Genomic DNA, 115,343 nt, shown 5'->3' on the forward strand with positions numbered 1-115,343 from the left:
CTCCTCGCCGAGCTGGGCGCGGGACCGCTGGCGCTCGCCCGCGCCCAGCGGGCCCAGACCGCGCGGCTGCTCATCGAGACGACCGCCCTGCCCATGGCGGAGATCGCCTTCGCCGCCGGGTTCTCCTCGATCCGCACCTTCAACGACACGGTGCGCGAAGTCTTCGCCCTCGCCCCCGGAGAGCTGCGCGCCCGCGCGCCGAAGCAGGCCGCGGGCGCGGCACCGGCGACCTCCGGCGCGCTCTCCCTGCGGCTGCCGTTCCGTGCCCCGCTCAACCCCGACAACCTCTTCGGGCATCTCATCGCGACCGCCGTCCCGGGCGTCGAGGAGTGGCGCGGCGGCGCCTACCGCAGGACCCTGAGCCTCCCCTACGGGCACGGCGTCGTCGCCCTCACCCCGTACCCCGACCACATCGGCTGCCGGCTGAGCCTCACCGACCTGCGCGATCTGACCATCGCCACCAGCCGCTGCCGCCGCATGCTCGATCTGGACGCCGATCCGGCCGCCGTCGACGGCCAGTTGCGCGACGACCCCGTGCTCGCGCCGCTCGTCGACAAGGCACCGGGGCGGCGGGTGCCACGCACCGTCGACGAGGCCGAGTTCGCCGTGCGGGCCGTCCTCGGCCAGCAGGTCTCCACGGCCGCCGCCCGCACCCACGCCGCGCGCCTCGTCACCGCGCACGGCACACCCGTCAAGGACCCCGAGGGCGGCCTCACCCACCTCTTCCCGAGCCCTCAGTCCCTGGCCGCGCTCGACCCGGAGGCGCTCGCCCTGCCCCGCAGCCGCCGCGCCACGCTGACCACGCTCGTACGCCACCTCGCCGACGGCAGCCTCCGGCTCGGCGTGGAGAGCGGCTGGGAGGAGGCCCGCGCCCGGCTCACCGAACTCCCCGGCTTCGGGCCCTGGACGGTCGAGGTCATCGCGATGCGCGCGCTCGGCGACCCCGACGCCTTCCTCCCCTCCGACCTCGGCATCCGGCGCACCGCACGGGAGCTGGGCCTGCCGCACACCCCCGCAGCGCTCACCGCGCGCGCCGCCGCCTGGCGGCCGTGGCGGGCGTACGCGGTGCAGTACTTGTGGGCCACCGACGACCACCCGATCAACCGCATCCCCGCGTGAACGTAAAGGGACATCAGCATGGAACGCCTGCACACCGTCCTCGACAGCCCCTACGGGCCGCTCACCCTCGTCGCCACCGACGGCGTACTCAGCGGTCTCTACATGTCCGACCAGCGCCACCGGCCGGCGCAGGAGACGTTCGGTGAACGCGACCCGGCGCCCTTCGGCGAGGCGATCAGCCAGCTCGAAGCCTATTTCGCGGGGGAGTTGAAAGAGTTCGACCTGCCGCTGCGGCTGGACGGCACGCCGTTCCAGCGCATGGTCTGGGACGAGCTCCTGCGCATCCCCTACGGCGAGGTCCGTACGTACGGTGAACTCGCCGAGACCCTCGGCAAGCCCGGCGCCTCCCGCGCGGTCGGCCTCGCCAATGGCAAGAACCCGATCAGCGTCATCGTCCCCTGCCACCGCGTTGTCGGCGCCAACGGCAACCTCACGGGATACGGCGGCGGACTCGACCGCAAGCAGCGGCTGCTGGTCTTCGAGGGCGGCGGCATGGGCGTGGGCGTGAGCGGTGGTGAGGACGCCCTCTTCTGACGGGGCCCGGGCACCAGGTGTCAGCCGACCCGGTGCCCGTCCTCCAGCTCGGCGGGGCCGTCACCGCGCTCCAGCGCGTCGAGCGCCGCCGCGACCCGGCGGCCCGTCCCGCCGGGCAGCAGCTCCGCGACGTTCTCGGGGGCCACGAGCCGCCAGGAGAGCAACTCCTCCTCCTGGAGCCTGATCGACTTCAGCTGCTCCGTGTCCAGCACCCCGCCGTCGTACAGGTACGCCACCAGCGGCGGACGTGGGCGCCGGGGGCCGGGCGGCACCCAGTCCACCGCGAGCAACCGCCCGAGCGGCACGTCGAGCCCGATCTCCTCCAGCGTCTCCCTGCGCGCCCCCTGGCGCGGCGTCTCCCCGGTGTCCGACTCGACGGTCCCGCCGGGCAGCGCCCAGCCCTCTCGGTAGTTGGGCTCGACGAGGAGGACCCGGCCCTCCACGTCCCGGAAGAGCGCGGCGGCTCCGACCAGGACGCGCGGGAGGCCTGCTATGTACGTGGCGTAGTCCTGAGTGGTCATCGGGGAAGGGTAGCGCCGGACCCGTCGCACGGTCGGGGCTGATCGATCATTTCCACGCCTCAGTGACCGGGAATGCGATGACAAAGGGTGGTTTTCCGCCGTGATGTGCCGTCCCGCTCCGCAGGCGGCCATGGGCAGGGAGCCCCTCCTGCGGTTATGGTCGCAGCGGCGCGACTGCCTTGCGGTGAGCAAGGCCGGAAGCAAGGGGAATGCAAGGTGGCGGACGCTTCAGGGACGGCGGGACGCGAGCAGCGGGTGCGGCGCGAGCAGGCGCGGCACGTGCTCATCGCCGCGGACAAGTTCAAGGGTTCGCTCACGGCCGTGCAGGTCGCTGAGCGGGTGACGGCCGGGCTGCGCGCCGTCGCCCCCGAGGTGTCGGTCGAGGCGCTGCCGGTCGCCGACGGCGGTGACGGCACGGTCGCCGCGGCCGTGGCGGGCGGCTTCGAGCGGCGGGAGGTCACCGTGACGGGACCGCTCGGTGACCGGGTGACGGCGGCGTACGCCCTCAAGGACGGCACCGCCGTGGTGGAGATGGCCGAGGCCTCCGGCCTCCAGCTGCTCCCCGAGGGCGTCTTCGCGCCGCTCACCTCCACGACGTACGGCTCCGGCGAGCTGATCCGCGCCGCGCTCGACGCGGGGGCCCGCACCATCGTCTTCGGCGTCGGCGGCAGCGCCACGACCGACGGCGGCGCGGGCATGCTGGCCGCGCTCGGTGCCCGCTTCCTCGACGCGGACGGTGAGCCCGTCGCGCCGGGCGGCGGTCCGCTGAAGGAGCTGGCCACCGCGGACCTGTCGGGGCTCGACCCGCGGCTGAAGGACGTCGACATCGTGCTCGCCAGCGATGTCGACAATCCGCTGACCGGGCCGAAGGGGGCGCCGGCCGTGTACGGGCCGCAGAAGGGGGCGAGCCCGGAGGACGTCGCCGCCCTGGACGCGGCGCTCGCGCACTTCGCCGCGGTCCTGGAGAAGGCCATCGGGCCCGAGGCCGCCGAGTCCGCGCAGTCGCCTGGGGCGGGCGCCGCGGGTGGCATCGGGTACGGCGCGCTCGTGGGGCTCGGGGCGGGCTTCCGGCCCGGCATCGAGGTCATGCTGGATGTGCTCGGCTTCGCGTCCGCGTTGGAGCGGGCCACCCTTGTGATCACCGGGGAGGGGTCGCTCGACGAGCAGACGCTGCATGGCAAGGCGCCCGCCGGGGTGGCCTCCGCCGCGCGCGCCGCCGGTGTCGAGGTCGTCGCGGTCTGCGGGCGTCTCGCGCTGCCGCCGGAGGTTCTCGGCAGGGCGGGGATTCGGCGGGCGTATGCCTTGACGGACATCGAGCCGGATGTGGCTCGGTGCATCGCTGAGGCGGGGCCGATTCTGGAGGAGCTTGCGGGGCGGCTGGGGCGGGACTACTTGGCGTAGGGCCTGGGCGGGTTCCGGGGGCGTCTGCCGTTGCGGGGGCCGTTGCGGGGTGCGGGTGTGGGGTTGGTTGCTCGCGCAGTTCCTCGCGCCCCTTGTGGGGCGTCTGTGTGCGGGGTGTCTTTGTCGGGTGCGGGTGTGTTTTGGTTGCTCGCGCAGTTCCCCGCGCCCCTTACGGGGCGGCCCCTATCCCGGTGACAGTCTGTGTGCCTCCACCGCCAAGGCCACCTCCACCAGGTCCCTCGGTCTCGCCAGGGAGCGGGACGTCAGTTGTTCCAGGCGGCGCAGGCGGTTGAAGACCGTGTTGCGGTGGCAGTAGAGCCGGGCCGCCGCCCGGCCCGCCGAACCCTCGCAGGACAGCCACGCGTCGAGGGTGTCCAGCAGCACCGCGCGGTCCGCCGGTTCCAGTGCGAGGACCTCGCCCAGCACGTCCGTGACCAGCCGTCCCGCCAGCTCCGGCTGGCTCACCAGCAGGGCGGTCGGCATCCGCTGGTCCAGGCGTACGATGTCGGTCGCGTCCGGCGGACACGTGCGCAGCGCCAGTTCCGCGAGGCGCCGTGCATGGCCGAGGTCCGCGAGGCCGCCCACCACGGGGCTGATGCCGCCGGGGCCCGGGCACCGCCCGTCGAGCAGCCGGGCGAGGCCGTCGAGTCCCTCGTCCGGGCCGAGCGCGACCACGCCCACCTCGCAGTCCGTCCGCATCCGCCAGACGAAGCGGAACCCCGGCCGCTGGATCTGCCGGTGGAACGCCTCGCGCCCGTCACGCCGCTCCACGCGCAGCACCACCACCGTGTACGGGCCGTGCTCGGGCAGGTCGAGCCCGGCCGCCGCGCGCGCCGCCAGGCCCGGCGCCTGCCGCCCCTCCAGGAGCGCGTCGAGCAGCGCCTGCAACTGCTCGTCGGTGCGCCGGCGCAACTCCAGTTCCGTGGCCCGGTACGCGTCGGACGCCACCGCCGCCTGCGCGTCCACCGCCGACCACACCATCGTCGCCGAACGCATCAGGACCGCCAGCTTCTCCGGGTCCTTGCCCGCCACCCCCTCCAGCAGCGAATCCCACACCAGATAGCCCGCGTTGCGGTACGAGTGCACCAAGAGGTCCAACGGCAGGCCCTGCTGGGCGCGCCGCCGGCCCGACTCCTCCGCGTACTCCAGGTCGCGGCGCGGCGAGGCCCGCGGCGCCGAGATCGCCTCGATGCCGATCCGCATGGCCTCCTCGGCCTCGCGCCAGTGCACGTCGTACGGCAGCACACGCCCGAACACGGGGGAGTGCTCGGAGAGCTGGCGCAGGTGCTCGTCGACCAGCTCGGGCACCCGGGGCAGCAGGGCCGTGCACGCCTCCTTGAGGAGTCTCCAGTCGTGGCCGGTGCGGGGCCTGCGGCCGTTCATGGGCCCGGTCATGGATCCCTCCATCGGCGCGCTCCAGGACGTCCTTCGTGCGGAGGATGCCATGGCCCGCCCCCCTCCCGCAGGCCCCTGACACGCGGTCTTGTGCCCGTGCACAACGGCAGGCCGCCACCGCTGGTCCCCCGCAGCGATTCACCCGCTGCCCGTGGACGGGCCGCTCCCGCGGTGCTGGGGTGAGCGCCACGCGACGGCGGACGAGCCGTGCGGGATCTGGAGGGCTGGTACGTGGGTGGTTCCGACATACGAGGTTCCGGAGTGCGATATTCCGGCGACTCCGGGCTCGTCGTACGGGAGGTGTCGGTCGGCTACGGCCCCGTGCGCGCCCTGCGCCGGGTCTCGCTCGACGTGCCGCACGGCACCGTCGTCGCCGTGCTCGGCGGCAACGGCGCGGGCAAGTCGACGTTGCTGCGCGCCGTCTCGCGCACTCTCTCCTTCCAGGGCGGGGCGCTCACCTCGGGCGACATCCACTTCGACGGCACCCGCCTGGACGGCCTCGCGCCGGACCGCGTGGTCGCCGCCGGGATCTCGCAGGTTCCGGAAGGCCGACGGGTGTTCGCCCGCATGACCGTCACCGACAATCTGCGCGCCGGGGCGCTCGGCTCGACCGGGTCGCGCGCCACCAAGGCGGACGCCCTGCGCCGCGTCCACGAGCTGTTCCCGGTCCTCGCCGAACGCGGCGGCCAGCGCGCCGGGCTGCTCTCCGGCGGCGAACAGCAGATGCTCGCCGTGGGCAGGGCGCTCATGGCCGCCCCGCGCCTGCTGCTCCTCGACGAACCCTCCCTCGGCCTCGCGCCGCTGATGGCCGCCCGCATCGCCGACACCGTCCGGGAGATCAACGCCCAGGGCACCTCCGTGCTGCTCGTCGAGCAGAACGCCGCGCTCGCGCTGCGGCTCGCCTCCCGCGCGTACGTCCTCGACGTCGGCGAGGTCGCCCTGTCCGGCCCCGCCGACGAACTCGCCGCCTCCGACGAGGTACGCCGCCGCTACCTCGGCGTGGTCGACGAGGGCGCGGCGGCCGACGCCGGCCAGGGCCTCGGCGCCCTGCCCACCCTGCCGCGCTGGGAGGCCGGACGGTGACCCCGGACCCCGTACCGCCTCTGGAAGTACGCGAGTTGACCGTCCGTTTCGCGGGGCTCACCGCCTTGGACGCCGTCAGCTTCACCGTCCGCCCCGGCACCGTGCACGCCGTCATCGGACCCAACGGCGCGGGCAAGTCCACCTGCTTCAACGTCCTGTCCGGCGTCTACCGCGCTTCCGGCGGCAGCGTCCGCTTCGGGGAGCACGAGCTCACCGCCATGCGTCCGCACGAGATCGCGGGCCTCGGGGTCGCCCGCATCTTCCAGAACCTCGCGCTGCCGCCCCGCGCCACGGTCGCCGACAGCCTGTTGCTCGGCCGCCACCGCCTGACCCGCACCGGCTTCCTGGCCGCCGGGCTCCGCCTCCCCTCGGCGGCCCGCGAGGAGCGCCTGCACCGCGAACGCGTCCGCGAGATCGCCGCGTTCGTCGGCCTCGAACGCCAACTCGGCCAGCCCGCGGGTTCCTTGCCCTATGGACAGCAGAAGCTCGCCGAGCTGGCCCGCGCCCTGTGCATGGAGCCACGCCTGCTGCTCCTCGACGAACCCGTCGCCGGGATGACCGGCGACGAGCGGCGCCGCACGGCCGCCGTCATCGCGGGCGTCCGCGACAGCCTCGGCATCTCGATCGTCCTGGTCGAACACGACATGGGGGTGGTGATGCGGCTCGCGGACGCGGTGACCGTACTGGACTTCGGGCGCCGCATCGCCGACGGCGCCCCCACCGACGTACAGAACGACCCGGCGGTCATCCGCGCCTACCTGGGAGAGGGGGACACCCGCTCATGACCACCTTCACCGAACTCCTCCTCAACGGACTCTCCATGGGATCCGTCTACGCGCTCATCGCGCTCGGCTTCGTCGTCATCTTCCGCGCCACCGAGGTGGTCAACTTCGCCCACGCCTCGCTGCTCCTCGCGGGCGGCTACATCACCGCATCCCTCCACGACGACCTCGGCTTCTGGCCGGCGCTGCTCGTGGGCATCGCGGGCGCGGCCGTCGTCGGGGCGGCCGTGGAGTTCCTCGTCATGCGCCGCTACCGGGGCGCCGACCACAGCGTGCTCGCCATCGTCACGATCGGCGTCGACATCCTGCTCACCACGGAGCTGACCCGGCGCCTCGGCACCGACGTGCTGCCGCTCGGCGACCCCTGGGGCGACGACGTGCTGACCCTCGGCCCGATCTCCCTCGCCCACACCCGCATCGCCGCGTTCGTCGCCGCCGCCCTGCTCATCACCGCCTTCCTGCTGGCCTTCCGCTACACCTCCTGGGGCGTGGCCATGCGCGCCGCCGCCGAGAGCCCGGAGACCGCCGCACTGATGGGCGTACGGCTCGGGCGGGTCTCGCTCGGCGCGTGGGCGGTGGCCGGGGCGCTCGCCGCCGTCGCCGCGCTGTTCCTGACCGTCTTCCCGACGCCCGGCCTGGAGCGCGCCACCTCGCTGGCCGCCCTGAAGGCGTTCCCCGCCGCGATCCTCGGCGGCCTCGACTCCACCACCGGCGCCCTGGTCGGCGGCCTCGTCGTCGGCGTCACCGAATCCCTCGCCACCGGCTACCAGAGCGAACTGACGTTCCTCGGGCGCGGCCTCGGCGACCTCGCGCCCTACCTCGTCATGACCGTGATCCTGCTGATCCGGCCCGCCGGGCTCTTCGGCACGAAGGAGCTCGCCCGTGTCTGACACCCGACGTACACCCGACTGGCGCCGTACGTCCATCTGGGCGGCCGCCGCCGTGGTGCTGCTCGCCCTGCCCTTCTACCTGGACCGCTTCTGGCTCCAGGCGGGCCTCTTCGCGATGGCCGCCGCGATCGGCGCGATCGGCATCAACCTCCTCACCGGCGCCACCGGCCAGCTCTCCATGGGCCACGCCTTCTTCCTCGCCGTCGGGGCGTACGGCTACTGCGTCCTCGCCGGGGACGGTGGCGACGGCCTGACCGGGCTAGGGCTGCCCACGTGGCTCGCCGCCGCGCTCGCGGTGGCCCTCGCCGGGCTCGCGGGCGGCCTCTTCAGCCCCATCGCCGGACGGCTGCGCGGCGCCTACCTCGGCATCGCCACCCTCGCCCTGATCTTCATCGGGCAGCACGTGCTGTTCAACGCCCACGATCTGACCGGCGGCTCCAACGGACGCGACGTACCGCCCCTGAGCCTCTTCGGCCTCACCTTCGACGAGCGCGAAACCGTTGTCGCCGCCGTGCCCTTCGGCTCCGCGGAGAAGCTCTGGTACGCCGGCCTCGTGCTGCTCCTGGCCTGCGGGCTCTTCGCCCGGGGCGTGCTGCGTGGCCGTCCGGGGCGGGCCATGAACGCGATCCGCGACCACCGCGTCGCCGCCGGTGTCATCGGTGTGCCGGTGGCCCGCTACCGCGCCGGGGTCTTCGTCCTGTCGTCGATGTACGCGGGCCTCGCGGGCGTGCTGCTCGCCCTCGTCTTCCAGCGCACGGTGCCGGACTACTTCGGCATGACGCTCTCCCTGGAGTACCTCGCCATGATCGTCATCGGCGGCCTCGGCTCGGTCTCCGGGGCGGTCGCGGGCGCGGCCCTCGTCTCCCTCCTGCCTCAGCTGCTGACCCGCTACAGCGACGCGCTGCCGCTCGTGTCGGCGCCGGGCACGGGCGGGATCTCACCGGGCGAGGCGTCCCGGTACCTGTACGGCGCCGCCGTCGTCGCGGTGGTGCTCTTCCTGCCCGGCGGCCTGGTGAGGATCACCGCCCGGCGCAGCAAACCCACTCCAGGCACCCCAGGGGAGACAGCATGAACACACGCACACTGACCAGGGCCACGGCGGCCGCCACCGCCCTCACCGCACTGCTCGCGCTCACCGCGTGCAGCTCCAAGGCGACCGACGGCGACACGGACGGCGAAAGGAACGCGGGAGGCGTGAAGACCGGCGAGGGCGTCTCCGGCAAGACCATCAACCTCGGCGTCCTCACCGACATGACCGGCGTCTACGCCACCCTCGGCAAGAGCGTCACCCAGGCCCAGCAGCTCTACGTCGACCAGACCAACGCCGACGGCGGCATCTGCGGCCATCAGCTGAAGCTCACCGTCCGCGACCACGGCTACGACCCGCAGAAGGCCGTCGCCGCCTACACCGAGCTGGAGCCGAAGGTCCTCGGCTTCGCCCAGTTCATCGGCTCGCCCTTCGTGGCCGCCGTCAAGCAGCGCGTCGACGGCGACAAGGGCCTGATCCTGCCCCAGGCCTGGTCGGCGAACCTGCTGGGCAGCCCGTACGTACGGGTGATCGGTTCGACGTACGACCTGGAGACGATCAACGCGATCGACTTCCTGATGAAGGAGAAGGGCCTCAAGAAGGGCGACAAGCTCGGTCACGTCTACTTCGAGGGCGACTACGGCGAGAGCGCCCTGAAAGGCTCCGAGCACATGGCCGCGAAGGCGGGCCTCACGGTCGTCGAGCAGAAGATCAAGCCGACGGACAACGACATGACCGCGCAGGTCTCCGCCCTGAAGAAGGCCGGGGTCAAGGGCGTCGTGATCAGCGCGGGCCCCCGCCAGGCGGCCTCCCTGGTGGGCGTCGCCGCGGCCGGCCGCTTCGACGTCCCGGTCATCGGCAACAACTCGGCGTTCGCCCCGCAGCTCCTCGCCACGCAGGCGGGCCCCGCCCTGGAGAAGAACTACTACGTCGCCTCGCCGACGCTGCCGATCGGCGCGGACACGGCGGCGGCGAAGAAGCTCGTCGCCGACTACAAGAAGGCCCACCCCAAGGACGCGCTCGACAACGGCGTCGTGGCGGGCTGGACGTCGGCCTCGGTCTTCGGCGAGGCCCTGAAGAAGGCGTGCGAGGACAAGGACCTCACGCGGGACGGCGTCGGCAAGGCCCTGCTGACCCTGGACGCCTTCGACTCCGGCTTCGGGGTCCGGCAGGACTTCACCGACCCGAAGGCGCCCTCCTCCAAGGAGAGCGTGATCCTCCAGCCGGACAAGAAGGCGACGGGCGGGATGAAGATCGTCCGCGAGCCGGGAGCGGCTCAGGTGGCGCGAGGCTACACGGCCGGGAGCTGACGGCACGCGAAAGAAGCTGACGGCACGCAAAAGGGGCCCGAACCGAATGGTTCGGGCCCCTTGAGCCGGGTACAGAGGGCTACGGCAACTGCGCGGCCCGGGCCTCGCGCCGGTTGCCCCGGAAGTTGTTCACCCGTCGGGCGGTGGCGAACAGGGGGATCACCGCGCCGAGGACCGCCTGGAGCGCGCAGCCGGTCTGGAGGAGCAGCTGGCCGCCGGGCGCGTCGAACGCCCAGGCCGCGAGGAGCCCCATGGCCGCCACGATCCACGCGAGCATGGCCACCGCGAGGGGACCGCGCGGCTTCGGGTACTCGACGCGGCTGACCATGAGCCAGGCCGTGCCGAGGATCGCGAGGAGCGTCGCCACGAAGGGCAGCTCCAGAAGCACGATCGAGACGACCGTGAGGGCACCGAAGGGTGATGGCATGCCCTGGAAGGTGCCGTCCTTCACGGTCACACAACTGAACCGCGCGAGCCGCAGCACCACCGCCAGGAGCACCACGATCGCGCCCACCGCCGCCACGCGCTGGTGCGCGTCGTCCGCGACCATGCCGTAGACGAGGACGAAGTACGCCGGCGCCAGGCCGAAGCTGATCAGGTCCGAGAGGTTGTCCAGCTCGGCGCCCATCGGCGAGGACCGCAGCTTGCGCGCCACGAGCCCGTCGAAGAGGTCGAAGACGGCCGCGCAGAGCATCAGGATCACGGCGGTCGCGGCGGAGTGCCGCGCCATGCCGCTCTCGGTGCTGCCCTGGAGGTACGGCGTGAGGATGCCCGTGGTGGTGAAGTACACCGCCATGAACCCGCACGTGGCGTTACCGAGCGTGAGGGTGTCCGCTATCGAGAGGCGCAGTGAGAGCGGCATCTCCTCATCGGTCTCGTCCTCGATCGCCTCGGGCACCCAGCCAGTCTGGGTCTCAGGATCAACCACGGTCAATGCGAGTCACCCCAGCCACGGTCTTCTGACCGACCTCGACGTCCACCTCGACACCCTCCGGGAGGTAGATGTCGACACGCGAGCCGAAGCGGATCAGGCCGATCCGCTCGCCCTGCTCCACCTTCGTGCCCTGCGGCACGTACGGCACGATGCGCCGCGCGACCGCGCCCGCGATCTGGATCATCTCGATGTCGCCGAGCTCGGTGTCGAAGTGCCAGACAACGCGTTCGTTGTTCTCGCTCTCCTTGTTGAACGCCGGGACGAACCCACCGGGGATGTGCTCCACGGACGTCACCGTGCCCGCGAGGGGCGCGCGGTTGACGTGGACATTCAGCGGGCTCATGAAGATGGCGACGCGGGTCCGCCCGTCCTTCCACGGCATGATGCTCTGCACCACGCCGTCGGCGGGGGAGATGACCCGGCCCTGAGCGATCTCACGCTCGGGGTCGCGGAAGAACCACAGCATCCCCGCCGCCAGCGCGGTGGCGGGGACGGCGACGGCCGCCGCGCCCTTGGAACGGCGCGCGCGGGCGAGGCTGAGTGCCGCGGTGGCGACGGTCGGCAGGAGCCACGGCGATGCTCCGCGAGCAAGGCGTCCCGTGAGAATGCCGTCGCGTGGTGCAGAGGTTTGGCTGTGGGGCATGGATGACCTTCGTAGCGGATGATGCCGCGCGGTGATACGGGGGACGGCGGCTTTCTCCGGATGCTATCGGTTGCGAGGCACAACTGGGCAAGCCAGGAAGCCGAGTCGGCGGCCGAAGAGTGTTGACAGGGTGTGATCTTCTTCGCGAAGAAAACGCCCCAAACCGGGCATCTAGCCCTGGAATCGATACTCTTCGAGCAGTCGACGACCAATGATCATTTTCTGGATCTCGGCGGTACCTTCACCGATCAGCAGCATCGGAGCCTCCCTGTAGAGGCGCTCGATCTCGTACTCCTTCGAGAAGCCGTAACCGCCGTGAATCCTGAACGCGTCCTCGACGACTTCCTTGCAGTATTCGGAGGCGAGGTACTTCGCCATCCCCGCTTCGAGGTCGTTTCGCTCCCCGGAGTCCTTTTTGCGTGCTGCGTTGACCATCATCGCATGGGCGGCCTCGACCTTGGTAGCCATCTCGGCCAACTTGAACTGGATCGCCTGATGCTGGGCGATCGGCTTGCCGAAAGTGTGGCGTTGCTGGGCATATGAGACGCCGAGCTCGAACGCACGCTGAGCGACACCGCAGCCACGCGCCGCGACGTTCACTCGGCCCACTTCGACACCGTCCATCATTTGGTAAAACCCTCGGCCGGTGGCTCCGCCGAGTACACGATTGGCCGGAATTCGCAGGTCGTCCATGATGAGCTCGGTGGTATCGACACCCTTGTAGCCCATCTTGTCGATCTTGCCCGGGATGGTCAGGCCGGGACGGACCTCGCCGAAGCCCGGCTCCTTCTCCACGAGGAACGTGGTCATCGACTTGTGGGGGGCGGTGCCCTCAGGGTGTCCTTCGTCACTCCGGCACAGAACGGCCACCAGAGTGGACGTACCGCCGTTCGTGAGCCACATCTTCTGGCCGTTCAGGACATAGTCGTCGCCGTCCTTGACACCCTTCGATGTGATCGCCGACACATCCGAGCCGAGCCCCGGTTCCGACATCGAGAACGCGCCGCGCACCTCGCCGGCCGCCATGCGCGGAAGGAAGGTCTCCTTCTGCTCCTGCGTGCCGTGCTGCTTGAGCATGTAGGCGACGATGAAGTGGGTGTTGATGATGCCGGAGACCGACATCCAGCCACGCGCTATCTCCTCGACACACAGCGCGTACGTGAGCAGCGACTCGCCCAGGCCGCCGTACTCCTCCGGGATCATCAGGCCGAACAGGCCCAACTCCTTGAGACCGTCGACGATTGCCTGCGGGTACTCGTCGCGGTGTTCGAGCTCGGTGGCGACAGGGATGATCTCCTTGTCCACGAAGTCCCGGACGGTGGAGAGGATCTCCTGCTGGATGTCGGTGAGACCGGCGGTCTGGGCAAGTCGGGTCATGACGTCACTTCTCCTGGGACTTCAGCTCCGGGCGGCCGGGCTGCTCGCCGCCGCGCTCCTTGATGTACGTCTCGGTGGGCACCATCACCTTGCGGCGGAACACGCAGACCAGGGTGCCGTCCTGCTTGTAGCCCTTGGTCTCCACGTAGACGATCCCGCGGTCCGACTTGGACCTGGAAGGCGTCTTGTCCAGGACGGTCGTCTCGCCGTAGATCGTGTCGCCGTGGAACGTCGGCGCCACGTGCTTGAGCGACTCGACCTCCAGGTTGGCGATCGCCTTGCCGGAGACGTCGGGTACGGACATGCCGAGGAGCAGCGAGTAGATGTAGTTGCCCACGACGACGTTCTTCCCGAAGTCGGTCGTCTTCTCCGCATAGTTGCTGTCCATGTGGAGGGGGTGGTGGTTCATGGTGAGCAGACAGAAGAGGTGGTCGTCGTACTCGGTGACCGTCTTCCCGGGCCAGTGCTTGTACACGGCGCCGACTTCGAACTCTTCGTAGGTGCGGCCGAACTGCATGTGTCTTACGCCTCCGGGGCCTCGAACTTGGAGGTGCGGGTCATGCCGGCGGCACGCCCCTTGCCCGAGATGACCAGCGCCATCTTCCGGCTGGCCTCGTCGATCATCTCGTCGCCGAGCATCGCCGAGCCCTTCTTGCCGCCGGCCTCGGACGTGTAGTACTCGTACGCGTCCAGGATCAGTTCGGCGTGGTCGAAGTCCTCCTGGGAGGGCGAGAAGACCTCGTTGGCGGCCTCCACCTGACCGGGGTGCAGCACCCACTTGCCGTCGAAGCCGAGTGCCGCGGCGCGGTTCGCGACCTCGCGGTAGCCGTCGACGTTCTTGATCTGGAGGTAGGGACCGTCGATCGCCTGGAGGTTGTTGGCGCGGGCCGCCATCAGGATCTTCATCAGGATGAAGTGGTAGGCGTCGGCCGGGTAGCCGGGCGGCTGCTCGCCGACGACCAGGGACTTCATGTTGATGGAGGCCATGAAGTCGGCCGGGCCGAAGATGATCGTCTCGACGCGCGGGGACGCCTCGGCGATGGCGTTGACGTTGTTGAGGCCGCGCGCGTTCTCGATCTGCGCCTCGATGCCGATCTTGCCGACCTCGAAGCCCATGGTCTTCTCGATCTGGGTGAGGAGAAGGTCGAGCGCCACCACCTGATCGGCCGTCTGCACCTTCGGCAGCATGATGCAGTCGAGGTTCTGGCCGGCGCCCTCCACGACGGTCACGACGTCGCGGTACGTCCACTCGGTCGTCCAGTCGTTGACGCGCACCACCCGCGTCTTGCCCGTCCAGTCGCCCTCGTTGAGGAACTTGACGATGGTGTGCCGGGCCTCCGGCTTGGCGAGCGGCGCGCAGGCGTCCTCCAGGTCCAGGAAGACCTGGTCGGCGGGGAGGCCCTGGGCCTTCTCCAGGAAGCGGGGGTTGCTTCCCGGCACCGCGAGACAGGAGCGGCGCGGGCGCAGACGGTTGATGGGCGCGGTCATGCGGGGACCTCCAGAGGGTCGAGCTTGTTCGCTTTCCGGATCTCGTCGACGATACGGCCGATGATCTCCGTGATGCCGAAGTCCTTGGGGGTGAAGACGGCGGCCACGCCCGCCGCCAGCAGGTCCTCGGCGTCACTGTTGGGGATGATGCCTCCCGCGATCACGGGAATGTCGTGGGCGCCCGCCTCGCGCAGGCGCACCAGGACGTCCGGCACCAGCTCGGCGTGCGAGCCGGAGAGGATCGACAGGCCCACCGCGTGCACGTCCTCGGCGAGCGCCGCGTCGACGATCTGCTCCGGCGTGAGCCTGATCCCCTGGTAGACGACCTCGAAACCGGCGTCCCGCGCGCGCACCGCGATCTGCTCGGCGCCGTTGGAGTGCCCGTCGAGGCCGGGCTTGCCCACCAGGAAGCGGAGCTTGCCGGTGCCGAGGTCGGCGGCCGTCTTCGCGACCTTGTCGCGGACCAGGGCGAGCGGCGTGCCCTCCTCCGCGGTGACGGCCACCGGAGCACTGGAGACGCCCGTGGGCGCCCGGTACTCGCCGAAGACCTCCCGCAGGGCGCCCGCCCACTCGCCGGTCGTCACGCCGGCGCGTGCGCACTCCAGGGTGGCTTCCATGAGGTTGCCCGTCCCCGCGGCGACTTCCTTGAGCCGCTCCAGGGCCTTGCACGGGCGGGGGTGGTTGAACGGCGGCTGGTAGCGGTTGTCGCGCCAGTCCTTGAGGGCGTTCACCACGCGCGCCTCGACCGCCGGGTCGACCGTCATGATCGCCGCGTCCAGGTCGGCGGTGAGCGGGTTCGGCTCGGTGGACTCGTAGGAGTTCACCCCGACGATCTTCTCCTCGCCGGACTCGATCCGCGCCCGGCGCTCGGCGTGCGAGGAGACGAGCTGCGACTTGAGATAGCCGGACTCGACGGCGGCCATCGCGCCGCCCATCTGTTCGATGCGGTCCATCTCCGCGAGGGACTCCTCGACCAGGGACGCGACCTTGGCCTCGATGACGTGTGAGCCGTCGAAGATGTCCTCGTACTCCAGCAGGTCGCTCTCGTGTGCGAGGACCTGCTGGATGCGCAGGGACCACTGCTGGTCCCACGGGCGCGGCAGGCCGAGCGCCTCGTTCCAGGCCGGGAGCTGCACGGCACGCGCGCGTGCGTCCTTGGAGAGCGTGACGGCCAGCATTTCAAGGACGATCCGCTGGACGTTGTTCTCGGGCTGCGCCTCCGTCAGACCCAGCGAGTTGACCTGCACGCCGTAGCGGAAGCGGCGCTGCTTGGGGTCCTCGATGCCGTACCGCTCGCGCGTGACCTGATCCCAGATCCGCCCGAACGCCCGCATCTTGCACATCTCCTCGATGAAGCGGACACCCGCGTTCACGAAGAAGGAGATGCGGGCCACGACGTCCCCGAACTTCTCCTCGGGAACCTGCCCCGAGTCGCGCACGGCATCGAGGACCGCGATGGCGGTGGACATCGCGTACGCGATCTCCTGGACCGGCGTGGCCCCCGCCTCCTGGAGGTGGTAGCTGCAAATGTTGATGGGGTTCCACTTGGGGATGTGGGCCACCGTGTACGTGATCATGTCGGTGGTCAGGCGCAGCGACGGCACCGGCGGGAAGACGTGCGTCCCGCGCGAGAGGTACTCCTTGACGATGTCGTTCTGCGTCGTCCCCTGGAGCTTGGTGATGTCCGCGCCCTGCTCCTCCGCGACCACCTGATAGAGCGCCAGAAGCCACATGGCGGTGGCGTTGATCGTCATCGAGGTGTTCATCTGCTCCAGGGGGATGTCCTGGAACAGCCGCCGCATGTCGCCGAGATGCGAGACCGGGACGCCGACCCGGCCGACCTCACCGCGGGCGAGGATGTGGTCGGGGTCGTAGCCGGTCTGGGTGGGCAGGTCGAACGCGACCGAGAGGCCCGTCTGGCCCTTGGCGAGGTTGCGCCGGTACAGCTCGTTGGACGCCTCCGCCGTGGAATGACCGGCGTACGTCCGCATGAGCCACGGCCGGTCCTTCTGGCGCTCTGTCATGTCCCGCTGCTCCTTAGGGAGTTCAGACGTTCCGGAAGCGGTTGATGGCGTCGATGTGCCGGGCCCGCTTCTCCGGGTCGCGGACGCCGAGGCCCTCCTGGGGGGCGAGGGCGAGGACGCCGACCTTGCCCTGGTGGAGGTTGCGGTGGACGTCGTAGGCGGCCTGGCCGGTGTCCTCCAGGGAGTACACCTTCGAGAGCGTCGGGTGGATCTTGCCCTTGGCGATGAGGCGGTTGGCCTCCCACGCCTCGCGGTAGTTGGCGAAGTGGGAGCCGATGATCCGCTTCAGGGACATCCACAGGTAGCGGTTGTCGTACTCGTGCATGTAGCCCGAGGTCGAGGCGCAGGTGGTGATGGTGCCGCCCTTGCGGGTGACGTACACGCTCGCGCCGAAGGTCTCGCGGCCGGGGTGCTCGAAGACGATGTCGATGTCCTCGCCGCCGGTCAGCTCACGGATGCGCTTGCCGAAGCGCTTCCACTCCTTGGGGTCCTGGGTGCGCTCGTCCTTCCAGAACTTGTAGCCCTCGGCGTTGCGGTCGATGATCGCCTCGGCGCCCATGGCACGGCAGATGTCCGCCTTCTGGGGGCTGGAGACCACGCAGATGGGGTTGGCGCCGCCCGCGAGCGCGAACTGCGTGGCGTACGACCCGAGTCCGCCGCTGGCGCCCCAGATCAGGACGTTGTCGCCCTGCTTCATGCCGGCGCCGTTGCGGGAGACGAGCTGGCGGTAGGCGGTGGAGTTCACCAGGCCCGGCGAGGCGGCCTCCTCCCAGCTCAGGTGGTCGGGCTTCGGCATCAGCTGGTTGGACTTGACGAGCGCGATCTCCGCCAGGCCGCCGAAGTTGGTCTCGAAACCCCAGATGCGCTGCTCGGGGTCGAGCATCGTGTCGTTGTGGCCGTCCGAGGACTCCAGCTCGACGCTCAGGCAGTGCGCGACGACCTCGTCGCCCGGGTTCCAGGAGTTCACACCGGGCCCGGTGCGCAGCACGACGCCCGCGAGGTCGGAACCGATGATGTGGTACGGCAGGTCATGGCGCTTGCTCAGCTCGCTGAGCCGGCCATAGCGCTCCAGGAAGCTGAAGGTGGAGACCGGCTCGAAGATCGAGGTCCACACCGAGTTGTAGTTCACCGAGGAGGCCATGACGGCCACCAGGGCCTCGCCGGGGCCGAGTTCGGGGAGCGGCACGTCGTCGAGGTGGAGCGACTTGCGCGGGTCCTTGTCGCGCGTCTCCAGGCCCGCGAACATCTCCGTCTCGTCCTTGTGCACGGTGATCGCGCGGTACGAGTCCGGGAGGGGGAGAGCGGCGAAGTCGGCGGACTGTGCGTCCTGCGACTGAATCGCGTCCAGGATTTCCTTCACGGTGTTGCCTCCGGCTAAGAAGCGGTCTGGGGAGAACGCTGCTCGACGTTTCGTGGGGTGCTGGCGGGGCTTTGGAGGTGTGCCGTCGGTTCGGCCAAGGGGTGGAGCTCGGCAACGCCTTGGTGGGGCGTGAGAGGTGCCTGTGACGCAGGCGTCCGGACGCGCAAGCCGTGGCTTGAGGGGACAGCCGGCGTGCGGATGATCTCTGCACGCCGGCCGCCCGGACAACATCAACGTATGGCACCGCGTGCCAGTCGGCAAGACACTGGGTGCCAGTATTTTTTGACCGATGATCGATCAGTGCAGGTCAGAGGGGTGCCACGGCATGAAGGAGGGGGTGCTACCGACTGGTAGCACCCCCTCAAAAGCCGAGGACGAAAAGGGTGAAAGGGGCTAAGACGCTCGCTCTCGGAGGGCCTTCTCGATGGTCCGCATGACCTCGTCCAAGGGGGCGTCCGTCCGCGCCACCGTGACCAGGACCTCCCCCTGGGAGGACACCGTCGCCGGGGACGCCGCGGGCAGCGTGTCGCGGCCCGCCCCGATCCCCGTGCCGAACGTGCGCCGCACGATCGCGAAGGCGTGGTCGAGCTGGGTCTCCACGTCGCCCTGGCCGCCGGCCCGCAGCCAGCGCCGCAGTACGTGGTTGTGGGCGGTGACCACCGCGGAGGCGGCGACCTCGGCGAGCAGCGGGTCGTCGTTGCCGTCGTGGTGCGCGTGCTCGTCGAAGTGGCCGAGGAGATACCGCGTGAAGAGCCGTTCGTAACGGGCCACCGAGGCGATCTCGCGCTCCCGGAGCGTCGGCACCTCGCGGGTGAGGCGGTAGCGCTCCACGGAGACCGCCGGCGAGGCCGCGTACATCTTCATGACTTCCTTGATGCCGCGGCACACCGTGTCCAGCGGGTGCTCATGCGGGGGAGCGGCGTTGAGCACCGCCTCCGCGCGGACCAGGGTGTCGTCGTGGTCCGGGAAGATCGCCTCTTCCTTGGAGCGGAAGTGCCGGAAGAAGGTCCGGCGGGCGACCCCGGCCTGCGCGGCGATCTCGTCGACCGTCGTCGCCTCGTACCCCTTGGACGCGAACAGCTCCATGGCCGCCGCCGCCAGCTCCCGGCGCATCTTGAGCCGTTGGGCGGCGGCACGACTGCCCGCGGCGCTCTCCGGGGCGTCGGGCGTGGCGGGCGTACGGGAGGACTTGGCGGCCTTGGACATGCCATGAACGTACTGCATATGCGCGGCGCGGTGCCTCCGAGGGACGGGGCTGCCCGGGGGCCCGAGCAGCCCGCCCCAGTCGGCCCGCGCCCCCGGGCGCTCCTCGGCCGGCTCAGCGCCGGGCATATTCGCGGAAGCCACGACCCGTCTTGCGGCCGAGGCAGCCCGCGGCCACCAGGTGTTCGAGCAGCGGCGCCGGGGCCAGGCCCGGGTCGCGGAACTCGCGGTGCAGGACCTTCTCGATGGCCAGCGAGACGTCCAGGCCGACGACGTCCAGGAGCTCGAAGGGGCCCATGGGGTAGCCGCCGCCGAGCTTCATCGCGGCGTCGATGTCGTCGAGCGTCGCGTAGTGCTCCTGGACCATCTTGATCGCGTTGTTGAGGTAGGGGAACAGCAGAGCGTTCACGATGAACCCGGCGCGGTCGCCGCAGTCCACCGGGTGCTTGCGGATGGTCGCGCAGACCTCGCGGACCGTGGCGTGCACGTCGTCGGCGGTCAGCACGGTGCGGACCACCTCGACGAGCTTCATCGCCGGGGCCGGGTTGAAGAAGTGCATGCCGATCACCTCGCGCGGACGCGTGGTGGCACGGGCGCAGGCCACCACCGGCAGCGACGAGGTGGTGGTCGCCAGGATCGCGCCCGGCTTGCAGACCTTGTCGAGCGCCGCGAACAGCTGCTGCTTGATCTCCAGGTCCTCGGCGACGGCCTCCAGGGCCAGATCGACGTCGGCGAACGCCTCGTACGACCCGGCCGGGGTGATCCGCTCCAGTGTCTGGGCGGCGGCCTCGGCCGTCAGCCGGCCCTTGTCGACGGAGCGCGCGAGCGACTTCCCGATGCGGGCCTTGGCCGTCTCGGCCTTCTCGTCGGTGCGCGCGGCGAGGACCACGTCGTAACCGGCCTTGGCGAAGACCTCCGCGATGCCGGACGCCATCGTCCCCGAGCCCGCGACGCCCACGGAGCGGACGGTACGTCCCTGCGCGCGCCGCTCGCCCTCCAGCGGGGTCAGCGCGTCGGGCACGACCTCGGCGCTGCCCGGCTCGGCGTACGTGTAGAAGCCGCGGCCCGACTTGCGGCCGGTCAGGCCCGCCTCGCTGAGCTGCTTGAGGATCGGGGCGGGCGCGTGCAGCCGGTCGTGCGACTCGGCGTACATGGCGTCCAGGACCGTGCGAGCGGTGTCCACGCCGATCAGGTCGAGCAGCGCGAGGGGGCCCATCGGCAGGCCGCAGCCCAGCTTCATCGCGGCGTCGATGTCCTCGCGGGAGGCGTATTTCGCCTCGTACATCGCGGCGGCCTGGTTGAGGTAGCCGAAGAGCAGTCCGTCGGCGACGAAACCGGGGCGGTCGCCGACCGCGACGGGCTCCTTGCCGAGGGCCTGCGCCAGCTCGGTGACCGTGGCGACGGCGGCGGGCGAGGTCAGCACGGACGAGACGACCTCGACCAGCTTCATGGCGGGCGCCGGGTTGAAGAAGTGCAGGCCGAGAACCCGTTCCGGGCGCGCCGATTCGGCGGCGAGGCGGGTCACCGACAGCGCGTTGGTGCCGGTCGCGATGATCGTGTCGGGGCGCACGACACCGTCGAGCTCGCGGATGACCTGCTGCTTGATCTCGTACGACTCCGGGGCGACCTCGATGACCAGGTCGGCGTCGGCGGCGGCCCGCAGGTCGGTGAAGGTGCGGAAGCGGGCGAGGACGTCGCGCCGCTCCTCGTCGGTGAGCCGCTCACGGCGCACGGCGCGTGCCGTGGAGGCCTCCAGGGAGGCGACGGCCTGCGTGGCCGCCGCCTGACTGATGTCGATGCCGATGACCTCGCGGCCCGCACGGGCCAGGACCTCGGCGATTCCGGTGCCCATCGTGCCCAGACCGATGACGGCGACCGTGTGCGGGGAGGTGTCGTTCAAGGGAGCGTCCATGCGTGGACTCCAGGAAGAGAGTGACGACTGAGGGGCGCACGCACGCGGGTACGGGGAACTGTCGCGCGGCGTGCGGGAATTGAGGTGTCGTGTCCGGGCGGCGCAGAGTCCACGCCCGGTGAGGCCGACCGGCCCTGTCCCGAGGCCGAGCCGTACTGGATACCTGAGGTACCGAACCGACTGACACCCACGGCGGCTGCGTCACCAGGCCGTCGTGAGGATGTGCTCACGGGGAGTGTGCCCCGCTCACATGAGATTAACCGCCGGGTAACGAGCGCGCCAGCCCTCGCTGATTCCGGATCCCTGTGATCTACGTCGCGACCGCTGGGTAAGGCTTAGGCTCGCGTTCATGGATGAGGAGTCGCGGACGGTGACGGAGCGTTTACGGGGTGAGGCGGGGGCCTCTCGGGAGTACGAGGAACTGGTCGCGACCGGCGATCCGGACCAGCTGGCCGAGGTGCTGGTCTCTCCCGGACGGCCGCTGTGGGCGCGGGAATTGGCGGCGTTCCGGCTCGGCGTCGCGGGTGATCGCAGAGCCTTCGAGTCGCTCGTCCTCCTCCTCAACCACCGGGACGCGCCGCGGTGCGCCGCCGCGGCGTACGCCTTGGCCCGGCTCGGTGATCCGCGTACGGCTCGCGCGGCGGCGGCCCTGGCGACGAACGAACTCCGCGTCGCCTATGCGCTCCATCCGGTGCGGTTGCTGACGGAGTTGCGGGCACCGGAGTCGGCGCCCGCCCTGATCACCACGCTGCGGCGTCGGCTCGCGCCGCACGACCCCTACGGCAAGATCGCGCTCGCCTGTGTGGAGGGGCTGGGGGCGTTGGGTGACGCGCGGGCGCGGCCGGTGTTGACCGAGGCGTGCGGGCATCCGAGGCTTGCGGCGGCGGCTGCGGCGGCGTTGGCGCGGTTGCCGGAGTGAGCGGGGTGGGGCGGGTGGAAGTGGTCTTTCGGCTGCGGGTGGGTGGGGGCTGATCGCGCAGTTCCCCGCGCCCCTTACGGGGCGTGTGCCGGGGCGTGCGGTTTTGCGTGGCCCTGCAGGGGGGCGAGTGACGGGGTCACGTGAGGGCGTGGGTGTAGCGGAGTTCCGGGGTGGGTGTGTCTTCCGGCGGCTGGGGGGTGATGGCGCCGTCCGGGGTGAAGTTGAAGCGTTCGTAGAAGCGGCGTGCCCTGGTGTTGCCCTCGACGACCCATAGGCGCAGCCGGGGGTGGCCCGCGGTCTTGCAGCGGACCATGCATTCCAGGAGCAGTGCGCGGCCGATGCCCGTGGAGTAATGCTCCGGGTGCGCGTACAGCGCGTACAGCTCGGCCTCGTCCGGTGGCACGTCGTTGTCGCGTGCGGGGCCGAAGCAGGCCCAGCCGACGGTCCGGCCCCCGCGCTCGGCGATCAGGTCCACCGTGCCGGCCCGGCCCTCCGCGAGCCGCTCGCGCAGCTCCTGCTCGTTCTCCGCGACATCGAGGCCGTCCAGGAACGCCTGGGGCATCAGTCCGGCGTACGCGTTGCGCCAGCCGAGGACGCGGATCTCGGCCACGCTCGCGCAGTCGGCGTCGGTCATCTCCCGTACGCGCACCTGCGGCATCTACTCGGCCACCACCGCGAACGCCTCGATCTCCATCAGGAACTCGGAGCCGACCAGAGCGGCGACCTGCACCGCCGACGCCGCGGGGAGCCGCTCGGGGTCCAGGAAGGCGTCCCGCGCGGCGCGCACGGCCGGCATGTGCGCCATGTCCGTCACGAAGTACGTCAGCTTCACCACGTCGTCGAAGGTGGCGCCCGCCGCCGCCAGGCAGCGCCGCAGATTCTCGAACACCTGCCGGGCCTGCGCCGCCGCGTCGCCCTCGCCGACCAGATCGCCGTCCTCGTCCAGGGCCAACTGCCCTGATATCGCCACGAGACGGCCCGTCCCCATGACGACGTGCGTGTACGCGGTGGCGGGGGCCACGCCCTCGGGGGCGCTGATGTGGGTCAGTCGGCTCATGCCCCCATGGTGGACCACGGCACCGACAACGCCCCGCGCCCGGGGGTGCCTTCACGGTTCCGCGAGGGCTTCGGGTCGGGCAGCGCCTCGCACACCGCGTCCACCTCGCCACCGCTGCCGGGCACCTCGCCGGTCGACAGGTACGCCGCCAAGTGCCGGTCCAGGCAGGCGTTTCCGCGCAGGGTGACGCCGTGGTTGCCGCCGCCCCGCTCGACCACCAGGCGCGAGTCGCCCAGCTTGCGGTGCAGGGCGACGGCGCCCTCGTACGGAGTGGCCGGGTCGTCGGTCGCCTGGAAGAGCAGGACCGGTGCCAGCGCGGAGTTGGAGACGTCCGGCGGGCTCAGGTGGTGTGTCGGCCAGAAGGCGCACGGGGCGTTGTACCAGGCGTTGTTCCAGGTGGCGAACGGTGCCTTCGCGTGGATCCGCGTGTGGTCCTCGCGCCAGGTCCGCCAGTCGCGCGGCCACTGCGCGTCCCTGCACTGCACGGCCGTGTAGACGCTGTAGCCGTTCTCGCCCGCCGCGCCGCTCGCGCCGAAGGTCTCGTACGCCTTCAGGAGCGGGGCGGTGTCCTTGCCGTTCGCGTACGCCGCGAAGGCCGCGGCCAGGGGCGGCCAGAAGCGGTTGGTGTAGCCGCCGGGGAGGAAGGTGTCCTCCAGCTCGGCGGCGCCCACCTTGCCGCCCGCCGGGCGCTCCGCCAGTGTCCGCCGCATCGTGTGCCACCGGGCCTCGACCCGCGCGGGGTCCCCGCCCAGGCCGTACGCGGAGTCGTGCCGGGCGATCCAGGCCATGAAGGCCTTGTGGCGGGCGTCGAAGGCGTGATCCTGCCGGAGGTTGGCGGCGTACCAGATGCTCGTCGGGTCGACCAGGGAGTCGAGCGCCATGCGGCGCACGCGGTGCGGGTAGAGCTTGGCGTAGACGGCGCCCAGATACGTGCCGTACGAGTAGCCGAGATAGCTCAGGCGTGGCGCGCCGAGGGCGGCACGGATGGCGTCCATGTCCTTGGCCGCGCTCACCGTGTCGATGAACGGCAGGACGGCCGCGTACTTCGAGGCGCACGCCCGCGCGAAGGCCCGCGCCCGGTCGAGGTTGGCCCGCTCCAGGGCGGGCGTGACCGGAACGCTGGCGGGGCGCACGGGGGTGAAGTGTCCGGGGCGGCAGTTGAGCGCGGGCTCGCTCCTGCCGACACCGCGCGGGTCGAAGCCGATGACGTCGTACCGCGCGGCCACCTCCTTGGGAAGGGACTTCGCGACGGACCCGGCCATGGCCAGGCCGCTGCCGCCCGGGCCGCCGGGGTTGACCAGGAGGGGCCCCTGGGACGTGGCCGCGGTGTGCGGGACGCGCGACAGGGCGAGGGTGATCTGCTCGCCTGCCGGCCGCTGGTGGTCGAGCGGGACCTTCACCGACGCGCACTGGAGCGCCGGATGGGCCTTCGTGGCGCACTTCTTCCACGCCAGCGGGGCCGCCAGGGCCGCCGGGGCGGCCTGTGCGGTGCGCGGGGGCGAGGCGCTCGCCGCGGTCGGCAGTCCGGCGGCGGGCACGGCCGCTCCGGTCAGCGCGGCGAGGGAGCAGAGGGCGACGGCGCGTTTCTTCATCAGGCTTCCCAGGGCGGAGGATCCGTGGCCGTGCACGCCACGACCTCGGCCGCATCGTCCCGGAAAGCCCGCCCGGAAGCGTCCGTTCTGTCGATGAATGACCTGAAAGGAGCAGGCGGCCACCCGCGAAAGGATGCCGGGAGAGGGTGCCCGTGAAAAGGGGTCCTCCTACAGGAGCGTGAGCTGAGTGGGGCCCGCGGCCGGCTCCGGCTCCTCGGGGACCGGGACGCGGCGCGCGGCACCCGCGCGCGTGGGGCCGATGCCGAACTCCTCGGCCAGCTCGTGCACGTGCCGGGTGATGCGGCGCTGGTACCACTTCGGGGCGTAGGCCCCTTCCGCGTACAGCCGCTCGTACCGCCGCACCAGATGCGGGTGGTGCTGCCCCACCCATGCCATGAACCACTCGCGTGCGCCCGGCCGCAGATGCAGGACCAGGGGCGTCACCGAGGTCGCGCCGGACGCGGCGATGGCCCGCACCGTGGCGCGCAGCTGGTCCGGGTGGTCGCCCAGGAACGGGATCACCGGCGCCATCAGGACCCCGCAGCCGATGCCGTGCCCGGTCAGGGTGCGTACGACGTCCAGGCGCCGCTCGGGGGCGGGCGTACCCGGCTCGACGGTGCGCCACAGTTCGTGGTCGGTGAAGCCGACGGAGACGGAGATGCCGACGTCCGTCACGGCCGCGGCCTGCCGCAGCAGATCGAGGTCGCGCAGGATCAGCGTGCCCTTGGTGAGGATCGAGAAGGGGTTGCCGCGGTCGCGCAGCGCCTCGATGATGCCCGGCATCAGGCGGTAGCGGCCCTCCGCGCGCTGGTAGCAGTCGACGTTGGTGCCCATCGCGATGTGGTCGCCGTGCCAGCGCGGCGAGGCGAGCTGGCGTCGCAGCAGCTCGGCGGCGTTGATCTTGACGACGATCTGGCTGTCGAACCCGATGCCGGTGTCCAGGTCCAGATAGCTGTGGGTCTTGCGCGCGAAACAGTAGACGCACGCGTGCGTGCAGCCCCGGTAGGGGTTGACCGTCCATTCGAACGGCATGCGGGACGCGCCCGGCACGCGGTTCACGATCGACCTGGCCCGGATCTCGTGAAAGGTGATCCCCGCGAACTCAGGGGTGTCGAAGGTCCGCGTCGTCACCGCGTCCGCGCCGAACAGCGCGGCATCAGCGGTGCCCTGACGCGGTCCGTCGGAGAGGTTCTCCCAGCGCATGACGCCTCCTCGGTAGCACTGACCACAGAATAGAACACATGTTCCCTTGATGTGCGACCCGGAGCGCGGGGCCCAGTGCGTCGAACAGGAGAGCGGCCTGGTGGTCGGCTCCATCAGCCTGCTCTGGCGCCGCCGAGCGAGGGCTCCGTGGAGTTCGGCTACGGCGTCGTCGCCTCGCGGCGCGGACGCGGCTACGCCCCGGAGGCCGCCCGTGCCTCCGTCCGCGTCCTGGAGAAGGCCGGGCCGCACCGCTGGAGCGACGACGGCACCACGGCCCGGTTCCGGGCCACCGCGCCGGAGGAGTCCCGCAGCCGGCGGAATTGCCGGGTCCGGCGACGGGCGGGCCGCACGCACGTTGCATGATCGGAAGCATGCTTGTCGAGTTCCTGTCCGTCGCCGCCCTGGCCGTGGTGCTGATCTGCGCGGTCGTCCGCCCCTTCGGCCGCCCGGAAGCCGTCTTCGCCGTACCGGCCGCGGGCGTGGTGATCGCGGCCGGGGCGATTCCGCTCCACGACGTGCGGGATGAGGCCGCGCGGCTCGGCCCCGTGATCGGCTTCCTCGCGGCCGTCCTGGTGCTCGCCAAGCTCTGCGCCGACGAAGGGCTCTTCCACGCCTGCGGCACCTGGATGGCGCGCCGGGCCGCGGGGCGCCCGCGCCGGCTGCTCGCCGCGGTCTTCGGTCTCGCCTCGGTCATCACCGCGGCCCTCAGCCTGGACGCCACCGTGGTCCTGCTCACCCCCGTGGTCTTCGCGACCGCCGCCCGCATGGGCGTGCGGCCCCGGCCGCACGTCTACGCGAGCGCCCACCTGTCGAACACCGCCTCGCTCCTGCTGCCCGTCTCGAACCTCACGAACCTCCTGGCGTTCGCCGCCACCGGGCTGAGCTTCACGCGCTTCGCCCTGCTGATGACGCTGCCGTGGCTGGTCGCCATCGCGGTCGAGTACGCCGTCTTCCGGCGGTTCTTCGCCGCTGACCTCGACGCGCCGACCGACGGCGGAGACACCGCGGAACCGCCCCGTATGCCGCTCTTCGCCCTGGTCACCGTGGCGTTCACGCTCGCCGGGTTCGCGGTCGCCTCCACCGTCGGCGTCGACCCGGCCTGGGCCGCGGCCGCCGGGGCGTCCGTACTCGCCGTGCGCGCCCTCCTGCGGCGGCGCACCACCGCGCTCGCGCTCGTGCGCTCGGCCTCGCTGCCGTTCCTCGCCTTCGTCCTCGCCCTCGGCGTCGTCGTCCGGGCCGTCGTCGACAACGGCCTCGGCGACGCCCTCGGGCACGTCCTGCCGGACGGCACCGCCCTGCCCGCGCTGCTCGGCACCGCCGCCGTCGCCGCGCTCCTGGCCAACCTCATCAACAACCTGCCCGCCGTCCTCGCCCTGGTCCCGCTGGCCGCGCCGGCCGGCCCCGGAGCCGTCCTCGCCGTCCTCATCGGCGTGAACGTCGGCCCCAACCTCACCTACGCCGGCTCCCTCGCCACCCTGCTCTGGCGCCGCATCGCCCACCAGCACGAACACCACGTCCGCCTACGGGAGTTCACCCGCCTCGGCCTGCTCACCACGCCCGCGGCCCTCGTCCTCGCGACCGTCGCGCTCTGGGTCTCGCTGCGGCTGCTGCCCGCCTGAGCGGGCCCCGGCGGCGGCCCCGATTTGGGGGGCCGGTGCGCCGGGTGGTTGGCTCTCCCTGAACTCCCCGATAAACCAAGTGCTGGAGGAAGTGCAATGGCGCAGGTCGAGGCGACCACGGAGCGGATCATCGCGGCACAGCCGGACGACGTCTTCGACGCACTGGCCGACTACAACGGCACGCGCGAAAAGATCCTTTCGGAGCACTTCAGCGAGTACGAGGTACGCGAAGGCGGCGACGGCGAGGGCACGCTGGTCCACTGGAAGCTCCAGGCCACCAGCAAGCGGATCCGCGACTGCCTCCTGGAGGTCACCGAGCCCACCGACGGCGAGCTGGTCGAGAAGGACCGCAACTCCTCCATGGTGACCACCTGGACCGTCACCCCGGCCGGCGAGGGCAGGTCCCGCGTGGTCGTCACCAGCGTGTGGAACGGCGCGGGCGGCATCGGCGGCTTCTTCGAGAAGACCTTCGCCCCCAAGGGCCTCGGGCGGATCTACGACGCCGTCCTCGGCAACCTCGCCACCGAGCTGGAGAAGTAACGCCCGCGCGGCCTCCCGGGACAACCCCTCGGGGGTTGTTCTCACGCTCACCGTTTCGAGTGGTCTTCTGCCCGCTCCCGTTGTGCGCCGTAGGGCCTCGACCGGCGCATTCGCCCTTGAGACCCCGGTAGAGAGCGACTCGTCGCGCTTGCTCCCAGTTGTCGCGAAATGCGAGAAAGCTGGCGGCGCAGGCGCGACGAGGGGAGCAGTACGTGGGTGGGACGACGCTGGCGAAGGCCTCCGGGCGGGACAGCGAGGGGGCCGCACCGCCGGACGGCCGAGGGGCGGGAGAGCCACCGCCGCGGGAACTCAGCCCCCGCCGCGTCCGCATGGTCTTCGTCGGGCTGATGCTCGCCCTGCTGCTCGCCGCCCTGGAGCAGATGATCGTCGCCACCGCGCTCCCCAAGATCGTCGGAGAGCTGCACGGCCTGGACCGGATGTCCTGGGCGATCACCGCCTATCTGCTCACCTCCACCATCGGGCTGCCCATCTACGGCAAGCTCGGTGACCTCTACGGGCGCAAGGGCGTCTTCCAGTTCGCGATCGTCGTCTTCATCGTCGGCTCCGCCCTCGCCGGCTGGTCGCGCACCATGGACCAGCTCATCGCCTACCGCGCCCTCCAGGGCGTCGGCGCGGGCGGCCTCATGATCGGCGTACAGGCGATCATCGCGGACATCGTGCCGCCCCGGCAGCGCGGCCGCTATATGGGCCTCATCGGCGCCGGATTCGGCCTCGCCTCGGTCGCGGGTCCCCTCCTCGGCGGCTTCTTCACCGACCACGCCTCCTGGCGCTGGTGCTTCTACTTCAACGTGCCCTTCGGCCTGGTCACCTTGCTGGTGGTCACCCTCGCCCTCAAGCTGCCGAAGCCCACCGCCAGGGCCCGGCTCGACGTGCTCGGCGCGCTGCTCCTCGCCGCCGCCTCCACCTGCCTGGTGCTGCTCACCAGCTGGGGCGGGACCCAGTACGCCTGGGACGACCGGCTGATCCTCGGGCTCGGGGCGGGCGCCGTGGTGACGAGCCTGCTCTTCCTCGTCGCCGAGAGGTTCGCCGCAGAACCGATCATCCCGCTGCGCCTCTTCCGCGACTCGGTCTTCAACCTCACCTCCCTGGTGGGCATGGTCGTCGGGATCGCCCTCTTCGGAGCCGCCAGTTACCTGCCGACCTTCCTCCAGATGGTCGACGGCGCGAGCGCCACCGAGTCCGGCCTCCTGATGCTGCCGATGATGGCCGGTGTCGTCGGCGCCTCGATCATCTCCGGGCAGCTCATCAGCCACACCGGGCGCTACAAGATCTACCCGGTGCTCGGCGGCGCCCTGTCCGTCGTCGGCATGTGGTTCCTCTCCCGCCTCGAAACCGACACGTCCCGCCTCGCGTACAGCGTCTGGATGGCGATCCTCGGCGCGGGCATCGGGCTGGTCATGCCGGTCCTGATCCTCGCCGTGCAGAACACGGTCCGCCCCGGCGACCTCGGCACGGCCACCAGCGCGCACAACTACTTCCGGCAGATCGGCGGCAGCGTGGGCGCCGCCGTCTTCGGCACGCTCTTCGCCGACCGCCTCGCCGCGGCCCTCGCGGACCGGCTCCCCGCCGGGTCGGACAAGGACCTGCCCGATCCCGAGTCGCTCACCCCGCAGCTGGTCCACGCGCTGCCCACGCCGCTGCGCGAGGGCTACATCCAGGCCTACGCCGACGCGATGCCGCGGATCTTCCTCTACCTGGTGCCGGTGCTCGTCCTCGGCATGCTGCTCGCCTTCTTCCTCAAGGAGACCCCCCTGTTGTCCAGCGCCACTTCCCCCAACGCACCCGCCGCCGCGACGGTGACCGTCCCCCACGCCCGTACGACGACGTACGCGGCGGGGGTCCCCGTCTGTGGCACCGTGCAGCACCCCGACGGCACCGTGGTGCCCCGCGCGGCCCTCACCCTCATCGACGTGGCCGGGCAGCAGATCGGGCGCGGCGCGAGCGGCGAGGACGGGCGGTACGCCCTCTCGACGCCGGGATCCGGGTCGTTCGTGCTGATCGCGGCCGCCGGCGGGCACCAGCCGCAGGCCGTCACGGTCACCGTCGGCGAGCGGCCCGTCGAACTCGACGTGGTCCTCGGCGGCGCGGGCCGCCTCGCGGGCACCGTGACGACCGCCGACGGAACGCCCGTTCGGGACGCCGCCGTCACCCTCACCGACGTCCGCGGCGAGGTCGTCGCCACCACCCGCAGCGGCCGCGAGGGCGGCTACGTCATGACCGAGCTGGTGGCCGGCGAGTACACCCTGGCGGCGAGCGCCCCCGCCTTCCGCCCCGCCGCGCTGCCGGTGACCGTGCAGGCCTCGCGCGAGACCCGCCAGGACGTGGAGCTCGCGGGCGGCGCGGTGCTGCGCGGCACGGTGCGGGCGGGCGGCGGCCGGATCGTCGAGGACGCGCGCGTGACGCTGCTCGACGCCGCGGGCAACGTCGTCGACACCCTCACCACCGGGGCCGACGGCACCTTCCGCTTCGTCGACCTGTCGTCCGGCGAGTACACCGTCATCGCGGCGGGCTACCCGCCGGTCGCCACGGTCCTCCAGGTCGCGGGCGGCGGACGCACGGAGCGGGACCTTCAACTGGGCCACGAGGACTGACGTACGGGGGAGGGGCGCTCAGGGGGGCGTGCGCCGGGCTCTCGGGCCGCGGGCGATTACCGCATCGCCCCGCACGGCAACGCGCGCCAGCCGTACGGTGGTTGCCGGCGGCTCAGATCTCGCGCCGCCGCGGAGGGAGCATGGGCCATGGAACGAGGCACTCCGGACGGGCCGGTGGCGCGGGGTGGTGCCGTGGCCGGACACATCCCCTTGGCCGTGGTCGTAGTCGACGGCGCGGGACTCGTCTCGCACTGGAGCGTCGGAAAGCGACCTGCCGCCCGAGCAGCTCCTGCGCAACCTCGACGACCACCCGCTGCCCACGCTGCTCGGCGCGGGCCCCGGCGACGAGTACGGCCGCGGCCTCGGGGTCGTGAGCACCCTCGCCAAGGAGTGGGGCACGAGCCGTAGGGACTCAGGCAAGACGGTCCGGTTCGAACCGGCTCTTCCGAGCGGTGGTTCACCAGGTGCCTTGTCGGCCGGGCAAGAGCGCGGTAGACCGATCTCGCCGCCGGGCTTCGGCGGCTCTCGTCGGACCGTGGGGAGCTGGAGCATGAGCGTCACGAGTCGGTACAGGGAGGCCTGGGAGGGATTCTGGCGAGAGGCCCCGGGCGAAGTGGGCGCCGTCATCTGGGACGCCGAGCCCGCGCTGACCGCCAGGCCCCATCTCGCCCTGTTCGAACCGCACTTGGCCGCGTCCGACCTGCCCGTGGTCGACCTGGGCTGCGGCAACGGCACCCAGACCCGCTACCTCGCCGACCGCTTCCCGCACGTCCTCGGCGTCGATCTGTCCGTCGCCGCCCTCGCCCACGCCCGCCACGCGGACCCCGCCGATCAGGCGGAGTTCCGGCAGCTCGACGCCGCCGACAAGGGCGCGGCGGAGCAACTGCACGCGGAACTGGGCGATGTGAACGTCTACATGCGCGGTGTCCTCCACCAGTGCGAGCCCGACGACCGCCAGGCGCTGGTCGACAGCATCGCGACGCTGACCGGCGGGCGCGGCAGGGCCTTCATCGTCGAGCTGTCCGAGGCCGCCAAGCCCATCCTGCGGGCCCTCGCGCAGCTCCCCGAGGGCCCGCCGCCGAAGCTCGCCCCCGTCTTCGCGCACGGCATCGCCCCCGCAGAGGTGATCGACGACGCCGTGCCGCGATACGTGGCCGCGGCCGGCCTCGGCATCGTCACGAGCGGCGAACTGCCCCTCGCCACCACGGAGTTCCACCCGGACGGCACGCGTATAGAGCTGCCCTCGAAGTGGCTGGTGGTGGGCCGGACGGGCTGCTGACCGCGGCCCCCCTGGGCCCGTGCCCCGCCCCCTGGCCGCCACCTAGCCACCTCGTCACCTCGTCAGGCAGGCGACGTCACCCCACGACGTGGACGGCCCACCCGGGCGGCGGGCACCACTTCGCCGGAGATCGCAAGGCCGAGCCCGGCGACCGCCTGGGCGACCAGGCGGGCCATGCGGGCGGCCCCGTACTCCTGGAAGTGCGTGTTGTCCTGCACCCCGTTCGGGAAGTTCGGGTACTGCCCGGCGGCGAGCCACAGGAAGACCTTCTTCGAGGCCTCGACGCCGATCTGGTCGAGGTAGGCGCGGGAGAGTGCGGACAGATCGATCAGCGGGACGCCCTCCTCCGCGGCCACGGCCTTGGCGGCCGCCACGTACGCGGGGAAGGAGACGTTGAACCGGCCGGTGGACGGGTTGTAGTCGCGGCGCGAGACGGGGGTGACGACGACCGGTGTCGCCCCGCGGGCCCGGGTGGCCCGGATGTAGTCGTTGCGCAGGTACTCCTTGTAGTCCGCGGGCGGGGTGTAGCGCTCGGGCCTGCTCGCGGTGGCGTCGTTGTGGCCGAACTGGACGAAGAGATGGTCGCCCGGCCTGATCGCGCGGTGGATGGCTGCGAGGCGGCCCTGCTCGATGAAGGAGCGTGAACTGCGGCCCCCGATGGCGTGGTTGGCGACCGTGACGGCGGGGGTGAAGCAGCGGGGGAGCAGCTGGCCCCAGCCCGCTTCGGGGTGGTAGGAGGCGCTGTACGTCTGTGCCGTGGAGTCGCTCGCGATGTAGAGGGTGGTGGCGGCCGCCGCCGTGGGCCCCGCGGCCCGTGCGGCGGGGGCGCGGACCAGGCCGAGCCCGGCGAGGCCGAGCGCGGCGGCGCCGCCCGCGAGGAAGCGGCGGCGGCCGGTGACGTCGATCGGTGGGGGAGTCGCTGGGCGGGCCATGAACCACTCCTGGGGTCAGGTCGGGCGGATCGAGGAGGATCGGTCGTCGCGTGGGACGGTCGGTCAGGAGTCGCCGCCGGGACGGGAAAGGTTGCGGGGGTGCGTTGTCGAGCGTTTTCGAAGGGCGTCCGGATGAATCGATTCATGGCATCCGACAGGCCTTGGCGCACCCGGGGCGGATGTTCGGCCACTCGTACACGAGAGAAGCGCTTCGACCAATTCCTGCCCGAACCGTTGACGTGTCCTGCGACTCTCCCTACGTTGGCCCGGCAAGCGCTTGCCTATAACGATTCAAGTCGCGGGTGAAGGAGCACAACTGTGCCTATGCAAAAGGAACTCGACCGGCGGAGCCTGCTCAAGCTCACGGGTGGCTCGCTCGCCGCCCTCGGCGTGACGGCGGCGGGCTGCGGTGCCGGAAGCGGTTCCGGGGACGGCACTGTCACGCTCCGCTACGCGTGGTGGGGGTCCGACGACCGGGCCGAGCGGATCAACAAGACCATCGCGCTCTTCGAGAAGAAGCACCCGAAGATCAAGATCAAGACGGACTTCCAGCCGTACCTGGACTTCTGGAAGAAGTTCAACACCCAGGCTGCGGGCGGCAATCCGCCGGACGTCTTCCAGAACGCCATCGGCTTCCTGCGCAAGTACGACGAGCGCAACGTACTGCTCGACCTGCGCGAGCAGGTGAAGGCCGGGCACCTGCGGCTCGACGGCTTCCGCGCGGGCCTGGAGAAGTTCGGCGAGGTCGACGGCAAGCTCCTCGGCATCCCCGTCGGCAGCAACTCCATGGCCCTGGTGATCGACAAGCCGCTCTTCGCGAAGGCCGGCGTCACCCCCGAGATGGGCTGGACCTGGGACGACTTCCACACCGCGATGGAGAAGATCCGCGACAAGGGCCGGCCGGGCGACAGTGGCCTGTACGGCGTCATGTACCTCTACGACCTGTATCTGCGCCAGCACGGCAAGGCCTTCTTCACCAAGGACGGCCTCGGCTTCACCGAGGCCGACCTGAAGGAGTGGTGGACCAAGGGCCGACAGGGCGTCAGGTCCGGCATCTACGCCGACCCGAAGAAGGTCGCCCAGGTCAAGCCCAAGTCCGCGGTGGCCGCCGAACTCGCCGCCGCCGAGTTCACCTGGGACAACTTCACCGTCCGCTACACCGCCGAGGGCAAGAGCAGCTACGGCCTCGCGCCGATCCCGACCACCGACGGCAAGAAGACCGGACAGTACCTCGGCTCCCTGATGCTGAGTGGCTCCCGGCGCACCCGGCACCCACGCCAGGTCGCCCAGTTCATCGACTTCATGGTGCACGACCCCGGAGTCGCCGAGATCATGGGATACGACCGCGGGGTGCCGGCCACCACGGCGCAGTACGAGGCCTACCGGCCGTCCCAGGAGAGCGACAAGGTCATCGCCTCGGTCAACAAGGACATCGCCGCGTACGAGGAGAGCCTCGTCGACGCCGGCGTCCTGGAGACGATCACCCCGCATCCGGCGGGCGCGGACGTCTGCGAGGCGGCGTTCCTGCGCGTCGCCGAGGAACTCGCCCTCGGCAAGCGGTCGGTGGACGAAGCCGTCGAGCAGTACTTCAACGAGTGCAAGACGGCACTCGGCACCCGATGAGCGGCACGATGACTCCCTCGAAGGCCGCGACGGCGACCACTGCGCCGGCGCGACGCCCCGCGGACTCCCGTCGCCCCGGCGGGGCCCGGCGCGGGCGGCGCGGCGAGAACCTCGCCGGGTACCTCTTCATGTCCCCCTGGATCGCCGGGTTCCTGCTGCTCACCGCGGGCCCGATGGTCGCCTCCCTCTACTTCGCCTTCACCGACTACAACCTCTTCGACGCGCCGAAGTGGATCGGCCTCGACAACTTCACCGAGATGTTCGGCGACCCCCGCTGGCGCACGTCGGTCGAGGTGACGCTCTGGTACGTGGTCGTCGGCACCCCGCTGAAGCTGGCCGCGGCGCTCGGCGTCGCGCTCCTGCTCAACCAGAAGCGGCGCGGCCAGGCCTTCTACCGGGCCGCCTTCTACGCCCCTTCGCTGATCGGCGCGAGCGTGTCCGTCGCCGTCGTCTGGAAGGCGATCTTCTCGGAGGACGCGATCGTCGACCGCGCCCAGAGCACCCTGTTCGGCATGGACGTGGGCGGCTGGACCGGCGACCCGGACTGGATCATCTACAGCCTGGTGGCGCTCACCGTCTGGCAGTTCGGCGCGCCCATGGTCATCTTCCTGGCCGGCCTCAAGCAGGTGCCGCGCGAGTTGTACGAGGCGGCGGCGATGGACGGCGCGGGCACCTGGCGGCGGTTCTGGCACATCACGCTGCCGCTGATCTCCCCCGTCCTGTTCTTCAACGTCCTCCTGGAGACCATCCACTCCTTCCAGATCTTCGCCTCCGCGTACATCGTCGGCGGCGGGGCGGGCGGCAACGCCTGTGGTCCGGCGGACGGCTCGCTCGTCTACACCTGCTACCTGTACGTCCAGGGCTTCGAGAACAGCCGGATGGGCTTCGCCTCCGCCATGGCCTGGATGCTGCTGCTCGCCGTCGGCCTGGTGACGGCGGTGCTGTTCTGGTCCCAGAAACGCTGGGTGCACTATGAGGAGGCGTCCCGATGAGTACGGCGCGTACGGTGCGTACGGGGTCCACCGGGCCGGTGGCGGTTGCTGGGCGCGGGCGTGGGGGCGCCGGTTCGTGGGCCTGGCACCTCGGTGCCCTCGCCGTGCTCGCGGTGGTCCTCTACCCGGTGGTGTGGCTGATCGGCGGCTCCTTCAAGCACAACGACGAGATCGTCGGCAGCCTGGAGCTGTTCCCGACGGACCCGGTCACCTCGAACTACAGCGGCCTCGCCGAGGGCATCGCCGACATCTCCATCACCACCTTCTTCGCCAACTCCCTGTTTCTGGCGGTCGGTTCGGTGGTGGGGGTGCTGGTCTCCTGCTCGCTGGCGGCTTACGCCTTCGCCCGGATCCGTTTCGCGGGCCGCAACCTCCTCTTCGCGCTGATGATCGGCACGCTGCTGCTGCCGTACCACGTGCTGCTCATCCCGCAGTACGTGCTGTTCCAGAAGCTCGGCCTGATCAACACCTACACCCCGTTGCTGCTCGGCAAGTACCTGGCGGTCGATGCCTTCTTCGTCTTCCTGATGGTGCAGTTCATGCGGAACCTGCCGCGTGAACTGGACGAGGCGGCGCGGCTGGACGGCTGCGGGCATCTGCGGATCTACTGGTCGGTCGTGCTGCCGCTGTGCCGGCCCGCGCTGATCACCAGCGCGATCTTCACGTTCATCAACGCGTGGAACGACTTCATGGGGCCGCTGATCTACCTCAACGACCCGTCGAAGTACACGGTGTCGCTCGGTCTGAAGATGTTCGTCGACCAGGAGGGGCTCGCCAACTACGGCGGCATGATCGCGATGTCGCTGGTGGCGTTGCTGCCCGTGGTCGCGTTCTTCCTCGCCTTCCAGAGGTATCTGATCGACGGCATGGCCACGTCGGGGTTGAAGTGACGGGGGCGGGTGGCGGTGCGGGTGGGGGTGTGGGCGGGCGGCGGTTCGGGGTCTTCGCGGAGTGTCTGCTGACCGGTGTGTGGGTCGTGGTGGCCGCGGTGCCGTTGGTGACGGTGCCGGCGGCGGTCGCGGCGGGGGCCGCGCATCTTCGGCGGCATCTGGCGCACGAGGCCGGGGGGTGGCGGGAGTTCGTGGCGGACTGGCGGGCCGCCGCGCGGCGGGGGTGGCTCGTGGGGGTCGCGGGGTGGGGTGCGGTTGCTCTGCTGTGGGCGGATCTCGTGGTCGTACGGGCCGGGGGGCTGCCGGGGGGTGCGGTCGTGGGGGTGGTGGGGGTGCTGGTGATGTTCGCGGTGGTCGTGGCGGGGGTGCGGGCGGCTGTGGGATGGCGGCCTGGTGCGTCGTGGCGGGGGCTGCTCGCTGCGGCGGGGCGTGGGACGGTGCGGGATCCTGCGGGGTCTTTGGTGCTGGTGTGTGGGGTGGCTGTGGTGGGGGTGTCGGGGTGGTTCGCGGTGCCGTTGGCTGCGCCGGCTGTGGGGGTGCTTGTGGCTGCGGGGGTTGTGGTGGAGGGGCGGGGTTGAGGGGGCCGTTCTTCGGCTGCGGGTTGGTGGGGTTGGTCGCGCAGTTCCTCGCGCCCCTAGGTGGGGGGTGGGTGGTGGTGGTTGGGGTGAGGTGCGGGTTGGTGGGGGTTGGTCGCGCGGTTCCTCGCGCCCCTTGCGGGGTCGGTCGCGCGGGTCTGTGTCCTGGATGGGTCTTCGCGCTCCTTTCGGGGCGCTGTCATGCCTTGTCGATGAGACGTGAGGAAAGTGAGGGGCCGCATGCCTCCCGTAGCCCGTAGAGCTCTGCTCAAGGCCGCCGCCGCGGCCGGTGTCGCCGCTCAGTCCAGTTGGGCGCTCGGGGGTGGCCGGGCCCGGGCCGCGGTGTCCGTAGCCCCGGTGGCCGATGGGCCCGTACGTATTCGGTGGTTGGAGGACGGCGGGGTCGGGGCCGCCCCGGGGTCCACCTTCGGCGTGCCCTGGCCCAAGGGGCTGCACGGTGCCGATGCCACGTTCGCCCTCGCCGACGGCGAAGGCAAGGACGTCGCCGTGCAGAGCTGGCCCACCGCGTACTGGCCCGACGGGTCGTTGAAGTGGACGGCGCACGCCGTCGGGCCGGGGGCCGGCGACGCCGAGCGGTTCACGCTGAAGGCCGGGACCCCGGCACCGTACAAGGAGAAGGTCAAGGTCACCCGGAGCGGCCGCAAGGTCACCGTGGACACCGGTGTCGTCACGGCGGTGATCGGCACGGATGGCGAGCGGCTCGTCCAGTCGGTGACGCGGGGCGGCGGTACGAAGATCGCCACGGATGGACGGCTCGTCCTGCTCCGGCAAGGTGACATCGACGACGGCGACACCGGCCACGCCAAGTGGGAGCGGTTCGACGGAGAGATCGACGCCGTCGAGGTGGAGCAGGACGGGCCTGTGCGTGCCGTCGTCCGTATCGACGGCAAGCACCGCAAAGGCAGCCGGAGCTGGCTGCCGTTCAGCGTCCGGCTGTACTTCTACGCGGGCGCCGAGTCGTTCCGCATGGTGCACACGATCACCTACGACGGGGACCAGGAGAAGGACTTCATCCGCGGGCTCGGCGTGCGCTTCACCGTGCCGATGCGCGACGCCCCGTACGACCGGCACATCCGCATCGCGGGCGAGGGCGAGGGATTCCTCACCGAGGCCGTCAAGGGGATCACCGGGCTGCGCCGCGACCCCGGCGCCGCCGTGCGTGCCGCGCAGGTCAAGGGCGAGAAGCTGCCCGACCCGGCCACCTGGGACCAGCGCGTCACCAGCCGCCTCCAGTACATCCCGAGTTGGGGCGACTACACGCTCGCCCAGCTGTCCGCCGACGGGTTCACGCTGCGCAAGCGCACCGAGTCCGGCCGCGGCTGGATCCCCGCGGGCGGCGGCGGGCGCGCGAACGGCTTCGGGTACGTGGGCGGGGTGAGCGGCGGGTTCTCGTTCGGCCTGCGCGACTTCTGGGAGAAGCATCCCGCCCAGCTCGACATCCGCGGCGCGGCGGGCGACGAGGCGGAGGTGACCCTGTGGCTGTGGTCGCCGGAGGCGCCCGCCATGGACCTGCGCTTCTACCACGACGGGCTGGGCCAGGACACCTACCCGGAGCAGCTCGAAGGCCTCAACATCACCTATGAGGATTTCGAACCGGGCTTCGGCACCCCTTACGGCATCGCCCGCACCAGCGAGCTGATGTTCTGGGCCAACGCCGCCACCCCCTCGGCCGCCACGCTCGTCGACCAGGCCGCCGCCGTCCGCCTCCCGCCCCAACTGGTCGCCGAACCCGGCCATGTGAGCGCCGCCGGCGTCTTCGGCGGGCTCTTCGCACCCGTCGACCGCTCCACGCCCGCGAAGGCCGAGATCGAGGACCACCTCGACTTCCTCTTCACGTACTACAAGGACCAGGTCGAACAGCGCCGCTGGTACGGCTTCTGGGACTACGGCGACATCATGCACACCTACGACGAGGACCGGCACCAGTGGCGGTACGACGTCGGCGGCTACGCCTGGGACAACTCCGAGCTCTCGCCCGACCTCTGGCTCTGGTACGCCTATCTGCGCTCGGGCCGCGCCGACATCTTCCGCTTCGCCGAGGCCATGACCCGCCACACCGGCGAGGTCGACGCCTACCACCTCGGCCAGTGGGCCGGGCTCGGCACCCGGCACGGCGTCCAGCACTTCGCCGACAGCGCCAAACAGCAGCGCATCTCCACCGCCGTCTACCGCCGCCCCTACTACTTCCTCACCGCCGACGAACGGGTCGGCGACCTCATGCACGCCCTCGTCGACTCCGATGAGACCTTCCTGGCCCTCGACCCGCTCCGAAAGATCCGCACCGAACCCTACGAACCCGACCGGCACGCCCTGTCCATCGGCTTCGGCACCGACTGGAGCGGCCTCGCGGGCGCCTGGCTCACCGAATGGGAACGCAAGGGTCCGAAGGCCGGGAAGGCCGAGGCCCGGCTGCGCTCCACCATGCGGACCATCGCCGCCCAGCCGAACGGCTTCGTACAGGGCAGCGGGCTCTACGACCTCGACACGGGCCGGTTCGCGGTCGCCGGCGAGCCCGCGGTGAACGTCTCGCACCTCTCCGCGATGTTCGGCCTCGTCGAGATGTGCGCCGAGCTGATCGACCTCATCGACCTGCCCGACTTCAAGGCGGCCTGGCTGGACTACTGCCGCTACTTCAACGCCACCAAGGCCGAGCAACGGCAGCGCTACGGCAAGGACTTCGGCAACCTGCTGCTCTTCCAGGGCCACTCCCGCCAGGACGCTTACGCCGCCGCCCAGTTGGACGACGACCGGCTCGCCACTCGCGCCTGGCAGAAGTTCCACGACAGCGACGGCTACACCCGTGCCATGAAGTGGCAGCGGACGAGGATCGAGGGACCCGACGCCCTGGAACCGGGGTACGAGCACCCGCGGATCAGCACCAACGAGACCGCCCTGTTCGGCCTCGCCGCCATCCAGAATCTCGCCCTCATCGGCGACAAGCTGCCCAACTAAACCAAGCTCCAAGGGAGTTCGCTCATGAAGCGGTACGGTTCCGTTCTCGTTACGCTGGCCGCGACCCTGGGCGGCCTGGTCGCCGCGGCGCCCGCCCACGCCGACCGGGGCCACGGCCACGGCGAGGCCCTGGCGACGAGGAACGAGCACTGCACGGGCTCGGCCCCCGTCGTCTGCCACCTCGACCTCGCCCCGGGCACGTACGACGTGTCCGTCCTGCTCGGCGGCGCCACGGCGGGCCGCACCACCGTCACCGCCGAGACGCGCCGCACGATGCTCGCACCGACGCCGACCGGAGCCGGGCAGACCGTGCGGCGCGCCTTCACCGTCGACGTCCGCCATCCCGAGGGGGAGCCGACGGGGCCCGCCGGCAGCCCCGGCCTCGACCTGCGCTTCGAGGGCCCGGCGCCCCGGCTCGCGGGCCTGCGCGTCACTCCGGCGCCCCGCACGCCTCAGGTCCTGCTCGCCGGGGACTCCACGGTCTGCGATCAGCCCGCGGAGCCGTACTCGGGATGGGGGCAGCAACTGCCGCGGTTCTTCGGCCGCGGCACCTCGGTGGCCAACTACGCCGACTCCGGTGAGGGCACGGAGTCCTTCCTGGCCAACCCGGCCCTCTTCCCGGCGCTGCTCGCCGAGGTCCGCCGGGGCGACCGCGTCCTCATCCAGCTCGCCCACAACGACAAGCAGACCCCCGCCGACGCCTACCGCGCACGCCTCACCACCATGACGGAACGCGTACGGGAGAAGGGCGGGCGCCCTGTCCTCGTCACACCGGTCGTCCGCCGGTGGTTCAACGCGGACGGCACCCTCGACAACGGCGTCGCCCTCCACGTGAACGGTCTTGGCGTCGACCTCCCCGGACAAATGCGCTCCCTCGCGGCGGAGCTTGACGTACCGCTCATCGACCTCACCGCGCTGAGCAAGCGGCGGGTCGAAGAGATGGGCCCCGAGGCATCCAAGGCGCTCTACCTCTACGACGAGGCACGCGACAACACGCATACGTCGGTGACGGGAGCCACGGAGTTCGCGGCGCTGGTGCGCGATGCGCTGAGGGAGATGCGCTGAGGGAGCTGGGCTGAGGGTGATGAAGTGAGCCGGCAGGAGGCGTACCCACTCCTTGCCACTCTCAACTTATAGCGCACAGGGGGGCTTGCGGCAAGGCCCCCGTGGTACGGCAAGATCCCGGGTCTCAAGCCAAGGACCTGCGAAAACGGGAGAACCACATAGTGCGCTTGCCGACCGATGCCGTGCCCTCTGCGAACTCAGTGACCTCTGCTACCTGTGCGACCTCTGGGATTACCAGCGCGTTCGACCTCCCCGGCCGCCTCGCCCCGAAGGCCGACCCCGCGCTGATCGCCGGCGACGAGCGGCACTTCGCCGTCATCGCGACGAGCCTGGAGGAGACGATCAGAGAGCTGTCCGACCGCCTCGAAGCCACGCGCAGAGCGCCCGGCGGCATCGGCCGCGAGGCCATGGACCGGGACCTGGAGATCCACCGGCTCACCGGCCGCCTGCGCACCCTGCGCCGCTTCGGTCTCGACCTGTGCCTCGGCCGCGTCGTCGGCACGGACAGCGCCGAGCCCGTGTACATCGGACGGCTCGGCCTCACCGACAGCGAAGGCCGTCGCCTGCTGGTCGACTGGCGTTCGCCCGCCGCCGAGCCGTTCTTCGCGGCCACCCACGCCCACCCCATGGGGCTCGCGAGCCGCCGCCGGTACCGCTGGACCGGCGGCAGGATCAGCGACTACTGGGACGAGGTGTTCACCGCCGAGGGGCTCGAAGGACACGCCGCGCTCGACGACCAGTCAGCGTTCGTCGCCGGTCTCGGCGGCCACCGCTCGGCCCGGATGCGGGACGTGCTCTCCACCATCCAGGCCGACCAGGACGCCATCATCCGGGCGGGTTCGCGGGGCGCCCTCGTCGTCGACGGCGGCCCGGGCACCGGCAAGACCGTCGTCGCCCTGCACCGCGCCGCCCACCTCCTCTACGCCGACCCCCGCCTCGGACACCGCCGCGGCGGCGTGCTGTTCGTCGGCCCGAGCCGTCCCTACCTCGCCTACGTCTCCGACGTCCTGCCCAGCCTCGGCGAGGAGGGCGTACAGACCTGCGTCCTGCGTGACCTGGTCACCGAAGGCGCCACGGCCGAGGTCGAGAGCGACCCGCACGTCGCCCGGCTGAAGGCGTCCGCGGACATGGTGCGGGCCATCGAACCGGCCGTCGCCCTCTACGAGGAGCCGCCCACCGAGGGAATGACGGTCTCCAGCCACTGGTCCGACATCTGGCTCAGCGCCGACGACTGGGCGGCGGCGTTCGACGCCGTCGAACCGGGCACCCCGCACAACGAGGCACGCGACCAGATCCGGGAGGAGCTGCTCACCATCCTCATGGACAAGGACGACAGCGACGCCCCGCCCCACCTGCTGCGCAGATCACTCCTCCAGGACCGCGAACTGACCCGCACCCTCAACCGCGCGTGGCCGATGCTGGAGGCGAGCGATCTCGTCGGCGACCTGTGGTCCGTACCGGCCTACCTGCGCAAGTGCGCCCCCTGGCTCGGCGTCGACGACGTCCGCAGGCTCCAGCGCGCGGACGCCCAGGCCTGGACCGTCTCCGACCTGCCGCTCCTGGACGCCGCACGGCAGCGGCTCGGCGACCCCGAGGCGTCGGCGCGGGGGCAGCGGCGGGAAGCCGCCGTCGCCGCCGAGCGGGCCCGCCGGGCCGACGCCATGGACAGCCTGCTCCAGAACGTCGAGATCGACGAGAGCGAGGGCGCGCTCGGCATGCTCCACGGACGGGACCTCCAGGACAGCCTCATCGACGAGAGCGCGCTGCCCACCGCCGAACCGGACCTGCTCGCCGGTCCCTTCGCGCACATCATCGTCGACGAGGCGCAGGAACTCACCGACGCCGAATGGCAGATGCTGCTCCAGCGCTGCCCGTCCAGGAGCTTCACCATCGTCGGCGACCGCGCCCAGGCCCGGCACGGCTTCACGGAGTCTTGGCGGGAACGGCTGGAGCGGGCGGGGCTCGACCAGATCGAGACGGCCTCGCTGAGCATCAACTACCGGACCCCGGAGGAGATCATGGCCGAGGCCGCACCGGCGATCCGGGCCGCGCTGCCGGACGCGAACGTGCCGACCTCCGTCCGCAGCACCGGTGTTCCGGTCGTCCACGGATCCACCGCCGACCTGGAGGAGACCCTCGACACCTGGCTCGCCGCGCACGGCGACGGGGTCGCCTGTGTCATCGGTGACCCCGCCTTCCGGGACACGCCCCGCGTGCGGTCCCTGACCCCGGAGCTGTCCAAGGGGCTCGAATTCGACCTGGTCGTCCTCGTCGACCCGCAGGCGTTCGGGGAGGGGATCGAGGGAGCGGTCGACCGCTATGTCGCGATGACCCGGGCGACCCAGCGGCTCGTCGTCCTCACGAGCCCCTGAGCGCCGGCCCCGTCCATGGCTCAGGCCGAACCGCGCCGCACCAGCTCCGTCGGCAGGATCACCGCCGCCGGGTCCTCGCCGCCGATCTGGGCGAGGAGCACCCGTACCATCTCCGAGCTGATGCGGTCCCAGGGCTGGCGGATCGTCGTCAGCTCGGGGTGCGCGCCGAGCGCGGCCGAGGAGTCGTCGAAGCCGCCGACCGCGATGTCCTCGGGGACCCGCCGCCCGGCCCGCTGGAGCGCCGCTACCGCGCCCTGCGCCATCAGGTCCGAGGCGACGAACAAGGCGTCCATGTCCGGTACGCGGCCGAGGAGTTCGGCGGCGCCCGCCTCACCGCTGGCCCGGCTGTAGTCACCGGACACCACGAGCCGGTCGTCGGCCGCCACGCCTGCCTCGGCGAGCACCTCCCGGTAGCCGGCGAGGCGTTCGGTGCCGCCCGGGGTGTCCAGCGGGCCGGTGACCATGCCGACCGTGCGGCGCCCGAGCGAGAGCAGATGACGGACCATGTCGCGCGCGCCGTCCCGGTCGTCGGCGGCGACGTACGCCACTTTCGACGCCTGCCCGAGCGGCTTCCCGCATGCCACCAGGGGCACGCCCGCCTCGCGCAGCCGGGCCGCGAGCGGGTCGCCCGAGTGGCTGGAGACGAGCAGGACACCGTCCACGTGCCCGGCGGTGATGTAGCGCGTGATGCGCCGCCGCTCGTCCTCCGTGCCCGCGATCATCAGGAGCAGCGGGATGTCGTGGGCGGCGAGGGCCTGCGTGCAGCCGCGCAGCAGGACGTTGAAGTTCGGGTCCTCGAAGAAGCGCTCCTGCGGCTCGGTGAGCAGGAAACCGACCGAGTCCGAGCGGCCCGTGATGAGGGAGCGGGCATGGCGGTTGACGACGTAACCCGTCCTGCGGATCGCGGAGTTCACCGCCTCCTGCGCGGAAGGGCTCACGTAGTGGCCGCCGTTGAGCACCCGCGAGACGGTGCCGCGCGAGACGCCCGCCTCGCGCGCCACGTCATGGATGGTCGGCGCCTTGCGGCGCTGCTCCGGCTTGCTCATGGTCATGACTTTACGGCGCCCGACAGCAGGTCGAGGCTCCAGAAGCGCTGGACCACCAGGAACAGGGCGATCAGCGGGATCACGGCGAGCAGGGCGCCGGTGACGACGAGGGTGTAGAGCGCCGGGGTGTTGGAGCCCTGTTCGAGGAGCGTGAACAGGCCGAGCGTGATGGGGAACTTCTCGTCGTCGCTGAGCATGATGTAGGGCAGCAGGAAGTTGTTCCAGACGGCGACGAACTGGAACAGGAACACCGTCACCAGGCCCGGCACCATCATCGGCAGCGCGATCCGCGTGAAGATCCGCCACTCGCCCGCCCCGTCCATGCGCCCGGCCTCGACCACGTCGCCGGGCACGGCGGCGGTGGCGTAGATCCGGGCGAGGTAGACCCCGTACGGGGAGAGGACCAGCGGCAGCAGGACGGACGCGTAGGAGTCGGTGAGGTCCGCCTTGGCCAGCAGCAGGTACTGGGGGACGGCCAGGATGACGGGCGGCATGAGGACACCGGCGAGCAGGATGTTGAAGATGCTCTCGCGGCCGCGGAAGCGGTAGGTCGCGAGGGCGTAGCCGCCGAGGGCGGAGACGGCGGTGGAGAGCAGGGCGCCGACGCCCGCGTAGAGGGCGGAGTTGGCCATCCACTGCCAGTACACGCCGTCGCGGTAGGCGCTGAGGTCGGCGAGGTTCTCGGTGAAGCCGGTGCCGGGCAGGAACGTGAAGGTGGAGAACAGCTCGCTGCCCGACTTGGTCGAGGCGATCACCACCCAGGCGACGGGCAGCAGACAGTACAGGGCGCCGAGCAGCAGCGCGGCGGTCGGGACGAGGGCGACGCGGCGGGGCGGGGGCGGGCCCTGGGCGGTCCCCGGGGTGGTGCCCGCGGCCGGCGCGGGCTTACGGCTCTCGCGGCGCCCGCGGTCCTTGTCGTCCAGCACAAGAGAACTCATCGCGCTTCCCCCTGCTGTCGGGTGTGCTTCGTACGGGAGTTGGCGGCGCGCAGGAAACCGAAGGACACGACGAGCGTGACGACGGCGATGAGCACCGCGGTGGCCGCCGCGGAGTGGATGTCACCCTTGCCGAAGGCGTCCTGGTACACCTTCATCAGCGGACTCCACGTCGTGGGCACGGAGTTGGTGAGCGGTTTGAGCGTCGTCGGCTCGCTGAACACCTGGAGCGTCGCGATGATCGAGAAGAAGAAGGTGAGCACCAGCGACGGGGCCACCATCGGGATCTTGATGCGGAGCGCGATCTGGAGCGGCGAGCAGCCGTCCAGCTTCGCCGCCTCGAACACCTCGGCCGGGATGGCCCGCAGCGAGGTGTAGATGACGATCATGTTGAAGCCGGTGCCACCCCAGACCGCGATGTTGGAGAGCGCGAGGTAGAGCGGCCCGCCGTCGAGCAGGTCCGGCTGCGGCAGCCCCAGCCTGTCGAGGACGAAGTAGAAGGGGCTGACGTCCGGCAGATACAGGAACCCCCAGAGCAGTGCGGCGACGACGCCCGGCACGGCGTACGGCAGGAAGATCGCGAGCCGGGTGAAGGACGTGAGCCGCACCCGCTCGCTGTCCAGCATCAGCGCGAAGAGCAGCGCGAGGCCGAGCATCACGGGGATGACGATCGCGCCGTAGCCGAGCACGCGCAGCGCGCCGTGCAGCAGCTCGGAGTCGGTGAGCGCGGCGGTGTAGTTCTCCACGCCCGCCCACACCTCGCGCCGCGCGTCCTTGCCGAGGCCGAGGCCGGACACCTCGACCTTGTGGAGGCTGAGCCAGAGCGCGTAGCCGATGGGCAGGGCGAAGAAGAGGGCGAAGAGCAGGGCGGCGGGGAGCAGGAAGCCGTAGGGGGCGGCCTTGAGGCCGTAGGAGCCGCGGCGGGGCGTCACGTCGTACGACTTCCGTCGCGTCGGCGCCCCTCGTGCCGGCCTCTGTTGCGTCGGGGATGTCACCGCGCGACCTCGAAGCCCTGCTTCTTCAGGTCCGCGACCGTCTCGTCGTGCATGGTCTTCAGGGCGGCGCCGAAGTCCGACTTGTTCTTTGCGGCGGAGCCGAAGGCGTCCTTGAAGGTGGTGTAGGCGACGTTCACGTTCGGGCCCCAGGCGCCGGGGGCCGTGGTCTTCGCGATGGCGGCGGCCCGGGTGTAGAAGTCGGGCTGGTTCGTGAAATAGGCCGGGGCCTCGGCGAGCGCGCCGCCGGTCTGCGCCTCGGCGGCGGCGGGGTAGATGCCGCCCTCCTTCACGAGCGCGGCGAGCGCCTTCGGGTCGGTGTTCAGCCAGGCGGCGAACTTCGCGGCGGCCTCCTTGTGCTCGGAGTCCGTGGTGACGGCGGTGGAGGAGCCGCCCCAACTGCCGGTCACGGCCTTGCCGGGCTCCCACTGGGGGAGCGGGGCCATCGCCCACTTGCCCTTGGTGTCGGGCGCGGCGGTGGTGAGGGTGCCGGGCGCCCAGACGGCGCTGACCCAGGCGATCTGCTTGCCGGTGTTGAGCGCCTTGTTCCAGGAGGGCGTGTACATCGGCTGGTTGTCGATGGCGCCCTCCTTCACGAGGCCGCCCCAGAAGTCGGCGACCTTGCGCGTCGCCGGGTCGTCGATGCCGACCTTCCACCGCTCGCCCTCGGTGGTCCACCACTTGGCGCCGGCCTGCTGGGCGAGGCCCGCGAAGAGGCCCGAATCGTTGGCGGAGAAGGTGGTGAGGTCCTTGTCCGGGGCCTTCTTCTTCAGCGCGCGGGCGGTCTGTGCGAACTCCTCCCACGTCCTTGGGACCTTGAGGCCGTACCTCTTGAAGAGGTCGGCGCGGTAGTAGAACATCATCGGCCCGGCGTCCTGCGGCACCGCGTACACGGCGTCCGTGCCGAGGGTGGTCTGCTGCCAGATGCCCCGCGCGAACTTCGCCCGCACGCCCTCGACCTGCCCCGATATGTCGGCGAGCGCGTCATTGCTGACGAGGGTGGGGAGGGCCTGGTACTCGGCCTGCACCAGGTCGGGCGCCTTGTGCGCCTTGTGCGCCGTGAGGATCTTGGTGACCAGGGTGTCGCCGGACGCCTGCTTCTTGACCGTGACCTTGATCCGGTCCTTCTTGCCAGGGCCGTCGTTCCAGAGGTCGACGACCTTGTCCATGCCGGGCGCCCACGCCCAGTACGTCAGTGAGACCGGGCCGCTCGACCCGGTCCCGGCGTCGTCGTCCGATCCGCAGGCGGTGAGCGTGGTGGCGCCGAGCGTGACGGCGACGGCGGCCGCGGCGAAGCGGCGTGGCGTGTTCTGCGGCATGGATCCTTCTCCCTTGAGCCGGCCCCCGCCTGTCGCGAGCGCCTGCCATGCGTCTTGGGCGGGCCGTGCGGCCTTCTGTGAGCGTTCACAGTAGAGAAACATCCAGGACACTTGTCAATGGTTGTTGCTGTGCGGTTATGTGGGGTCGACGCCGCCTGCGGCGTGTGTGCACGTTCCCAAATGATCGAATTCTCGGGAGAGATCCATGCCGGACCAAGCCCCCAAGGGCCTCACCCGCCTCGCGTTCGGCGGGGACTACAACCCCGAGCAGTGGCCGGAATCCGTCTGGCGCGAGGACGTCACGCTGATGCGCGACGCGGGCGTCACCATGGTCAGCGTCGGGATCTTCTCCTGGGCGCTGCTCGAACCGGCCCCCGGCGCCCACGACTTCGGATGGCTCGACCGCCTCCTCGACCTGCTGCACGAACACGGCGTCCGCGCCGACCTCGGCACCCCCACGGTCGCACCGCCCGCCTGGTTCTACCGCGAGCACCCCGACGCACTGCCCGTCACCGCCGAAGGCGCGCGGTATGAGTTCGGCTCACGCGGCGCCATCTGCCACAGCCACCCCGCCTACCGCGCGGCCGCCGCGGACATCACCACCCGCCTCGCCGCCCGCTACGCCGACCACCCCGCCCTCGCCCTGTGGCACGTGCACAACGAATACGGCGTCCCCGTCTCCGCCTGCTACTGCGACACCTGCGCCGCCCACTTCCGGCGCTGGCTTGAGACCACGTACGAGACGGTCGAAGCCGTCAACGAGGCCTGGGGGACGGCTTTTTGGGGGCAGCGGTACGCGGACTTCGCGCAGATCAACCCGCCGCGTGTGACGCCGACCGTCGGCAACCCCGCCCAGGCCCTCGACTACCGGCGCTTCGCCGACGCGACGATGCGGGAGAACTTCGTCCGCGAACGCGACATCCTGCACCGCCTCGCGCCCGGCATCCCCGTCACCACCAACTTCATGACGGCCCTCAGCCAGTGCGACTCCATCGACTACTGGGCCTGGGGCCGCGAGGTCGACCTGGTCTCCAACGACCACTACCTCATCACCGACGGACGCCGCACCCACGTCAACCTCGCCATGGCCGCCGACCTGACCCGCTCCGTGGCGGGCGGCGCGCCCTGGCTGCTGATGGAGCACGCCGCCGGCGGCGTCAACTGGCAGCCCCGCAACCCCGCGAAGGCGCCCGGGGAGATGGCCCGCAACTCGCTGGGCCATGTGGCGCGCGGCTCCGAGGGAGCCATGTTCTTCCAGTGGCGGCAGTCCCGGCGCGGCGCGGAGAAGTTCCACTCGGCGATGCTGCCGCACGCGGGCACGGACTCGCGGCTGTGGCGGGAAGTGGTCCGGCTCGGTTCCGACATCGACGCCCTGGGCGAGCTGCGCGGCACCCGCACCGTCGCCGACGTCGCCATGCTCTGGGACTGGCACTCCTGGTGGGCGCAGACCCTGGAGTGGCGGCCCAGCGAGGACCACGACGCCCGCGAGCGCGCCGACAGCTTCTACGAAGCGCTCTACGACCGGCACCTCACCGTCGACTTCGCCCACCCCGAAGCCGACCTGTCGTCCTACCCCCTGGTCGTCGTGCCCGCCCTGTACCTCGCCACCGAGGCCACCGCGCGGAACCTGCGGGCCTACGTCGAGGGCGGCGGCACGCTCGTCGTCTCCTACTTCTCCGGCATCGTCGACCAGCACGACGCCGTGCACCCCGGCCCCTACCCGGGCGCCCTGCGGGACGTCCTCGGCCTGACCGTCGAGGAGTTCTCGCCGCTGCTCCAGGGGCAGCGGACGCGGATCACCGGGCCCGACGGCGCGGAGCTCTCGGGCGACGTGTGGAGCGAGATCGTGGTGCCGCGCGGGGCCGAGACGGTGTGGACGTACGCCGACGGGCTCGCCGCCGGACAGCCCGCCGTCACCCGGCACCGGCTGGGCGGCGGCACCGCGTGGTACGTCTCCACGCGGCTCACGGCGCACGGCCTGGACGCGATCCTCGCCGCCGCCTGCGCGGACGCCGGGGTCGAGCCGCGGCCCGAACTCCCGCGTGACGTCGAGGTGGTGACCCGCGCCGGTGAGAGCGGGACGTACCTCTTCGCGATCAACCACACCGGTGACGAGGCGAAGGTGCCGCTGGCCGGGTCCGGCGGCGAACTGCTCACGGGGGAACGTGTCGCGGGGCGGCTCGGCGTGCCCGCGGGGGCCGTGCGGGTCGTGCGGCTGGATGAGGACTGATGGTGCACCGCCTTCCCCCGTCAATTCAACGCCAACCCATTCCCAAGTACCGCGAAGTCGAAGGGACGTCGACGATGCACGGCGACAACGGAACACGCGCCACCGGCACGACCCGCAGAGCCGTCCTGGCGGCAGCCCTCGCGGGCGGCGCCGTCCTCGCGCTGCCCGCCCCGGGCGCCCGAGCCGCGAGCACCCTCGTGGGCGGTGGCTTCGAGAGCGGCCTCACGGGCTGGTCCGGCCACGGCACCACCGGCGCCGCGTTCACCGAGGCGGGCGGCCGCAGCGGGGGCCTGCGGCTCTCCCACTGGGCGTCATCGGCGTATCAGGTCGAGACGTACCAGTATCTCACCGGCCTCACGGACGGCACGTACACGCTGACGGCCTGGGTCCGCTCCAGCGGCGGCCAGAACGCCGCCTACATCGCGCTCAAGAGCGGGAGCGCCGAGCAGCGCACCGACCTGCCGCCCACCCCGAACGGCGCGTGGCTCCGCCTCGTCACGTCGGTGCGGGTCACCGGCGGCGCGTGCACCGTCCGGCTCGTCTCCGACGCGCACGCGGGCCAGTGGGCCAACTTCGACGACGTCACGTTCACCCCGGGGTCGACGGGCCTGGCCGTCAAGGGCGGTGACGTCTCCACGCTCGCCAAGAACGAGGCGCACGGGGCGACGTACCGCTACGCCGACGGCGCGAGCGGCGACGCGCTGGCGATCCTGGGCTCGGCGGGCATGAACTACGCCCGGTTGAAGGTGTGGGTGAACCCCGCCGACGGCTACAACGACAAGGCGAAGGTCCTCGCCACGGCCAAGCGGGCCAAGGCGCGCGGAATGAAGCTGCTCGTGGACTTCCACTACTCCGACAGCTGGGCGGACCCCGGCAAGCAGAACAAGCCCGCGGCCTGGGCCACGCACGGCTACAGCCAGTTGACGAAGGATGTGTACGACCACACGTACGACGTCCTGAACGCCCTGAAGGCGCAGGGCACCACCGCCGACATGGCGCAGATCGGCAATGAGCTCAACGGGGGCATGCTCTGGCCCGAGGGTTCGACCGACGACTGGGACCGCCTCGCCGGACTGCTGAAGTCCGGGGCCCAGGCAGCCAAGGCGGTGTCCTCGGGCACCCGGGTCGCCCTGCACCTCGCGGAGGGCGGCGACAGCGCGGGCACCCGCTGGTGGTTCGACCAGGCGGTCTCCCGCGGCGTGCCCTTCGACGTCATCGCCCTGTCGTACTACGGCTACTGGCACGGCCCGCTCAGCGGGCTCCAGGCCAACCTCGACGACGTGGCGGCCCGTTACCGCAGGCCCGTCCTGGTCGTCGAGACGGCCTACGCCCACACGCTGGCCAATGGCGACGACCTGGAGAACAACGTCGCCCGCGCCGATCAGCTCGCCGCGGGTTACCCCGCCACCCCCGCCGGGCAGGCCGCGAACCTGCGGGACGTCATGAACGTCGTGGAGGCCGTCCCCGGCGGCCGTGGGCTCGGCGTCGTGTACTGGGAACCGGCCTGGACGGCGGTCGAGGGCAGTGGCTGGGACCCCGCCGACCCGTCGTCGGGGAACGCGTGGGAGAACCAGGCGCTGTTCGGCTACGACCGCCGACTCCTGCCCGCCGCCCGGTGGTTCGCTCATCGCTGAGTTCCAGAAGGTTCTGTCAGAAGCATTGACGGAGCCGGGGCACCCTCTTAGCTTCTACGCGTCGTACTTCGTACGTCATATATGAGACGCGATATGCGAGATCTGAGGGTGCCCATGACGTCCGTCCCGACTCCGACCCCGGCCTCGGCGCCGCCCCCGGTCCCGATTCCGTCGCGCACGCAGTACGTGCTCGAATCGATCAAACACCGCATCCTCAGCGGCGAGTTGAGCCCGGGCCAGCCCCTGATCGAGACGGAACTGGCCCGCGCGTACGGAGTGTCCAAGACGCCCGTGCGCGAGGCCCTGAAAACCCTCGCCGGTACCGGGCTCGTCGAGATGAGCCAGTACAAGGGCGCCACCGTGCGCACAGTGGACGCGGCCATGGCGCGCGAGGTCTACGACGTACGACTGCTCCTGGAGCCCGAGGCGCTGCGCCGCACCGTGCTGCGCGGCGCCCCGCTCGACGCCGCGCGCGAGGCCCTGCTGCGGGCCGACGCCGCCGAGGACGCGGCCGAACGCTCGCTGGCCAACCGGGAGTTCCACCGCGCGCTGTACGTCGACTGCGGCAACCCGCTCCTCGGGCGGCTCCTTGACGGGGTGCGGGACCAGGCCGCGCTCGTCTCCGCCGTGGCCTGGGCCGCCGACCCGTCGTGGGCCCGTGAGGCCACCGAGCACGAGCGGATCCTGCGGCTCGCCCTCGCCGGGGACCAGGACGGGGCGGCGCGCGCCCTGCGCGAGCACATCGAGTCGTTCGTGCGCAGAGCCTTTCCCGGGGAAGGGGAACTTCAGTGACGTTCGAGACGCAGCGCACCGCACTCGCCGACGTCGTGGCGATTCCGGTGACGCCCTTCGCCGCGGACGGCACCATCGACCGCGCGGCGCACCGCGCGATCCTGTGCCGCCTGCTCGACGGCGGGGTGCGCACCCTGACGCCGAACGGCAACACCGGTGAGTTCTACGCCCTGTCGCCCCAAGAGCGGCGCGATGTCGTGGAGTTGACCCTCGCCGAAGCCGCCGGGCAGGCCGTGGTCCTCGCCGGGGTGGGCCATGACGTGCCGACCGCTGTCGCCGCCGCGCGGCACGCCGGGGAGTGCGGCGCGGGCATGGTGATGGTGCATCAGCCCGTGCATCCCTATGTCTCCGACGCGGGCTGGGTCGCCTACCACCAGGCGATCGCCGAGGCCGTGCCGGACCTGGGAGTCGTCCCCTATCTGCGGGACGCGGGCCTGCCGGGCGCCCGCCTCGCCGAACTCGCCGACGCCTGCCCCAACGTCATCGGCGTCAAGTACGCCGTACCGGACGCGGCGCGGTTCGCCGGGTTCGCGCGCGACGCGGGGCTCGACCGCTTCGTGTGGGTCGCGGGGCTCGCCGAGCCGTACGCGCCCTCGTACTTCTCGGCGGGCGCCACCGGTTTCACCTCGGGCCTCGTGAACGTCGCCCCCGGCCTCTCGCTGCGCATGATCGAAGCGCTTCGATCCGGTGACCACGGCGAGGCCATGAAGGTGTGGGAGCAGATCCGCCGCTTCGAGGAACTGCGCGCCGCCGACGGCTCCGCGCACAACGTGACGGTCGTGAAGGAGGCCCTCGCCGTCCTGGAGCTGTGCCGCCGTGACGTGCGCGCCCCGAGCAGCCCGCTGCCGGCGGCCGAGCGGGCAGAGGTGGCCACGATCGTCGCGGGGTGGTCGCTGTGAGCGGCGCGCCCGAAGGACGTACGCGGCAAGAGCTGCGCAGCGGCCAGTGGTACGGCGAGAGCGTCTCCTCCGGCCTGCGCTCCTTCAGCCACCGCGCCCGCACCCGCCAGCTCGGCTACCTCCCCGAGGAGCACCTGGGCAAGCCCGTCATCGCGGTACTCAACACCTGGTCCGACATCAACCCCTGCCACTCCCACCTGCGCGAGCGCGCCCAGGCCGTCAAACGCGGCGTGTGGCAGGCGGGCGGCTTCCCCCTGGAGTTCCCGGTCTCCACGCTCAGCGAGACCTTCCAGAAGCCGACCCCGATGCTCTACCGCAACCTCCTGGCCATGGAGACCGAGGAACTGCTGCGTTCCTACCCGGTGGACGGCGCCGTGCTGCTCGGCGGCTGCGACAAGACGACGCCCGCGCTGCTCATGGGCGCGGCCAGCGTCGACCTGCCCGCCGTCTTCGTGCCGGCCGGGCCCATGCTGCCGGGGCACTGGCGGGGCGAGACCCTCGGCTCCGGCACCGACATGTGGAAGTACTGGGACGATCACCGCGCCGGGCTCATCGGCGACTGCGAACTGACCGAACTGGAGAGCGGCCTGGCGCGCTCGCCGGGCCACTGCATGACCATGGGCACCGCCTCGACGCTCACCGCGGCGGCGGAGGCGCTCGGCGTGACCGTGCCCGGCGCCTCGTCCATTCCCGCGGTCGACTCCGGGCACGACAGGATGGCGGCGGCGTCGGGCCTGCGGATCGTCGAACTCGTACGCCAGGACCGGCGTCTTTCGCGGATCCTCACCGCTGACGCCTTCGCGGACGCCGTCACCACGGTGCTGGGACTCGGCGGCTCCACCAACGCCGTCATCCACCTCATCGCGATGGCAGGACGCGCCGGGGTCGAGCTGACGCTGGACGACTTCGACCGGATCGCCCGCACCGTGCCGGTGCTGGCCGATGTGCGGCCGGGCGGCGAGCGGTACCTGATGGAGGACTTCCACTTCGCGGGCGGGCTCCCTGGCTTCCTGTCGCGGATCACCGACCTGCTGCATCTGGACCGGCCCACGGTCTGCCACGACACCCTGCGCGAACAGCTCGCGGGGGCGCGCGTGCACGACGCGGACGTGATCCGCACCCGCGACAACCCGGTCGCCGCGGAGGGCGGCGTCGCCGTCCTGCGCGGCAACCTCTGCCCGGACGGCGCCGTCATCAAGCACATCGCCGCCGAGCCGCACCTGCTGCGGCACACCGGCCCCGCCGTCGTGTTCGACGACTACCGCACGATGCAGCGCACCATCCACGACCCGGCCCTCGGCATCACGCCCGACCACGTCCTGGTCCTGCGCGGCTCGGGCCCCAAGGGCGGGCCCGGCATGCCCGAGTACGGGATGCTGCCGATCCCCGACCACCTGCTGAAGCAGGGCGTGCGCGACATGGTGCGGATCTCCGACGCGCGGATGAGCGGCACCTCGTACGGCACCTGCGTGCTGCACGTCGCGCCCGAGTCGTACGTCGGCGGACCCCTCGCGCTGGTGCGTACCGGGGACCTGATCACCCTCGACGTCGCGGCGCGCACCCTGCGCCTGGAGGTGCCGGACGAGGAGCTGGCCCGCCGCCGCGAGCAGTGGACGCCGCCACCCGCCCGCTATGAGCGGGGGTACGGCGCGCTCTACAGCGAGCAGATCACGCAGGCCGACACAGGCTGCGACTTCGCCTTCCTCGCGAGGCCGGGCACGGTGCCGGATCCGTACGCGGGCTGAACTCCCGCCCCGCCCCACTATTTGTCCGAGATCTCGAACATCGTGCGCGAAGCGCTTCACCCGCACATCCACGATCGGAGAAGTGTCATGGCCCAGGCCGCAGCCGTGGCGAAGCCACCGCCGAGCACCGCCCAGCCGCCGCCCCCCGACAAGGGGCCGCGACGGGGGCGACGGCGGGTCGGGGCGACCCCGCGCCGCCTTCCCTACCTGCTGATCGCCCCCGCCGCCCTGCTGATGCTCGGCTTCATCGCCTACCCGGTCATCAGCGTCTTCTACTACAGCTTGCGGCACTACAACCCCACCAAGCCGTGGCGCAACGGCTTCGCGGGCCTCGACAACTTCGTCACCGCCTTCACCGACGACCCCGAGTTCTGGCACACGCTCGGCTTCAGCCTCCAGTGGGTGGCCGTCGAGGTCGTGCTGCAAGTGCTGCTCGGCCTCGCGCTCGCGCTGCTCGTCAACCAGACCTTCGTGGGCCGCGCCATGGCCCGCGCCCTGGTCTTCTCGCCGTGGGCCGTCTCCGGCGTCCTCACCTCGACGATCTGGCTGCTGATCTTCAACTCCCAGACGGGCATCTCGCGTTACCTCGCCGATGTCGGGATCGGCTCGTACGGCACGTCATGGCTCTCCGACACCGGCACGGTCTTCCCCGCCGTCGTCGTCGCCGAACTCTGGCGCGGCGTCCCCTTCTTCGCGATCCTCATCCTCGCCGACCTCCAGTCCGTCTCGAAGGACCTCTACGAGGCCGCCGAGGTCGACGGCGCGAGCCGCTGGCGGCAGTTCTTCCACATCACGCTGCCGCACCTGAAGGACGCGATCATCCTCTCCACGCTGCTGCGCGCGGTCTGGGAGTTCAACAACGTCGACCTGCTCTACACCCTCACCGGCGGCGGCCCGGCCGGCGAGACGACGACGCTGCCGCTGCGCATCGCGTCCATCGCCGTGGACTCGCACGACTTCGGCTACGCCTCCGCGCTGACCGCCATCGCCTTCGTGATCCTTCTCTTCTGCTCGCTGCTGTATCTGCGGCTCAGCAAGTTCGGGGGCCAGGACAAATGACCGCCATCACCGCCACCCGCCCGGCCGGGACGAGGAAGGAGCCCAGGGGCACCGTCATCGGACGGACACCCCGCTGGCAGATCTACACCCCGCTCGGGCTGTACCTCCTGTTCACCCTCATCCCCTTCTACTGGATCCTGCTCTTCGCCCTGCGCCCCACCGGCTCCACCTCGCTCGTGCCGTGGCCGGTCACCTTCGAGCACTTCGACAAGGTGTGGACCGAGCGCAGCTTCGCGACCTTCTTCCAGAACAGCCTGCTCGTGGGCGTCGTCTCCATGGTGATGACCACGCTCGTCGCCCTCGCGGGCGGCTACGCCCTGGCCCGCTTCGACTTCAAGATCAAGCGCGCCTTCATGCTGGCGCTGCTCTGCTCGCAGTTCATCCCGGGCGCCCTGATGCTCGTACCGCTCTTCGAGATCTTCGCCGAGCTGCGGATGATCAACTCCCTGGCCAGCGTCATCGTCGCCGAGACCGTCTTCCAGCTCCCCCTGTCGATGATCCTCATCAGCGGGTTCATCAAGAACGTGCCCTACGTCCTGGAAGAGGCCGCCTGGGTCGACGGCTGCGGACGCTTCCGCGCGTTCTGCGCCGTCGTCCTGCCGATGCTGCGGCCCGGCCTGATCGCGGTCGGTTCCTTCGCCTTCGTGCACAGCTGGAACCACTTCCTGTTCGCCCTGATGTTCCTCAGCGACCAGGGCAAGCAGACCATCCCGGTGGGCCTGGCCACGCTGATGGGCGCCGACAGCGTCGACCTCGGGGCGCTCGCCGCGGGCGGTGTCGTCGCCGCCGTGCCCGTCGTGATCGTCTTCGCCTTCATCCAGAAGTGGCTGGTCACCGGGTTCAGCGCCGGGGCGGTGAAGGGATGAGCGCCACGACGCGGGGACTCCGGCTCCCGCTGCCCGTCGTCCTCGCGGGGGCCCGCGGCCACGGCCGCTGGCACCTGGAGAACATCCGCCGCCTCCAACGCCACGGTCTGGTACGGCTGGTGGGCGTCTGCGAGCTGAAGCCGCTGGTCGGCGAGGAACTCGTCGGCTTCGGCGCGGTCGAGCAGTCCGACGACTTCGCGGCGCTCCTCGACACGACCGGCGCCGCCGTCGCCGTCGTCTGCACGCCCATCCCGACCCACACCGAGCTGGCGCTCGCCGCCGCGCGACGCGGCGTCCACGTGCTCCTGGAGAAGCCGCCCGCCCCGTCCTACGCGGAGTTCCGGCGGATGGCGGACGGCGCCGCCGCGGCCGGTACCGCCGTCCAGATCGGCTTCCAGTCGCTCGGCTCGCACGCGATCCCCGCCGTCCGCCGGCTCGTCGCCGACGGGGCGATCGGCGAGGTCACCGGGGTGGGCGGGGCCGGCGTATGGGTGCGCGACGAGGCGTACTTCCGGCGGGCGCCGTGGGCCGGTCGTCGCAGGATGGACGGTGTGGACGTGGTCGACGGCGTCCTGACGAACCCCCTCGCGCACGCCGTCGCCACCGCCCTCGCACTGGCGGGCAGCACGGCCGCCGAGGACGTCACGGACGTGGAGACGGAACTCTTCCGCGCCCACGCCATCGAGTCCGACGACACCTCGTGCGTACGGGTCTCCACGGCGGACGGCGGCCGGGTCACCGTCGCGGCGACGCTCTGCGGCCACACCTCCGAGGAGCCGTACGTCGTGGTGCACGGCAGCGAGGGGCGGATCACCTTCTGGTACAAGCAGGACCGCGTGCAGGTGCGGCGCGGCGGCACACAGAGCACGGGCTCACCGGCCCTGTACGACAGGACCGACCTCCTGGAGAACCTGGTCGAGCACCTCATGGGCCGCGCGGCGCTGCTGGTGCCGCCCGCCGCCACCGGTGCCTTCATGCGGGTCGTCGAGGCGGTCAGGACGGCGCCGGACCCCGTCGCGCTGCCCGCCGACGCGTGGCTCCGCGCTCCCGGTGAGAGCGCGGACCGGCGCGTCGTCGAGGGCATCGACGGGCTGGTCGCGGTCGCCGCCGACACGCTCTGCCTCTACTCCGAACTCGGCGTCTCCTGGGCCAGGCCGCCCGGCCGCGACGCCCTCGACCCGCACGGTGACCTTCACAACGAGGTGAACACGTCATGACCGCTTCCCCGCAGCACCCACCCGGCTCCCTCCTCCTGCGCTGCGCGGGGCGCCCGGTGGCGCGCTACGTCATCCGGCCCGACCTGGCGCGCGGCATGGCGCCCCGCCCCTACCTGCACCCCGTCACCACGCTCGCCGGGACGCCCGTCACCGAGCTGGCGCCCGACGACCATCCGCACCACCTCGGGGCCGGGGTCGCCGTGCCCGACGTGGCGGGACGCAACTTCTGGGGCGGGCGGACCTTCGTACGCGACCAGGGGCCGACGGAGCTCGACAACCACGGGGCCCAGCACCACCGGGGGTTCAAGCTGCGTGACCCGGACGGCTTCGTCGAGGACATCGACTGGACGGCGGACGGCGAGGTCCTGCTGCGCGAGCGGCGCACGGTCGCCGCTGTCGAACTGACCGCGGCGGCCTGGGCGTTGGACTTCACCTTCTCGCTCACCAACGCGACCGGCGGCGAACTGTCCATCGGCAGCCCGGCCACCAACGGCCGCCCCGGCGCCGCGTACGGCGGCTTCTTCTGGCGCGCCCCCAAGGCGGCCGCGCCGCCGCGGGTCTTCACGCCGGAGGCCGAGGGGGAGGAACCCGCGCACGCCGCCCGCGCCGACTGGCTGGCCCTTGCCGGGGACGGCTGGACGCTGGTGTTCGCCGGCGCGACGGCACGGACCCGCCGCGACCCGTGGTTCGTACGCGCCGCCGAGTACCCGGGCGTCGGCTCCTCCCTCGCGACCGGGGACCGCCTGCCGCTCGCCCCCCGCGACACGCTCGTACGCCGCGTCGTCACGGTCGTCGCCGACGGCACCCTGGGCCGGGGCGAGGCGTCGGCGCTCGTCCGCAAGGCGGTGACGGCGTGAGGGCGGCGGCGGTGACGTCGTCGGACGGGGCGAGTGTGTCGGGGGGCGGTCGGGCCGCCGGGGCGGGCGGTGCGTCGACGGGGCGTGCGGGGGACCGGCGTCCGGGGGCCGGGGTGGCGTCGTCGGATGGGGCGAGCGCGTCCGGTGGTGCGTCGGCCGGGCGGCCGGGGAGCGGGGTGCGCGGTGGTCCGGGAGGTGCGCCCGCCATGTCAGCGGCCACCGTCACCGCTTCGGCCGCCGCGAACGTCTCCGCCGCGCCGGCGGCCACGCACCCAGAGGTCACCGGCGACCTCGGCGACGGCACCTACCGCAATCCCGTCCTCGCCGCCGACTGGTCGGACCCCGACGTGCTGCGGGTCGGGGACGACTTCTATCTCACCGCGTCCAGCTTCGGCCGGTCGCCAGGCCTGCCGCTGCTGCACTCCCGGGACCTGGTCAACTGGACGCTCATCGGGCACGCCCTGGACCGCCTCGAACCGGCCGAGGCCTTCGCCGCCCCCCGGCACGACTGCGGTGTGTGGGCGCCGTCCCTGCGCCACCACGACGGGCGGTACTGGATCTTCTGGGGCGACCCCGACCACGGCGTGTACCAGATCAACGCCCGGCGCATACGGGGGCCTTGGACCCGCCCGCACCTCCTCAAGCCAGGCAAGGGCCTCATCGATCCCTGCCCGTTGTGGGACGAAGAGAGCGGCGCGGCCTACCTCGTGCACGCCTGGGCCAAGTCACGGTCCGGTGTGAAGAACCTGATCACAGGGCACCGCATGAGCCCCGACGGGTGTGAACTCCTCGACGAGGGGCGCGTGTTGATCGACGGGGACCGGATCCCCGGCTGGTTCACCATCGAAGGGCCGAAGCTCTACCGGCACGACGGCTGGTTCTGGATCCTCGCCCCGGCCGGCGGCGTCGCGACCGGCTGGCAGGGCGCCTTCCGGTCCCGCTCCTTCCACGGGCCGTACGAGGAGCGGATCGTCCTCCAGCAGGGCGACACCGGCGTCAACGGCCCGCACCAGGGCGGCTGGGTGCGCACCGCCACCGGTGAGGACTGGTTCCTGCACTTCCAGCAGCGCGGCGCGTACGGCCGTGTCGTCCACCTCCAGCCGATGCGGTGGGGCGCCGACGGCTGGCCGGTGCTCGGAGACGACGACAACCCCGGTACATCCGGCACCCCCGTTGACGTATACCGCAAGCCGCACCTGCCGCCGCAGCCGCCCTCCGCCCCCGCCACGAGCGACGACTTCCCCGGTGGACGGCACGGCCCCCAGTGGCAGTGGACCGCCAACCCCCGCACCGGCTGGGCCACTTCGCACTCCGGGGACGGCCTGCGCCTGGCCTGCGTGCGCACCGCGCGCGCCGACGACGTGCGCGCCCTGCCGCACACGCTCACCCAGCGGCTGCCCCTGCGGCCGTGCGCCGTCGAGGTGGGACTGCGCCTCGACGCCGAAGTACCGGGCGCCCGCGCCGGATTGGCGGTGCTCGGCGACGCGTACTCATGGGTCGGCCTGGAGCGGGACGAGGGCGGAGCGGTCCGCCTGGTGCACCGGTTCGCCGAAGCGGGCACGGAGGCCGAGCGGGACGCCGCGCCACCGCGCCCCGCACCGCACGGCACGGCCCGGCTGCGCGTGGAGATCACGCGGGGCGCCCGCTGCCACTTCCATGCCGATACGGGCGACGGCTTCCGGCCCACCGGCGGCCCCGTCTTCGCCGCCACACCCTGGCGCTGGGTCGGCGCGCTGCTCGGCCTGTTCGCGGCGGCGCCCGAGGGCACGGGCCCCACGGGCACCGCCCTGTTCACGCACTTCCGGATCAACCACTGAAACACCACCCGAGAAGAGAGCCGATGATGAACATGAGCCCGCGCCTCAGGCGCCGCACGACCGCCGTCCTCGCCCTGACCACCGCGCTCGCGCTGACCGCCACCGCCTGCGGTGACGACGGCAGCGGCGCGGCAGGGGACAAGGGCGGCGAGGGCAGCGGCAAAGGGGAGATCGTCTTCTGGGACAACAACACGGCGGTCCGGCACGACGTCTGGCAGGAGATCATCAAGGACTTCGAGAAGGAGAACCCCGACATCGACGTCAAGTACGTCGGGGTGCCCGCCGAGAACGTCCAGTCCAAGTACGACACCGCGATCCAGGGCGGCGGCCTCCCCGACGTCGGCGGCGTCGGCGCCGCCATGCTCGCCGGGATCGCCGCCCAGGACGCCCTGGAACCGCTCGACGACCGCGTCGAGAAGAGCGCGCTGAGCGGCAAGCTCAACTCCGCGATGGTGGACAGCGTCCGCGCGGCCGGCGGCGGCGTCGACCTCTACACCGTCCCGACGTCCGCGAGCAACGGCGTCCTGTACTACCGCACGGACCTCTTCGAGGCCGCGGGCCTGGAGGCGCCCACCACCTGGACGAAGTTCTACGAGGCCGCCGAGAAGCTCACCGACAGGGACAACAACCGCTTCGGCTACACCATCCGCGGCGGCGAGGGCTCCATCGCCCAGGCCCTCGACGCCATGTACGGACAGTCCGGCATCGGCGACTTCTGGGACGGCGACGAGACAACCGTCAACGACCCCAAGAACGTCGCGGCGTTGAAGAAGTATGTGGCCCTCTACAAGAAGGCCACGCCCTCCGCCGACCTCAACAACGACTTCACCAAGATGGTCGCCCAGTGGGACAGCGGCCAGATCGGCATGCTCAGCCACAACCTCGGCTCCTACCAGGACCACGTGAAGGCGCTCGGCGAGGACAAGTTCCGCGGCCTGCCCAACCCGACGACCGACGCAGGCGTACGCGTCCAGGTATCCAACCCCGTCGACGGGCTCGGCCTGTTCAAGTCGAGCAAGAAGAAGAAGGCCGCCTGGAAGTTCATCGAGTTCGCCGCCTCGCACGAGTCCAACAGCAAGTGGAACGAGTCGGCCGGCGCCATCCCCGCCAACACCGAGGCGGCCAAGGACCCGTGGGTGAAGAAGTCCGAGCCCACCAAGCTCGCGGCCGAGGCCCTGAACGACGGCTCCCTCAAGATCGTGCAGCTGCCGTACCACCTGCCCGACTGGAACACCATCAGCAAGGCCGAGAACGAGCCCGGCTTCCAGAAGGTGCTCCTCGGCAAGATGTCCGCGAAGGACTTCCTGGACTCGCTCGCGGAGCAGCTCAACGAGGCGCAGGCCGAGTGGAAGAAGGAGCACCAGTGACCGCCGCGGGCCCCGGCCGCCGCACGCTGTACCTCGCAGGCGACTCCACCGCCGCCCAGAAGTACGCGCCCGCCGCGCCCGAGACCGGCTGGGGCATGGCCCTGCCCTTCTTCCTGCGTCCCGCGCTGACCGTCGCCAACCACGCGGTGAACGGCCGCAGTTCGAAGAGCTTCGTCGACGAGGGCCGCCTCACCGCGATCCTCGGCGCCATCGGCCCCGGCGACCTCCTCCTGGTCCAGTTCGGCCACAACGACCAGAAGCGCGAGGACCCCGCCCGGTACACCGAGCCGTGGACGACGTACCAGGAACACCTGCGCGAGTACGTCGCCGGGGCGCGGGCACGCGGGGCCCGCCCCGTGCTGCTGACCTCGGTGGAACGCCGGCGCTTCGACGAGGGCGGTGGCGCCCTGCCCACGCACGGCGACTATCCGGCCGCCATGCGGGACCTGGCCGCCGAGGAGGGCGTGGCGCTCCTGGACATCCAGGCGCTGTCCCTCGCCCTGTGGGGCAAGCTCGGCGCCGAGGAGACCAAGCGGTACTTCAACTGGACCGCCTCCGAGCAGGACAACACCCACTTCAACCCGCCCGGCGCGATCGCCGTGGCCCGCCTGGTCGCGGCGGAGCTGCTGCACCGCAGGGTGCTCGCGCCGGGCGACGTACGCCGCCTCGACGACGAGGTCCCGGAGTCCTGGATCACCTGGCCGGCCGAGGAGAGAGCATGACGAAACGTGCCCGCACCACCCTGCTCGTGGGCTGCGCGGCCCTCGCCCTGACGCTCGCCGTGCCCGCCACGGCGACGGCCCGCCCGGGGCCTGCTCATGACGTGCTGCCCGCGCACGACGGCTGGGCGTCCGCCGACGGCGGCACCACCGGGGGCGCGGGCGCCGGGCCCGCGCGCACCCACACCGTCACGACCTGGCGGGAGTTCAGGGCGGCGCTCTCCGCGGGCGGCGAAGGGCCGCGGATCATCAAGGTCAAGGGCACGCTGGACGCCACGGGGGTGGGGGGCTGCGCGGCGTTCGAGGCCGAGGGGTACGACTTCGCGGAGTACCTCGCCGCGTACGACCCCGCCGTATGGGGCAGGGACCGGCCGGTCAGCGGCGAGCAGGAGGACCTGCGCGCGGCCTCGGCGGCCCGGCAGGCGGCGGCCGTCACGGCGTACATCCCCTCCGACACGACGGTTGTCGGGGTCGGCGCGAACGCCGGGATCACCGGCGGCAGCCTCCAGATCAAGGGCGCGGACAATGTGGTCGTCCGCGGCCTCACCCTGGAGAGCCCCCTCGACTGCTTCCCGCAGTGGGACCCGACGGACGGGGCGCGGGGCGCCTGGAACTCGGAGTACGACAGCGCGGTGGTGTACGGCTCCACGCACGTCTGGCTGGACCACAACACCTTCACCGACGGCGCCCACCCCGACAGCTCGCTGCCCTCCTACTACGGCGAGCTCTACCAGCGGCACGACGGCGAACTGGACATCGTGCGGGGCGCCGACCTCGTCACCGTCTCCTGGAACGTCTTCGCCGACCACGACAAGACGCTCATGATCGGCAACAGCGACAGCGCGGGCGCCACCGATCGCGGCAAGCTCCGCGTCACGCTCCACCACAACCTCTTCCGTGACGTCGTCGAGCGCGCCCCGCGCGTGCGCTTCGGCAAGGTCGACGCCTACAACAACCACTTCGTCGTCCCGCGCGACGGCTACCAGTACTCCTTCGGCATCGGGGCGGAGTCCCAACTTGTCGCCCAGCACAACGCGTTCACCCTCCCGCGAGGGGTCGGAGCCGGGCAGATCCTCAAGAAGTGGAAGGAGGCCCCCGTCACGGCGGACCACAACCACGTGAACGGCGGGCGCGTGGACCTGATCGGCGCGCACAACGCGCGGTTCCCCGACGAACCCCTTCAGTCCGGCGCCGGCTGGACGCCACACCTGCGCACACACGTCGACCACCCGCGCGCGGTGCCGTACGTGGTGGGCCATGGGGCGGGAGCCGGAAAACTCCGCTGACCGCCCTCCGCCGACCGCCCCCGTTTCGACCACCGTGTCCGAGCCGCACAGCGAAGGAGCACCTCCATGCCCTCGCCCCACCCGCGCAGCCCCCTCACCCGCCGCTCCCTCATCGCCGCGGGCGCCGGAGCCGCGCTCGCCCTGGCCCAGGCCGCCCCGGCCGCCGCCACCCGGCGGCGCCCCTTCGGACGGTACGGCTCGCCCGCCGCGCGGCTCGGCGCCCGCACCCTGTACGTGCATCCGCGCCCCGGCACCGGTGACTTCACCCGCGTACAGGCCGCCGTGGACGCGGCGGGCGGGGGCGGTTGGACGCTGGTCGTGGCGCCGGGGACGTACCGGGAGGTCGTGAGGGTCACCGCCGGGCACGCGGGGCTGGCGGTGGTCGGGGCGAGCGGTGATCCGCGTGACGTGGTCATCGTGTACGACAACGCGGCCGGTACGCCCAAGCCGGGCGGCGGCACGTACGGCACGTCCGGCTCGGCGTCCGTCACCGTGGAGGCCGACGGGTTCACCGCGCGCGACGTGACGTTCGCCAACGACTGGCTGCGCGCCGAGCACCCCGAGATCGTCTCCGGGACACAGGCGGTCGCCATCAAGGTGACGGGGGACCGCTCGGCGTTCCTGCGCTGCCGCTTCCTCGGCCACCAGGACGCGCTGTACGCCGACACCAGGGCGCTCACCGTCTTCGCCCGGCAGTACTTCCGCGACTGCTACGCCGAGGGGGACGTCGACTTCGTCTTCGGGCGGGCCACGGCGGTCTTCGAGCGCTGCCGGTTCCATACGCTGCACAGGACCGACCTCGCGGGCGCGCCGTTCGGCTTCGTGTTCGCGCCGAGCACCGCCGTCGCCAACCCGCGCGGTTACCTCGTGGCGCGGTCCCGGGTCACGAGCGGCGCCCCGGACGCGTACTACAAGCTGGCCCGCCCCTGGGTCCCGTCGTCCGACCAGAGTGCGCGGCCGATGCTGACGGTGCGCGACACCTGGCTCGGCGCGGGCATCGACGCCGATGAGCCCTACGGCACCATGGCGTCGGGCCACCCTTGGCAGAACCAGCGCTTCGGCGAGTACCGCAACACCGGCCCGGGCGCCACAGTCACCGATCCGGCCCGGCGCCCCCAGCTCACCGCCGCGGAGGCCGCGTCGGCCACGCGCGAGAAGTACCTGGGCGACTGGCGACCGTATCGCTGACGGGACGGGACGGGTCAGGGCGGGGGCCGGGCAAGGCCTCGGGGCAGCGGCGGCAACTCATGGACTTCCGGCGGCGACTCACGGGGGAGAACCCGTCCCCCACCCGCCCCTTCCGGGAGGCCCCCGTGCGCAACCAGCTTCACCACCGCAGACGCAAGACATGGACGCGTCTGCTCGGCGTCACCCTGGCGGCGGGGGCGGTGGCCGCCGCCGGGCTCGTCGCGCTGCCCGGCACCTCGTCCGAGGCCTCCGCCGCGCCCGCCGCCCGCCAGGCCGAGCGCCTGGACCGCGGCGTCGTCAGCGTCCATAACGGCAGCGGCAACCTGGTGAGCTGGCGCTGGCTCGCCTCGGACCCCACGAATGTCGCCTTCAACGTCTACCGGGGCGGTACGAAGGTCAACGCGTCCCCTGTCACCGGCTCCACGAACTACTTCCACCCGGGGGCGCCGAACTCGGCCGACTACACGGTCCGCGCCGTCGTGGGCGGCGTCGAGCAGGGCGACTCGGCGCACGCCGTCCAGTTCCGCGCCGGCTACAAGGACGTGCCGATCACCCCGCCCGCGGGCGGCCCGGACCACACGTACGAGGCGAACGACGCGTCCGTCGGCGACCTGAACGGCGACGGCGCCCTCGACTTCGTCCTGAAGTGGCAGCCCACGAACGCCAAGGACAACTCGCAGCCGGGCGTCACCGGCAACACCGTCATCGACGGCGTCACACTGGACGGCACCCGCCTGTGGCGCATCGACCTGGGGCGCAACATCCGCTCGGGCGCGCACTACACCCAGTTCCAGGTGTACGACTACGACGGCGACGGCAAGGCCGAGGTCGCCATGAAGACGGCGGACGGCACCGTCGACGGCACCGGCAAGGCGATCGGGAACGCGGCGGCGGACCACCGCAACGCGAGCGGGTACGTGCTCTCCGGCCCCGAGTACCTGACCATGTTCAACGGCAGGACCGGCGCGGCCATGCAGACCGTCGACTACGTCCCCGCGCGTGGCAACGTGGCGTCCTGGGGCGACAGTTACGGCAACCGCGTGGACCGCTTCCTGGCGGCGACCGCCTACCTCGACGGCTCGCGTCCTTCCCTGATCATGGCGCGCGGCTACTACACGCGCAGCGTCATCGCCGCCTGGGACTGGCGCGACGGCGGGTTCACGCGCCGCTGGACCTTCGACACGAACTCCTCGACCAACGTGGGCAAGGGCTACGACGGGCAGGGCAACCACAGCCTGTCCGTCGCGGACGTCGACAAGGACGGCAAGGACGAGATCGTCTACGGCGCCATGACCGTGGACGACAACGGCAACGGCCTGTGGACGACGAAGCTCGGGCACGGCGACGCGGGCCACGTCGGCGACCTCGACCCGTCCCGCGCGGGCCTGGAGTACTTCAAGGTCTCCGAGGACAGCTCCAAGCCCGGCTCATGGATGGCCGACGCCCGCACCGGACAGATCCTGTGGCGGACCGCTTCGGGCGCCGACAACGGCCGCGGGGTCAGCGCCGACATCCACGCGGGCTCCCCGGGCGCCGAATCGTGGTCCGCGGCCGACACCACCCTGCGCTCACCCACCGGGGCGTCGGTCGGCCGCGAACCCTCCAGCGTCAACTTCGTGAGCTGGTGGGACGGCGACACGACCCGCGAACTGCTCGACGGCACCCGCATCGACAAGTACGGCACCGGCGGCGAGAGCCGCCTGCTGACCGGGGCGTCCGTCTCCGCCAACAACGGCACCAAGGCGACGCCGGCGCTCTCCGGCGACATCCTCGGCGACTGGCGCGAGGAAGTCGTCTGGCGCACCTCCGACAACCGCGCGCTGCGGATCTACTCGACCCCGCACCAGACGAACACGAGGATCACCACGCTGCTCCAGGACACCCAGTACCGCACCGCCCTGGCCTGGCAGAACACCGCCTACAACCAGCCACCGCACCCGAGCTTCCACATCGGGAGCGGGATGACGACCGCGCCACGGCCCACGGTCGCCACTCCCTGAAATCCCTGAACTCCCTGAACGGTTCAGCGGCGGCACAGAGCAGTGTCCACGACGCTCTCCATCCGCTTCCCGGCCGCCTCCGCGGTCGGCTGCATGGTCACCGCGACGTTCGCCGCGCGGCCGTCGTCGGTGACGCCGCCCCGGGTCTCGTACCCGGGGAAGCTGCCGCCGTGGCCCCAGGAGCGCCCGCCGCACGACAGGGGCCTGCTGACGATGCCCAGTCCGTAGCGGGCGCCGTCGCCGAAGTACGGGGCGGGGACGGTGGTGCGCATCTGGTCGAGCTGGGCCGCCGGGAGGAGGCGGCCGCCGATGAGCGCGGTGAAGAACCGGTTGAGGTCGGAGTTGGTGGAGATCAGCTGCCCGGCCGACCAGGCCCAGGAGGGGTCGATCTCCGTGATGTCGTCCAGTTCGGTGCCCGGCGCGTCCTGGTAGTACCCCTTGGGGTGCGGTTCGCGGATGGTCGCGTCGCGGGGTGCGGGGAAGTACGTGTGCCGCAGCCCGAGGCGGTCGATGACGCGTCGGTCGATCTCCTGGGCGACCGTGCGGCGGGTGACCTTCTCGATGATCAGGCCGGCCAGCACGTAGTTCGTGTTGCTGTACTCCCACTTCTTCCCGGGCTCGAAACGGGCCTTGTGCCGCAGCGCGATGCCGAGGAGTTCGCGGGGTTCGTAGTACCGCGGCTGGATGTCGTACTCGGTGTAGTTGGGCAGCCCGCTGGTCTGCTGGAGGAGGTGGCGCACGGTGATGCGGCGGCCGTCGATCCCCTCCCCGCGCACCAGGCCCGGCAGATAGGTGTCGATGTGCGCGTCGAGAGAGATCCTCTTCTCGGCGACCAGTTGCAGGATGACCACCGCGGTGAACGTCTTGGTGTTGCTGCCGATCCGCACCTGGCCGTCCCGGGGCACCTGCGCGCCTGTCGCGAGATCCCCGACGCCGGCGGTGTAGGTACGTCCGCGGCCCGTGCGGTCCGTGACGCTCGCCAGCGCCGCGGGCATGCCGTCGGCGCGCACCAGCGCGTCCAGGCCCTGCTGGACGGTGTCTGGCCGGGGAGCCGCCGACACCGCGGACGCCGAGGGCGCCTGGAGCGCTCCCGCCGTCATGACACCTACCGCCACCGCCACCGCCGCCGCCACGCTCCCGCGACGCCGACCGCCCTGCCGCCCGGACGAACGGACCTTCTGCCATGCCTGCTCACGCACGAGCCAACTCCTACGAACGCTGGGGACCCGGCGGCGTCCGCCGGGCCCCCAGCATGTCCGTACCCGCTCACCTGCGGCGATCCTGCCACCACCCGCTCCGGAAGGGGGTTAACCCCCGAGGGGCGGGACACGTCCGGCGGCCCTCGCGGCTACCGCGACCGCCTGGCCGCCGTGTCGCCGTAGATGATGCCGCGGCCGTTCGTCGCCACGTACACCCGGCCGAAGATCTTCGGATCGCCGGTGATGGCGGCGCCCGTCCACCCCCACTGGTGCCGCGCGTCGTTCACGCGCACCCAGCTCGCGCCCGCGTCCGTGGAGCGGAAGATGCCGCGCACGCCGCCGATCCTCGCGCTGGTGTAGAGCGTCTGGTACGAGGCGCCGGGCGCCGCCTTGCCAAAGCCGATGGTGTCGGCCTCCTGGACGCCGCCGGCCTTGGTGAAGCTCGCGCCGCCGTCCGTGGAGTGCCACAGGCCATACGTCCCGCCGGACTTGCCGCCCGCGAGCCACACGTCGCCCTTCCTGCCGGGGACGGCCTGGAACTTGACGGGCCCTTCGGCCGGCAGACCGGCTGCCGCCGTCGCGGTGAACGTCGCGCCGCCGTCCGAACTCACGTAGAACCGCCCGGACTTGAAGCCGTAGAACCGCTTCGGGTCCACCCGGTCGGCCTCGACCACCGCGCCCTGCGGGATGCCCTTGGCGGCCGTCCAAGACGAGCCAGGACCGGTGGCGGTGTGCACCCCCGCGCCCTCCGGACTCCACACGAAGCGGCTCCCGTCGGCCGCGGCGGCCACCGTCCCGCCGCCCGTGACGCCCGTCGGCTCCTGGCCGCCGGACCACGTGGCGCCGTTGTCCGTGGAGAAGGCGACGCGGGGCGCGGCGTCGGCGTTGCCGGCCCTTACCACCGTGGCCGGCCTGGACGCCGCGTAGTCCAGGCTCGTGGTCGAGGCGAAGTTCGGCGAGGTGTACATCAGCGGCGGCACCTTGGTGACGTCCGTGTGCCGGAAGCCGCCGATGTCGCCGAGCGCGCTCAGCAGCGGAGCCCCGGACGGGGGAGCCGCGAGGTCGTTGACGGCCGTCTCCTCCAGGCCCTTCACCATGGGCGTGACGGTGAACTTTCCGCCGGGGTCGTCCCAGTCGGTGAGGTCCTGAGTGCCGTAGACCGTGGCGCCCGTGCCGTACATCATGCGGTCGGAGTCGAACGGATCGATCTCCAGGGACTCCGTCATCCACCCGAGCTTCGGGGACTGCTCGGGCGGCGCGGGCTTCGCGCCCCAGGAGAGCCAGGGGACGGACGAGATGTCCATGGTGTAGCGGTTCTCGCGCGTCGGGTACGACGAATAGCCCCACGCCGACGTCCAGTTGGCGCCGCTGTCCGTGGTCCGGAAGATCTGCGTGTCGGGCCACCAGGAGCTGTAGCCGGTGACCATGACGGTGCCCGGGTCGCTCCGGTCAACGCTCAGCCCGCTGAAGCCGTAGTGGGTGTCGGCATCCGCGACGGGGCTGATGTTCTTCCACTCGCCGGTCCTCGTCGCGTACCGCCACACCTGGCCCTTGCCGCCGTCGTAGGGGCCCGCCCGGTCGCTGTACGCGAGGTAGAGATAGCCGTTCTCCGCGTCCAGGACTCCCTTGTGGGCGAGCAGCCCGGTCGGCTGGCCACCGACACGCGACCAACTGCCGCCGCCGTCGGTGGACTTGTAGACGGAGTTCTCCTTGTCGGCGACGCCCACATACAGGGTCTGCGTCTTCAGCGGCTTCGAGCCGCCCGAGCCCGTCGACTCGTCGAACGTGACCCAGACGATCCCCTGGTTGTCGGAGTCGTAGCCGCTCGTGTCACTCGGGTCCTGCTGGAAGTTGCCGGGGTTCGGGAAGTTCGTCACCTGCTTCCAGGTGGCGCCCGCGTCCGTGGAGCGCCACAGGCCCTTGCCGCTCGGTGCCCCCAGGTAGAGCACGTCGTTGTCGTGCGGGTCGACGGCCAGGCGCTCGCCCATGCCGCGCCCCGGCATGTTGCCGCCCAGCTTGAACGGCAGGTCGGCCTTTTGCCAGGTCTCGCCCCGGTCGGCGGAGCGCAGCACGGCGCCGTTGCCCGGGTCCCAGTCGTTCGTGTACGTGCCGACGGCCGCGTACACCCGGTCCGGGTCGACGGAGTCGGACGCGAGGCTCACCACGCCGGTGTGCCCCCAGTCGTCCCAGCCGATGGAGTCGAGCAGCGGCTTCCAGGACTTGGACGACTCCTGCCAGCGGTAGGCGCCGCCGATGTCGGTGCGGGCGTAGGCGAGGTGGCGCTCGGAGCGGTTGAAGACGATGCCGGGGACGAAACCGCCCCCGTCGATGCGGACGTTCTTCCAGTCGTACGGGGCGGCCGTGGCCGCCTTCGCGGCCGTGAAGGCGTGGTCGTCGGCGGCCGCCACCGGACCGCCGACGAGCATGCCGCCGAGCAGGCCGAGCAGAGCGGGGAGTATGCGCGCTCTGTGCGCGCGGGGCACGGGAGGCATGGGGGGTCCCTTCGCACAGCAGGTGGGGGGCGGGGGCGGGCGGCTCAGCTCTCGAGGAGCTCCGCGTACGCGCCGAGGGCGAGGGCGACGTCCACCTGCGCCCAGAAGCGGTGGTAGGTGAAGGTGGGGGCGTTGCCACCGGACAGATACGCCTGGACCTTCGGCCAGTCCGGGTCCTTCTTGTAGAAGGAGCGGATGGAGGTGAAGTCCGACGTGGAGTTGACCGCGTCGCCGTTCGGCATCCGCCCGCTCCAGCCGTTCGGCACGTACACCGCGTCGTCGAAGCGGTTGTAGTCGGCCCGCTTCTCCGGCACGGCGACGCCCCGGGCGTCCTGGTGGTGGGACCACATGCCGTCGAGCAGCGCCTTCGCGGTCGCCTTGGCCCTGGCGTGGCCGGAGCGGGCGGCGTAGTAGACCAGGGTGCGGGCGTAGGCACCCGCCACTCCCACGTCGTTGGTGCGGTCCACGACCGAGACGTGCAGCCCTGAGTTGGCGCCCGGCCGCGAGGGGTTCCAGGTGTCGGGCTGCCCGGACCAGCTGAGCGTCGAGGGGAAGAGGTAGGACCCGTCGGAGTTGACGCTCGTGTGCGCGAGTGCCCACGTCACCCACTTGTCGAGGACGGCCTTGGCGTCCGCGGCGCCCGTCTGGTGGTAGTACGCGGCGACCCGCTCCATCGACCAGGCCTGGAAGCCGAACCACTGGTTGGACGGCGGGTCGTGGTAGACGGGCTTCTCGTCGTAGTACATGCCGTAGAACGTGGGCGTGCCGGCCGGCGGCGTGGCGTAGCGGCCCTGCCAGCTGTTGGTCGCGCCGCCCGCGATCGCGCCCTCCGCGGACTGGAGCCAGCGGTAGAACTCCAGCTGCCGCTTGAGGCTCTGCGCCCAGTCGGCCCTGCCGGTCGCCGACTTGGGCGAGAGGGGCGCGTACGAGGAGAGGGCGTGCGCGGCGAGGGGGTTCTGGTAGCCGCCGTGGCTGTGGCTGCACCCGATGCGCCACGCCCAGCCCGCCGAGGTGTCCAGGGCGCCACCCCACGCGTAGTACCAGGACAGCAGGTAGTGCGCGCTGTTCTTGCCGCCGCCGGGCGCGCAGCCGGACGGTGACGTGCAGTCGCCGACCTTCTTGAAGTACTTGTCGAACAACGCGTAGCGCAGGTAGTCGCCCATCTTGGCGGCCTTCGCGACGGTCGCCGCGACCTGCCCCTGCTTGCCCTGCGCGGTGGCCCACTTGTGCGCCCAGTACGCGGCCTGCACGGCACGCGCGTCGGCGTCGGGGGCGTTGGTGAACTTCCACTGCCGGGCGTACGAGGCGTCGCCGGTGAACAGGTCGAGGTAGCCGTTCCTGCCGCCGTGCGTGAAGTCGTCGCGGCAGGGGTGCGGGACCGTCTCCCAGACCGACTCCTGGGGGCCGCGCTGGAAGGTGTTGATGTACGTCGGAGCGGTGCCCGCGCCCCCCAGGCCGTAGGTGTTGTCGACGTCCTGGAGCCAGTGCATGCCGTAGATGTCGTCGGTGCCGTACGCGCTCCTCAGCTCGGCCGCGAGGGGGTCGGCCCCGGCGGCGACCGAGGGGTCGAGAGGGGCCGGGTACTGCGCGGGTGTATCGCGCTCGGGCGCGTACGTAGCCGGTTTCGCCGCATTGTAGAAACTGTTCGTCGGCTGGTCCGCGCGGGTGGGGATCATGAATTTCTCCATGGTTTCCCACGCCGAGTTGAACCGGGTCCAGTCACCGGTGACCTTGCCGTACATGGCCTGGAGCCATATCAGATAGCTGTACGCCTCCGAAGTCGTCTCATGGCCGTGATCGGGTGCTTCGACAATGAGTGTCTCGACGGAGTGGTACGGAATGCCCTCTGGCGAGAAATAGCCGTTGGCAGGGTTGGTGATCTTTCCGTACAGGTCGAGGAAACGCTGTTCATAGGGAGTGGCCGCCGCCGACACCTCCCGCGCGTGGGCGGCCTGACCTGCGGGTCCGAGGCCGGCGGCGACGGGGATCGCGGCCGCCGCGGCGCCGATGGCCAGAACTCTGCGGCGGCTGAGTTCTGGTCGTGATTCGCCGGGTTCGGGGAAAGAACGCATGGGGGTGTCCTTCTTCCGGTGAGGGTGGGAGCGCTCCCAAAGTCCTTGTGCGACCAGGGGTTGTCAAGACTGCCGGCGTGAATCGAGTTGTCGAATCCATTCGACGCGACGGCCGGAAAAATTCCGGGAAACGCGGCAACCCTTTCGCTGTCCGGCGGTGACTCCACGTCAGAGCTCCGCCCTTACCGGCAAAGACCGGACGACGGACAGACCGACAGGCCGAAGGACCGAAGGACCGACGGACCGACAAGGAGTCGCCATGACGCGGCACCCCCCGCTCCTGTCCCGACCGCTCAGCACGCACCGCCCGCGCCACCCGCTCGGAACGCGCCACCAGCTCGGAACGCGCCATCCACGCCGCCTCCTGCGGTCGCTCGCCGTCCTGGCGGGCGCCCTCCTCCTCGCGGGAGGCCTCACGTCCCCCGTGGCCGCGCGCCCCGCCGCGGCCGCACCGCCACCCGTCCTGCACGTCGAGGGCAACCGCCTCGTCGGCCCGGACGGCGCCGCCCACCGCCTCCTCGGGGTCAACCGCTCCGGGGGAGAGTTCGCCTGCGTCCAGGGCTGGGGCGTCTTCGACGGCCCCGTCGACGACGCCTCCGTCAAGGCCATCGCGGACTGGAACGCCAACACCGTGCGCATCCCCCTCAACGAGGAGTGCTGGCTCGGCACCGCCAACATCGACCCCCGCTACCGCGGCACCGCCTACCGCACCGCCATCGACGGCCTGGTCCAGCGCGTCCAGGCGCACGGCATGACCCCGGTCCTCGAACTGCACTGGACCCACGGCCGCTACACCGGCGACTCCGCCGGCTGCCACGACGTCCACGCGAGCTGCCAGAAGCCCATGCCGGGCGCCGCGCACACCCCCGCGTTCTGGACCTCGGTGGCGAACACGTACAAGAGCGACCCCGAGGTCGTCTTCGACCTCTTCAACGAGCCCTATCCGGACCGCGCGACCCCCACCACCGCCCAGGCATGGGCCTGTTGGCGCGACGGCGGCACCTGCCCCGGCATCGATTACGAGGTCGCCGGGATGCAGGACCTGCTGGACGCCGTACGGGGTACGGGGGCCCGCAACCTCGTCCTGGCCGCCGGCATCGCGTACTCCAACGACCTCAGCGGCTGGCTGGAGCACGCGCCCCACGACCCGGCGGGCAATCTCGCCGCGGCCTGGCACGTCTACAACTTCAACGCCTGCGCCGACGAGAGCTGCTGGAACCGCACCCTCGCCCCCGTCGCCGACCGCGTCCCGCTCGTCGCGGGCGAGATCGGCGAGAACACCTGCTCCCACGGCTTCGTCGACCGCGTCATGAAGTGGTTCGACGACCGCCGGCTCTCCTACCTCGGCTGGACCTGGAACGCCTGGGACTGCTCATCGGGCCCGGCCCTGATCCGCTCCTACGACGGCACACCCACCCCGTTCGGCATCGGGCTGCGCGACCATCTGCGCGCCCTCGACACCTGAGAGGCACCGGAGAAGACATGAGCCGCACACGCATACGCACCCACCAAAGATCCCGCACCTTCATGCTCGCCCTGTCCACCGTGCTCGCGGTCAGCGGCGGCACCGCCGTCGCCCTCGCCGACGAGCCCGCCGGGGCCACCGCGGCCGCCGCCCGCGTCGACAACCCGTACGCGGGCGCCAAGGCGTACGTGAACCCCGAGTGGTCGAAGAAGGCCGCCGCCGAGCCGGGCGGCACCGCGGTCTCCAACCAGCCCACCGGCGTCTGGCTCGACCGGATCGCCGCGATCGCGGGCGGCAACGGCAAGATGGGGCTGCGCCAGCACCTCGACGCGGCGCTCCAACAGCGCGCGGACCTCGTGCAGTTGGTCATCTACAACCTGCCCGGCCGGGACTGCGCGGCCCTCGCATCCAACGGCGAACTCGGCCCGACCGAGATCGACCGCTACAAGCGGGACTACATCGACCCGATCGCGAGGATCCTGGGCGAGCCCAAGTACGCGAACCTGCGCATCGTCACGACCGTCGAGATCGACTCGCTGCCCAACCTCGTCACCAACACCGGCGGCCGGCCCACCGCGACCCCCGCCTGCGACGTGATGAAGGCCAACGGCAACTACGTGAAGGGCGTCGGCTACGCCCTCAAGCAGCTTGGCGCCGTGCCCAACGTCTACAACTACGTGGACGCGGGCCACCACGGCTGGATCGGCTGGGACGACAACTTCGCCGCCTCCGCGCAGGTCTTCCACCAGGCCGCCACCGCAGAGGGAAGCACCGTCGACAACGTCCACGGCTTCATCACCAATACCGCCAACTACAGCGCCCTGAAGGAGGAGAACTTCCGGATCGGCGACACGGTCGGCGGCCGTTCGGTCCGCGAGTCGAAGTGGGTCGACTGGAACCGCTACACCGACGAGCTCTCCTTCGCCCAGGCATTCCGCAACCAACTGGTGTCCACCGGCTTCCGGTCCGACATCGGCATGCTCATCGACACCTCCCGTAACGGCTGGGGCGGCACGGCACGGCCCACCCGGCCGGGCCCGACCACGGACGTCGACTCCTACGTCAACGGCGGCCGCTACGACCGCCGTATCCACGTCGGCAACTGGTGCAACCAGTCGGGCGCGGGCCTCGGTGAACGCCCCAAGGCCGCACCGGCGGCCGGCATCGACGCCTACGTCTGGATGAAGCCGCCGGGCGAGTCCGACGGCTCCAGCAAGGAGATCCCGAACGACGAGGGCAAGGGCTTCGACCGCATGTGCGACCCCACTTATGAGGGCAACGCGCGCAACAATTACAGCAAGTCCGGTGCCCTGCCGAACGCGCCGGTCTCGGGACACTGGTTCTCCGCCCAGTTCCAGGAGCTCCTGAAGAACGCGCACCCGGCGGTCTGACCGCCCCATGGGGCGCCCCGCCCCTGCTCAACGGAGTCGAAGCGCTTCGACTCAGCGTATGGACAGGCCAGGGGCGCCCCTTTAGGGTCGGTCGCATCGTCCCGTCGTCCCCTTCAGGAGAGCCGCATGGTCACCCTCGCCGAGGTCGCCAGGCACGCCGGAGTCTCGGCCAGCACGGTGAGCTACGTCCTCAGCGGCAAGCGGTCGATCTCGACCGGCACCCGGGAGCGCGTCGAACGCAGCATCCAGCATCTCGGCTACCACCCGAACGCGGGCGCCCGCGCCCTGGCCAGCAGCAGATCCAACGTCATCGCGCTGATGATGCCGCTGCGCACCGACATGTACGTACCGGTGATGATGGAGATCGCCATCGCCGTCGCCACCACGGCCCGCGCCCACGGCTACGACGTACTGCTCCTGACCGGCGACGAGGGCCCCCAGACCGTGCGCCGCGTCACCGCCAGCGGACTCGCCGACGCCATGATCCTCATGGACGTCGAACTGGACGACGAGCGGCTCCCGCTGCTGCGCGACAGCCCGCGGCCCGCCGTCCTCATCGGGCTGCCCGCCGACACCTCCGGACTCACCTGCGTGGACCTCGACTTCGTCGCGACGGGCGCGCTCTGCGTGGAGCACCTGGCCGGGCTCGGCCACCGCGACATCGCTGTCATCGGCGAGGCACCCGCCGTCTACGAACGGCACACCGGCTTCGCCGAACGCACCCTCGACGGGCTGCGCGGCAAGGCCCGCGAACTGGGCGTGCGGCTGCTGCACCGGCCCTGCGAGGCGGGGTACGGGCCGACATCGGCCACCCTCGCCCGGGTCTTCGACGAGCGGCCGGGCACCACGGGCTTCGTGGTGCAGAACGAGTCGGCCGTGGAGCCGCTGCTCGGACTGCTGCGCCAGCAGGGCAGGGCGGTCCCCGAGGACGTGTCGGTGATCGCGGTCTGCCCGGACCAGGTGGCCTTGCAGGCATCGGTGCGGCTCACCTCGGTCTCCATCCCCGCCGAGGAGATGGGGCGCACAGCCGTGGAGCGCATCGTCGCCAAGCTGGCGGGGCAGGGCGAGGACGACGTCACGCTGATCGCCCCGGAACTGACGGTGCGGGCCAGCTCGGGAAGCGCCCCCACCTGACCCGCACCCGCCACGCGGCCCTTGCCTTGAAGACCTCGGTGCCCGCCTCGACACCGGAGAGGTACTTGTCCTTGCCCGACAGGCCGCGGCGGACCCAGGGCCTGGAGGAAGTCGTCCAGGACGGCCGGGAGCGCAGGGGGCGCATTCGCGATTAGCTACCGTTCGGAGTCGCATCACTCCTGAGGGTGATATTCCGTTATGGCTGCGGGCTGCTTCTCTACTGAGGTCCCTCTGAGGCAGACACTCCCGATCGGAGTACTGAATGAGGCTGTCCGCCCGCTGCGCCTACGCAGCGCTGCTCCTGCTGCTCCCCCTCACCGCCGTCCCGGCCTCGGCCGCCGAACCGAGCCCGAAGGAGCCGGCGCGCTCCGCCCCCGCACCCCTGCGGACCACGTCGGCGCCCATCCCGGACCAGTACATCGTCACCCTGAAGCCCGACACCCCCTCGACGGCCACCCAGATCACCCAGCAGGTCGGCGTCACCGCGCTCCACGAGTACCAGCGGGTGCTGCGCGGCTTCGCGGCCAAGCTCGACGCGAAGCAGCTCGCGGCCGTGCGCGGCCTTCCCGATGTGGCGGCCGTCGAGCAGGACGCGACGATCACCGCAACCCCCCTGCGCGCGGACCGTGTCCCGGCAGCCAGCTGGGGACTGGACCGCATCGACCAGCCCTACCTCCCGCTCGACCGGCAGTTCAACGTCAACAGCACCGGCGCCGGCGCCACGGCGTACATCTTCGACACCGGCATCGACTACCGGCACGCGGAGTTCGGCGGCCGTGCCGTGCCCGGCTTCGACGCGATGGGCGACGGCAGGAACGGCCAGGACTGCAACGGCCACGGCACGCATGTCGCGGGCACCGTCGGCGGGGCGAACTACGGAGTCGCCCGGCAGGCGCGGCTGGTCAGCGTGCGCGTCCTCGGCTGCGACGGCAGGGGATCGTACGCCGGCATGATCGCCGGCTTCGACTGGGTGGCGCAGCACGCCCGGCAGCCCGCGGTCCTCAACGGCTCCCTCGGCGGCCCGCGCAGCGACGCCGTCAACCAGGCCGCGACCGCGCTCTCGGACCGCGGTGTCCTGCCGGTGGTCGCGGCGGGCAACGACGCGGTCGACGCGTGCAACGTCTCTCCCGCGAGCGCCGACCGGGTCCTCACCGTCGGGGCGACCGACCCCCAGGACCAGCAGGCGCGCTTCTCCAACCACGGCCGCTGCCTGGACATGTACGCCCCCGGCACCGACATCATCTCGGCCAGGCTCGGCGGCGGCAGCGTGGCGCTGGACGGCACGTCCATGGCCAGTCCGCACGTCGCCGGTGTCGCCACCCTCCTCAAGGCGCGCTACCCCTCGGCGACCTCCGCCCAGGTGTACTCCTGGGTGGTCGACAAGTCGGTGAAGGGCATCCTCTCGGTGTCTCCCGGCTCTCCCAACCGCCTGGTGCAGACCGCCGGGCTCTGACAGTGCGCGGGCGACCTCACCGGCCCTCGACCCGGTGGGGCCGCCCCGGCGCCTCCTCCAGGACGGCCACCCCGTACCGCCCCAGCGTGACCGTCCCCTCGGCCGTCTCACCGCTCAGCAGCTCGCGGTACCGCCCCGGCACCGCGACGCTCACCTCGCCGCGGCCGTGGTGCAGGAGGAACAGCAGATCGCCGCGGCACACTGCCTCCACTCCCCGGGGGAGCCCGTCGAGGGGCGGCCGTACGCCTGCCTGTGCGGCGGCCCGGGCCAGCAGACCGCGCAGGGCGGCCGGCTCGGGGAGCGTGGAGACGTACCAGGCGCGGCCCCGGCGGAGCACCGCGGGGAGCCCGTCGAGTTCACCGCCCCGGTAGCGGGCCTCCACGCCCGCGTCGTCCCCGGCGGTCAGCTCCTCCGACCAGAGGGTGCCGGTGAACTCGCCGCAGTCGACGCTCTCCTCGTCCTCCAGCGGCCACCACTCGTGCACGGTCCGGATGCCGAGGAGCTCCCGCAGCCGGGCGTCCATGCCGCCGGGCCGCACCCGGTCGTCGCCGTCGGCCACCCCCGTGAAGAAGCCGCAGACCAGGGTGCCGCCCCGGCGTACGTACGCGATGAGGTTGTCGATCGCGGGGTCGGTGAGGAGATAGAGGTGCGGGACGACGACCATGCCGTACGCCGACAGGTCGTGCTCGGGGTGGGCGAAGCCGGTCGTGAGGTGCGCCTCCCACAGGGCCGCGTGCCAGGCGCCCACCATCTGGGCGTGGTCGAGGCGGGCGGAGGGGCGGCCGTCCTGCTGCCCCGCCCACCAGGAGTCCCAGTCGTGCAGGACCGCCACCTCGGCGGTCACGCGGGTACCGCTCACCCGTGGGCCGACGCGGGCGAGTTCCGCGCCGAGGCGCTTGACCTCCCGGAAGACGCGGCCCTCCTCGCCCGCGTGGCCGAGCATCCCGGAGTGGAACTTCTCGGCGCCCTGGCGTGACTGCCGCCACTGGAAGTAGCAGACCACGTCGGCGCCGCGCGCCACGGCCTGCCAGGACCAGAGGCGGTTGAGGCCGGCCGGCTTGGGGTGGTTCACGCCGCGCCAGTTGACCGGGCCCGCCGCCTGCTCCATCAGCATCCAGGGGCCGCCGCCCGCCTGGGAGCGGGTGAGGTCCTGGACGAGCGCCCCGTGCCGCCCGCCGAGCGGATCCCTCGGGTCGGGGTAGAGGTCGACCGAGACGACGTCCTCCTCGCCCGCCCACTTCCAGCCGTCCTGGCCCTGCCACAGCGGCATGAAGTTGGTGGTGACCGGCAGGTGCGGGGTGTGGGCGCGGACGATGTCGCGCTCGGCGAGGTAGCACTCGAGGAGGGCGTCCGATGTGAAGCGCTTGAAGTCGAGGACCTGCGTGGGGTTCTTCATGTAGTGGGCGCGGCGGGGCGGCAGGATCTCCTCCCAGGCGTCGTAGCTCTGGCCCCAGAAGGCGCTGCCCCAGGCCGTGTTGAGCGCGTCGAGCGTGCCGTACCTCGCCCGGAGCCAGCGGCGGAACGCGACGGCCGCCGTCTCGCCCCAGTCGTAGGTGCAGTACTCGTTGTTGATGTGCCACATCGTGAGCGCCGGGTGGCGGGCGTACCGCGCGGCCAGGTCCTCCGTGATGGCGGCGGCGAAGCGGCGGTAGGCGGCGCTGGAGTGCGCGAAGTGCTGGCGCGAACCCCACCACTCCACCTGCCCGTCCTCGTCGCGCGGCAGCGTCTCGGGGTGGAGCCGGCCGAGCCACGGCGGAGGAGCGGAGGTCGGCGTGGCGAGGACGACGCCGATGCCGTGCCCGTGCATCAGATCCATCAGCCGGTCCAGCCAGCCGAACTCCCGGGCGCCGGGACGGGGTTCGAGCTTCGCCCAGGAGAAGACGCCGAGGGTGACGGAGTTGACCCCGGCCTCCCGCATCAGCCGCGCGTCCTGTGCCCAGACCTCCTCGGGCCACTGCTCGGGGTTGTAGTCGCCGCCGAACAGGATCCGGCCGCGGGTGGAGTCATGGAGGGAAGGCATCGAGGGGTCAGCCCTTCGCTGTATCGGTGGGTCAGCCCTTCACCGCGCCGGTGAGCATGCCCTGCTTGAAATGCCGCTGCACGAACGGCGAGAGGACGGCGACCGGCAGCAGCGCGAGCACCATCACGGCCATCTGGATGGCGAGCGGCGACAGATGACCGGTGTTGATCGCCTGGCTGAGGCCGGTCGGCCGCTGCTGCTTGATCACCAGCTGCTGCATGACGTTCTGGAGCGGCATCATGTCCGGGTCGCTGAGGTAGATCGAGGCGTTGAACCACGCGCTCCAGTACCCCACAGCGTAGAAGAGTGTGATCACCGCGAGCACCGCGCGGGACAGCGGCATGACGATCCGCCACAGGATGCGCAGGTCCCCCGCGCCGTCGATGCGGGCGCTCTCGATCAGCTCCTGGGCCGTGCCCATGAAGAACGCCCGCAGCACGAGGATGTTGAAGACGTTCAGCGCGCTCGGCAGGATCAGCGACAGATAGGTGTCCGTGAGCCCGAGGCCCTGCACCACCAGATACGTCGGGATCAGCCCCGCCCCGAAGAACATCGTGGCGACGATGACCAGCAGGATCGGGCGGTGCAGCACCGACCCCGGGCGGGAGAGGCCGTACGCGCACAGGACGGACACCACCATGCTGAAGAGCGTGCCGACGACCGTGACGCCCACGCTGACGAGCGTGGCCCGCGAGACCTGGCCGCCGCCGAGCAGCTCCTGGTAGTGGATGAAGGTGACGCCGCGGGGGATCACCACAAGGCCGCCCGTCTCGGTGATCGTCTTCACCGAGGAGAGGCTGGTGACGACCACGACCCACACCGGGAAGAGGACGGCCAGACAGACCAGGGTCAGCGTCACGCCCTTGGTGGCGAGCCCGGCCCTGGTCGGCGGCTCCTCCCACACCGGGCGCAGCCCGGACCTGCTGCCCGGCTCGATGCCGAAGTTGAGCACGCTCACCGCTTGTACACCCCCTGTTCGCCCATGAGGTGGGCGGCCTTGTTGGCGCCGAGCACCATCAGGAGGCCGAAGACGCCCTTGACGATGCCGATGGCGGCGCCGTAGCCGAAGTTGCCGTTGTCGAGACCGGTGTTCCATACGTACGTGTCCAGGACCTCGGAGGCCGTGGGGCCCACGGCGGTGCGCTGGAGCAGGATCTGTTCGAAGCCGACCGTGAGCGCGTTGCCGACCTGGAGGACGAGCAGCAGGGCCACGACCGGGCGCAGGGCGGGCAGTTGGATGTGCCAGATGCGCCGCCAGCGGCTCGCGCCGTCCATCGCGGCGGCCTCGTACAGATCGGGGCTGACCGCGGCGAGGGCGGCGAGGAAGACGATGACGCCCCAGCCCGCGTCCTTCCAGATCATCTCGAAGGTGATCAGGAACTTGAACAGGCCCGGGTCGGTCATCAGGTCGAAGCCCTCGTGGCCGTGGTCGCGCAGCACCTGCGCGATGAGGCCGGCGCCGCCGAACATCTGCTGGAAGACCGTGATGACGAGCACCCAGGAGAAGAAGTGCGGGAGGTAGAGGATCGCCTGGGCCACGGCCCGCACCCGGGGGCGCACGAAGCTGTTGATGAAGAGCGCGAGCAGCACCGGGATCGGGAAGAACAGCGTCAGCTGGATCACGAAGATGGCGAGGGTGTTGCGGACCGCCTGCCAGAACAGCCGGTCCTCGGCCATGTGCCGGAAGTGCTCGAAGCCGATCCAGGGGCTCTGCGACATCGCCTGGAAGGCGTTGTCCGCGATGTAGGGGTCGTAGTCCTGGAAAGCGACGACGTTGCCGATCAGCGGTACGTAGTTGAAGACGAGCAGGAGCAGCAGCGCGGGCAGCACCATCAGGAGCAGCACGCGGTCCCGGCGCAGCCGGTGGCGGAGCGGGACGCGGGGCGCGGAGTCCTTGACGGGGGGCGCCGCACCGGCGGGTGCGGGCGGCCGCTCGGCGGCGGCGCGGGGACGAGTCGTGCTCTGCGCCATGTCAGGACGCCGCGTCGCCGGTCGCCCCTGTGTCCCCTGTCTGATCGAGCAGCTTCTTGTACCAGTCGCGCAGCTTGTCGCCGCCGCCCGACTTCCAGTCCGAAGCGGCCTGTTGCATGTCGGAGACCTTCTTGCGGCCCCGCACGATGTCCTTCTCCAGGTCCTCGAACTCGGCGTTCAGCTCGGTGTACCGCGTCGGCTCGATGATCATCATGCCGTGGAAGAGCGGCTTCTTCGTGTGCGCGCCCTGGCGCTGCTGCCATCCGACCATGCCCCGGGTGACGTCCGGCAGATCGGCGTACGCGATGAAGGGCGCGGGCGACGCCAGGTACTCGTACGTCGAGAAGACCTCGTTGTTGCCCTTGCCGTTCTTGGTGAGGACGCCGTCCTTCAGGGTGTGGTGGACGCCCTCGACGCCGTACATCCGAAGCCGCTGCTCCTTCGAACCGTAGGGCGCGGCCGTGAAGTTGGCGAGGGCGAGGATGTCACGGACGGTCTTCTCGTCGGCCTTCTCGCTGATGAACGTCCAGATGTCGGCGGGCGGGCGCGCGTACAGCGTGGGGGCTCCGCCGTCGGGCGCGAAGTAGTCGAAGGCCTCCATGCGGAACCTCTTGTCGTCCACGCGCTGCACGGCGGCCTTGCCGTACCAGTCGGAGAGGTCATGGCAGTACATCCAGACCTTGCCCGCCGCGCACAGGTCGCCGATGCTGCCGGTCTCCGCCTTCGCGTCGGGGTGGACGAAGCCGGCCGAGTAGAGCTTGCGCGACCACTCCAGGGCTTCGAGGTACTCGTCGGTCTCGTAGCGGTTGACCAGCTTGCCGTCGACGAGCTTCCAGTAGTACGGCTTCTCCGGCAGCACCCCGAAGATGTTCCAGGCGGCCCAGCTCATGTCGCCGCACGCCCACACCTTGCTCCTGGGGGCGTTGAGCTGCTTGCACAGGTCGTAGAACTCCTGGGCGCTGGTGGGCGCTTCGAGGCCCTCCTTCTCGAAGAGGTCCGTGCGGTAGAAGGGCGCGATGTTCGGGGTGGTGGCGGAGGGCATCGGCAGGCCGCGCAGCTTGCCACCGAAGACCGAGCGCTGCCAGGCGCCGGTCGGGATCGCGGCGAGGTTCGGGTACTCCTTGACCTTGTCGCCGCTCAGGTAGGGGCCGAGGTCGGCGAACTTGTTGGCGATGGCGCTCGGGATCTTGCCGGTCAGCTCCCAGCCGGGTACGACCACCGCGTCCGGCACGCCGCTGGAGGCGAGGACCGCGCCGAGCTTCTGGCCGTATGTGTCGCCCTGCTGGTTCTGCCACTTGACGCGGACGCCCACGGCCTTGTCCATCGCGGTCCAGTAGGGGTTGCCCTGCTTGGGCACGTTCCCCCAGATCGGCGACATGACGGTGAACTCGCCGCCCTTTCCGAGCCGTTCGGGCACCGACGTCTTGAGCTCGGCCGCGGGCAGGGCCTTGGTGAAACCCGCGGCCGAGCCGTTCTTGGCCGGGATGTCCGGGCTGACGAGGTCCGAGGCGACGTACGCAGGGAGCAGGTCCTTGAGCTTCTTCCCCGTCGTGGTGCCCTCGTTCTTCGACCCGCCGCCTCCGCAGGCAGTGAGCAGCGGAGCACCGCCGGCCACGGCGAGCACCGCGAGCCCGGAGGAGGCGAGGAAGGTTCTCCGGTTCGGCCCGGAGCCGGTGGAGTGCGGATCGGAGCCGGTGCAGGGGGAGTTCGGCGTCATTGCGTCAACCCTTCGTGGCGCGCGCCCGGACACACGGCGGATACCGCCGGTCGGCTTTCGAAGCGCTTCGATGTTGCTGCGAGATTAAGTGAACGCCCGAGTCGTAACAAGGGTCGGTTCCGAATTCGCGGCGGTTGCGCGGGAGTTGATTCGGCGGCTGGGTTGAGCGGCATCGAAGGGAGCGGTGAGTCGTCCGTCTTGACATGACCACCCGGTAACACCGAGCATCGAAGCGCTTCGAGAGATGCCTTGTCGGCACGTCGCCGCATTCATCGCCGCTCCACCGTCCGCCGAGGGGAACCACGTGACCGAGAGCCCGCCGCCGTTCCGTGATCCGGGGCTCGATCCGGACAAGCGCGTGGACGATCTGCTGTCCCGGCTGACGGCCGACGAACGCGTCGCCCTCCTGCACCAGTTCGCGCCCGCCGTCGACCGGCTCGGCATCGGGGCGTTCCGCACCGGCCAGGAAGCCCTGCACGGCGTCGCCTGGATGGGGCCCGCGACGGTCTTCCCGCAGGCCGTGGGTCTCGGCGCGACCTGGCACGACGACCTGCTGCGCAGGGTCGGCGAGGCCGTCGCCGTCGAGGCGCGCGCCATGCGCTCCCGCGACGAACGCGTCGGCCTCAACGTCTGGGCGCCCACCGTGAACCTCCTGCGCCACCCGCTGTGGGGCAGGAACGAGGAGGGCTACGCGGAGGACCCGCACCTGACCTCCGCCCTCGCCGCCGCCTACACCCGCGGCCTGCGCGGCGACCACCCGACGCACTGGCGCACCGCGCCCGTCCTCAAGCACTGGCTGGCCCACAACAACGAGACGGACCGGGACACCTCCAACGCCTCCGTCGGCCCGCGCGTCCTGCACGAATACGACCTGCGCGCCTTCCGCGGCGCCGTCGAGGCGGGCGCGGTCGCCGGCGTGATGCCCGCCTACAACCTCGTCAACGGCCGCCCCAACCACGTATCGCACCACCTGCGCGAGCAGTTGAGGCGCTGGACCGACGAGGAACTGCTCGTCTGCTCCGACGCGGGCGCGCCCAGCAACCTCGTCGACAGCCAGCACTACTTCGACACCCACGAGGAGGCCGTCGCCGCCGCCCTCGTCGCGGGCGTGGACAGCTTCACCGACCACGGCACGGACCCGCGGACCATCGTCGGCCGCCTGCGGCGCGCCCTGGCGGCGGGCCTGCTGACCGAGTCCGACATCGACGCGGCCGTACGCCGGCACCTCACCGTCCGCCTGCGGCTCGGCGAGTTCGACCCGGACGGCGGCCCGTACGGCGCCGCCGACCTGGGCGACTTCGACACGGCCGAACACCGGGAGCTGGCCCGCGAGGCCGCAGAGCAGGCCGTCGTCCTGCTCAAGAACGACGGCCTGCTGCCCCTCGCGCCCCCGTCCGACGGCGCCCATGTCGCGGTCGTCGGCCTCCTCGCGGACGAGTGCAAGACCGACTGGTACAGCGGCACCCTGATCCGCCAGAGCACCGTCCTCGACGGGCTGCGCGAGCGCTTCGGTGCCGAGCGGGTGACCTTCGCCGAGGGCGTGGACCGGGTACGCCTGAAGTGCGCGGGCGGCTGGCTGCGGGTCCCGGCGTCCGCCGCGGCCGCCCAGGCGAGGGTGGCAGGGGGCGCCCTCGACCCGGCGCTCCTCGTCGGCCGCACCGACCTGACACCGGCGCAAGCCTGCGCGGACGCCGCCGAGGCCACCGAGTTCGCCCTCGTCGACTGGGGCGAGGGGGCGTGGACGCTGCGGGCACCCGACGGACGGTACCTGTCCGTCGCCGAGGACGGCTTCGTGCGCGCGTCGGCCGACCAGCCGGGCGGCTGGATCGTGCAGGAGACGTTCGCGCTGGTCGAGCAGGCGGACGGGCAAGGGGGCGAGGACGGGCACGGGGGCGGGCACCTCCTCAGGCATACGGGGACGGGTGGGTACGTCTTCGTCGCCGCCGACGGCGCGAAGGTTGCCGAGGCGGGCGAAGTCCTTCCGGCCGAGCGCGCCGACCTCTTCACGGTCGAGGTCCTGGAGCGCGGCGAGGACGCCGTGGCCCGCGTCGCCGCGGACGCGGACACCGTGATCGTCGTCGCCGGGAACGACCCGCACATCAACGGCCGCGAGACCGAGGACCGCACGACCCTCGCCCTGCCGCCCCACCAGGAACGGCTGTGGCGCGCGGCCCGCGCCGCCAACCCTCGCACCGCTCTCGTCCTGGTCAGCGCCTACCCGTACGCGGTCACCGCCGCCGACGCCGAGCTGCCCGCCCTGCTGTGGACCGCGCACGGCGGGCAGGCCGCGGGCACCGCGCTCGCCCGCGTCATCGCCGGCGACGTCTCCCCGGCCGGCCGGCTGCCCCAGACCTGGTACGCCGCCGACACCGACCTGCCGGACCTCCTCGACTACGACATCATCGGCTCCCGGCAGACCTACCAGTACTTCGACGGCACGCCCCTCTACCCCTTCGGGCACGGCCTCGGCTACTCCTCCTTCCGGTACGAGGACCTGACCGCCGAGCGCGACGGCGACACCCTGCGCGTGGCGTTCACCCTCACCAACACCGGGGCCGTCCCCGCGGACGAGGTGGCGCAGCTCTACACCCGCGCGCCCCGCGGCCCCGTCGCCCTGCCGCACCGGCGGCTCGCCGCGCACCGCCGCGTCAGGCTGGCTCCCGGCGCCTGGCGCCGCCTCGAATTCCGGCTGCCCCTGCCCGACCTCGGGTTCTGGGACGTACGCCAGGACCGCTGGGCCCTGCCGCCCGGCACGTACGAACTGCTCGCCGGGGCGTCCAGCCAGGACATCCGGCTGTGCACGCCGGTCGAGCTCACCGGCGAGCCGCTCGCCGCCAGGCCGGTACTGGGGGCCGGCCTGGCGGCGAACGGCTACGACACGCAGCGCGGCACCGAGCTCGTCGACCGGACGAAGACCTCGGGCGACGCGGTGCGCGCCGTGGACGACGGCACGGGCGAATTGCTGTACCAGGCCTGCGACTTCGGCGACGGCATCACCGCCGTGACGGTCGAGGCAGCGGGTGAGGGCGCCGTCGACCTCATCGCGGGAAGCACCGCCACCACCGTCACCGTCGCGCCGACCGGCGGCCCGTACCGCTACACGTCGAGCACCTCCGGCTTCGCCGTCTTCGGCGTGCGCGATCTGCGTGTACGGCTGCGTGGCCCCGTCCGGCTCGCCCGGATCGCCTTCACCGTCACCGCCCCGCGGGAGGATGCCCCATGAAGTTCACCGACGGCTTCTGGCTGATGCGTGACGGGGTGCGCGCCTCGTACGCCACCGAGGTGCGCGACGTGCGCGAGGGCGAGGGGAGGTTCACCGCCTACGCCGCCGTGCAGCGGGTCCGGGAGCGCGGGGACACCCTCAACTCGCCGCTCATCACCGTCGAATGCTTCGCGCCCGCCGAGGGCGTGATCGGCGTACGGACCACCCACCACGCCGGAAGGGCCGCGCGAGGCCCCGAGTTCACGGTGCACGCCACCGGCAGCGCGGGACACGTCGTACGCGAAGGCACCGTCACCGAACTCGTCAGCGGACCGCTCACCCTGCGCCTTGACACCGCCGGACCCTGGGGCCCGCAGTTCCTCGACGCCGACGGGCGACGGCTGACCGGCGTGGAGCGCAGGGGCACCGCCTTCGCGACCACGTCCGACGGGAGCCACCACATGATCGGTCAACTCTCGCTCGACGTCGGGGAGTTCATCTACGGCCTCGGCGAGCGGTTCACCCCGTACGTCAAGAACGGCCAGAGCGTCGACATCTGGCAGGCCGACGGCGGCACCAGCAGCGAGCAGGCGTACAAGAACATCCCCTTCCACCTCTCCTCGCGCGGCTACGGCGTCTTCGTCAACCATCCCGGCAAGGTGTCCTACGAGATCGGCTCCGAGGCCGTCGGCCAGGTCCAGTTCAGCGTCGAGGACCAGAGCCTGGAGTACTACGTCATCGCCGGGCCCACGCCCAAGGACGTGCTGCGCCGCTACACCGCCCTCACCGGACGGCCCGCGCTGCCGCCCGCCTGGTCGTTCGGCCTGTGGCTCACCACCTCCTTCTGCACGCCCTACGACGAGGAGACCGTCACCTCGTTCGTGGACGGCATGGCCGAGCGCGACATCCCGCTGTCCGTCTTCCACTTCGACTGCTTCTGGATGCGCGAACACCAGTGGACGGACTTCCGGTGGGACCCCGAGGTCTTCCCCGACCCGGAGGGCATGCTGCGCCGGCTGCGCGAGCGCGGGCTGAAGGTCAGCGTCTGGATCAACCCCTACATCGCGCAGAAGTCGGCGCTCTTCGAAGAGGCCCGCGCGGCGGGGTACCTGGTCCGGCGCCCGAGCGGCGACATCTGGCAGTGGGACCTGTGGCAGCCCGGCATGGCGCTCGTGGACTTCACGGACCCGGCCGCCCGCGAGTGGTACGCCGACAAGCTGCGCACCCTGCTCGACCAGGGCGTCGACTGCTTCAAGACCGACTTCGGCGAGCGCGTGCCCACCGACGTCGTCTGGCACGACGGCGCCGACCCCGAGCGCATGCACAACTACTACACGCAGCTCTACAACCGCACCGTCTTCGAAGTCCTGGAGAAGGAGCGCGGCGCGGGCGAGGCGGTGCTGTTCGCGCGCTCCGCGACGGCGGGCGGCCAGCAGTTCCCCGTGCACTGGGGCGGCGACTGCTTCGCCTCGCTCGGCGCCATGGCCGAGTCGCTGCGCGGCGGCCTCTCGCTCTCCCTGAGCGGCTTCGGCTTCTGGAGCCACGACATCGGCGGCTTCGAGGGCACCCCCGACCCGGCGGTCTTCAAGCGCTGGCTCGCCTTCGGACTGCTGTCCTCCCACAGCCGCCTGCACGGCAACGTCTCCTACCGGGTGCCGTGGGCGTTCGGCGACGAAGCCGTGGACGTGGCCCGGAAGTTCACCAAGCTCAAGCACCGCCTCATGCCCTACCTGTACGGGGCGGCCGGCGAGGCCCACCGCACGGGTGTGCCCGTGATGCGGCCGATGATCCTGGAGTTCCCCGACGACCCGGCCTGCCGCACCCTGGACCGGCAGTACATGCTCGGCCCCGACCTGCTCGTCGCCCCCGTCTTCACGGCCGGGGGAGAGGTGGAGTTCTACCTCCCCGAGGGCACCTGGACCCACCTCCTCACCGGCGAGAGCGTCCGGGGCCCGGGCTGGCGCCGCGAAACGCACGGCTTTGACAGCCTCCCCCTGTACGTCCGGCCCGGCGCGCTGCTGCCGCTCGGCGCCGACGAGCGGCGGCCGGACGGCGACTGGCTCGACGGCCTGACCCTCCTGACCGCCCCGGACCCGGGGTCCGAAACGGCGTACGACACGGAAGTCACCGTCCCCGACCTCGAAGGGCGTCCCGCGGCGGTCTTCCGCGCGACGCGGGACGGCGACGGCCTGAAGGTCCTCGCCCTCGGCTCCCGCCGGCCCTTCCACGTGCGCACGGTGGACGGGCGCGCGAGCGCCCACGGCGTGGGGGAGGTGACCCTGCCCGATGTCCTCACGAACCGAACGACCGGCTAGAGTGCCCGTCTCCGACCGGGAGAGCGCAGAAGCAGAAAAGGAGCGCACACCCATGCCTTCGGCCGCCGACGACGCGGCCGCCGAGTTCCACGCCTTCTTCGAGCGGCACTACGCCGAACTCGCCCGCCTGGCCCACCTGCTGACCGGCGAGAGCGACGGCGCGGACGATCTGGCGGCCGACGCGCTGCTCGCGCTCTGGCACCGCTGGGACCGGGTGCGCGCCGCCGACCACCCGGCCGCTTACGCCCGCGGGGTCGTCGCGAACATGGCGCGCAGCCGCATCCGCAGCGCCGTGCGCGAACGCCGCCGCGTCACGCTCTTCTGGTCCGGTCGCGGCGAGGACGTGGCGGACCCCGACATACCGGCCGTGGTCGACGTACGGGACGCGCTGCGCGCGCTGCCCTTCCGCAAGCGGGCCTGCGTGGTCCTGCGGCACGCCTTCGACCTCTCGGAGAAGGACACCGCGCAGGCCCTCGGGGTCTCGGTGGGTACGGTGAAGAGCCAGACATCGAAGGGAATGGCCGAGCTGCAACGACGCCTCGGTCCGCACACCACTTGGGAACGCGTGCGCGCGGTCACGGCGGACACGGGGGGTAGCACATGAGGGACGACGACAAGGAAGTACGCAGGAGGCTGCGCGGCGCCGCCCAGGCACACCGGCCGGACCGGGAGCGGATGCTCGCCCGCGTCGAGCAGGGCATGGCCCGCCGCGAGCGACCGGGCGAGCACCGCCCGAAGCCGCCCCTTCGCGCAGGCGCGTCATGGCTGCGCGTGGTGACCGCGACGGCCGCCGTCGCCGGTGTCTGCGCCGTGGCCGGATACGGCGTCGCCTCGGCGCTGCGCGGTGAGGACCCCGATCCGCAGTCCGTCGCCACCAGTTCGACCCCGACGCCGGACACGCCCCCCACCGCCACGGAGGAGAACCGCACCGCGGCGCCGCCACCGCCGAGGCGCCCGAGCGGCACCCCGGTCAAGCCCCCCACCTCCCGGGCCCCGGAATCCCACAAGCCGTCGCAGTCCGCGCAGCCGCCGCGCGGCCAGCAGTCCGTGCCCGCGGCCGAACTGCTGTGGGCGGACGGCTCGATCGACCCCGGCTCCAGCAAGTACTGGTCCCAGAGCGAGGTCACCCTCAAGGCGAAGAAGCCGCTGACCTCCCTCACCGTCGAACTGCGCGTCGCCCGCGGCGCCGAGGTCGCCGACACCGGCAACTGGCGCTCGCTGCCCGCCGAGGACTTCGACGTGAGCGTGGGGGAGCGCGACGGCTTCCTCGTCTACCGGTGGACGCTCAAGGCGGGGCGAACCGTGCCGGCCGGCGAGCACGTCTTCGCCGGGCAGTTCGACCACGACGAGGGGAAACGGGACGCGGGCGGCGACCGGTACACGATCAGGGCGGCCACCCCCGACGAACGCACCGAGTGGCGGGGCGACTTCTTCTAAGGGCGGCCATTTTCCGGATTTCCGGATCACTTCCCGGATGATTTTCTGGATCACAGGGGCAACCTTCCGCCGGACGGTGGCGACCACAAGACGCACACTTCTGTCCACCGAAGGAATCCGGACATGACTTCAACCGCTCACGGGCGCGTACGCCACCGCCGCAGCCTCACCCGCCGCCGCGCCGTCATCGGCGGCGTCGCGGCGCTCGGCCTGACCGGCGCCGCCCTCGTCACCACCTCCCTCATGTCGTCCGCCGGGGCGGCCACCGCCTGGCCGGAGGCCAAGGGCGAGCAGGCCGTGTCCAAGACCATCGAGGTCTCCGGCAGCCGTGACGGCGGGCTCAAGCGCTACTACGGCAGCGGCGCCCTCGGCGGCGACGGCCAGGGCGAGGGCCAGGACCCGATCTTCAAGCTGAAGGACGGGGCGACGCTGAAGAACGTCATCATCGGCGCGCCCGCCGCCGACGGCATCCACTGCATGGGCAGCTGCACGCTGCAGAACGTGTGGTGGGAGGACGTCGGCGAGGACGCGGCCACGTTCAAGGGGACCTCGGCCGGTTCGACGTACGCCGTCCAGGGCGGCGGCGCGCGCAAGGCCGACGACAAGGTCTTCCAGTTCAACGGCGCGGGCAAGCTCGTCGTGAACAAGTTCCAGGTCTCCGACTTCGGGAAGCTGGTCCGCACCTGCGGCAACTGCTCCAAGCAGTACCAGCGCAACATCATCATCAACGACGCCGACATCACCGCCCCCGGCAAGTCGATCGTCGGCATCAACACCAACTACAAGGACACCGCCGCGCTGCGCAACATCCGCATCCACGGCGACAGTGCCAAGAAGATCAAGACCTGCATCCGCTACACGGGCAACAGCACGGGTGACGAGCCGGTCGAGACGGGCAGTGGCCCCGACGGCACCTACTGCAAGTTCACGGCATCGGACATCACCTACAAGTAGTCCGGCACACGTGTGAAAGGAGGCCCCCGCCGGCGGACGTCGGCGAGGGCCTCCTCGTCTCACTGCCCCGCCAGGCCCGTGTGCGCCACCCCGGCGACGATCTGCCGCTGGAAGAAGACGAAGACGATGATCAGCGGGAGCCCCGCCATCAGGCCGCCCGCCATCAGCTGCGCCCACTGGATGCCGTAGGAGTTCATCACCGTCGCGATGCCGTTCGGCATGGTCATCAGGTCGGGGTTGTTGGTCACCATGTAGGGCCACAGGAAGTTGTTCCACGACGCGATGAAGGTGAAGATGCCGACCGCCGCGAGGGAGGGCCGCGACAGCGGCAGGACGATGGTGAAGAAGACCCGCCAGCGCCCGGCGCCGTCGATGAACGCCGCCTCCTCCAGTTCCTTGGGGATGCCCTGGAAGAACTTGTAGAGGATGTAGACCATCGCGGCGGGCGCGCACTGCGGCAGGATCATGCCCCAGTACGTGTCGACCATCCCCATCGACTGGACGGTGCTGAACAGCGGTACGCCGAGCACCGCGGGCGACACCATGAGGCCCGCCATGACCAGACCGAGCAGCGCGTTCTTGCCGCGGAACTCGGTGCGCGCGAAGCCGTACCCGGCGAGCGCGCTCACCAGCACCACGACGGACGTGACGCAGACCGAGACGACGACGGAGTTGACGAACCAGTCGGTGATGTTGCCGGTCTCGAAGATGGCCCGCCACGCCTGGAACGTGAAGTCCTCGGGCACCCAGTGGGTGGGCACGGCGACGGCCTCGGTCTCCGACTTCAGGGAGGTCAGGAGCGCCCACAGCAGGGGCGAGAGCCACACCGCGGAGACGATCGCCCCGACGGCCGTGAGCACGATCTGGCCCGCGGTCCACTTCCTCATCGCGTGTCCTCCGCTCATCGCACACCCTCCTCGCGCTTGCGCAGCAGCCACATGCGGCCGAGGGCGACGGCCGCGATGAGCACGAAGAAGATGATGGAGATCGCGGAGGCGAAGCCCACGCGGTAGCTGGTGAAGCCCTCTTCGAGGGTGTACTGCACGAAGGTCCGGGTCGATTCCTCGGGCCCGGGACCGAAGTCCTGCATCACCACGACCTGGTCGAACACCTGGAGCGAGGCCAGGATCTGGAGGGTGATGACGAGGCCGGTGACGGTGCGCAGCATCGGCAGGGTGATGTGCACCATGCGCTGCCAGGCGCCCGCGCCGTCCAGGGCGGCCGCCTCGTACAGGTGTGGCGGGATGTTCTGGAGTGCGGCGAGGAACAGCAGGAAGCTGAAGCCGACCGTCCACCACAGGGTGGTGATGACCACGGCGAGCATGGCGGTGGACTTGTCGGTCAGCCACGGCGTGTCCAGGCCGAAGACGTGGTTGATCATCCCGGTGCCGGGGTTGAACAGCCACTGCCAGAGGTTCGCGGCGACGGTGGACGGCAGCAGGAACGGCGCGAAGAAGCACAGCCGCCACAGCCACTTGGCACGCTCGATGTGGTGGGCGAGCATCGCGAGGAGGAAGGCGAGCACGACGATGCACGGGACCACGAGCAGCGTGAAGTACGCGCTGTGGCCGAGTGATTCCCACATCAGCGGGGTGTCGAGGGCCTCCCGGTAGTTGTCGAGGCCCACGAAGCGCTCGCCGGTGCCGGAGATGTTGGCGTCGGTGAAGCTCAGCCACAGGCCGCGCCCGATCGGCAGCAGCACGAACAGCGCGAACAGCACGAGGAACGGGGCGACGAACCAGCCGCCGTGCTGGAAGCGGCGGGTGAGGCGGGTCCGCGCCGAGTCGGTGTGGGCGGTGGCCGCCTGGCGGGCGGCGGGCGGTCGCAGGGCGGTGCCGACGGTGCTCACGCAGTGCCACCTCCCGCCGCGGCCGCGGCCCGGCCGGCCATCGGGTCCTTCATCGTCAGGAGCTTCTCGAAGATGCCGCGCATGCGCCGGGCGGTGGCATCGGGGCTCGCGGAGCCGGAGTTGGAGGCGGCCACAGCCGGTCCGACGCGCTGGGCGAGGATGCCGGTGGAGCCCGCGAACCAGACGTCGGGCTCGACCGCCATGTGGTCCATGGCGGAGACGTACTCGGACTGCGGCTTGAGAGCCCGGTACTTCTCGACCCTCAACGTCGGCTTGTACGCGGGGATATGGCCGCCGCGCGACCAGTCGAGGGCGTGCCGGACGACGTACGCCGCCAGTTGGTGGGCGCCCTCGTCGGTGGGGCCGCCGCGCCCCTCCTGGTGGGGCAGGACGAAGCAGTGCGACTCGGCGTGGGTTGCCGCCCTGCCGAAGACGGCCGGCAGCGGGGTCGCGCCGTAGTCGAGCTTCGCGCCGCCGAAGACCGGCACGGACCAGTTGCCCTCCCAGGTGAAGGGCGAGCCGTTGATGAACATCTCGCCGTCGGCGATGCCGACGGGCGTGGTGAAGCCGTCCGTGACGTGCTGCCGGAGGAACTCGAGGACCTCGACGGCCTTGTCGGTGTCGAAGGTGAGGTCGCGGCCGTCGGCGCTCAGACAGGTGCCGCCGAGCTGGGTGTAGAAGGACAGGAAGAACCACCAGCTGAAGTTGGGTTCGTTGGCCTTCATGCCCAGGGTCTGGAGCCCGCCCTTGGTCGCCTTCCTGGCGGCCTTCAGGGCCTTGAACCACTCCTCGGGCGAGGAGACGGCGGCCAGGTCACCGTCGTCGCCGAGGAGTCCGGCCTTGGCGCAGACGTCACGGCGGTAGAAGCAGAGCTGGGCGTGGATGTCGAGCGGCAGGCCGTAGAGCTTGCCGTCGACGACGGCGCGTTTCCACAGCAGCGGGTCGAAGTCCGCCTCGCGCACGCCGTACCGGGCGAGGAGGCCCACGTCCCAGGGGTCGAGGAGGCGGCCGGGTGCGAAGCCCGGGATGCGGCCCAGGTGCATCACGGCGAGGTCGGGGGCGCGCTGCCCGGCGGCCGCCATGGCCAGCTTGGTGTAGTACGGATTGCCCCACTGGAGCGTCGAATCCTTCACGTCGACACGGGGATTGGCCCGCCGGAACGCGTCCAGCATGGCGATCATGTTGACGCCGTCGCCGCCGCTGAAGAGGTTCCAGTAGCGGACGCGGACGTCGGCGTCCGAGGCGATGGCGGACGCGCTGCGCCCCGCTGCCGCGAGGCCGAAGCTGCCCGCGACGGCGAGCGCTCCGAGACCGCCGAGGACGCCGCGGCGGGTCGGAAGGGATGGAGGCACGGCGGTACGTCCCTCTCTCTGAGACGGGATGGTTCCGGGGCGGGCACGTTCGACCTGCCCCATGTTCGAGATATCGAATGCTGCTCGTCAGTTCGAACGGACCGTAGAGTCGAACTCCTCGCGCGTCAACGCTTTGCGCAGGGTTGGTCCCAGGCGTTGACGGGAGATCCCTCCGCTTCCTAAGTTTCCGTTCGAAGTGCTGACCAACGTCCGATATCTCGAACATCTGGGGATGACATGGCACGTAGACGAGGGAGCCTCGCGCTCACCGTCACCGCCCTGCTGGCCGGCACGCTCGCCGTCGGTCCGAGCGCCGCGGCCGAGCCGACCGACTACACGATCGACGTCGACACCGCCGGCACCGGCGCGAAGATCGACGACACGATGTACGGCGTCTTCTACGAGGACATCAACCGTGCCGCGGACGGCGGGCTGTACGCCGAACTCGTCCAGAACAGGTCCTTCGAGTACGAGCCCGCGGACAACCGGAACTACACGCCGCTGACCTCGTGGGACACCAAGGGCGCCGCGAAGGTCGTGAACGACGGCGGCCGCCTCCACGAGCGCAACCGCAACTACCTCTCCATGGCGGCCGGTTCGTCCGTCACCAACTCCGGATACAACACCGGCGTCGCGGTCGAGAAGGGCAAGCGGTACGACTTCTCGGTCTGGGCCCGCACGGAGCGCGCCGGCGGAGCGCCGCTCACCCTCACCCTGCACGACGCCTCGGGCGAGCTCGCCGCGGCCCGCCGGGTCACCGCGCGCGGCGGCTGGGCCAAGTACAAGGCGTCCTTCACCGCCACCCGGACCTCCACCGCGGGCCGGCTGACGGTCGCCTCGGGGGCGGACGCCGCCCTCGACATGATCTCCCTCTTCCCCCGCGACACCTACAAGGGCCGCGAGAACGGCCTGCGCAAGGACCTCGCCGAGAAGATCGCCGCCCTGGAGCCCGGCTTCCTGCGCTTCCCCGGCGGCTGCCTCGTCAACACCGGCAGCCATGAGGCGTACGACGAGAAGTCCGGCTGGCAGCGCCAGCGCTCCTACCAGTGGAAGGACACCATAGGCCCGGTCGAGCAGCGCGCCACCAACTCCAACTTCTGGGGCTACAACCAGAGTTACGGGCTCGGCTACTACGAGTACTTCCAGTTCGCCGAGGACACCGGCGCCATGCCGCTGCCCGTGGTGCCCGCCCTGGTGACCGGCTGCGGCCAGAACAAGGCCACCGACGACCCGGCCCTGCTCAAGCGCCACATCCAGGACACCCTGGACCTCATCGAGTTCGCCAACGGCCCGGTGAGCAGCGAGTGGGGCAAGAAGCGCGCCCGCATGGGCCACCCCAAGCCCTTCGGCCTCACACATCTGGCGGTGGGCAACGAGGAGAACCTCCCCGAGGAGTTCTTCGCCCGCTTCAAGGAGTTCCGGGCCGCCATCGAGGCCAAGTACCCGGAGATCACCGTCATCTCCAACTCCGGGCCCGACGACAGCGGTGCGACCTTCGACAAGGCGTGGCAGCTCAACCGCGACGCGGACGTGGCGATGGTCGACGAGCACTACTACAACAGCCCGCAGTGGTTCCTGGAGAACAACGACCGCTACGACTCCTACGACCGGGGCGGCCCCAAGGTATTCCTCGGTGAGTACGCCTCGCAGGGCAACACCTTCGGCAACGCCCTGTCCGAGGCCGCGTTCATGACCGGCCTTGAGCGCAACGCGGACGTCGTGAAGCTCGCCTCGTACGCGCCGCTGCTCGCCAACGAGGACTACGTCCAGTGGAAGCCGAACATGATCTGGTTCGACAACGACCAGTCGTGGGGCTCGGCGAACTACGAGACGCAGAAGCTCTTCATGCGCAACGTCGGCGACGAGGTCGTGCCCTCCAAGGCCTCCGGTACGCCCGCCACCTCGGGACCGATCACCGGCGCCGTCGGCCTCTCCACCTGGGCCACCAGCGCCGCCTACGACGACGTCTCCGTCACCGGCGCGGACGGCAAGCCCCTGTTCTCCGACGACTTCTCCGCCGGTGACGGCCGCTGGACCAAGGCGGCCGGCAAGGGCACGTGGACCGTCGAGGACGGCGCGTACGTCCAGTCCGACGAGACGGCTGAGAACACCCTGGTCACCGCCGGCGACAAGGGCTGGCAGAACTACGACCTGAAGGTGAAGGCCACCAAGAAGTCCGGCAAGGAGGGCTTCATGGTCGCCTTCGGCGTCAAGGACACCGGCAACCACTACTGGTGGAACCTCGGCGGCTGGAACAACACCCAGTCCGCCGTCGAGAAGACCGTCGACGGCGCCAAGCAGACGGTGATCCAGGACACCACCAAGATCGAGACGGGCCGCAGCTACGACCTCCGCGTCGAGGTGCGCGGCCGCCAGGTGACGCTCTACCTCGACGGCAAGAAGTGGGGCTCCTTCACCGACGACAAGCCCGCCGAGCCCTTCCGCCAGGTCGTCACGCGCGACAAGGCGACCGGCGACCTCATCGTGAAGGTGGTCAACGCCCAGGCGACGCAGGCCCGCACGGAGGTCGACCTCGGCCGGGGCGCGAAGGTCGCGCCGAAGGCCCGCGTGACCACGCTGGCCGCGGACCCGGCCGCCGAGAACACGAAGGACAAGTCGCCGGTGAAGCCGGTCGACTCGGTCTTCGACGGGGTCGACGACTCCTTCTCGTACACCTTCCCCGCCCACTCCGTGACGTTCCTGCGGATCAAGACCGACTGACCGATCGACGCACCACCGACCGGCCGCACAGGCCCCTTCCCGGCCTGTGCGGCCCTCCGCGCGCACCACCGCCCCACGCCCCGCCGCGCCGAACCCCGTCCGGCAGCCGACCTGTTGAGGAACCCATGACGCGTCCCGCTCGCCCCGCCCGCTTCACCGTCCACCCGGACTTCGCCGTCGGCGACGTCGACCCGCGGCTCTTCGGCTCCTTCGTCGAGCACCTCGGCCGCTGCGTCTACACCGGCATCCACGAGCCCGGCCACCCCACCGCGGACGAGGCGGGCCTGCGCGGCGACGTCCTCGGCCTCATCCGCGAACTGGGCGTCACCGCCATCCGCTACCCCGGCGGCAACTTCGTCTCCGGCTACAAATGGGAGGACTCCGTCGGCCCGGTCGACGAACGGCCGCGCCGGCTCGACCTCGCCTGGCGCTCCACGGAGTCCAACCGCTTCGGCCTCTCCGAGTTCATCCACTTCGTCCGCAGCGTGGGTCCGCAGGCGGAGCCGATGATGGCCGTCAACCTCGGCACCAGGGGGGTGGCCGAGGCCCTCGAACTCCAGGAGTACGCCAACCACCCCTCGGGCACGGCCCTTTCGGACCTGCGCGCCGCCCACGGCGACAAGGACCCCTACGGCATCCGGCTCTGGTGCCTCGGCAACGAGATGGACGGGCCCTGGCAGACCGGGCACAAGACCGCTGAGGAGTACGGCCGCCTCGCCGCCGAGACCGCCCGCGCCATGCGGCAGATCGACCCGTCCCTGGAACTCGTCGCCTGCGGCTCCTCCGGGCAGTCCATGGAGACCTTCGCGGCCTGGGAGGCGACCGTCCTCGCCGAGACGTACGACCTCGTCGACCACGTGTCGCTGCACGCCTACTACGAGGAGATCGACGGCGACCGGGACTCGTTCCTCGCCTCGGCCGTCGACATGGAGTCCTTCATCGAGAACGTCGTCGCGACCTGCGACCACGTCGGCGCCCGGCTCAAGTCGAAGAAGCGGATCAACCTCTCCTTCGACGAGTGGAACGTCTGGTACCAGCGGCGCACCGCCCTCCAGCCGGAAGAGGACTGGCAGGAGGCCCCGCGCCTCCTGGAGGACAACTACACCGTCACCGACGCCGTCGTCTTCGGCTCCCTGCTGATCGCCCTGCTGCGCCACGCCGACCGGGTGACCGTCGCCTGCCTCGCCCAGCTCGTCAACGTCATCGCGCCGATCCTCACCGAGCCGGGCGGGCCCGCCTGGCGCCAGACGACGTTCTTCCCCTTCGCGCAGGCCTCCCGGCACGGCCGCGGCCGGGTCCTCGACGTGCGCGTGGACTCACCCACGTACGACACGGCGAAGTACGGCGAGGTGCCCCTGCTGCACGCCACGGCGGTACGCGCCGAGGACGGCACCGTCACCGTCTTCGCCGTCAACCGCGGCCAGACCGAGCCGCTGCCGATCGAAGTCGCCCTGAGCGGCCTGGAGTTGGCCTCCGTTGTCGAGCACAGCGCCGTGGCCGACGCGGACCCCGAAGCCCGCAACACGCTGGAGGACCCCGAGCGGGTCACCCCGCACGACGTGCCGGGCGCGCGGCTCGTGGACGGCGTCCTGACCGCCACCCTGGAGCCGCTGTCCTGGAACGTGATCAGGCTGGGCTGAGCCGGGGGGGGGTGACCGCGGGCCGTGACCACGGGGCGGCGGGCATCCGCCGCCGAACCGCAACGGTTGACGCGCGAACCATTGACGCGGGAGGGCCGCGACTCTACGGTCCCGTCCGATGACACGACCGATGTCCGAAATCTCGGACAGTCGAGAATATCGGCCCTAGGAGACCCGTGTGAGCCGCACCCTCCTGCGCACCGCCCGCACCATCCGCCCCGCGAGACGCCGCATGCTTCTCGCCCTCCCCGCCGCCGCGCTGCTCGCCCTCGTGCCGGGCACCGCGGCGGCCTACCCCAACCCGGGGACCGTCACGGGGGACACCGTCCTCCACGACCCGACGATGGTCCGCACCCCGGCGGGCAAGTACCTGCTCTACGCGACCGGCGGCGGCATCAGCCACCGGTCCTCCGCCGACCGCACCGCCTTCAGGGGCGGCGCGGACGCCTTCGGCAGCCGGCCCGCCTGGTGGTCGCGGTACTCCACCGTGCCGGAGGCCTGGGCGCCCGACATCTCGTACCACGGCGGCAAGTACCTGATGTACTACTCCGTCTCCAGCTTCGGCTCCAACACGTCCGCGATCGGACTGGCGACGTCGGCCACGGGCGAGCCGGGCAGCTGGCGCGACCAGGGAGTGGTCTACACGTCAGGCTCGGCGAGCGACTACAACGCCATCGACCCGAACCTCTTCGTGGACGACGACGGCAAGTGGTGGCTGTCCTTCGGCAGTTGGTGGACGGGCATCAAGATGATCCGCGTCGACCCGGCGACCGGCAAGCAGTACGCGGGCGACACCGCGCGGCGCTCCCTCGCGTCCCGGCCGACGGGCACCAAGGCCGTCGAAGCGCCCTACATCGTCAAACGCAACGGCTACTACTACCTGTTCGCGTCGTACGACACGTGCTGCGCGGGCACCAGCTCCACGTACAAGATCAAGGTGGGGCGCGCCACGAGCGTGACCGGGCCCTACCGGGACAAGAACGGCGTCGCGATGACGGACAACGGCGGCACGCCCGTCCTGGAGTCACACGGCCGCTACATCGGCCCCGGCGGCCAGTCCGTCATGAAGGACGTGGACGGCGACCTGCTCGTCTACCACTACTACGACGGCCAGGACGGCGGCAAACCCAAGCTGGGCGTGAACCTCCTGAACTGGGGCAGCGGCTGGCCCGTGGCCTACTGACGCCCCTGCCGGGAAGCGGGTGGCGGGCCCGGCACCACACGGGCCCGCCACCTGTGCTCAGCGGTAGAACGCGCCGTCGTGCCGGATGACCGTGGAGTCGATGACCGAATAGCCGGGGTCGTTCCACACCTTGGGCGCGCTGAAGGGACGGAAGTCGCGGGTCGTCGCATACAGCATTTTGTTGTACGTCGAGCCGGTGTGGCCCGGATCGTCGGCCGCGTAGGCCTTGGAGGCCCAGCAGCGCCGGGGCGAGGTGCGGGGCGGCGGGACCGGGGCCTCGGAGGGCGTTAGTGAAAATGATTGTCATGCTGCTAGGGTCAAGCGAACGCAAAGCCGGGTGGGCCGTGCCGTGCCGCCAGGGCGTTCCGCATGCCGTCGGGCCTACCGGCGAGCCCGCGCTCGCGCCCCCGGGCGCGTCTGTGGTCGCTCCCGTGGTCCCGGCCCGCCGTCCGTCCCGCAGGCCGTCCCGCCCGCCCCGTCCCCGGAAGAAGTGCCGTGCGCCTCCGTAGCTCCATACCCCCCGCCGCCCTCGCCCTGGCCTGCGTACTCACGCTCAGCGGCTGCTTCGCCGCGAGCCCCTCCGACTCTGGAGGGGCGTCGGACGGCGGGCGGATACGCGTGGCGATGATGAACCCGCCCCGCTCCGGCCTCTCCCCGCTCAGCGACGACGCCTTCAAACTGTCGCGCTGGTCCACCGCCGAAACCCTCGTCACCCTGGACCGGGAGGGCGACGCGCGGCCCGCGCTGGCCACCCGGTGGAAGCGCACCGGCGAGCGGACCTGGGCGTTCACCATCCGCGACGGCGTACGGTTCCACGACGGGACGCCGCTCACCGCCGAGGCCGTCGAGCGGTCCCTGACCAGGGCGGCCGGCGCGGCGCCCAAGCCGCGCATCCTCGACGGCGTCGACTTCAAGGCAGAGGCCAAGGGCAGGACCGTCACCGTCACCACCGGCGAGCCCGACCCGCTCGTACCGCAGCGCCTCTCCTCACCGCAGCTCTCCGTCCTGGCGGCCAAGGCGTACCGCGGCAAGACGGTCGACCCGGTGGGCGCAGGCACCGGCGCCTTCGTCCTGAAGGAGGCCGACGGCACCTCGTCCGCCACCCTCGACCGCAACGAGAAGTACTGGGGCGGCCCCGTGAAGGCCGCCGGGATCGACGTCACCTTCATCCCGGACGGCGCCGCGCGCGCCGCCGCCCTGCGCGGCGGCGACGCCGACATCGTGGAGGCGATCCCCGTCTCCCAGGCCTCGCTCCTCGCCGCGGACCAGATCACCGAAGTGCCGATGCCGCGCACCAACACCCTGTACCTGAACACCGAGAAGGGCGTCTTCAAGGACGCCGGGCAGCGGGCGGCCGTACGCGAGGCCATCGACGCCGAAGCCCTCGTGAAGGGTGTCTACGAAGGGCGCGCCGACGTGGCGGAAGGCCTGCTCGGCCCGGCCCTGCCCTGGGCGGACCGGCGTGCGGGGCGCACCGACGCCGCGAAGGCCGCCGAGCCGTCCCGCGACACGGTCACCATCGGCACCTTCACCGACCGCGCCGAACTGCCCGAGGTGGCCGCCACCCTCCAGCAGCAGCTGAAGGACGCGGGGTTCAAGGTCAAGCTGGAGGTGCGCGAGTACGCCAACATCGAGGCCGACGCGCTCGCGGGCAAGTTCGACGCGTTCATCCTCTCCCGCGCCACCGTCATCGACTCCGGGGACCCGGCCGCGTATCTGCGCAGCGACTTCGCGGGCGACGGCTCCTTCAACATCTCCCGACTCGCCGACCCCGGCGTGGACAAGGCCGTCCGCAAGGCCGAGGAGACCGCGGCGGGGGACGCCCGCCGAGCCGCGGTGCTCGACGCCGAGACGGCCGTCCTCAACACCGACGCCGCGATCCCGATGCTCCACGAGCGGGTCATCCAGGGCGACGCGACGGACGTCGTGGGGTCGGCCAAGGACCCGCGCGAACGCGAGCTGATCACCGCCGACACGTACGTCAAGTAGCCATGCGGACGCCAGCGATGCGGAAGCAAGCCAAGTGGCCGCGAGTCACGCGGACCCGAGCGATGCGGAAGCGGGCCGAGCGGTCGGGCGCCGTCGTTCACGGGCCCGCCCTCAGGGCCGGTCTCGCCCGGCTCGGCGCGCTCCTCGCCGTCGTCGCCACCGTGGGCCTGCTGCCCTGGCTCTCCGGCAAGGACCCGGCGCTGAGCGTGCTGCGGGCCAGGTCGGCCGAACAGGAGCCCACCGCCGAGGCGTTGGCCGCCGTCCGGCGTGACCTCGGCCTGGACGCCGGTCCGCTCGCGCTGCTCGGCGGCTGGGCGGGCGACCTCGCGCACGGGGACCTCGGCACGTCCTGGGTCTCCGGGGCCGATGTGCTGCCCTCGGTGCTGTCCGGGCTCGGCGTCTCGCTCACGCTCATGGCCGCCTCGCTCGCGGTGGCGGCGCTCGTCGCCTGCGCGCTGTGCACGGCCACCCTGGTGCGGGGCGCCCGCGGAACGCTGCGCGGAGGGGGCGGCGCGGGCGGGGCGATGCTCGCCGCCGTCCCCGAATTCCTGCTCGCCACCGTGCTGTTGATCGCCTTCGGCGTGTGGTGGGGCCTGCTGCCCGTCTCCGGCTGGCGCGGCCCCGAACACCTCGTGCTGCCCGCCCTCGCGATGGGCATCCCCGCGGGCGGGCTGCTCGGCAGGCTCGTGGACGACGCGCTGCCCGCCGTCTTCCGCGAACGCTGGACCGATGTGTGGCGGGCCTCCGGGGTGAGCAGGACCCGGGTCGTCGCCGCGGCGCTGCGGCGCGCCCTGCCCTCCCTCGTGCCGCAGGCCGGCCTGGTCGTGGTCGGTCTCACCGGCGGCGCGGTCGCCGTCGAGACCGTCTTCGCCGTGCCCGGCCTCGGCCGCACCGCGCTGGGCGCCGCCAAGTCCCAGGACCTGCCGCTGCTCCAGGGCTCCGTCCTCGCGCTGCTGCTGCTCGCCCTGACGGCGGGCGGCTGCGCGGCCCTGGTCAGGCGGCGGCTGTTCGGCGCCGCGCTCAAGGGCGGCGCGCTGACGCTGCCCGCGCCGCCGCCCGGCCGCGTACGGGCATGGGTGCCCGCCACGCTCGGCGCCGTGCTCGCGCTGGTCATCGGGGCGGGACTGCTGCGCGACCCCTACACGGTCGACACCGCCCTGCGCCTCGCCGGGCCGTCCGCCGCGCACCCCCTGGGCACGGACGGGCTCGGCCGTGACGTACTCGCCCGGCTCGGGCACGGCGCCGCGAGCACCGTCGGCGTGGCGCTCGGCGTGTGCGCCGTCTCCTTCCTCCTCGCCCTCGCGATCGGGTTCCTGCCGAACGCCGGGGCGGGTCTCGCCGACATCGCCAACGCGCTGCCGCCCGTCATCGCCGGCGTGCTCGTCGCCGCCCTCACCGGGCCGAGCACCTTCGGCGCGTCCCTCGCGGTCGCGCTCATCTCCTGGCCGCCGCTCGCCGCGCACGCCGCCGCGCTGGTCCAAGAGGTGCGCGCGAGCGCCCACTTGACCGCCCTGCGCGCGGTCGGGGCGGGCCAAGCGTGGATCCTGACGCGGCACGTGCTGCCGGCGGTGGCGGGGCCCGTCGCCCGCCACGCGGTGCTGCGCCTGCCCGGCGTCGCCCTCGCGCTCGCCGCGCTCGGCTTCCTCGGCCTCGGCGCGCGGCCGCCCGCCCCCGAGTGGGGTCTGCTGCTCGACGAGTCGCGGCTGTACGTGGAGAGGGCGCCGCTCGCCGCCCTCGCCCCGGCGGCGGCGCTCGCACTCCTCGCGGGCCTCGCGGTGACGCTGGCGGGGCTGCGGCCCCGGGCGCGCAGGGCGGTGCGGGGCACTGCCGCCCCCGGGCCCGTCAGCGCCGTGGAGGTGGCACGTTGATGACGACGGCCCACGAGACCATGCCGCCGGTGCTGTCCGTGCGCGACCTGAGGGTGACCGTCGGCGCGGTGCCCGCCGTGCGGGGCGTCTCCTTCGACGTACCCGCGGGGCAGGTGACCGCCCTGGTCGGCGAGTCGGGCGCGGGCAAGTCCCTGACCGCCAGGGCCGTCCTGGGCCTGGCGCCGCACGGTGCCCGGATCCTCGGCAGCGTCCGTCTCGACGGCGAGGAGATCGCCGGGGCGGCACCGGCCGTGTACCGGAGGCTGTGGGGGCGTCGCGTCGCGTACGTCCCGCAGGACGCGCTCGCCGTCCTCAGCCCCGTGCACCCGGTCGGCGACCAACTGGCCGCCGCCGTACGCTCCGTGGCCCGCGTAAACCGCGCCGAGGCGCGGGCCAGGGCGGTCGCCGCGTTGGACGCCGTCGGCATCGCGGACGCCGCGCGACGCGCCCGCGCCCTGCCGCACGAGTTCTCCGGCGGCATGCGGCAGCGCGCCGTGATCGCCATGGCCCTGATCAATGGCCCCCGCCTGATCGTCGCCGACGAGCCGACCACCGCGCTCGACCCGCGGGTACGGGAACAGGTCCTCGACGCCCTGACCCGCTCCCGCGAGGCCACGGGCGCGGCGCTGCTCCTGATCACCCACGACCTGCCCCTCGCGACGGCACACGCGGACCACGCGGTGGTGCTGTACGCAGGCCGAGTCACCGAGACGGGCCCCGCACACCAGGTCTTCGCCACGCCGGGCTCGCCCTACACGGCGGGCTTGGTGGCGTCGCTGCCGCCGGGGTTGAGCGTGGGCGCCACCGGGGTGGAGGGAGGCTTCGACGGCCCGAAGCCGGGTGTTTCCGCCTCGGTCCCGGCTGGAGGCCCTGCCCCCGGGGGACCCGGCGCCCCGGGAACGGGCGGTGCGGCGGCCGGTGCCGCCGATGCGGGCGGAGGCCCGGCCTCCGAGCCGCTGCCCGGGGATCCCGCCGCAGGCCCGCGGCGCGACCGGTGGCTGCCCGCCATCGCGGGGGCGCCGCCCTCCCCGTTCGAGGTTCCCGCAGGGTGCGCCTTCGCGTCTCGTTGTCCGATGGCGGTCGGGCTGTGCCGGGAAGTGGAACCGCCGCTGGAGGACGCCGGGGGCGGGCGGCTCGTCGCCTGTCACCGGGGGCCGGAACTGCCCGTGCCCGCCACCACCCTCTTCCTCGGCCCCCCACAACCCCCTGGAGAGCCCCTCTCATGAAACCGCTGCTCGACGTCACCGATCTCGTCGTCCGGCACGGCGACCGCACCGTCGTCGATCGTGTCTCCTTCCGCGTCGACGCGGGGGAGACGCTCGCGCTCATCGGCGAGTCGGGGGCCGGGAAATCGTCCACCGCCCTCGCCGTCCTCGGGCTGCTGCGGCCCGAGCCCGGCAGCAGTGTGCGTTTCGACGGGCGGGAGACGGTCGGTCTGTCGGGGCGTCAGATGCGTGGCGTACGGGCCCAGTTCCAGCCGGTCTTCCAGGATCCTTACAGTTGCCTCGCCCCGCGCAAGACCATCGGTGACACCATCACCGAGCCGCTGCGCGTGCACCGCAGACCCGTCGCCGGGCGCGCCGCCGAGCTGATGGAACTCGTAGGGCTGGACCCCGCCCTCGCGGACCGGCTGCCGCACGAGCTGTCCGGCGGGCAGTGCCAGCGCGCCGGGATCGCCCGCGCGCTCGCCCTCGGGCCCCGGCTCCTCGTCCTCGACGAACCGGTCTCCGCACTCGACCCCTCCGTGCGCTCCGGCATCGTCAACCTCCTCACCGGCCTCCAGGACCGGCTCGGCCTCGGCTACCTCTTCATCTGCCACGACCTGCCCCTCGTACGGCACATCGCGCACCGCGTCGCCGTCATGGCCCCGGGCGGCCGCGTCGTCGAGACCGCCACGGCACACGCACTCTTCACCGCGCCCCAGAACCCGTACACCCGAGACCTGCTCGCCGTCGCCGTCCACCGCACCCGCCCGACAGTCTGAGTCCGCCCCGCATGTCTGCTGCTGCCACCTCCGAACGCCCACGCCGTCCCCGCGCACGCGCCCGTGTCCGCCTCCTGCGGACGCTGCCCGCCCTCCCCAAGCTCCTCGTCGTCACCCAATGCGCCTTCAACATCGGCTTCTTCGCGGTCCTGCCCTACCTAGCCGACCACCTCAGCGGCGCCCTCGGCCTCGCGGGCTGGCTCGTCGGCCTCGTCCTCGGCCTGCGCACCTTCAGCCAGCAGGGGCTCTTCGTCGTCGGCGGCGCGCTCACCGACCGCTACGGGCCGCGTCCCGTCGTCCTCGCCGGCTGCGTCCTGCGCGTCGCCGGCTTCGGCTGGCTGGCCTTCGCCGAAGCCACCTGGTCGGTGATCGGCGCGGTGCTGCTCGTCGGGTTCGCGGCGGCGCTGTTCTCGCCCGCCGTCGAGACCGAGATCGCCCGCCAGGCGGTACGCCACGAAGAGGCGACCGGCGTCGAACGCACCCGCGTGCTCGGCCTGTTCTCCGCGGGCGGCCAGGCCGGCGCCCTGCTCGGCCCCGTCATCGGCGCGGCGCTCCTCGCGGGCGGTTTCCGCGCCGCGTGCCTCGCGGGCGCGGCGGTGTTCGCCGTGATCCTCGCCGCACACTGGCGCCTGATGCCGGACACCCGGGCCGGCGCGACCGTCACCGCCCCGTCCAGCCCTTCGCTCCGGGGCGGCGTACGCCAACTGGTCCGCAACCGCGCCTTCCTCGCCCTCTGTCTCGCCTACAGCACCTACCTCCTCGCGTACAACCAGCTCTACCTCGCCCTGCCCGCCGAGCTGGACCGGGCCCTCGGCTCACAGGCCGCCCTCGGCTGGCTCTTCGCCCTGTCGTCCGCCCTGGTCGTGGCGGCCCAACTGCCGCTGTCGCGCGCCGTGTCGGTCCGGCTGTCCCATCGGGCGGCGCTGCGCTGCGGCCTCGCGCTGATCGCCGCGGCCTTCGCCGGGGCGGGGGTGCTGCTGCCGGTGGGCGGCATCGTTCCCGCGCTGACGTTCGTCGTGCTGCTCACCGCGGGGCAGCTGCTGGTGGTCCCGGCCGCCCGCGCCTGGCTGCCCGACCTGGTGGAGGACCGCAGGCTCGGCTTCTTCACCGGCGCGCTGTCCTCGCTGTCGGGGGTGGTCGTGCTGGCGGGCGGCGCGCCGGTGGGCGCGCTCCTTGAGCGGGGCGGGGCGCTGCCGTGGCTGGTGCTCGCGGCGGTGCCACTGGTGGGCCTCGCGGCGGTGCCGCGCAAGTGACGCGACGCGGCGGGTGCGGGCCTCGTCACCCGCCCAGTACGTCCCGCACGAACGCGTTGCGGAACGTCCCCGCCGGGTCCAGCCGGGCGGCCAGCTCCGCGAAGTCCTTCAACTGCGGGTAGCGGGCCTGGAGTTCGCTCGGCGACACGGCGAAGACCTTGCCCCAGTGCGGGCGGGGCGCGAACGGCGCCAGGGCGTCTTCGACAGCGGTGACGACGGGCAGCACGGCCGCCGTGTCCGGGCTCCAGGTGAAGTGGAAGGCCACCGTGTCCCGCCCGTGCGCCGGACTCAGCCACTGGGTGTCCGCCGCCACCGTACGGACCTCGCAGACCTGGAGGACGGGCGCGATGGTGGTCCGGATCGCGTCCAGCGCGTCCAGGGCGGCCACGGCGTGCTCGCGCGGCAGCAGGTACTCCGACTGGAGCTCGTCGCCGTTGCTCGGCGTGAACTGCGCGCGGAAGTGCGGCAGCCGCTCGTGCCACGGCCCCGGCGCGCCGAACTGGGGCGTGCAGCGGCCGGCGGGCATGCCCGGCACGGGATGCGCGGGCTCGGTGGCGGGCGCGGCCCAGGGGAAGCCGACCGGCGCGCCCCGCAGCTGCTTGAGCCACACCTGCGTGAAGCGCGGCCCCCGCCAGTCCGTGAAGAGACTCACGCTGTACGCCGCCGCGCTCACCGCCGCGAAGTCCAGTCCCGCCAGGGGCAGTCCGGTGAAGACGTGCTGGGTCATCTCGAAGGCGGACGTCACGTCGAGCGTGAGCGAGGTGACCGCGCCGAGGGCGCCGAGCGCGACCACGGCGCCGTCGAAGCCGGCGTCGCCGCGGCGGAGAGCGAGGGAGTCGCCGTCCGCCGTGACCAGGTCGACGGCGCGGACCTGCGAGGACAGCGGCGGGTTCGTGTCGCCCGAACCGTGCGTGCCGGTGGCGACCGACCCCGCCACCGAAATATGGGGCAGCGACGCCATGTTGGGCAGCGCGAGGCCTTGCGCGTGGAGGCGGTGCGCCAGCTCGGCGTAGCGTACGCCGCCTGCCACGCGGACCGTGCGTGCCGCCGTGTCGATGTCGACGGAGGGCGGCAGCGCGGCGAGCGAGACCAGCGCGGCCCCCTCCACGTCCGGATCGATGTCGGCTATGCGGTTGAACGAGTGCCCGCTGCCCAGGATCCGGACCTGGCGGCTGCGCGCGATCAGCGTGCGCAGGGCGTCGGTGGAGCCGGGGCGGTGCACCTCGTCCGCCGAGAACGTGATGTTTCCCGCCCAGTTGGTCACGGTCATCTGTCCCGTCCGCCTTTCGTCGCGCTGTCCTCACGGAGCCGCAGGCCCAGCGGAGCCGCTGGCCTCGTCGGAGCCACAGGGTGGCACGTCCGTCACGCGCGGCGGCGCCTCCCGCAGAAGTCCGTCCCGACCCGTTGACCTCCTCGTAACGTGCCCTTACCGTTTCGGCGTTCGACATAGCAGATGTCGTCCGAAATACCGAACGATACGAACCATCCGAACCACCGGAGGGGCGCGCACGCATGGACCGCGGAGTCCTGGACCACGGAGCCGACGGCGACGCCGCCCTGAGCGCCGCCCTGCGCAAGACCGCGTGGCGGCTGCTGCCGTTCCTCGGCCTGCTGTATGTGATCGCCTACATCGACCGCTCCAACGTCGGCTTCGCCAAACTGGAGCTCCAGGCCGAACTGGGCGTCAGCGCTACCGCGTTCACCCTGGGGCAGGTCTTCTTCTTCACCGCCTACGCGCTCTTCGAGGTGCCAAGCAACCTCATGCTGCACCGCGCGGGCGCCCACCGCTGGATCGCTCGGATCCTGTTCACCTGGGGCCTGGTGACCGTCGCGACCATGCTCGCGCACACCACCTGGCAGTTCTACCTCGCCAGGTTCGCGCTCGGCGCGGCCGAGGCCGGCTTCTTCCCCGGGGTCCTGTACTACCTCTCCCAGTGGTTCCCGGGCAGCACCCGCGGGCGCGCCATCGGGGCGTTCATGCTCGCCGCGCCCCTCTCCTTCATCCTCGGCAACCCGCTCATGGGCCTGCTGATGGACCTCGACGGCGTGTGGGGGCTCGACGGCTGGCAGTGGGTGTTCCTCGTCACCGGCGTTCCCGCGGTGCTCGTCGCGCCGCTCGTCCTGGTGCTGCTGCCGAGCGGCCCCGGGCGCGTGCGCTGGCTCGCCCCCGAGGAGCGGCGGGCCCTCGTCGAGGCGCTCGCGGCCGACCGCGCGGCGGCGGGGGAGCAGCCGCACCGCACCCTCGCCGTCCTGCGCGACCGGCGGGTGCTCGTGGCGGCGCTGTTCTTCCTCGCGTTCCCGCTGTCCACGTACGGGCTCTCGTTCTGGCTGCCGACCATCATCGACGGCTTCGGTGAGCTGACGACCACCGAGGTCGGCCTCGTCTCCGCGATCCCCTACGTGTGTGTCGCCGCCGGACTCGTCGTCGTACCGCGGCTCGTGGCGGGCCGCGACACCCCGTACACCTGGATCGCGGCCATGCTCGGCCTGACCGTCGCCGGTTTCACCGCCGCCGCCCTCTTCGGCTCGCCCGTCGTCCAGATGCTCGGGCTGTGCGCCGCCGCCGTCGGCGGTTACGCCGCACAGCCCGCCTTCTGGGCGCTCATCCCACGCTTCCTCACCGGCGCGGCGGCGGCCGCGGGCATCGCCGCCGTCAATGCCGTCGGCAACCTCGGCGGCGGCTTCGGGCCCCTCGGCATCGCCGCCGTCGTCGACTCGACCGGCAGCGCGCTGACCGGCCTCATGTTCCTGCTCGCCGTCGCCCTGATCGCTCTCGCCGCCGTGCCGCTGCTGCGCCGCGCGCTCGGCGGCGGCCCCGGCCCCGGCACGACCGCAGATCCGTCCAGCTCCACCACCCCGGAAAGGCAGACCACATGAACAACGGCCATGAACTCCCGAGCCGTAGAGTGCTGTTGAAGGGCTCCCTGGCCGCCACGGCCGCGGCGGCGGGCACCTTGACCGTGGCCCGGGGCAGCGCCCAGGCGGCCACCCCCTCGAAGGCCGCCGCGCCCGCAGCGGCCAAGGCCGCCCGCCCCGTCAACCCTCTCGTCCCGAACCGCGCCGACCCCCACATCCACCGCCACCGCGACGGCCGCTACTACTTCACCGCCACCGCCCCCGAGTACGACCGCATCATCCTGCGCCGCTCCCGCACCCTGCACGGTATCGCCACCGCCGAGGAGTCCGTCGTATGGCGGCGCCACACCAGCGGTGAGATGGCCGCGCACATCTGGGCGCCGGAGATCCACCACATCGACGGCAAGTGGTACATCTACTTCGCCGCAGCGCCCGCCCACGACGTGTGGAAGATCCGCATGTGGGTCCTGGAGAACTCCCACCGCGACCCGTTCAAGGGCACCTGGGTGGAGAAGGGGCAGCTCACCACGGCCTGGGACACCTTCTCGCTCGACGCCACCACCTTCACGTACCAGGGATCGCGCTACCTGTCGTGGGCGCAGCACGAGCCCGGCATGGACAACAACACCGGCGTCTTCCTCTCCAGGATGGCGAACCCCTGGACCCTGACCGGCCCCCAGGTCCGGCTCACCACACCCGAGTACGACTGGGAGTGCGTCGGCTTCAAGGTGAACGAGGGCGCCTCGTTCCTCCAGCGCAACGGACGCGTCTTCATGACGTACTCGGCGAGCGCCACCGACGCCAATTACTGCATGGGCCTGCTCACCGCCGAGGCCGGCAGCGACCTGATGGACCCGAAGTCCTGGACCAAGTCGCCGCGGCCGGTCTTCACCAGCAACGACAGGACCAAGCAGTACGGCCCCGGCCACAACTCCTTCACCGTCGCCGAGGACGGCCGCACCGACGTCCTCGTCTACCACGCCCGCCAGTACGAGGACATCGTCGGCGACCCGCTGAACGACCCGAACCGGCACACCCGCGTCCAGCGCCTCGGCTGGAAGGCGGACGGCACCCCGGACTTCGGCGTCCCCGTGGCGGACGGGCCGGTACCCGTCCTCGCACGCCCGAGGTAGCGGGCCCGCCCCGCCCCCGCCCCCAGGGGCGGGGGCGCACCCCTCTCACGCGGACTTCCCCCACCTCCCCGCACGATTTCTGTTATCCGCAAGCGCTTCGAACGACTCCTGAATGTCTCCGCCCCCCACCGAACAGGAGCCCCCCCATGAGCCATGGCAACAAGCACCGCGCGATGAGCCGCCGTACCCTCCTCGGGATCGGCGGCGGCCTGGCCGTCGCCGCCGGTGCGGGCGGCGCGTTCGCCGCGTTCTCCGGCGAGGAGGCGGGCGCGGCCGCCACCGGCACCGCCGGGGCCAAGGCCGGCGCCGAGCGCGCCTTCGCCCACCCCGGCCTGCTGCACTCCGCGGGCGACCTCAACCGTGCCAAGGTGCGGGTCGCCGCCAGGGCCGAGCCGTGGCTCTCCGGCCACGGGCGGCTGGCAGCCAACCCCCACTCCGCCGCCGGCCGGCGGCCACGGCCCCAGGCGACGGTCGTACGCGGCGGCACCGGACAGAACTACACCGTCCTCTACAACGACATCCACGCCGCCTACCAGAACGCCCTGCGCTGGAAGATCACCGGCGCCACGGCCCACGGTGACACCGCCCGCGACATCCTCAACGCCTGGTCGGCCACGCTCAAGACGGTCACGGGCAACGCCGACCGCTTCCTCGCCGCCGGGATCTACGGCTGGCAGTTCGCGAACGCCGCCGAGCTGATGCGCGGTTACGCCGGATTCGACCTGGGGCGCTTCCGGGCCATGATGCTCGACGTCTTCTACCCGCTGAACAACCAGTTCCTGAAGGACCACAACGGCGCCTGCGTCACCAACTACTGGGCGAACTGGGACCTGTGCAACATGGCCTCGGTCATGGCCATCGGCATCCTCTGCGACGACACCGCCAAGTACGACCAAGCCGTGGAGTACTTCAAGAACGGCGCGGGCAACGGCTCCATCAAGAAGGCCGTGCCGTTCGTGTACGACGACGCGCCGGGAGGCGCCCTCGCGCAGTGGCAGGAGTCGGGCCGCGACCAGGGCCACACCATGATGGGCATGGGCCAGATGGGCGCGATCTGCGAGATGGCCTGGAACCAGGGCGACGACCTGTACGGCTACGACGACAACCGGTTCATGAAGGCCGCCCAGTACGTCGCCAAGTACAACCTCGGCCAGAGCGTCCCCTTCACCAAGTACACCTGGGGGACCGGCACGAACTGCGCCCACCGCGAGCACACCGTCATCTCCGACGTGAGCCGCGGCGAGGCCCGCCCCGTGTGGGACCTCATCCACTACCACTACGCGCGCCGCAGGCGGCTCTCCGTCCCCCACATCACGGCGATGGCAAAGAAGTCCCGCCCCGAGGGCGGAGGCGGCGACTACGGCCCCAACAGCGGCGGCTACGACCAGCTCGGCTTCGGCACCCTCATGTACGCGAAGTAGCGGAGCGGGCGAGTGAGCGGTACCGGGCCGGGTGGCCGCGCGGACCTGGTCCGTGACGTGTCGAGCCCGCCGGACCCGGCACACGGCGTCGTCCGCCGCGGCCGCGTCCGCGGCACGGGCACCGACGCGGCACCCGTGCCACGGAACATCGAGCCGCCGCCCGGTTCAGCGCGCCGAGAAGCTGTGCACCGTGCTCGACCGGTAGGTGTCCCCGGGGCGCAGCACCGTCGAGGGGAACGACGGCTGGTTCGGGGAGTCCGGGAAGTGCTGGGTCTCCAGGCACAGGCCGTCGCCCTGACGGTAGGTGCGGCCCGAGGGGCCGGTCAGGGTGCCGTCCAGGAAGTTGCCGGAGTAGAACTGCACACCCGGCTCCGTCGTGGCGATCTTCATCGTGCGGCCCGACTCCGGGTCCCGCAGCGTCGCGAAGTGCTCCGGACGGTCCGTGATCCCCTTGTCGAGGACCCAGTTGTGGTCGTACCCCTTCGCGGTCACCAACTGGGGGTGCGCGACACGTATGTCCTCGCCGACCGGCTTCGCCCGCCGGAAGTCGAACGGCGTGCCCGCCACCTTCGCCAGCTCTCCCGTGGGGATCAGCCCGGCGTCGGTCGGCGTGAACCTTCCCGCCGCCAGGGACAGTTCGTGGTCGTAGACGCCACCACTGCCCTCACCCGCCAGGTTGTAGTACGTGTGGTTGGTGAGGTTCACGACGGTGGCCTTGTCGGTCCTCGCCGCGTAGTCGATCCGCCAGTCGCCGCGCGCCGTGAGGGTGTACGCCACCTTCACCCGCAGCGTCCCCGGATAGCCCATCTCGCCGTCGGCGCTCACATACCGCAGCACCAGGCCGACACCGGTGGAGTCCGTGAACGGCTCCACGTCCCACACCCGGGTGTCGAAGCCCTTGGCGCCGCCGTGCAGGCTGTTCTCCCCGTCGTTCACGGAGAGCTGGTGGGTCTTGCCGTCCAGGGTGAAGCGGCCGCGGGCGATGCGATTGCCGTAGCGGCCGATCAGCGCGCCGAAGAAGGTCGTGCCCGCCGCGTACGCCTCGATCGTGTCGTACCCGAGGGAGACGTTGCGGTACCGGCCGTGGCGGTCCGGCAGTTCGAGGGACTGCACGATGCCGCCGTAGGAGAGGACCTTCAGCCGCGTGCCGCCGTTCGCCAGCGTCCAGCGGTGGACCTTCGTGCCGTCGGCGAGGGTGCCGAAGAGCTCCTTGGTGGGCTTGGCGAAGCGCACGGACCTGCCGCCTTCCGATGATGCGTACGAGGTGCCGGCGACGGCGGCGGTGAGACCCGCCGCGGCGGCGGTGGCCAGGACGATGCGTCTGCTGGTTTCCATGTGCGGCTCCAGTTCGAGGAGTTGAGGGACGGTGTTGTCACCGGCCGACCTTGCGCTTGTTCCACACGTCGAACCCGACCGCGGCGAGCAGCACCAGGCCCTTGATGACCTGCTGGTAGTCCGTGCCGATGCCGACCAGGGACATGCCGTTGTTGAGCACGCCGAGCACCAGGCCGCCGATGACCGCGCCCATCACCGTGCCGACGCCGCCGCTCATGGAGGCGCCGCCGATGAACGAGGCCGCGATCGCCTCCAGTTCGAAGTTGAGACCGGCCTGCGGGGTGCCCGCGTTGAGGCGGGCGGCGTACACACAGCCCGCGAGGGCCGCGAGGACGCCCATGTTGACGAAGACCAGGAAGGTGACGCGTTTGTCCTTGACGCCGGAGAGCTTGGCGGCGGCCTTGTTGCCGCCGAGCGCGTACACATGACGGCCCACGACGGCGTTGCGCATGACATAGCCGAGGCCGATGAGCAGCGCGCACATGATGAGCATGACGACCGGCACGCCGTGGAAGCTGGCGAGGGTGAGCGTGAACGCCAGCACGGCCGCCGTCATCGCCACGCACTTGGCCGCCCACAGCCCGGTGGGCAGGACGTCCAGCTCGAACGCCAGCTGCCGCTTGCGGTCCCGCCACTCGCGGAAGAGCAGGAAGACGATGGTCGCGAGGCCGAGGAGCAGCGTCGGATTGTGGTATTGCGTGTACGGGCCCATCTCCGGGATGA

General features: G+C 71.5%; 88 protein-coding genes and 1 pseudogene (2 of these 89 cut by a window edge). 56 read left to right on the forward strand and 33 right to left on the reverse strand.

Features of this window, described 5'->3' with window-relative positions; genetic code table 11:
- Positions 1–1,119, forward strand: the 3' portion of a protein-coding gene (locus ACF062_RS10230; protein WP_392137303.1) for an AlkA N-terminal domain-containing protein. 360 nt of this gene lie to the left of the window's left edge; 1,119 of the gene's 1,479 nt are visible here — the last part of the coding sequence; the start codon falls outside the window, past its left edge; it ends in the stop codon at positions 1,117–1,119.
- An 18-nt stretch (positions 1,120–1,137) separates the two neighbouring features.
- Positions 1,138–1,653, forward strand: a complete 516-nt coding sequence (locus tag ACF062_RS10235) for a methylated-DNA--[protein]-cysteine S-methyltransferase (protein WP_392137304.1) — start codon at positions 1,138–1,140, stop codon at positions 1,651–1,653.
- A 20-nt stretch (positions 1,654–1,673) separates the two neighbouring features.
- Here ACF062_RS10235 and ACF062_RS10240 read toward each other — a convergent pair whose 3' ends face one another.
- Positions 1,674–2,174: an NUDIX domain-containing protein gene (locus ACF062_RS10240; protein WP_392137305.1), complete on the reverse strand. Its 501-nt coding sequence runs from the start codon at positions 2,172–2,174 to the stop codon at positions 1,674–1,676.
- Positions 2,175–2,429: 255 nt separating this feature from the next.
- Between ACF062_RS10240 and ACF062_RS10245 the strand changes: the two genes are divergently transcribed.
- Positions 2,430–3,575, forward strand: a complete 1,146-nt coding sequence (locus tag ACF062_RS10245) for a glycerate kinase (RefSeq protein ID WP_392137704.1) — start codon at positions 2,430–2,432, stop codon at positions 3,573–3,575.
- A gap of 183 nt (positions 3,576–3,758) precedes the next feature.
- Here the strand turns inward: ACF062_RS10245 and ACF062_RS10250 are convergent, their stop codons facing one another.
- Positions 3,759–4,958, reverse strand: a complete 1,200-nt coding sequence (locus ACF062_RS10250) for a PucR family transcriptional regulator (protein ID WP_392137705.1) — start codon at positions 4,956–4,958, stop codon at positions 3,759–3,761.
- Positions 4,959–5,231: 273 nt separating this feature from the next.
- Between ACF062_RS10250 and ACF062_RS10255 the strand changes: the two genes are divergently transcribed.
- Genes ACF062_RS10255 through ACF062_RS10275 form a run of 5 tightly spaced genes read left to right on the forward strand, consistent with a single transcriptional unit; the run spans position 5,232 to position 10,062 of the window.
- Positions 5,232–6,053 (forward strand): ABC transporter ATP-binding protein, encoded by an 822-nt coding sequence (locus ACF062_RS10255; protein ID WP_392137306.1) that lies wholly within the window; start codon positions 5,232–5,234, stop codon positions 6,051–6,053.
- On the forward strand, positions 6,050–6,838 hold the full coding sequence (locus ACF062_RS10260) for an ABC transporter ATP-binding protein (protein WP_392137307.1): 789 nt from the start codon (positions 6,050–6,052) through the stop codon (positions 6,836–6,838). Before ACF062_RS10255 ends, ACF062_RS10260 begins: the two co-directional genes overlap by 4 nt.
- Positions 6,835–7,725 (forward strand): branched-chain amino acid ABC transporter permease, encoded by an 891-nt coding sequence (locus ACF062_RS10265; RefSeq protein ID WP_392137308.1) that lies wholly within the window; start codon positions 6,835–6,837, stop codon positions 7,723–7,725. The genes ACF062_RS10260 and ACF062_RS10265 overlap by 4 nt, the downstream gene beginning before the upstream one ends.
- Positions 7,718–8,797, forward strand: a complete 1,080-nt coding sequence (locus ACF062_RS10270) for a branched-chain amino acid ABC transporter permease (RefSeq protein ID WP_392137309.1) — start codon at positions 7,718–7,720, stop codon at positions 8,795–8,797. Before ACF062_RS10265 ends, ACF062_RS10270 begins: the two co-directional genes overlap by 8 nt.
- Complete coding sequence (locus ACF062_RS10275) at positions 8,794–10,062, forward strand: ABC transporter substrate-binding protein (protein WP_392137310.1); 1,269 nt, start codon at positions 8,794–8,796, stop codon at positions 10,060–10,062. Before ACF062_RS10270 ends, ACF062_RS10275 begins: the two co-directional genes overlap by 4 nt.
- 79 nt (positions 10,063–10,141) lie before the next feature.
- Here ACF062_RS10275 and pssA read toward each other — a convergent pair whose 3' ends face one another.
- From pssA to ACF062_RS10320, 9 genes are all read right to left on the reverse strand, one after another.
- Positions 10,142–10,996, reverse strand: coding sequence for a CDP-diacylglycerol--serine O-phosphatidyltransferase (gene pssA / locus ACF062_RS10280; RefSeq protein ID WP_392137311.1), 855 nt, complete (start codon positions 10,994–10,996; stop codon positions 10,142–10,144).
- On the reverse strand, positions 10,983–11,639 hold the full coding sequence (locus ACF062_RS10285; protein WP_223777806.1) for a phosphatidylserine decarboxylase: 657 nt from the start codon (positions 11,637–11,639) through the stop codon (positions 10,983–10,985). The genes pssA and ACF062_RS10285 overlap by 14 nt, the downstream gene beginning before the upstream one ends.
- Positions 11,640–11,810: 171 nt before the next feature.
- Entirely contained in the window at positions 11,811–13,016 is a 1,206-nt protein-coding gene (locus ACF062_RS10290; RefSeq protein ID WP_392137312.1) for an acyl-CoA dehydrogenase family protein, read from the reverse strand.
- A 4-nt stretch (positions 13,017–13,020) separates the two neighbouring features.
- Positions 13,021–13,533: a MaoC family dehydratase gene (locus tag ACF062_RS10295; RefSeq protein WP_223777808.1), complete on the reverse strand. Its 513-nt coding sequence runs from the start codon at positions 13,531–13,533 to the stop codon at positions 13,021–13,023.
- A gap of 5 nt (positions 13,534–13,538) precedes the next feature.
- Positions 13,539–14,504 (reverse strand): HpcH/HpaI aldolase/citrate lyase family protein, encoded by a 966-nt coding sequence (locus ACF062_RS10300; RefSeq protein WP_392137313.1) that lies wholly within the window; start codon positions 14,502–14,504, stop codon positions 13,539–13,541.
- On the reverse strand, positions 14,501–16,528 hold the full coding sequence (locus tag ACF062_RS10305; RefSeq protein WP_223777809.1) for a protein meaA: 2,028 nt from the start codon (positions 16,526–16,528) through the stop codon (positions 14,501–14,503). Before ACF062_RS10305 ends, ACF062_RS10300 begins: the two co-directional genes overlap by 4 nt.
- A 22-nt stretch (positions 16,529–16,550) precedes the next feature.
- A complete protein-coding gene (gene ccrA / locus ACF062_RS10310) occupies positions 16,551–17,888 on the reverse strand; it encodes a crotonyl-CoA carboxylase/reductase (protein WP_392137314.1) in 1,338 nt (445 codons plus the stop codon).
- 393 nt (positions 17,889–18,281) lie between these two features.
- Positions 18,282–19,094 carry a TetR family transcriptional regulator gene (locus ACF062_RS10315; protein ID WP_320589447.1) on the reverse strand — a complete coding sequence of 271 codons (813 nt, stop codon included), beginning with the start codon at positions 19,092–19,094 and terminating at the stop codon, positions 18,282–18,284.
- A 112-nt stretch (positions 19,095–19,206) separates the two neighbouring features.
- Positions 19,207–21,003 (reverse strand): 3-hydroxyacyl-CoA dehydrogenase family protein, encoded by a 1,797-nt coding sequence (locus ACF062_RS10320; RefSeq protein ID WP_392137315.1) that lies wholly within the window; start codon positions 21,001–21,003, stop codon positions 19,207–19,209.
- 349 nt (positions 21,004–21,352) lie between these two features.
- On the opposite strand from ACF062_RS10320, the gene ACF062_RS10325 reads away from it, so the two are divergent.
- Positions 21,353–21,922, forward strand: a complete 570-nt coding sequence (locus tag ACF062_RS10325) for an adenylosuccinate lyase (RefSeq protein WP_392137316.1) — start codon at positions 21,353–21,355, stop codon at positions 21,920–21,922.
- Positions 21,923–22,058: 136 nt separating this feature from the next.
- Here ACF062_RS10325 and ACF062_RS10330 read toward each other — a convergent pair whose 3' ends face one another.
- The 4 genes from ACF062_RS10330 to ACF062_RS10345 all read right to left on the reverse strand — a co-directional run bounded on the left by ACF062_RS10330 (position 22,059) and on the right by ACF062_RS10345 (position 25,774).
- Complete coding sequence (locus ACF062_RS10330; RefSeq protein ID WP_392137317.1) at positions 22,059–22,580, reverse strand: GNAT family N-acetyltransferase; 522 nt, start codon at positions 22,578–22,580, stop codon at positions 22,059–22,061.
- Positions 22,581–22,979 (reverse strand): RidA family protein, encoded by a 399-nt coding sequence (locus ACF062_RS10335; RefSeq protein ID WP_392137318.1) that lies wholly within the window; start codon positions 22,977–22,979, stop codon positions 22,581–22,583.
- Complete coding sequence (locus ACF062_RS10340) at positions 22,976–24,571, reverse strand: alpha/beta hydrolase (RefSeq protein WP_392137319.1); 1,596 nt, start codon at positions 24,569–24,571, stop codon at positions 22,976–22,978. The genes ACF062_RS10335 and ACF062_RS10340 overlap by 4 nt, the downstream gene beginning before the upstream one ends.
- A 168-nt stretch (positions 24,572–24,739) precedes the next feature.
- Entirely contained in the window at positions 24,740–25,774 is a 1,035-nt protein-coding gene (locus ACF062_RS10345; RefSeq protein ID WP_223777816.1) for an Rv2578c family radical SAM protein, read from the reverse strand.
- Positions 25,775–25,921: 147 nt separating this feature from the next.
- Between ACF062_RS10345 and ACF062_RS10350 the strand changes: the two genes are divergently transcribed.
- The 5 genes from ACF062_RS10350 to ACF062_RS10370 all read left to right on the forward strand — a co-directional run bounded on the left by ACF062_RS10350 (position 25,922) and on the right by ACF062_RS10370 (position 31,824).
- Positions 25,922–26,137: a hypothetical protein gene (locus ACF062_RS10350; protein WP_392137320.1), complete on the forward strand. Its 216-nt coding sequence runs from the start codon at positions 25,922–25,924 to the stop codon at positions 26,135–26,137.
- 8 nt (positions 26,138–26,145) lie between these two features.
- Entirely contained in the window at positions 26,146–27,393 is a 1,248-nt protein-coding gene (locus tag ACF062_RS10355) for an SLC13 family permease (protein ID WP_392137321.1), read from the forward strand.
- A gap of 96 nt (positions 27,394–27,489) precedes the next feature.
- Positions 27,490–27,933, forward strand: coding sequence for an SRPBCC family protein (locus tag ACF062_RS10360; RefSeq protein ID WP_223777819.1), 444 nt, complete (start codon positions 27,490–27,492; stop codon positions 27,931–27,933).
- Positions 27,934–28,145: 212 nt separating this feature from the next.
- Positions 28,146–30,545: an MFS transporter gene (locus ACF062_RS10365; protein ID WP_392137322.1), complete on the forward strand. Its 2,400-nt coding sequence runs from the start codon at positions 28,146–28,148 to the stop codon at positions 30,543–30,545.
- Between the two features lie 550 nt (positions 30,546–31,095).
- Positions 31,096–31,824, forward strand: a complete 729-nt coding sequence (locus ACF062_RS10370) for a class I SAM-dependent methyltransferase (RefSeq protein WP_392137323.1) — start codon at positions 31,096–31,098, stop codon at positions 31,822–31,824.
- A 62-nt stretch (positions 31,825–31,886) separates the two neighbouring features.
- Here ACF062_RS10370 and ACF062_RS10375 read toward each other — a convergent pair whose 3' ends face one another.
- Positions 31,887–32,756 carry a rhamnogalacturonan acetylesterase gene (locus ACF062_RS10375; RefSeq protein WP_392137324.1) on the reverse strand — a complete coding sequence of 290 codons (870 nt, stop codon included), beginning with the start codon at positions 32,754–32,756 and terminating at the stop codon, positions 31,887–31,889.
- Positions 32,757–33,080: 324 nt separating this feature from the next.
- Here ACF062_RS10375 and ACF062_RS10380 point away from each other — a divergent pair, with 324 nt between their 5' ends.
- The 7 genes from ACF062_RS10380 (at position 33,081) to helR (ending at position 43,246) form a co-directional block, all read left to right on the forward strand.
- Positions 33,081–34,379 carry an ABC transporter substrate-binding protein gene (locus tag ACF062_RS10380; protein ID WP_392137706.1) on the forward strand — a complete coding sequence of 433 codons (1,299 nt, stop codon included), beginning with the start codon at positions 33,081–33,083 and terminating at the stop codon, positions 34,377–34,379.
- An 8-nt stretch (positions 34,380–34,387) separates the two neighbouring features.
- Positions 34,388–35,371: a carbohydrate ABC transporter permease gene (locus ACF062_RS10385; protein WP_392137325.1), complete on the forward strand. Its 984-nt coding sequence runs from the start codon at positions 34,388–34,390 to the stop codon at positions 35,369–35,371.
- On the forward strand, positions 35,368–36,261 hold the full coding sequence (locus ACF062_RS10390) for a carbohydrate ABC transporter permease (protein WP_392137326.1): 894 nt from the start codon (positions 35,368–35,370) through the stop codon (positions 36,259–36,261). The genes ACF062_RS10385 and ACF062_RS10390 overlap by 4 nt, the downstream gene beginning before the upstream one ends.
- The gene (locus ACF062_RS10395; protein ID WP_392137327.1) at positions 36,258–36,839 is read left to right on the forward strand and encodes a hypothetical protein; all 582 of its coding nucleotides are present in this window, start codon (positions 36,258–36,260) and stop codon (positions 36,837–36,839) included. The genes ACF062_RS10390 and ACF062_RS10395 overlap by 4 nt, the downstream gene beginning before the upstream one ends.
- Before the next feature lie 237 nt (positions 36,840–37,076).
- Complete coding sequence (locus ACF062_RS10400; RefSeq protein ID WP_392137328.1) at positions 37,077–39,809, forward strand: Tat pathway signal sequence domain protein; 2,733 nt, start codon at positions 37,077–37,079, stop codon at positions 39,807–39,809.
- Between the two features lie 24 nt (positions 39,810–39,833).
- The gene (locus ACF062_RS10405) at positions 39,834–40,874 is read left to right on the forward strand and encodes a rhamnogalacturonan acetylesterase (RefSeq protein ID WP_392137329.1); all 1,041 of its coding nucleotides are present in this window, start codon (positions 39,834–39,836) and stop codon (positions 40,872–40,874) included.
- 200 nt (positions 40,875–41,074) lie between these two features.
- The gene (gene helR, locus ACF062_RS10410) at positions 41,075–43,246 is read left to right on the forward strand and encodes an RNA polymerase recycling motor ATPase HelR (protein WP_392137330.1); all 2,172 of its coding nucleotides are present in this window, start codon (positions 41,075–41,077) and stop codon (positions 43,244–43,246) included.
- A gap of 20 nt (positions 43,247–43,266) precedes the next feature.
- On the opposite strand, the gene ACF062_RS10415 is transcribed toward helR, so the two are convergent.
- From ACF062_RS10415 to ACF062_RS10430, 4 genes are read right to left on the reverse strand one after another with little or no spacing between them, the layout of a single operon-like run.
- Positions 43,267–44,298, reverse strand: a complete 1,032-nt coding sequence (locus ACF062_RS10415; protein ID WP_392137331.1) for a LacI family DNA-binding transcriptional regulator — start codon at positions 44,296–44,298, stop codon at positions 43,267–43,269.
- Positions 44,295–45,230, reverse strand: a complete 936-nt coding sequence (locus ACF062_RS10420) for a carbohydrate ABC transporter permease (protein ID WP_392137332.1) — start codon at positions 45,228–45,230, stop codon at positions 44,295–44,297. The genes ACF062_RS10415 and ACF062_RS10420 overlap by 4 nt, the downstream gene beginning before the upstream one ends.
- Positions 45,227–46,159 carry a carbohydrate ABC transporter permease gene (locus tag ACF062_RS10425; RefSeq protein ID WP_392137333.1) on the reverse strand — a complete coding sequence of 311 codons (933 nt, stop codon included), beginning with the start codon at positions 46,157–46,159 and terminating at the stop codon, positions 45,227–45,229. The genes ACF062_RS10420 and ACF062_RS10425 overlap by 4 nt, the downstream gene beginning before the upstream one ends.
- A 59-nt stretch (positions 46,160–46,218) precedes the next feature.
- A complete protein-coding gene (locus ACF062_RS10430) occupies positions 46,219–47,538 on the reverse strand; it encodes an ABC transporter substrate-binding protein (RefSeq protein ID WP_392137334.1) in 1,320 nt (439 codons plus the stop codon).
- A gap of 205 nt (positions 47,539–47,743) precedes the next feature.
- Here ACF062_RS10430 and ACF062_RS10435 point away from each other — a divergent pair, with 205 nt between their 5' ends.
- The 15 genes from ACF062_RS10435 (at position 47,744) to ACF062_RS10505 (ending at position 67,214) form a co-directional block, all read left to right on the forward strand.
- On the forward strand, positions 47,744–49,768 hold the full coding sequence (locus ACF062_RS10435) for a beta-galactosidase (protein WP_392137335.1): 2,025 nt from the start codon (positions 47,744–47,746) through the stop codon (positions 49,766–49,768).
- A gap of 74 nt (positions 49,769–49,842) precedes the next feature.
- Positions 49,843–51,402 carry an arabinogalactan endo-beta-1,4-galactanase gene (locus ACF062_RS10440; RefSeq protein WP_392137336.1) on the forward strand — a complete coding sequence of 520 codons (1,560 nt, stop codon included), beginning with the start codon at positions 49,843–49,845 and terminating at the stop codon, positions 51,400–51,402.
- A gap of 114 nt (positions 51,403–51,516) precedes the next feature.
- Positions 51,517–52,194 (forward strand): GntR family transcriptional regulator, encoded by a 678-nt coding sequence (locus ACF062_RS10445; protein ID WP_392137337.1) that lies wholly within the window; start codon positions 51,517–51,519, stop codon positions 52,192–52,194.
- Positions 52,191–53,093, forward strand: a complete 903-nt coding sequence (locus ACF062_RS10450; RefSeq protein WP_392137338.1) for a dihydrodipicolinate synthase family protein — start codon at positions 52,191–52,193, stop codon at positions 53,091–53,093. Before ACF062_RS10445 ends, ACF062_RS10450 begins: the two co-directional genes overlap by 4 nt.
- The gene (gene araD, locus ACF062_RS10455; RefSeq protein WP_392137707.1) at positions 53,090–54,838 is read left to right on the forward strand and encodes an L-arabinonate dehydratase; all 1,749 of its coding nucleotides are present in this window, start codon (positions 53,090–53,092) and stop codon (positions 54,836–54,838) included. Before ACF062_RS10450 ends, araD begins: the two co-directional genes overlap by 4 nt.
- 87 nt (positions 54,839–54,925) lie before the next feature.
- Positions 54,926–55,897, forward strand: coding sequence for a carbohydrate ABC transporter permease (locus ACF062_RS10460; RefSeq protein WP_392137339.1), 972 nt, complete (start codon positions 54,926–54,928; stop codon positions 55,895–55,897).
- A complete protein-coding gene (locus ACF062_RS10465) occupies positions 55,894–56,763 on the forward strand; it encodes a carbohydrate ABC transporter permease (protein ID WP_392137340.1) in 870 nt (289 codons plus the stop codon). The genes ACF062_RS10460 and ACF062_RS10465 overlap by 4 nt, the downstream gene beginning before the upstream one ends.
- A complete protein-coding gene (locus ACF062_RS10470; RefSeq protein ID WP_392137341.1) occupies positions 56,760–57,980 on the forward strand; it encodes a Gfo/Idh/MocA family protein in 1,221 nt (406 codons plus the stop codon). Before ACF062_RS10465 ends, ACF062_RS10470 begins: the two co-directional genes overlap by 4 nt.
- Positions 57,977–58,837, forward strand: coding sequence for a PmoA family protein (locus ACF062_RS10475; protein ID WP_392137342.1), 861 nt, complete (start codon positions 57,977–57,979; stop codon positions 58,835–58,837). The genes ACF062_RS10470 and ACF062_RS10475 overlap by 4 nt, the downstream gene beginning before the upstream one ends.
- A gap of 206 nt (positions 58,838–59,043) precedes the next feature.
- Positions 59,044–60,654 (forward strand): family 43 glycosylhydrolase, encoded by a 1,611-nt coding sequence (locus ACF062_RS10480; RefSeq protein WP_392137343.1) that lies wholly within the window; start codon positions 59,044–59,046, stop codon positions 60,652–60,654.
- Between the two features lie 26 nt (positions 60,655–60,680).
- Positions 60,681–62,021 (forward strand): ABC transporter substrate-binding protein, encoded by a 1,341-nt coding sequence (locus ACF062_RS10485; protein ID WP_392137708.1) that lies wholly within the window; start codon positions 60,681–60,683, stop codon positions 62,019–62,021.
- Positions 62,000–62,743 (forward strand): rhamnogalacturonan acetylesterase, encoded by a 744-nt coding sequence (locus ACF062_RS10490; RefSeq protein ID WP_392137344.1) that lies wholly within the window; start codon positions 62,000–62,002, stop codon positions 62,741–62,743. Before ACF062_RS10485 ends, ACF062_RS10490 begins: the two co-directional genes overlap by 22 nt.
- The gene (locus ACF062_RS10495; protein WP_392137345.1) at positions 62,740–64,026 is read left to right on the forward strand and encodes a polysaccharide lyase family 1 protein; all 1,287 of its coding nucleotides are present in this window, start codon (positions 62,740–62,742) and stop codon (positions 64,024–64,026) included. Before ACF062_RS10490 ends, ACF062_RS10495 begins: the two co-directional genes overlap by 4 nt.
- Positions 64,027–64,092: 66 nt before the next feature.
- The gene (locus ACF062_RS10500; protein WP_392137346.1) at positions 64,093–65,214 is read left to right on the forward strand and encodes a pectinesterase family protein; all 1,122 of its coding nucleotides are present in this window, start codon (positions 64,093–64,095) and stop codon (positions 65,212–65,214) included.
- A 125-nt stretch (positions 65,215–65,339) separates the two neighbouring features.
- Positions 65,340–67,214: a rhamnogalacturonan lyase gene (locus ACF062_RS10505; protein ID WP_392137347.1), complete on the forward strand. Its 1,875-nt coding sequence runs from the start codon at positions 65,340–65,342 to the stop codon at positions 67,212–67,214.
- A 23-nt stretch (positions 67,215–67,237) separates the two neighbouring features.
- On the opposite strand, the gene ACF062_RS10510 is transcribed toward ACF062_RS10505, so the two are convergent.
- From ACF062_RS10510 to ACF062_RS10520, 3 genes and pseudogenes are all read right to left on the reverse strand, one after another.
- Positions 67,238–68,413 carry a serine hydrolase domain-containing protein gene (locus ACF062_RS10510; RefSeq protein WP_392137348.1) on the reverse strand — a complete coding sequence of 392 codons (1,176 nt, stop codon included), beginning with the start codon at positions 68,411–68,413 and terminating at the stop codon, positions 67,238–67,240.
- Positions 68,414–68,562: 149 nt separating this feature from the next.
- Positions 68,563–70,905 (reverse strand): xyloglucanase, encoded by a 2,343-nt coding sequence (locus ACF062_RS10515; protein ID WP_392137349.1) that lies wholly within the window; start codon positions 70,903–70,905, stop codon positions 68,563–68,565.
- Positions 70,906–70,949: 44 nt separating this feature from the next.
- Positions 70,950–72,836 (reverse strand): annotated as a pseudogene (locus ACF062_RS10520) (glycoside hydrolase family 48 protein); the annotation flags it as partial.
- A gap of 400 nt (positions 72,837–73,236) precedes the next feature.
- On the opposite strand from ACF062_RS10520, the gene ACF062_RS10525 reads away from it, so the two are divergent.
- The 4 genes from ACF062_RS10525 (at position 73,237) to ACF062_RS10540 (ending at position 78,420) form a co-directional block, all read left to right on the forward strand.
- Positions 73,237–74,442, forward strand: coding sequence for a glycoside hydrolase family 5 protein (locus ACF062_RS10525; protein WP_392137350.1), 1,206 nt, complete (start codon positions 73,237–73,239; stop codon positions 74,440–74,442).
- A 17-nt stretch (positions 74,443–74,459) separates the two neighbouring features.
- On the forward strand, positions 74,460–75,833 hold the full coding sequence (locus ACF062_RS10530; RefSeq protein ID WP_392137351.1) for a glycoside hydrolase family 6 protein: 1,374 nt from the start codon (positions 74,460–74,462) through the stop codon (positions 75,831–75,833).
- Between the two features lie 126 nt (positions 75,834–75,959).
- Positions 75,960–76,967 (forward strand): LacI family DNA-binding transcriptional regulator, encoded by a 1,008-nt coding sequence (locus ACF062_RS10535; protein ID WP_392137352.1) that lies wholly within the window; start codon positions 75,960–75,962, stop codon positions 76,965–76,967.
- A 262-nt stretch (positions 76,968–77,229) separates the two neighbouring features.
- The gene (locus ACF062_RS10540; RefSeq protein ID WP_392137353.1) at positions 77,230–78,420 is read left to right on the forward strand and encodes a S8 family peptidase; all 1,191 of its coding nucleotides are present in this window, start codon (positions 77,230–77,232) and stop codon (positions 78,418–78,420) included.
- A 16-nt stretch (positions 78,421–78,436) separates the two neighbouring features.
- On the opposite strand, the gene ACF062_RS10545 is transcribed toward ACF062_RS10540, so the two are convergent.
- Genes ACF062_RS10545 through ACF062_RS10560 form a run of 4 tightly spaced genes read right to left on the reverse strand, consistent with a single transcriptional unit; the run spans position 78,437 to position 84,128 of the window.
- The gene (locus ACF062_RS10545) at positions 78,437–80,440 is read right to left on the reverse strand and encodes a beta-galactosidase (RefSeq protein WP_392137354.1); all 2,004 of its coding nucleotides are present in this window, start codon (positions 80,438–80,440) and stop codon (positions 78,437–78,439) included.
- A 31-nt stretch (positions 80,441–80,471) separates the two neighbouring features.
- Positions 80,472–81,398 (reverse strand): carbohydrate ABC transporter permease, encoded by a 927-nt coding sequence (locus ACF062_RS10550; RefSeq protein ID WP_392137355.1) that lies wholly within the window; start codon positions 81,396–81,398, stop codon positions 80,472–80,474.
- Positions 81,395–82,411 carry an ABC transporter permease gene (locus tag ACF062_RS10555; RefSeq protein ID WP_392137356.1) on the reverse strand — a complete coding sequence of 339 codons (1,017 nt, stop codon included), beginning with the start codon at positions 82,409–82,411 and terminating at the stop codon, positions 81,395–81,397. Before ACF062_RS10555 ends, ACF062_RS10550 begins: the two co-directional genes overlap by 4 nt.
- A gap of 1 nt (position 82,412) precedes the next feature.
- Positions 82,413–84,128, reverse strand: a complete 1,716-nt coding sequence (locus ACF062_RS10560; protein ID WP_392137357.1) for an extracellular solute-binding protein — start codon at positions 84,126–84,128, stop codon at positions 82,413–82,415.
- A gap of 304 nt (positions 84,129–84,432) precedes the next feature.
- On the opposite strand from ACF062_RS10560, the gene ACF062_RS10565 reads away from it, so the two are divergent.
- The 5 genes from ACF062_RS10565 (at position 84,433) to ACF062_RS10585 (ending at position 92,036) form a co-directional block, all read left to right on the forward strand.
- Positions 84,433–87,351, forward strand: a complete 2,919-nt coding sequence (locus ACF062_RS10565; RefSeq protein ID WP_392137358.1) for a glycoside hydrolase family 3 C-terminal domain-containing protein — start codon at positions 84,433–84,435, stop codon at positions 87,349–87,351.
- On the forward strand, positions 87,348–89,645 hold the full coding sequence (yicI, locus tag ACF062_RS10570; protein WP_392137359.1) for an alpha-xylosidase: 2,298 nt from the start codon (positions 87,348–87,350) through the stop codon (positions 89,643–89,645). The genes ACF062_RS10565 and yicI overlap by 4 nt, the downstream gene beginning before the upstream one ends.
- Before the next feature lie 52 nt (positions 89,646–89,697).
- The gene (locus ACF062_RS10575) at positions 89,698–90,249 is read left to right on the forward strand and encodes a SigE family RNA polymerase sigma factor (protein WP_392137360.1); all 552 of its coding nucleotides are present in this window, start codon (positions 89,698–89,700) and stop codon (positions 90,247–90,249) included.
- Positions 90,246–91,082: a hypothetical protein gene (locus tag ACF062_RS10580; RefSeq protein ID WP_392137361.1), complete on the forward strand. Its 837-nt coding sequence runs from the start codon at positions 90,246–90,248 to the stop codon at positions 91,080–91,082. The genes ACF062_RS10575 and ACF062_RS10580 overlap by 4 nt, the downstream gene beginning before the upstream one ends.
- 123 nt (positions 91,083–91,205) lie before the next feature.
- The gene (locus tag ACF062_RS10585) at positions 91,206–92,036 is read left to right on the forward strand and encodes a pectate lyase (protein WP_392137362.1); all 831 of its coding nucleotides are present in this window, start codon (positions 91,206–91,208) and stop codon (positions 92,034–92,036) included.
- A gap of 59 nt (positions 92,037–92,095) precedes the next feature.
- Here the strand turns inward: ACF062_RS10585 and ACF062_RS10590 are convergent, their stop codons facing one another.
- The 3 genes from ACF062_RS10590 to ACF062_RS10600 are packed head-to-tail and all read right to left on the reverse strand — an operon-like array spanning position 92,096 to position 95,237.
- On the reverse strand, positions 92,096–92,941 hold the full coding sequence (locus tag ACF062_RS10590) for a carbohydrate ABC transporter permease (protein WP_392137363.1): 846 nt from the start codon (positions 92,939–92,941) through the stop codon (positions 92,096–92,098).
- Positions 92,938–93,885, reverse strand: coding sequence for a carbohydrate ABC transporter permease (locus ACF062_RS10595; RefSeq protein WP_392137364.1), 948 nt, complete (start codon positions 93,883–93,885; stop codon positions 92,938–92,940). Before ACF062_RS10595 ends, ACF062_RS10590 begins: the two co-directional genes overlap by 4 nt.
- Positions 93,882–95,237: an extracellular solute-binding protein gene (locus ACF062_RS10600; protein ID WP_392137365.1), complete on the reverse strand. Its 1,356-nt coding sequence runs from the start codon at positions 95,235–95,237 to the stop codon at positions 93,882–93,884. The genes ACF062_RS10595 and ACF062_RS10600 overlap by 4 nt, the downstream gene beginning before the upstream one ends.
- 237 nt (positions 95,238–95,474) lie before the next feature.
- On the opposite strand from ACF062_RS10600, the gene ACF062_RS10605 reads away from it, so the two are divergent.
- From ACF062_RS10605 to ACF062_RS10640, 8 genes are all read left to right on the forward strand, one after another.
- Complete coding sequence (locus ACF062_RS10605; RefSeq protein WP_392137366.1) at positions 95,475–97,958, forward strand: alpha-L-arabinofuranosidase C-terminal domain-containing protein; 2,484 nt, start codon at positions 95,475–95,477, stop codon at positions 97,956–97,958.
- A gap of 125 nt (positions 97,959–98,083) precedes the next feature.
- The gene (locus ACF062_RS10610) at positions 98,084–99,598 is read left to right on the forward strand and encodes an alpha-N-arabinofuranosidase (RefSeq protein ID WP_392137367.1); all 1,515 of its coding nucleotides are present in this window, start codon (positions 98,084–98,086) and stop codon (positions 99,596–99,598) included.
- Between the two features lie 232 nt (positions 99,599–99,830).
- Complete coding sequence (locus tag ACF062_RS10615) at positions 99,831–100,781, forward strand: arabinan endo-1,5-alpha-L-arabinosidase (RefSeq protein WP_392137709.1); 951 nt, start codon at positions 99,831–99,833, stop codon at positions 100,779–100,781.
- A 495-nt stretch (positions 100,782–101,276) separates the two neighbouring features.
- A complete protein-coding gene (locus tag ACF062_RS10620; protein ID WP_392137368.1) occupies positions 101,277–102,770 on the forward strand; it encodes an ABC transporter substrate-binding protein in 1,494 nt (497 codons plus the stop codon).
- Between the two features lie 62 nt (positions 102,771–102,832).
- The gene (locus ACF062_RS10625) at positions 102,833–104,638 is read left to right on the forward strand and encodes an ABC transporter permease subunit (protein ID WP_392137369.1); all 1,806 of its coding nucleotides are present in this window, start codon (positions 102,833–102,835) and stop codon (positions 104,636–104,638) included.
- Complete coding sequence (locus ACF062_RS10630; RefSeq protein WP_392137370.1) at positions 104,638–105,864, forward strand: ABC transporter ATP-binding protein; 1,227 nt, start codon at positions 104,638–104,640, stop codon at positions 105,862–105,864. The genes ACF062_RS10625 and ACF062_RS10630 overlap by 1 nt, the downstream gene beginning before the upstream one ends.
- Positions 105,861–106,622, forward strand: a complete 762-nt coding sequence (locus ACF062_RS10635) for an ATP-binding cassette domain-containing protein (RefSeq protein WP_392137371.1) — start codon at positions 105,861–105,863, stop codon at positions 106,620–106,622. The genes ACF062_RS10630 and ACF062_RS10635 overlap by 4 nt, the downstream gene beginning before the upstream one ends.
- Before the next feature lie 11 nt (positions 106,623–106,633).
- The gene (locus tag ACF062_RS10640) at positions 106,634–107,875 is read left to right on the forward strand and encodes an MDR family MFS transporter (RefSeq protein WP_392137372.1); all 1,242 of its coding nucleotides are present in this window, start codon (positions 106,634–106,636) and stop codon (positions 107,873–107,875) included.
- A gap of 25 nt (positions 107,876–107,900) precedes the next feature.
- Here the strand turns inward: ACF062_RS10640 and ACF062_RS10645 are convergent, their stop codons facing one another.
- Complete coding sequence (locus tag ACF062_RS10645; protein ID WP_392137373.1) at positions 107,901–109,145, reverse strand: D-arabinono-1,4-lactone oxidase; 1,245 nt, start codon at positions 109,143–109,145, stop codon at positions 107,901–107,903.
- 242 nt (positions 109,146–109,387) lie between these two features.
- Between ACF062_RS10645 and ACF062_RS10650 the strand changes: the two genes are divergently transcribed.
- From ACF062_RS10650 to ACF062_RS10660, 3 genes are all read left to right on the forward strand, one after another.
- Complete coding sequence (locus ACF062_RS10650; protein ID WP_392137374.1) at positions 109,388–110,752, forward strand: MFS transporter; 1,365 nt, start codon at positions 109,388–109,390, stop codon at positions 110,750–110,752.
- On the forward strand, positions 110,749–111,864 hold the full coding sequence (locus ACF062_RS10655; RefSeq protein ID WP_392137375.1) for a family 43 glycosylhydrolase: 1,116 nt from the start codon (positions 110,749–110,751) through the stop codon (positions 111,862–111,864). Before ACF062_RS10650 ends, ACF062_RS10655 begins: the two co-directional genes overlap by 4 nt.
- 146 nt (positions 111,865–112,010) lie before the next feature.
- Positions 112,011–113,285, forward strand: coding sequence for an alginate lyase family protein (locus ACF062_RS10660; RefSeq protein WP_392137376.1), 1,275 nt, complete (start codon positions 112,011–112,013; stop codon positions 113,283–113,285).
- Positions 113,286–113,450: 165 nt separating this feature from the next.
- Here ACF062_RS10660 and ACF062_RS10665 read toward each other — a convergent pair whose 3' ends face one another.
- Together ACF062_RS10665 and mmsB are read right to left on the reverse strand one after the other, a co-directional pair.
- Positions 113,451–114,620: an aldose epimerase family protein gene (locus ACF062_RS10665; protein ID WP_392137377.1), complete on the reverse strand. Its 1,170-nt coding sequence runs from the start codon at positions 114,618–114,620 to the stop codon at positions 113,451–113,453.
- A gap of 37 nt (positions 114,621–114,657) precedes the next feature.
- Positions 114,658–115,343, reverse strand: partial view of a multiple monosaccharide ABC transporter permease gene (gene mmsB, locus ACF062_RS10670; protein ID WP_392137378.1) — the 3' portion only. It continues 547 nt past the right edge of the window; the window shows 686 of its 1,233 coding nt (coding positions 548–1,233); its start codon lies beyond the right edge, outside the window; its stop codon occupies positions 114,658–114,660.

This window comes from Streptomyces sp. NPDC015345 (assembly GCF_043078805.1).
Classification (GTDB): Bacteria; Actinomycetota; Actinomycetes; order Streptomycetales; family Streptomycetaceae; genus Streptomyces.

What these genes read in the sequence shown, in the direction of transcription:
- ACF062_RS10650 (WP_392137374.1), top strand. Translation starts at nt 109,388, where the DNA reads ATGGACCGCGGAGTCCTGGACCACGGAGCCGACGGCGACGCCGCCCTG.
- ACF062_RS10555 (WP_392137356.1), bottom strand. Translation starts at nt 82,411, where the DNA reads ATGGCGCAGAGCACGACTCGTCCCCGCGCCGCCGCCGAGCGGCCGCCC.
- ACF062_RS10540 (WP_392137353.1), top strand. Translation starts at nt 77,230, where the DNA reads ATGAGGCTGTCCGCCCGCTGCGCCTACGCAGCGCTGCTCCTGCTGCTC.
- ACF062_RS10375 (WP_392137324.1), bottom strand. Translation starts at nt 32,756, where the DNA reads ATGGCCCGCCCAGCGACTCCCCCACCGATCGACGTCACCGGCCGCCGC.
- ACF062_RS10665 (WP_392137377.1), bottom strand. Translation starts at nt 114,620, where the DNA reads ATGGAAACCAGCAGACGCATCGTCCTGGCCACCGCCGCCGCGGCGGGT.
- ACF062_RS10445 (WP_392137337.1), top strand. Translation starts at nt 51,517, where the DNA reads ATGACGTCCGTCCCGACTCCGACCCCGGCCTCGGCGCCGCCCCCGGTC.
- ACF062_RS10235 (WP_392137304.1), top strand. Translation starts at nt 1,138, where the DNA reads ATGGAACGCCTGCACACCGTCCTCGACAGCCCCTACGGGCCGCTCACC.
- ACF062_RS10440 (WP_392137336.1), top strand. Translation starts at nt 49,843, where the DNA reads ATGCACGGCGACAACGGAACACGCGCCACCGGCACGACCCGCAGAGCC.
- ACF062_RS10590 (WP_392137363.1), bottom strand. Translation starts at nt 92,941, where the DNA reads ATGAGCGGAGGACACGCGATGAGGAAGTGGACCGCGGGCCAGATCGTG.
- ACF062_RS10435 (WP_392137335.1), top strand. Translation starts at nt 47,744, where the DNA reads ATGCCGGACCAAGCCCCCAAGGGCCTCACCCGCCTCGCGTTCGGCGGG.
- ACF062_RS10615 (WP_392137709.1), top strand. Translation starts at nt 99,831, where the DNA reads ATGCTTCTCGCCCTCCCCGCCGCCGCGCTGCTCGCCCTCGTGCCGGGC.
- ACF062_RS10525 (WP_392137350.1), top strand. Translation starts at nt 73,237, where the DNA reads ATGACGCGGCACCCCCCGCTCCTGTCCCGACCGCTCAGCACGCACCGC.
- ACF062_RS10290 (WP_392137312.1), bottom strand. Translation starts at nt 13,016, where the DNA reads ATGACCCGACTTGCCCAGACCGCCGGTCTCACCGACATCCAGCAGGAG.
- yicI (WP_392137359.1), top strand. Translation starts at nt 87,348, where the DNA reads ATGAAGTTCACCGACGGCTTCTGGCTGATGCGTGACGGGGTGCGCGCC.
- ACF062_RS10500 (WP_392137346.1), top strand. Translation starts at nt 64,093, where the DNA reads ATGCCCTCGCCCCACCCGCGCAGCCCCCTCACCCGCCGCTCCCTCATC.
- ACF062_RS10370 (WP_392137323.1), top strand. Translation starts at nt 31,096, where the DNA reads ATGAGCGTCACGAGTCGGTACAGGGAGGCCTGGGAGGGATTCTGGCGA.
- ACF062_RS10305 (WP_223777809.1), bottom strand. Translation starts at nt 16,528, where the DNA reads ATGACAGAGCGCCAGAAGGACCGGCCGTGGCTCATGCGGACGTACGCC.
- ACF062_RS10545 (WP_392137354.1), bottom strand. Translation starts at nt 80,440, where the DNA reads ATGCCTTCCCTCCATGACTCCACCCGCGGCCGGATCCTGTTCGGCGGC.
- ACF062_RS10250 (WP_392137705.1), bottom strand. Translation starts at nt 4,958, where the DNA reads ATGAACGGCCGCAGGCCCCGCACCGGCCACGACTGGAGACTCCTCAAG.
- ACF062_RS10275 (WP_392137310.1), top strand. Translation starts at nt 8,794, where the DNA reads ATGAACACACGCACACTGACCAGGGCCACGGCGGCCGCCACCGCCCTC.
- ACF062_RS10385 (WP_392137325.1), top strand. Translation starts at nt 34,388, where the DNA reads ATGACTCCCTCGAAGGCCGCGACGGCGACCACTGCGCCGGCGCGACGC.
- ACF062_RS10400 (WP_392137328.1), top strand. Translation starts at nt 37,077, where the DNA reads ATGCCTCCCGTAGCCCGTAGAGCTCTGCTCAAGGCCGCCGCCGCGGCC.
- ACF062_RS10430 (WP_392137334.1), bottom strand. Translation starts at nt 47,538, where the DNA reads ATGCCGCAGAACACGCCACGCCGCTTCGCCGCGGCCGCCGTCGCCGTC.
- ACF062_RS10345 (WP_223777816.1), bottom strand. Translation starts at nt 25,774, where the DNA reads ATGCGCTGGGAGAACCTCTCCGACGGACCGCGTCAGGGCACCGCTGAT.
- ACF062_RS10530 (WP_392137351.1), top strand. Translation starts at nt 74,460, where the DNA reads ATGAGCCGCACACGCATACGCACCCACCAAAGATCCCGCACCTTCATG.
- ACF062_RS10475 (WP_392137342.1), top strand. Translation starts at nt 57,977, where the DNA reads ATGACCGCTTCCCCGCAGCACCCACCCGGCTCCCTCCTCCTGCGCTGC.
- ACF062_RS10265 (WP_392137308.1), top strand. Translation starts at nt 6,835, where the DNA reads ATGACCACCTTCACCGAACTCCTCCTCAACGGACTCTCCATGGGATCC.
- ACF062_RS10535 (WP_392137352.1), top strand. Translation starts at nt 75,960, where the DNA reads ATGGTCACCCTCGCCGAGGTCGCCAGGCACGCCGGAGTCTCGGCCAGC.
- ACF062_RS10360 (WP_223777819.1), top strand. Translation starts at nt 27,490, where the DNA reads ATGGCGCAGGTCGAGGCGACCACGGAGCGGATCATCGCGGCACAGCCG.
- ACF062_RS10610 (WP_392137367.1), top strand. Translation starts at nt 98,084, where the DNA reads ATGACGCGTCCCGCTCGCCCCGCCCGCTTCACCGTCCACCCGGACTTC.
- ACF062_RS10585 (WP_392137362.1), top strand. Translation starts at nt 91,206, where the DNA reads ATGACTTCAACCGCTCACGGGCGCGTACGCCACCGCCGCAGCCTCACC.
- ACF062_RS10320 (WP_392137315.1), bottom strand. Translation starts at nt 21,003, where the DNA reads ATGGACGCTCCCTTGAACGACACCTCCCCGCACACGGTCGCCGTCATC.
- ACF062_RS10460 (WP_392137339.1), top strand. Translation starts at nt 54,926, where the DNA reads ATGGCCCAGGCCGCAGCCGTGGCGAAGCCACCGCCGAGCACCGCCCAG.
- ACF062_RS10285 (WP_223777806.1), bottom strand. Translation starts at nt 11,639, where the DNA reads ATGCCCCACAGCCAAACCTCTGCACCACGCGACGGCATTCTCACGGGA.
- ACF062_RS10660 (WP_392137376.1), top strand. Translation starts at nt 112,011, where the DNA reads ATGAGCCATGGCAACAAGCACCGCGCGATGAGCCGCCGTACCCTCCTC.
- ACF062_RS10315 (WP_320589447.1), bottom strand. Translation starts at nt 19,094, where the DNA reads ATGTCCAAGGCCGCCAAGTCCTCCCGTACGCCCGCCACGCCCGACGCC.
- ACF062_RS10605 (WP_392137366.1), top strand. Translation starts at nt 95,475, where the DNA reads ATGGCACGTAGACGAGGGAGCCTCGCGCTCACCGTCACCGCCCTGCTG.
- ACF062_RS10405 (WP_392137329.1), top strand. Translation starts at nt 39,834, where the DNA reads ATGAAGCGGTACGGTTCCGTTCTCGTTACGCTGGCCGCGACCCTGGGC.
- ACF062_RS10325 (WP_392137316.1), top strand. Translation starts at nt 21,353, where the DNA reads ATGGATGAGGAGTCGCGGACGGTGACGGAGCGTTTACGGGGTGAGGCG.
- ACF062_RS10470 (WP_392137341.1), top strand. Translation starts at nt 56,760, where the DNA reads ATGAGCGCCACGACGCGGGGACTCCGGCTCCCGCTGCCCGTCGTCCTC.
- ACF062_RS10485 (WP_392137708.1), top strand. Translation starts at nt 60,681, where the DNA reads ATGAACATGAGCCCGCGCCTCAGGCGCCGCACGACCGCCGTCCTCGCC.
- ACF062_RS10380 (WP_392137706.1), top strand. Translation starts at nt 33,081, where the DNA reads ATGCAAAAGGAACTCGACCGGCGGAGCCTGCTCAAGCTCACGGGTGGC.
- ACF062_RS10640 (WP_392137372.1), top strand. Translation starts at nt 106,634, where the DNA reads ATGTCTGCTGCTGCCACCTCCGAACGCCCACGCCGTCCCCGCGCACGC.
- ACF062_RS10655 (WP_392137375.1), top strand. Translation starts at nt 110,749, where the DNA reads ATGAACAACGGCCATGAACTCCCGAGCCGTAGAGTGCTGTTGAAGGGC.
- ACF062_RS10300 (WP_392137313.1), bottom strand. Translation starts at nt 14,504, where the DNA reads ATGACCGCGCCCATCAACCGTCTGCGCCCGCGCCGCTCCTGTCTCGCG.
- ACF062_RS10465 (WP_392137340.1), top strand. Translation starts at nt 55,894, where the DNA reads ATGACCGCCATCACCGCCACCCGCCCGGCCGGGACGAGGAAGGAGCCC.
- ACF062_RS10420 (WP_392137332.1), bottom strand. Translation starts at nt 45,230, where the DNA reads ATGAGTTCTCTTGTGCTGGACGACAAGGACCGCGGGCGCCGCGAGAGC.
- ACF062_RS10355 (WP_392137321.1), top strand. Translation starts at nt 26,146, where the DNA reads ATGCTTGTCGAGTTCCTGTCCGTCGCCGCCCTGGCCGTGGTGCTGATC.
- ACF062_RS10480 (WP_392137343.1), top strand. Translation starts at nt 59,044, where the DNA reads ATGTCAGCGGCCACCGTCACCGCTTCGGCCGCCGCGAACGTCTCCGCC.
- ACF062_RS10575 (WP_392137360.1), top strand. Translation starts at nt 89,698, where the DNA reads ATGCCTTCGGCCGCCGACGACGCGGCCGCCGAGTTCCACGCCTTCTTC.
- ACF062_RS10515 (WP_392137349.1), bottom strand. Translation starts at nt 70,905, where the DNA reads ATGCCTCCCGTGCCCCGCGCGCACAGAGCGCGCATACTCCCCGCTCTG.
- ACF062_RS10495 (WP_392137345.1), top strand. Translation starts at nt 62,740, where the DNA reads ATGACGAAACGTGCCCGCACCACCCTGCTCGTGGGCTGCGCGGCCCTC.
- ACF062_RS10645 (WP_392137373.1), bottom strand. Translation starts at nt 109,145, where the DNA reads ATGACCGTGACCAACTGGGCGGGAAACATCACGTTCTCGGCGGACGAG.
- ACF062_RS10330 (WP_392137317.1), bottom strand. Translation starts at nt 22,580, where the DNA reads ATGCCGCAGGTGCGCGTACGGGAGATGACCGACGCCGACTGCGCGAGC.
- ACF062_RS10625 (WP_392137369.1), top strand. Translation starts at nt 102,833, where the DNA reads ATGCGGAAGCGGGCCGAGCGGTCGGGCGCCGTCGTTCACGGGCCCGCC.
- ACF062_RS10560 (WP_392137357.1), bottom strand. Translation starts at nt 84,128, where the DNA reads ATGACGCCGAACTCCCCCTGCACCGGCTCCGATCCGCACTCCACCGGC.
- ACF062_RS10340 (WP_392137319.1), bottom strand. Translation starts at nt 24,571, where the DNA reads ATGAAGAAACGCGCCGTCGCCCTCTGCTCCCTCGCCGCGCTGACCGGA.
- ACF062_RS10390 (WP_392137326.1), top strand. Translation starts at nt 35,368, where the DNA reads ATGAGTACGGCGCGTACGGTGCGTACGGGGTCCACCGGGCCGGTGGCG.
- ACF062_RS10295 (WP_223777808.1), bottom strand. Translation starts at nt 13,533, where the DNA reads ATGCAGTTCGGCCGCACCTACGAAGAGTTCGAAGTCGGCGCCGTGTAC.
- ACF062_RS10335 (WP_392137318.1), bottom strand. Translation starts at nt 22,979, where the DNA reads ATGAGCCGACTGACCCACATCAGCGCCCCCGAGGGCGTGGCCCCCGCC.
- ACF062_RS10630 (WP_392137370.1), top strand. Translation starts at nt 104,638, where the DNA reads ATGACGACGGCCCACGAGACCATGCCGCCGGTGCTGTCCGTGCGCGAC.
- ACF062_RS10635 (WP_392137371.1), top strand. Translation starts at nt 105,861, where the DNA reads ATGAAACCGCTGCTCGACGTCACCGATCTCGTCGTCCGGCACGGCGAC.
- ACF062_RS10415 (WP_392137331.1), bottom strand. Translation starts at nt 44,298, where the DNA reads ATGACCATGAGCAAGCCGGAGCAGCGCCGCAAGGCGCCGACCATCCAT.
- ACF062_RS10240 (WP_392137305.1), bottom strand. Translation starts at nt 2,174, where the DNA reads ATGACCACTCAGGACTACGCCACGTACATAGCAGGCCTCCCGCGCGTC.
- ACF062_RS10580 (WP_392137361.1), top strand. Translation starts at nt 90,246, where the DNA reads ATGAGGGACGACGACAAGGAAGTACGCAGGAGGCTGCGCGGCGCCGCC.